Source organism: Spirosoma profusum (genome assembly GCF_014699005.1).
GTDB lineage: Bacteria > Bacteroidota > Bacteroidia > Cytophagales > Spirosomataceae > Spirosoma > Spirosoma profusum.
Window position 1 is genome coordinate 1 of sequence record NZ_JACWZY010000007.1, and the last position, 115343, is coordinate 115343.

Sequence of the window (115343 nt, forward strand, 5' to 3'; positions counted from 1 at the left end):
CAGAAGTAGTCTTTTCCTGTTGACAAGCCAGCGCCAATCCAATGACAAGAGCAAAAAGTAATGATCCTTTCATAAGTATAATCTACATGTTTAACTGACCGGATAAATATAGGCTTTTGAACTGTATGCTGATCCACGTTTAGGGGAAATTATGCTGGTACACAGTATTTTGCTATCATGTTTTGGGAAGTAAAGTACGAAAATTGTCGCTCGCCAGAAAGTCATCAACTTTTTTGGCTTCAATCTCAAAATGCCCTCCTACTTGAGAAGAAAATCGCATGTATGTTGCGCTAAATGGTGCCTGACGGTGGCACAACTCACATTCAATGGCAAACCGAATAGTTCGATTGCTAATCAGCCCGGCTTAAGTCAAAAACGCTGAAAACAGAACGGAGAAGCCGGTTGGTTGAATGGCTATAATAGCTTCAAATGTGTTAGGCAACAGCCATGCCCTTCTGGCAAATCAACGGACGCCAATTAACCCTATAGACGTCGACGAACCTCTATAAAATTCTATAGGTCATACCCTCCTCAGAATAGTGACCGTTCACATGGCATACTCAGAAATTTCGGCAGTTCACGCGGAATTTTATACCATTCACCCTGCCTGATTATCAGTCATTTCCTCAGCCTAGTACTTTTAGGGCAGTAAACAGGGACGGTAAAAACAACGCTAGACAAGTTACTTCAAAACGTTTGTTAGAAGCGCCCGTACACTTACCAACTGATGAGGAAAGCATTGCGCAAATCGGCTAAACCAACCGTTGTTATCAATTCAATCCGTTCCGCTTTTGAGCGAACGCTCGGAAAGAAGTCAATTTTTTACCAATACTATCCCCTTAGTACTATCGTACTTTGCTTCAGAGAGTTACCGCCAAACCACTAAACATCAATAGCTGACAAAGCGAAAAAACAAGTAACAACCATAAATCAATTCACACCATGAAGAAGCTCCTGATTTTTTCATTAATCGGCCTACTGGCCATATCATGTAAGAAAGAAAATGAGGTCTCACCAACCACTACGTCTACCACCACCTGTACACTTGACGGGTTCACTGACTATCTGGGAAACGAAGTAAAAATTAACTCGCTAGACGCCAGCGGGCGGATAACCCAGGCTACGGTCAAACAAACCCAGGGACAGGTGCTTACAGTTGTTTCCACCTTCGTCTATGAAACCAATGGTCAGCTTAAAAGCGGAACGATGACGTTCCGCGATGAATCAGGTCGGCAAATTGCTTCTCAGCCCCAGACCTACAGCTACGAGAATGGGTTGCTGACAACGGCGGAAAGTCGATGCGGCTGTGCGCAAAATAGCGTAGCCCAGCGCATAACGCTCCGCTACAATGCCGCCAAACAACTCATCGAGCGAACACAGGACTCGCCTGGTTCGACGGAGAAATACGTCACTGTTTATGGCTATGATACCAAAGGAAACGTACTGAAAGAAACCTCAACAATGGGCGGCATAAGCAGTTCCGAATTCACCTACACGTACGACGATGCAAAACACCCGCACCAGCTTCTGAAGGGCCTTCCGCTGAATATGTTCATGGGTTTGAGCCCTTGGCCAGTGAATGTGCCGATGAGCGTCAGGGCGGAGTATCTGGATGAAAAAGGCCAGAAACAAGTCCAGGATTTAAAGCGAACCGACTTGAAAGCCAACGCAACCGGTTACGCAACTTCGGTAAGTTATGGCCCTGGTATTAATGAAAGTTATGCGCTAAGCAATTGTAACTAACATGATTCAAATCACCTTTCAACTAACCCAGAAAGAACTCTTTACCGGAATGTTGACCGTTGCCAAAAGTCGCACCGGTACGAAAGTGTCTCAGGTAATTAGTGGCCTATTGCTGCTGGGAAGCGTCGCGCTGTTACTTGGCGATATTGTTCTTAATCAGCATACTTCCGTGTACGCCTGGCTGTTTCTATTGTTATGCCTGTTTCTCACCTTCTATCTGGACCTGTTAATCTGGTTTCAGGCAAGAAAACTAGTAAAACTAAATGCCCAGATCACTGAATCAGTAACGTATATATTTACTAAAACAGACTATGAGCTTCAGGGCGATAGTTATTCGACCCGTATGAGCTATGCTAAACTTGTTGAAGTAAGGGAAGCAACGGATTTTATTTTATTCAAAATAACCGAGGCCTCTGCACATATTATTCCCAAACGGGCTCTGGCCGCTGACCAGTTTGCTTTGCTTAAAGCAATAATACAGTCGATACCAAACCTAAAATCGAAGTTTACTACATAGGCAATTGGTATATCATTACGACGTTTAGCTCGGACGCAAACATTGCCATTTCGTCCTAATACGTTCCGAATACTACGCCCAATTTTGGCGTAGTTAAACGCGCTCCCTAACCGGATGGCTACTACGTCTAAAATCGTTGTATCTGTCGCTTTTGTCCAATACCGTTTCGCGCTAAGGTTTTAACAATCGACAACACATCTATCCACATCTATTTTCTACTGGTATGAAAACGAATCTACTCGCCTGTTTGCTGCTCTGTTCAGCTCTTTCGATGCAGGCACAGGACTTCCGGGCGTTGCCTCCTGACCAGCAGCCCAACGCGGCCGAACTCGTTTATTTCGGCGGTAACAACCCCAATCTGTTCGTTAGCCCGATCAGCGATTCGGCGGCCATTAGCTTAGTTACATGTTTTCTGAATGAACTCTCCAGCCATCAGTTAGAGGCAGCCCATCGGCGGCTGGCCGAGGGATTCGTTGTCTATGGCTCCGGTTATACTGACAAGCTCGAAACGCACAATCTAAACAGCCTGCTCAATCTGTGGGAACGTACCGGGAAGTTGTTTACAGACCAACACCTGACTATTGAAACGACAGCCACCACAGTAGTCCCCAATGGGGAGAATCGGGGCAGATGGGTCTACGTGAAAGGCGTTTGGTCAGCCAGGGATAAAGCCGTTGAAGGGAAATCCATTCGTGTGCCGTTTTATCAATTGGCCAGGATTAATCATAGTCTCATCGAGCAGATCTTGATCAGCTACGGCACCGACCAACTTTTCTACGACCTCGGCTATAGACTATACACCGGTCCAGACAGTGTAGTACAACGCCGGTAAAATATACGCTTTTCTTGAAAACGATTAATCAAGGCTCTGTCAGAAATGGCAAACGCTTTTCCACACTCTTTCACCATGAAATCAGATCAATGGGTCTTTATCCATGCAGCATGGCTAACAAGTCTGCTGACTCTACAAACGTTTGGGCAAACAAGGCTTAGCGGGTCCATTCGCGACGAAACGGGAAAACCGGTGCCCTTTGCCAGTGTGGCTTTGCTCAACGCCCCAGATTCGAGTGTAGCCAAAGGCACCGCTAGTGATCAGCAGGGTGCTTACGCGTTCGATAACATCCGCGTGGGCCAATACATCGTTCGGGCCACAGCCGTTGGTTACCAGAAAGTCTATTCGACGGTGTTGAACGTAACAACTGATCCGGCTGACGTACCGGTGTTAGCGTTAGCTGAAGTTACGGGCAAGTTAAGCGAAGTGCAGGTCACGGCGAAAAAGCCGTTCGTTGAGCAGCAACTCGACCGCATGGTGGTCAACGTAGCGAACAGCATTGTGGGCAGCGGCAGCACGGCCCTAGAAGTACTGGAAAAATCGCCGGGCGTAACAGTCGACTACCAGAACGAACGGGTCCAGCTACGTGGCAAAGAGGGAGTTATTGTTCAGATTGATGGCAAGCAAACCTATCTCTCAGCGCAGGACGTGATTGATTTACTACGTAGCATGTCGAGCGATAACATTGAGACGATTGAGCTGATGACAAATCCATCGGCCAAGTACGACGCGGCTGGCAATTCGGGCATCATCAACATCCGGCTCAAGAAAAACTCGAACGTAGGAACGAACGGCACAGCGTCTTTAGCGGGCGGATCAGGGCGATTTGATCGGGAACGGGGTAGTCTGCAACTGAATCATCGGACGAAAAAATTGAATCTGTTCGGCAACTACAGTCTGAACCGGGGTGGGAATTACTGGGATTTTCAACTTGACCGCAACCAGCCTGATCCCAGCGCGGCCGATGCTTCTCGACGTAATGTAATAAGCCAATACACAGATTTGAAATTCCGTGATCTGGGTCAGAATGCCAAAGCTGGGCTGGATTTTTCGCCAATCAAAAATACTACTATTGGGGTCGTCTGGACGGGTTTTTGGAGCGATCACAGCGAAGACGGGCCCGCTGGAGCCAATTTCCGTCGTACAGCTAGTAGTCCGGTTTATCTGCAAACTCAGACGCATAAGACCTACAGTACAGTCAGTCAGAATCAGATCGGCAATCTGAACTTACAACATTCTTTCGGGCAACGGGGAGGACAATTGACCGCCGACGTTGATGTTGGTCATTTCAGCCGTCAGTACTCGAACAGTCTGCTGACCCAAACACTCATTGCCATTGGCGACGTCAATCTTCCGGGGGCTGGTTTGCTCATTACGCAACCCGCTACGGTGGACATCCGCACGCTGAAGGCCGACTATAATCGCCCGCTGTCGAAAGGCTGGACGTTGGAAACCGGCCTGAAAAGTGCGTTGGTAAAAACGAATAATGACCTGAATCTGAGCCGCGGATCGGACGGCGCCTTAGTGGCCGACCCTAGTTTATCAAATCATTTTCAGTATACGGAGCGAGTCAATGCGGCCTACGTCAACGTAGCGGGTAACTGGCGAAAAACGAATGTACAGGCAGGTCTACGGGCCGAGCATACGCATTCGGAAGGCAACTCGTTGACCCTGAATCAGGTGGTCACACGCGACTACATGAAGTGGTTTCCAAGCCTATTTGTGTCACGGCCTTTGTCATCTAACCAGACGCTGACTCTTTCGTATAGCTACCGAATTGACCGTCCAAACTATCAGAACCTGAACCCAGCGCGTGGCTACGTCGATCCCTATGCGTACAGTCAGGGGAATGCCTATCTGAAGCCTCAGTTCACTCACGCGCTGGAGGGCAGGTTAAGTCTAAAAAACGGCGTGTTTACCTCGTTAGGAGCCAATTACACAACGGATCTGATGTATTTTACGATTCATGCACTAGAGGGTAATAAATCATACGTAACGACCGAAAATCTGGGTCATTCGCAGGGATACACCCTAACGTTGAGTTGGCCGGTAACGGTGGTAAAAGGCTGGCAACTGCAAGCCAATGTGTTGGGCTATTACAATCGTTTCCAGTACGATTACGAAGGAACGGTTCTGCAAATCCAGAACGTAGCGGGTCGGCTTAACGGCAATAACGCTTTCACACTCGGTCATGGCTGGACCGCCGAACTCAATGGCTGGGTTAGTACGCCATCGGTTAACGGCATCTGGTCAACACCCTGGATGGGAGTACTGGACACGGGCGTGCAAAAGGTGGTTTCGTCGGCGCTAAAGATAAAACTTAGTTTGCAGGATGTGTTTCACAGCAATGTTTTTCGTCCATCGGTAGAAACGCCGACTGGGAGTCAAGTTGGTCGAATGTCGTTGGATACGCGGGTAGCTTTGTTGAACCTGACGTATGCCTTTGGTAATCAGAAGTTGAAAGGCGAACGCCAACGACGCACCGGCTCGGATGATGAGACCCGACGGGCAAATTAACTGCCCCACTGAAGCGAGTCGTCAACCCGTAACAATCCTTGGTCGGTTTGGTGTTTGGGGACCAGGGGCTTGACGGTTTTCCAGAGTGTTTGGTGGATTTGATGGGATTGGCTCACCAAACGGGGTAAAGACAATTGTATTTTCTAGGTTTGTAGTTTCACCAAATCTAGATTGTTTTGGAGAGTTTCTTGCCCATCATCCAGTTTCCGGTGTCTGAGTTTATCCTGGAGAATTTTGGCTTGACTTTTATTGACGCCAGGACGGCCAAGATCAAAGCCTTTAGAAGCCAGTTTCGAGGAGTTCGGAATGTAGATTTCTTCTTGTATCATCTGGCTCAGTTATAGGCTTAATCCCAGACCCTCCTTTTGGTTTATCCTCTATTTCTTGTAAATGAGGCAGAGAAACTGTTTCCAAAAATTGCTCTTCCAGTAAATCGGCCCATGTGCTTATATAGGTCACGACGTCCTCTCGTACATTATGCTTTAAAAAGCGCTTTTCTAAGGGAAGGCGTGACAAAATTTGTCGGTCATCGAGCCTTTCTAAGTGTTTTAAATCCTCTAGTATTAACCCAGCGCCAATCATCTGATTAATAAGTAAATCAAGCGGCATCTGACTTGTTGGGCAGTAATCGTTAAGCTGCTCATTCCAATCCCCATAGCGTTGCATGGCATAGCTATGAATCTGGTCTTTAGACAGGTTCGTTAGCTCTTGAGCAAGATTTCCACAGTTGCAGCCACCCATATGCCCCCATTGGTAATGTACTCCATTTCTAAGTTTATAAACTGTTCGACGTAATGCTGCTATTAGTTCAGGTGTTGGACGAGCCATATCAGAGTTAATTTATTGGTGAACTACTACGTATCATTTTGCACGCGAAACAGTCAATTTAAACCTTTTGTTCTTGCCATAAAAAAAGCCCGCTACGTAGCGGGTTCTATGTTAACGGACCAATTCCATTAAATCTTTATCGTTTACTTCCTTCCGAATATCAGCCATATCAAGGAAACGTGTATAAATACCATCTAAAGTCGGTTTATCGTAGCGGAAACCAAGCAATTCAAGCCGGTGCTTTAGCGCATGACGACCACTACGTGCCGTTAAAACAATTGATGATTGCGGTACGCCAACATCCTGCGGATTCATGATCTCGTAATTCTCAGAGTGTTTCAGGAAACCATCCTGGTGAATGCCCGATGAGTGCGCAAACGCATTTCGACCTACAATGGCTTTATTGGCCTGAACAGGCATACGCATCATCTGAGAAACCAAATTACTAACTGGAAATAAGCGAGTTGCATCGATATTAGTGTGCAGGCCAAGTTCCTTTTTTACCTTTATAGCCATTACAACTTCTTCAAGCGATGTATTACCAGCCCGTTCGCCAATGCCATTTACCGTAACTTCAACCTGACGTGCTCCGTTCATAACCCCTGCCAACGTATTAGCCGTTGCCAAACCTAAATCATTGTGGCAATGTATAGAAATCGTGGCCTGATGTACATTGGAAACGTGTTCGTAGATATACGCGATTTTCTTCCCGTATTCGTCTGGCAGGCAATAACCTGTAGTATCCGGAATGTTGACTACAGTAGCTCCAGCGCCAATAACAGCCTCAGTTAGTTGCGCTAGAAAAAACAGATCAGCCCGACCAGCGTCTTCGGCATAGAACTCAACATCTTCTACGTAACTCTTTGCGTGTTTTACTGCTGCAACAGCTTGTTCGAGAATCTTCTCACGGGTGCTATTGAATTTATTTCGAATATGGATGTCCGAGGAGCCAATACCGGTATGAATACGTCCCCGTTTTGCCCATTTAAGTGCTTCTCCAGCTGCATCAATATCTCCTTTTACTGCCCGGCTTAAGGCGCAAATTGTTGGTTCAGCTACGGCTTTCGAGATTTCGACCACCGAGCGAAAATCGCCGGGACTTGAGATAGGAAAACCAGCTTCAATGATGTCAACACCCAGTCGCTCCAGTTCTTTGGCAACAACGATTTTTTCTTCAGTTGTCAGCTGGCAACCCGGAACTTGCTCACCATCGCGTAAGGTGGTATCGAAAATATAGACTCGTTGACTCATGAGACGCTATAATTGAGTTTTTGTCAAATTAGCAATTAAGCAAAAAGCCCTAATCTATTCAGAAAAGGGCCTTTTTTATCAGTAATTTCCTTTTCTCCGTTCTAAAAAACGATTAGTTTTTGCAGTCGGCAGGATAAGAAAATAGTCATTATGTGTTTGCGAAATTTCGCTGTTCGCGTAAATACGCTACAAAAATAGGCGTTTTTAAAATTTCTGCAAATGATGCAAAGATTTTTTTGACGAATCTACTAAGAATCTAAATTAACTATTTAAGTACTGCAAAATTTGGCTACCCATCGCGTCTGTCCCAAGAATTTTGTCGGATGGTGTATTCGTATTAGCAATGTCACGTGTACGGAAACCGGCTTTTAGAGCGGCATCAACGGCATCAATCACCATCTGGGCTTCTTCTTTAAGGCCAAATGAAATTTCCAGTAACAGAGCTACTGACAAAATTGATGCCAGCGGATTAGCAACACCTTTACCCGTGATATCATGCGCCGAACCATGAATTGGCTCATATACACCAGTGCTGTCGCCTACCGATGCCGAAGCCAGCATCCCCATAGAACCTGCGATCTGACTAGCCTCGTCGGTGAGAATATCGCCAAAAAGATTTCCTGTTACCACTACGTCGAAGCGTTTCGGATCTTTAATTAGCAACATAGCAGCGGCATCGATAAACTGGTGTTCGACCGTTACGTCGGGATAGTCTGGAGCTATAGCTTGCACAACTTCGCGCCATAAGCGACTGCTTTCCAATACGTTGGCTTTGTCAACTGAGCATAGTTTTTTACTACGTGTGCGAGCTGCCTCGAACGCTTTTCTGACGATACGTTCAACCTCATATTTGCTGTAAATCATCGTATCATAAGCGGTGTTACCCTCGTCGATACGTTCTCGCTTACCGAAATAAACATCTCCAGTTAATTCACGAAAGAATAAAATATCGGCTCCGCGCAGAATTTCTGGCTTGATACTTGACGCATCAAGTAATTCGTCGAAAAGTTTGATGGGACGCAGATTGGCGTACAATCCTAATTCCTTCCGCATTTTCAACAGGCCCTGTTCTGGCCGAACTTTGGCCGAAGGATCGTTATCGTATTTCGGATGACCAACAGCACCGAACAAAACAGCATCGGCTGCCTGCATTTTGGTTAAGGTTTCGTCGGGTAGGGCAGAGCCGGTAGCTTCGATTGCTACGTGACCAATTAGGGCTTCATCGTACGTAAATTCATGGCCAAACTTCTGCGCAATTGCTTCAAGAACTTGCTTGCCAACGGTAGTTACTTCGGCCCCGATGCCATCGCCGGGAACGACAAGGATGTGTTTTTTCATAATAATATATTGGGCCACAGAGATACGCAGAGATTTATCTTAAAGTTCTCTGTGCATCTCTGTGGCCTAGTCAAGTGTATTTAACATTTTTTGGGTCGCCTTGATAGCCGAAACAGTCTGGTCAGAATCGAGGCCCCGGGTTTTAAATTCTCGTTTGTTGTCTTTCCAGGTAATGATAGTTTCGCACAGAGCGTCTGTCTTTCCGCCGGTTGGAATACGTACTGCGTAGTCGGTCAATTCAGGCAGAACCAGCTTTTTCTTGCCGTAAATTTTCTTCAATGCGTTCATAAAGGCATCGTACTGACCATCTCCCTGCGCATTCTCCTCAAACTGATCTTCGGCAATACGTACCCGTAACGTAGCAGATGGTTTGAGATCTTTGGAATGGGTCAGTACGTAGTTTAGAACCTCTACTCTGGATGCTATTGCATTCGTATTCAGTACGTCGGCTATGACATAAGGCAAGTCTTCACGGGTGACAACTTCTTTTTGGTCGCCTAGCTCGATTACGCGCTGAGTAACTTTTTTGAGGTCGGCTTCCGATAGTTGAATACCTAATTCGCGAAGGTTATTTTCAATGTTCGCCTTCCCCGACATCTTGCCTAGGGCATAGCTACGTTGCCGACCAAATCGTTCGGGAAGTAACGCATTGAAATACAGGTTGTTTTTCTTGTCGCCATCGGCGTGAATGCCGGCCGTTTGGGTAAATACGTTGTCGCCAACGACGGGCTTGTTATCAGGAATTCGAAGCCCCGAAAACGTTTCGACAATTTTACTGACCTGATACAGCGACTTCTCGACAACGCCAAGTGTTACGTCGGGTACAAAATCACGTAGCACAGCAATCGCACTGGCCATCGGTGCATTTCCTGCCCGCTCGCCCAAGCCATTGACCGTCAGGTGAATCCCATGCGCTCCTCCCCGAATCGCTTCCATTACGTTGGCAATACTGAGGTCGTAATCGTTATGAGCGTGAAAGTCGAAATGCAGATTGGGGTAGCGATTTACGAGCTGGCCGACAAATGCATACGTATCAGAAGGAGTCAGCACCCCCAACGTATCAGGCAGCAGAACGCGACGAATGGGTTGTGTTTGAAGAAAATCCAGAAACTGAAGCACGTAGTCGGGCGAGGTACGCATGCCGTTACTCCAGTCCTCCAGATACACATTAACCTGTAAATCAGATTGCTGAGCCTCTTTAATAATCTCCTTAATATCTGCAAAATGCTCGGCTGGTTCCTTTTTGAGCTGGTGCGTGAGGTGATTCATCGACCCTTTGGTCAGCAGGTTCATCACTTTCGCTCCCGACGCCCGCATCCATTCGAGCGAGGCATCACCATCCACAAAAGTCAGAACTTCGATTTTATCGAGAAGGCCTACGCTTTCAGCCCAACGAGTAATTTGTTGAACTGCCTCCAGTTCACCCGCCGATACCCGTGCCGAAGCCACTTCGACCCGGTCGACTTTTACTTCCGTAAGCAGCAACTGAGCCAGCGCCAGTTTTTCGGAGGCTGAAAACGAAACTCCGCTGGTCTGTTCACCATCGCGGAGGGTCGTATCCATAACTTCAATGTAACGCGTCATAATGTAAAGAGCGAAAGGGTGAAAGAGCGAAAAAGCTAGCTACCCACTCTTTCGCTCATTCACTCTTTAAAATGGTCTCGTATCAGCAAATTGCTCGATTTCTTTTTTCATCGACAATAGATAATCGATGTCATCGTAACCATTGATGAGGTTATCCTTTTTATAACCGTTAATATTGAAGCTTTCACTTTCGCCCGTAGCCAGCAACGTAATGGTTTGCTCTGGAAGGTTAACTTCCAATTCCGTGTTGGGATCAGCGTCGATAGCTGCGAAGATTTTATCGGCAAATTCTGGACTAACCGTAACGGGCAAGATGCCGATATTCAAACAGTTATTCTTGAAAATATCCGCGAAAAAGCTCGATACGACGCACCGGAAACCATAGTCATAAATCGCCCAGGCTGCGTGTTCGCGGCTTGAGCCACTACCAAAGTTTTTGCCGCCAACCAGAATTTTGCCTGAATACGTTGGGTTATTCAGTACAAAATCGGCTTTAGGCGTATCGTCGTTGTTATAACGCCAGTCGCGGAAAAGGTTATCGCCGAAGCCTTTACGTTCGGTCGCCTTCAAGAAACGAGCAGGAATAATCTGGTCGGTATCGACGTTCTCAATATTCATCGGAACCGCCGTACTACGTAGTATAGTGAATTTATCGTAAGCCATGTTTTTAGTGATGAACGATGAGTGATGAACGATGAGTGTTTTGTCGCGTCAGCAAGCCAGTACGGCGGACCGTTTATCTCTTATCGTTCATCACTCATCACTATAAAAATTCTCTTGGGTCAGTAACAACGCCAGTAACGGCGGCAGCGGCTGCAACGAGTGGGCTGGCCAATAGCGTGCGGGCACCGGGTCCCTGGCGGCCTTCGAAATTGCGGTTCGACGTAGAAACCGCATATTTCCCCGCCGGAACCTTATCATCGTTCATCGCCAGACAGGCAGAGCAACCGGGCTGACGAAGTTGAAAACCAGCGCTAGTTAGAATATCCAGGATGCCTTCGTCCTTGATTTGCTGTTCAACGATGTGCGAACCCGGTACGAGCCAGGCCGTTACGTTATCAGCTTTCTGACGGCCTTTCACGACAGACGCAAACGCTCGGAAATCTTCGATACGTCCGTTGGTGCAGCTACCCAGAAACACAAAATCGACCGGTTTGCCAATCATGGATTCATTTTCGGCGAATCCCATGTATTGTAGCGATTTCTTATAGCTGGCAGCTCCGTCTTTCACGGCTCCGGCCATTGGAATCTGGTGCGTTACACCGGTTCCCATTCCTGGGTTAGTGCCGTAGGTGATTTGAGGTTCGATGTTAGCGGCATCGAAGGTGAGGTCAACATCGAACGTAGCACCTTCGTCGGTTTTGAGCGTTTGCCAATACGGCACTAATTTGTCCCACTGCTCACCTTTAGGGGCCAAATCGCGGCCATTCAGGTAGTTAAGGGTTTTCTCATCGGGAGCAATCATGCCACCCCGTGCGCCCATTTCGATGCTCATGTTACAGACCGTCATGCGGCCTTCCATGCTCATGTTCTCGAAAACGTCGCCGGCGTACTCAACAAAATAACCTGTCGCGCCACTAGCCGAAATCTGCGAAATGATGTAAAGGATTACATCCTTTGGCAGAACACCTTTACCCAACGTACCATTGACGGTAATCCGCATTTTCTTCGGCTTGGGCTGCATAATACATTGCGTTGCCAGCACCATTTCAACTTCCGACGTACCGATACCAAAAGCAATGGCACCAAATGCGCCGTGTGTCGACGTGTGCGAATCGCCACAAACAATGGTCATACCGGGCAACGTAATACCATTTTCGGGGCCTACTACGTGTACGATACCATTTTTGATGTGCCCCAAACCCCAATGCGAAATGCCGTATTTGGCCGCGTTACGTTCAAGTGCGTCCAGTTGATTCGCCGAAAGCGGGTCGGCAACGGGCAAATGCTGGTTCAGGGTTGGCGTGTTGTGATCGGCCGTAGCGAACGTGCGTCCGGAAAATAAAACCGGTACGTCTCGACTTTCCAGCCCCAGAAACGCTACCGGGCTGGTTACTTCGTGAATAAAGTGGCGGTCGATAAACAGCACGTCCGGTCCGTCGTTAACCTGCCGAACAACGTGCGCGTCCCACACTTTATCAAAGAGGGTTTTTGCAGTACTCATGGTATAGAGAATATGATAACTTTCTTCAGTAATTTCTCTTGTAGCAATCAGACAGAGAAATATGGCTACAAAATTGTCTGATTTTACGCAAACAAGCATCTCGTCATTCGTCCAGTAAATAGCGATTTTAGTTCAATGGCTATATTTGGGCGTAAAACCATACTGCTGCTTGTAAGCTTTAATGAAATGAGATACACTCTCATAGCCGATTTCCATACTTACTTCTGATACGTTCTTCGGTGTGTTCCGCAAAAGAAAATGAGCGTGTTCGAGCCGTTTCTGACGAATCCAATGGCCTGGTGATGTATGAAAATGCGCTTCAAAATCTCGTTTGAATGCTGACAGACTCCGCCCGGATAGGCGAGATAACTCATTCATCGACAATGGTTTGAGTAAATATGTGTTCATCAGGTAATCGAGGTCTGTTTTCTGCCCCTGATAGATGTGCCATAAAATCGAACGTAACTGTTTAGACGTATCAAGCTCGAGTAGATGAAGCAAGAGCTCCTGAAATTTCAGACGTAGCAGCTCGTTTAAAAAGGGGGAGTTCGCGCCAAAATAGGGTAGTAGTGAGTTGATAAACGTAGTGAACGCCCGTGATGATGAAAACGAAAGAATGAGATCGTTTGGGAAAATAGATGTAGAGAGCTGGAATAACGTAACGTGTTGTCCTACAAACTCTTTCAATAATTTTTCATTGACAAAAAACACCAGACTTCGGTAATCGTTATCAATGGATTCGTTCATGGAGTAACAGCCGCGCTGGAAAAAGAGAATATCTCCCTTATGTACATGCAGTTCCTGTTTGGGAGAACTGAATTTCTTCTCACCTTCCAGCACTACTATAACGGCGTGTTCTTCGAAAAAAACCTCGTTACGTTCGGGATATACGTCGCTACGGTAAGCCACAAACGTCATCTCTGAGCCATCGCCCCGCTGAATATTCAGCGACTGAAATTGATTGGCCTGAATAGAGGAGGGGACACGTAGCATGATTTACACCAAAAACTGGAACAAATCAGGTTGGTCGTTGAGGTATTCGAATACGATGTTTTGGTCCTGCATACGCTGGATGAGCGGCTCAAAATCCTCGCGATTTTTCAGTTCAATACCAACAACGGCTGGTCCGGTTTCGCGGTTGGTTTTCTTTACGTATTCGAAACGGGCGATATCGTCATTGGGACCCAGTACGTTCAGGAAGTCGCGGAAGGCACCAGCTCGCTGCGGAAACCGGATGATGAAGTAGTGTTTCAGCCCTTCGTAAAGCAAAGAGCGTTCTTTAATTTCTTCGGTGCGGGTAATATCATTATTGCCGCCACTTACCAGACATACTACGTTCTTACCACGGATTTTATCACCCAGAAAATCGAGTGCGGCAATAGTTAATGCACCGGCTGGCTCGGCTACAATTGCGTCTTCGTTATATAACTGTAGAATGGTGGTACAGACTTTTCCTTCGGGTATCAGCAGTACGTCGTCAAGATTTTGCCGACACACTTCGAACGTAACGTCGCCGGGACGTTTTACAGCAGCACCGTCCACAAATTTGTCAATTTTATCGAGAGCTACTACGTGGCCTTCGTCGATGGAAATTTTCATGGATGGCGAGCCAAGCGGCTCTACGCCAATCAGTTTGGTTCTGGGACTGAGTTGCTTGAAAACAGTCGATACACCAGCGGCCAGTCCACCACCACCAATGGCTAATAGCAGGTAATCGATCTGAACGTTTGAATCTCTGAAAATTTCCAGCCCGACCGTTCCCTGACCTTCCATAACCTGCAAATCATCAAAAGGATGCACAAACGTGCAGTCGTGCGTCTGAACAAACTCCATGGCTGCGTAAAAGGCGTCGTCATACGTATCACCAATCAACATGACCTCTACGTAGTCCTTACCAAAGAGTTTTACTTGTTTTACCTTTTGATTGGGTGTCGTGGTGGGCATGAAAATAGTGCCACGAACTGCCATTTTCCGACAGGCATAAGCCAGTCCCTGAGCGTGATTTCCGGCACTAGCACAAACGACACCTTTGGCTAATGCTTCGGGGGAAAGGCTCGCCATTTTGTTATAGGCACCCCGAATTTTGTACGAACGAACAACCTGTAAATCTTCGCGTTTGAGGAAAATAGTTGCTCCGTATCGGTCCGACAGGTTGAGGTTTTCCTGTAACGGCGTGTGCGTAGCGATGCCCTGAAGCCGTTTAGCGGCCTGGTAGATGTTATCGAGCGTGGGGAAAGCTGTTGCTACCATTGGGCTATTACGCAGAGATTCACACAGGTAACACAGAGAAATTTTCTCTGCGAATCTCTTTTTCTCTGTGAATCTCTGCGTTACAATCTTTTTTAGCTACGTTCCGGACGTAGTGAACGAACGGCGGCACCGGCCTGCCACATTTCCGATTCACGGAGTTCGGCTAGTTCAACTTCCAGTTTTTCGCGGTAATCAGGCTGCGAATTCCGAGTGATGCTGATTTCAGCCTGCTCCTGATCTTTCACCGAGTTATATAGTTTTTCGAATACGGGTTTGGTCGCGTCGCGGAAAGGTTTCCACCAATCCAGCGCCCCACGCTGGGCTGTAGTCGAGCAGTTGGCGTACATCCAGTCCATACCATTTTCAGCTACCAGCGGCATCAGCGATTGCGTCAGTTCTTCAACCGTTTCGTTGAAAGCTTCTGAAGGACTATGACCGTTGGCACGTAGCACTTCGTACTGAGCAGCAAAAATACCCTGGATGGCGCCCATCAACGTACCACGTTCGCCGGTGAGGTCAGACGTTACTTCTTTGTAAAAATCTGTCTCGAACAGATAACCCGAACCAACGCCGATACCCATCGCAATGGCTTTCGTACGTGCGTTACCCGATGCATCCTGATATACAGCAAACGACGAGTTCAGGCCTTTACCTTCTACGAACAACCGACGTAGCGACGTACCAGAACCTTTTGGGGCTACCAAGAATACATCAACATCGGCAGGGGGAACAATACCGGTTTTTTCTTTATACGTAACACCGAAGCCGTGCGAGAAATACAGTGATTTACCCGGTATCAGGGCCGCTTTTACGGTTGGCCAGAGTTCAATCTGAGCAGCATCAGAGAGCAGGAAGCAGATAATCGTGCCTTTTTCCAGCGCTTCTTCAATTTCAAACAGCGTTTCACCCGGAACCCAGCCATCCGCGACAGCTTTGTCGTAAGTTTTTCCTTTACGTTGTCCGACGATTACGTTGAAACCATTGTCGCGCATATTCAGCGACTGACCGGGGCCCTGTACACCATAGCCAATCACGGCGATGGTTTCGTTGGCCAGCACCTCACGGGCTTTTTCCAGCGGGAACTCTTCCCGGGTTACGACTTGCTCTTCTACTCCTCCGAAATTAATCGTTGCCATTGTTAAATTGGTTTTGTACTCTTTTATGTGGGGTTACTAATTGGTTGCTGATATTGGTAGACAGAGTGTTACAATTTATTATACCTTATGCAAACATTAACCTGCCTTTGGGTTTTGGAATTTCACGGTTCAGTAATTGAGCAGTTTCAATCCATTCCTGAATAACTATTTCTGTATTGGCTAGTGCTGACTGATACGTATCGCCATCAGCCATACAGCCCGGCAGTTCAGGTACTTCCGCGATAAAAGCATTGTCAGCATCGCTCCAATAAATTATTATTTCGTATTTAGGATTCGCTTCCATCTTCCTCAATATCAAGTTTATACTTTATAATTAAGTTTCTGACCTGCTTGACTTGTTATGATTTTGCCTGACTTTGTTTGGGCTGAAGATTAATAATTTCGTCAATCCCTTCCTTGTGAATAAATGCGATGGCTCGCTTTTATTCGTTCGTCAAAACCAAGTTTTAGCAACAGATTTCTTAATTCATCAAAATCGAAATTATTATCTGCTTTGCTACGTAACAATTTGATTAATAACTTTTCAGATTTGCCCATTTAAAGTAACTCGCTACAGATAATACGCCCATTCGGCTTCGGGCAGGTATTCGACTAATCCTTTCTCTGTTTTGCCGACGGCTACGCGGCCTGAGCGAACAAATTCCAGAATCTCGTACTGTTTGAGATAATTGAAAAAGTCGAAAATGTCCGTGTCGTTGCCGGTTTTCTCGATTACTACGTAGTCGAGGCCCCAGTAAACAACCCAGGCTTTGTAGTGCTGATTAATGGTTTCGACGTCCAGCGGTTTGCTTTTTAATGGCGTAGAAATCTTAAACAGAGCGATTTCGTTAAATACAATCTCGTCGTTGAGATAGCCAAAAACGGCCAGAACTTCCACGATTTTACGTATCTGACGTACCAGTTTCTCAACCTCGTCCCGCGACTCATGCTTAATGACAATCGTGAAACGGGATACGCCTTTACGTTCGGTTTCTGATACCGTTAAACTCTCGATGTTGATACGTCGGCGCGTGAAAATAATCGTGATGCGGTTTAGCAACCCGATGGTATTTTCAGTGAATATGCAGATGGTGTAGGTGGTCATAACTTCAGTACGCTGACTTCTGTGGTTCTGTTCTGCTACGTTCGAAAAATCCTAAACCGAAGCCCTAGCTTAATCTGATTTGTGATACGCTGGTACCCGCTGGTACCATCGGGAATACATTCTCTTCTTTCTCAACAATCACTTCGAGCAGAAAAGGACCATCGTGATTTAGCATCGTGTCGAGTGCTTCCGATAATTTCTCCCGTTCGGTGCAGGTCTGCCCATCCATTCCGAAGCCTCTGGCGATTGTGATAAAATCGGGATTTTGTAACTCAACAAACGAGTAACGGCGCTGGTGGAACAGCTGCTGCCACTGACGGACCATTCCTAAGAAATTGTTATTCAGGATGATAGCCTTAACGGGTTGCTTATTCTGAACAATAGTACCCAATTCCTGCAACGTCATCTGAAAGCAACCATCGCCAATAATAGCCACTACCTGTCGATCGGGTGCACCAACTTGAGCACCGAAGGCGGCTGGCAACGCAAAACCCATTGTACCCATACCTCCTGATGTAACAAGGCTATTGGGGCGACGGAAATGGTAATAGCGAGACGCCATCATCTGGTGCTGGCCTACGTCGGTGACGAGAACCGCTTCGCCGTTTGTTTTCTTCGACAGCAAGTCAATTACTTCCGGCATTCTAATTTTACCTTCCGGATTATTAAGGGCAGGCTCCGTAATGACTTCATTTTCAATAGCGTCGTATTTGCGGAATTCGTTACGCCAAACCGTATGGTCGTTTTTATTTACCAGCGGCAATAAGGCTTTCAGCACTTCTTTGGCATCGCCAACTACGGGAGCATCAGCTCGAATGATTTTATCAATTTCCGATGGGTCAATTTCAATGTGAACAACTTTCGCCTGTTTGATGTATTTGCTGGCATCGCCCGTAACACGGTCATCGAAGCGCATTCCGATAGCAATAATCAGGTCGGCGTGGTCGGTCATTACGTTAGGGCCATAATTGCCATGCATACCTAACCAGCCAACGTAAAGCGGATGGTTTGTTGGGATGGTTGACTGACCTAACAACGTAGTAGCGACTGGTATACCCGTTTTTTCGACAAAAGCCTGCAGTTCATCTTCCGCTTTGGCGATCTGAACGCCATGCCCGACCAATACGTAAGGTTTCTTAGCCGAGTTGATCAGTTGAGCGGCTACTTCGAGTTGATCTTGTTTTGGAACCAGACGGGGACGGTAACTGACGATAGTCTGACATTTTTCATAAGAAAATGGCTGCGTCATCAACTCTAGCTGCGCACTTTTGGTAATGTCAATCAAGACGGGACCTGGACGACCAGCCTGTGCGATGTAGAACGCTTTCGAAATAACCTCAGCTACTTCATCGGCGTTGGTAATCTGGTAGTTCCATTTTGTAATCGGCATGGTAACGCCCATTACGTCAGCTTCCTGAAAAGCATCGGTACCCAGCAATTTCTTGGCAACCTGTCCTACGAGGCAAACCATCGGTGTAGAATCGATGAGGGCATCGGCGATGGACGTAACGAGGTTCGTAGCGCCTGGCCCCGATGTAACGAGACATACACCCGCCCGTCCCTGCATACGAGCGTACCCTTGTGCAGCATGACCAGCACCCTGTTCATGACGTACCAGAATGTGATTAATCTGATCCTGATAGTCATAAAGCGCGTCGTAGACGGGCATGATGGCTCCGCCGGGATAGCCAAAAATCGTGTCGACACCCTCGGCCAGAAGCGACATCAAAAGGGCTTGCGAACCGTTGATGTAAGTAGGTGCCGGTTGGATTTCAAGAACTTCTGGCTTAATGCTGGCAATTGCTTCCATGACGCTTAGTACAGTTTAAAAGGTTGTATTCAGTTTGTTGGTCCGCTCTTTTAACTTGATACGTATCAGAATTGACTACTCTTCATCTGTTACACATCCTTCACTCGCTGACTTCACGCTACGTATATACTTACCCAATACGCCTTTGGTGAAAAGCGGAGCCGGTTGCTGCCATTCGCTCTTTCGGTAAGCCAGTTCTTCGTCCGAAATGTGTAAAGTCAGTTCGCGAGTGGTCGCGTCGATGGTAATACGGTCACCGTTTTGAACGAGGGCAATCGGCCCGCCTTCGAAAGCTTCGGGTGTTACGTGTCCAACAACGAATCCGTGCGTACCACCCGAAAAACGACCATCCGTAATCAGAGCAACTTTATCGCCAAGACCGGCACCCATGATAGCAGAGGTTGGTTTCAGCATTTCGCTCATGCCGGGACCACCTTTCGGCCCGGCGTTACGTATCACAATAACCTGTCCGGGCAGAATCTCACCTTTAGACAGAGCCTCAATAATCTCGCTTTCGTGCTCACAGACTTTAGCAACTCCCTCAAATTTCAGGCCTTCTTTTCCTGTGATTTTAGCGACTGATCCCGTTGGAGCAAGATTGCCACGCAGAATCTGAATATGCCCAGTCGGTTTAATTGGTTTATCCAGCGGGAACACAATTTTTTGCGTCTCAAAATTCAGATCGGCTGCTTCTTCCAGATTCTCGGCTACCGTTTTTCCAGTTACGGTCAGACAATCGCCGTGAATGAAACCATTTTGGTACAAATATTTTGTCACGGCCGGAACCCCTCCAATGGCAAGCATATCTTCCATATAATATTTGCCGCTCGGCTTTAAATCGGCAAGTAATGGGGTTCGGTCGCTGATTTCCTGAATTTCATCAATGGTCAACCGGATGCCGGCTGCCCGAGCGATGGCCAAATAATGTAGAACGGCATTGGTCGAACCACCAAGCGCCATTACAATTGTCAGCGCATTTTCGAGTGATTTTCGCGTAATGATCTCTTTAGGTGTAATGTTACGTTCGAGTAGTAACCGCATGGCGGCACCAATTTTTTTGCATTCTTCCTGTTTGCCTTCATGCGTAGCTGGATACGTACTGCTAAAGGGAAGGCTCAGGCCCATCGCTTCGATGCTGCTAGCCATAGTATTAGCGGTATACATACCACCACAAGCGCCCGCACCTGGAATCGCATTTTGAACAACGCCTTTAAAATCTTCGTCGGAAATGTTATTGGCGTATTTTCTGCCAAGCGCTTCAAATGCTGAAACAATGTCCAATTTCTGACCTTTATAATGCCCCGAACGTATCGTTCCGCCGTAAACCATGATGCCGGGACGGTCGAGCCGGGCCATTGCCATGATAGCGCCGGGCATATTTTTGTCGCAGCCAACAACCGTTACTACGCCATCGTACCATTGCGCGGCTACTACTGATTCAATTGAATCGGCAATGAGATCGCGGCTAGGGAGCGAATAGCGCATGCCATCGTTGCCGTTAGTCATACCATCGGAAACGCCAATTGTATTGAAAATAAGCCCTATCAAACCACTCGATTGAATGCCCTGTTTTACATAGACTGACAAGCCGTTGAGATGCATATTACACGTATTGCCCTCATAACCAGTACTGGCAATACCGATTTGTGGCTTCTGCATATCTTCTTCCGTAAGCCCAACGCCATATAACATAGCCTGCGCGGCAGGATTACTCACTTCCTGTGTTAACGTACGGCTAAACCGATTTAGCGCAATTGTCGATTGGTCAGTATTCATATTTTGCAATTAGCGAAATTTCGCTGACGGTGTAATAACGCTGTAAATAAACAGGTAGTTTTTTGGAAAGGCAAGAAAATTTCAATTATTTATTCACCAAAACAGGCACCTACCTACTTTTGAGGTATGACAACGGAAACTACATCGCATTACGACCATTTAGAGCAAATGTCGATCCATGAATTGCTCGTAAATATTAATACGGAAGACAAAACCGTACCGCTGGCTGTTGAACGCTCCATTCCGCAGATAGAAGCGCTGGTGACAGAACTAGTCAAACGCATGAAACAAGGTGGACGGCTTATATATATCGGAGCCGGAACCAGCGGTCGGCTTGGCGTAGTCGATGCATCGGAATGCCCGCCAACCTACGGCGTTCCACACGATTTGGTGATCGGTCTAATGGCTGGTGGAGATGGTGCCATTCGGAAAGCGGTTGAATTTGCGGAAGACGATGCCGAACAGGCCTGGAAAGATATAGCGCCTTATCAACCGGATGAACACGACACAGTTATAGGAATTGCAGCTTCTGGGCGAACTCCTTACGTAATAGGTGGCTTGCAGGAGGCCCGAAAAGCTGGCTTATTGACGGGCTGTATTGTCTGCAATGAAGGTTCGGCGGTGGCGCAGTCGGCTGAGTTTCCAGTAGAGGTTGTGGTTGGTCCTGAGTTTGTTACGGGCAGCACGCGTATGAAAGCTGGAACCGCTCAAAAACTGGTTCTGAATATGATCTCAACATCGGTTATGATTCAATTAGGCCGCGTAAAAGGGAACAAAATGGTCGATATGCAACTGACTAACATCAAGTTGCAGGACCGAGCTGCCAAGATGGTGATGAGTGAACTGGGCGTTGGCCGTGAAGAAGCGGAATCGCTCCTCAACCAATTTGGAAACGTCCGTGGGGCTATCAACGGGTATAAAAAATAGGTAGCGACTAAAGTATTTTGCCTGTGGCGTGCGTCTACTACGTATCAACCATTCGACGTAGCATTCCGAAGGGAGACTATATGCAGAAATTATGCGCAGTAACGTATTACTTATCGGACGCAATCCCAGCGTATTAAATGATTTAGCTTCGGCACTCACTGACGAGGGATTTAACGTAACAACCACTAATCTTGTCGAGCAGGCAGTTCAGGATTTTGACGGAGTCGATTTTGATCTGGTCGCTTTTGGACGTGGCGTCGATGAAGCTACAAATCATCAGCTTAGAATGAGTTTTGGGAACCAGAATCCGAAACTGATTTTTGTAAATGGGTTAGCTCCGTTGATTCCGCTACTGGTGAAGCAAATTAAGTTGGCTGTATTGGGCGAACAGGCTGGGAAGTTTCTGACAGCGTTCGTCTGCGTATCGGCGGATTGCAAAAAGGTGCGTGTCAACGTAGCAGTTTCCTGCGAGTTAACAATAGACCTTTATGAGCTGGACGCTATTCATCAAACGACTCAGAAACGACTCATTTCCGAATCCGTTTCGGCGGGACTGCACGAATATTCGCTGGCGATAGATCAAAACGCTACGTCGACTATCAAATTTCTGGCTGCTGAAGCCAATGAACTGGATTTGCTCGTCCTGCCAATTCGTTAATTAACTCAGTCGGTCCGACGTTTTAGAGGAAACCCGCAATTTTATGAATTATTGCGGGTTTCTACCTGCGGTGCATTCGGCCTGGTTTTTCCAAATCGCGATGGTCTTGCCAATTGAAATTCCTCGCATTTAGGTAATAATTGACTAATTTCCGCTAGGCAACGAACGAGCGAAAAACAGCCGACTGAAGGAATTGCCTTGGCAGATACTATTGGTTGACCGTATGAGTCGATGGCCAGATGCCAGCCCAACTGTTTGGAGTCGGGAAAATGTTGAAGCGTATAATCATGAATGCGTTTAAACCATTTCAGGCAATCGGGGTGGCGAGTGTAGACGTAGCATTTTAACAGGGCTGCACATGCTTCTACGTGTATCCAGGCCCATTTTTGCTGCCATTCTAAAAAAATAAATGGCTGGCTTTTCATGTCAACGTATTGATTCAGACCTACTTTAGATTCACTCGTTGGCGTATCATCCCATGCTTGTTCGCAGGTTTGTAGGCACCAGGAAACCGCCTGATTAACTATTTTGCGATTGACAACAGCTGAATTTCCTTTCTGTTGTAGACTTTCTGTATATAGGTCAAATAAAGAGCTGGCCGTCTGAAATGTTAAACCAACGTGCAACCGGCGACCTTCGGGCGTATTTACAAACCCTCCATCCGGTAGTACATACTCACGCAACGTATCACTACGTCGGTCAACAAATTCGGTAAGGATTTCACCCAGAATCGAGTCGACCGACGGTTTCCAGACGGCCTCATCGAACAAATAGCGGGTATCCAGCAGTGCTTTCAGTAAAGCTATGGGTTCGCTGAGATGCTTAGTTTGTCGAAACAAACCAGGTTCATTTGCAGCAGAAGAGAGTTTTTTTTCCCGACGCTGTAGTGCGTTTGAGAGCGTTTGTTTGGCCAACATTGCCCACTCATCTTCACCAGTGGCCTGATGAAATTGAGTATAGGCCATCGAGGCAAAGCTAGCTGAAACAAGGTTGCTGGAGTATGCCACCGGTCGACCTCGGCGGTCGAGTTGAACGTAGCAGTTCAGGCTTTCGTCGTGGGCAAATTGGCTCAGGAACGTAACACCATGACGGGCGTGCTCGAGCCAGGTAGTCTCCTTTTTATACGTATTATAAAGCCAGGAAAAAGCCCAGGCCTGCTGAGCCTGCATCGCTACGTATTTATCGCCCTCAATCGCTTCGCCAGTATCGGTAAGCATATCAAAATACCCTCCGCACAAACTATCCTGGCTATTTTTAAGCCAAAACGGTACCACCTGACGTAGTAACGCCTGTTGATACTCAGCGGAAAGTTTTTGGAAATCAAGCAACGTGGCCAAAGCTTTAAATTTGACAGCGTGAATGACTGAGTGAAAAGCTTCTACTCAGTCATTCACGCTGTCAAATTTAAAGCTTAACTCAATACACTTTTTCTACCTCGCGATGTTCTTTTTCTTCGGGCAGAACGAACTTCATTGGTTTACCCACCTGACCGGGCAATAAAGCATAAGATAACACGTGATCGACCGTATCGACGTAGCGGAACGTGAGATCTTTGATATACGTCTGATTGATTTCTTCGATGTCTTTCCGGTTTTTGGAGCAAAGAATAATTTCTTTAACGCCCGCCCGGTTAGCCGCCAGAATTTTCTCCTTAATACCACCCACCGGCAGCACTTTACCACGTAGCGTTATCTCGCCAGTCATGGCAACGTAAGGCTTTACTTTCCGCTGGGTATAAATCGACGTCATCGACGTCAGCATAGTAATACCCGCCGAAGGACCATCTTTGGGCACTGCGCCCGCCGGAATGTGGATGTGCAAATCGTAATGGTTGAAAATCCGATAATCGATGCCAAGATCATCGGCATGAGCTTTGAGGTAAGATAGGGCGGTTATGGCCGATTCTTTCATTACGTCCCCTAATTGACCAGATAGAGTCAGTACGCCTTTACCGCGGCTCAAACTGGATTCGATGAGTAGAATTTCACCACCAACCTGCGTCCAGGCCAGACCCGTCACTACGCCTGCGATGTCGTCGTCAGCATAAAGTTCTTTGTCAAATACTTCAGCACCAAGCAGTTTTGGGATATCGGTCGCTTTTATCGTATGGTTGTATTCCTCTTCCATCGCAATAGATTTGGCGATTTTACGTACCAACGCTCCAATTTTCTGTTCTAAGTTCCGAACGCCCGATTCGCGGGTATATCCCTCAATGATACGTAGGATGGCTTTGTCTTCAATAACTAAATCTTTGGGTTTTAGTCCGTGATCTTTACGTTGCTTCGGAATCAGATATTTCTTGGCAATCTGGACTTTTTCCTCCACCGTATAACCCGCAATGTCGATAATCTCCATCCGGTCGCGCAGAGCGGGGTGGATGGTATCGAGCGAGTTAGCCGTAGCAATGAACAACACCCGTGAAAGGTCGAACTCGGTTTCGAGGTAGTTGTCCATGAACGTTGAATTTTGCTCAGGGTCAAGCACTTCGAGTAATGCCGACGATGGATCTCCCCGGAAATCGGAACTTACCTTGTCGATCTCATCCAGAATAAATACCGGATTTGCGGTGCCGCATTTGCGAATATTCTGAATGATTTTACCGGGCATAGCACCAATGTATGTCTTCCGGTGGCCACGAATCTCGGCTTCGTCATGAACGCCACCAAGCGCCATCCGGCTGTATTTCCGCCCCAGAGCTTTCGCTACTGATTTCCCCAGCGAGGTTTTACCCACACCCGGAGGACCGTATAGACAAAGAATCGGGGCTTTCATGTCGTTTTTAAGTTTCAGAACGGCCAGATATTCAATAATCCGCTCTTTCACTTTTTCGAGCCCAAAATGGTCAGAATCAAGTATTTTCTGCGCTCGTTTCAGGTCGAAATTGTCTTTAGTATACTCGCTCCAGGGAAGGTCGACCATCAACTCAACGTAGTTCATCGTGACCGGATATTCCGGCGCCATCGGATTGATACGTTGCAGTTTGTTGAGTTCTTTATCGAAATGCGAACGTACTTCGGCAGGCCATTTTTTGCGGTCTGCTTTCATACGAATCTCATCAATCTCGCGATCAGGATTATCGATGCCCAACTCGTCCTGCAACACTTTCATTTGCTGCCGCAGGTAATAATCGCGTTGTTGCTGGTCGAGATCAGATGACGCTTTCGACTGAATTTCGCGTTTCAACTCCAGCAACTGCACCTCCCGAAGCATAAATTCGAGCAGCATATTGGCTTGCTGACTTCCTTCCAGGCTCTCTAACAGTCGTTGCTTATCTGATACGTCGGCGTTGACGTTTGAAGAGAGAAAGTGCAGCAAAAACGTCGGGCTTTCAATATTATCGAGGGCGATACGTGCCTCCTGCGGAATCTCAGGATTCAGACGTAGCATCTTATACGCCGTATCTTTCAGCGACTGCAACATCGCTTTCCCTTCTTTCTTATTGACACTCATGAAGGTATCGTCTATCTGACGTACCTGAGCGGTCATGAAAGGCTCCTCTTGCGTAATCTGCTGAATTTCAAAACGTTTCTTCCCCTGAATGATAATGGTGATATTACCATCGGGCAGCGTAATCATTTTGATAATATAAGCAACCGTACCAAACCGATACAGATCGTCGGCTGTTGGTTCGTCTTTTTGCTGATTGAGTTGAGCTACTACGCCAATAATGCGATTGCCTTTGTAAGCGCGTTTAACCAATCGGATCGACTTGGCGCGACCAACCGTTACGGGAATAACCATGCCCGGAAACAAAACGGTATTGCGAACTGGTAAAATGGGCAAATTAGGGGGTAATTCGTAATCGTCATCTAACCCTTCCGGCGATCCAAGCGGAACGATTTCCAGGTTGTCCGAGTCGAAATCGGATAATAACAAACGGGTAGCTAGTTCTTTTTCTAAAATCATAAGTACACTGTCAAACTGACAGCTTTCATTACGTGGTACGTAACCGAATCTACAGAAAGATAAGGGTATGAAGTAGTTGCAAGGGACGTGCCATTCTTTAGAGTTATGACCAGATGGCAGGTCACCCTGTAAGTTGCAAAATTAACTAAATAGATGGGCGAGTGTCCTAATAAATTTATTATTCGAGGGAAAGTGCTTGAACGGGCTGATTTTTTCGGAAGACAAACGTTTTTTTCTGACCCTGATATTGGAGATTGACCATGTTTACCTGATCGTCGAAAAGCTCCATCAATACGTTCTGCTTCAGTAGACCCCCCCGAAAAGGTTCGTTATAGGGCATTTCCAGATAAAGCCAGTTCGCATCGGCTTCTATCTCATGACCGATGTACTTGATCGGCTTAGGCTGCTTTTGCGAAGTAACATAGCCAAAATGCGCCAGGACGTATTTTTCGATGAGTTCATCCTGTTTATCGTCCGGCCCCAGGCTAACCTTTGTCTTCGATGCTTCCGAAAGGGCTTTTTCAAAATCATCAGTAAAGATTCGAATACTGATTTCAAATGTATGTTCCTTCGAATTAAACTGCATTTGGGTAACGCTGGCGTGGAAATCGTGCGCCGGACGGTTGCCACTAAACAGCAATCCTATTCCTAATCCACACAAACACAACGTACACAACCGAAACACTACGTTCCAACTGTGTACTGTTACGTTTGTGCGTTTGATTATTTTAGAAAATGGCCTTAAACACATCGTTAAAAATGGCAAAAGCCATCAAGCCCAGCAGAACAACCATACCAACCCGTTGGGCGCCTTCCAGAAATTTATCGGACGGTTTACGGCCTGAAATAATTTCATAACCCAGAATAGTCGCGTGACCACCATCGAGTGCCGGAATAGGCAGTATGTTAAAGAAGGCAAGTGCCATTGAGAGAAGTCCCGTTACCGTCCAGAAGCGATCCCAGCGCCAGATGCCACCAAACAGATTCTGAGCAATACCAATCGGGCCGCTTATGGCTTTCGAAGCCGAAACCTCGCCCCGGAAAATTTTGCCAAACCCTTTGATGTTGTCATATACAACCTGAAACGCCCGTTGTGTTCCGACTGATAGTGCTTCGCCAAAGGTATATTCCTGTGTAGTCATTGGCAGGAGCATTTCCGGATAAAAGCCGATAGTTCCATCTGACGTAGTGGTCATTTTCAACGTATCAACTTTGCCGTTCCGGTTAACGGAAAGTGTCAGCGGCTTACTTTTGAGTGGTTTAACCGTCTCGGTAAATTCGTGGTAGAACTGAATTGGCTTACCGTTGGCACTGGTAATTACATCACCAACTTTCAAACCGGCTTTGGTGGCCGGTTGACCCGGAGCCAGTTCACCTACTTTGAACGGTTCAATTGGTTCAATGAACTGCGCAGCTGATTTTTTATCCGCGATTTTATCGATGAAATCATTCGGAATATCGATGTCCAGAACTTGGCCGTTACGTTCAACCGTATAGTAGCTATTGTCGCCTAAAAACACGTCTGAACTACGAACATCACTGAAATCGACAAGGAGTTTGCCATTCACTTTCAGGATTTTATCACCCGTTTTCAGACCGATACCCTGAGCAAGCTCATAAGCCACGATACCATATTTGGCATCTTTCGCAGCCAGATACGTATTACCATTCTTGTAAGCCAGAATTACAAAAATCAGAATGCCGACTATTACATTGACAATGATACCGCCGAGCATCACAATCAATCTCTGCCAGGCCGGTTTCGATCTAAATTCATAGGGCTGAGGTTCCGTTTCGGTATGAGTTGTGTCAAGCGACTCGTCGATCATCCCTGAAATTTTCACGAACCCGCCGAGTGGAATGGCTCCTACGCCATATTCGGTTTCACCCCGTTTAATGCTCCAGATTTTGGGCGGGAACCCAATAAAATATTGCTCTACCCGCATACCAAAAGCTTTGGCTGCCAGCAAATGACCCAGTTCGTGTAATCCAACCAAAATAGACAGGCCGAGAATAAGCTGGCCAACCATCACTAAAATTTCCATGTATTCAAAACAGGGGTAAACTCAAATTTAAGATTAATTAACGAAAGCATATCTGCTTAAACTCACATTTCGAGGTAGATTATTACCTCTGAACCAGTCGCGCTTTATGTATTGTGATGGTAAAAACGCTACGTTGGGGTGATATAATGCAAACAGCTAAACAAAACTTTTAATTCGCTCGGTAGCTAGTTGACGAGCTGCTTCGTCGGTACGTACGTAATCGTCATACGTGGGGTGTTGCACAAAAGCCGTTTTGGATAAACAGGCTTCAATGATTTCCGAAATCTCCAGGAACGTAATACGGTCGTGCAGGAAGGCATCGACAGCAACTTCATTAGCAGCATTGATGATACAGGGTGCGTTACCGCCCTTCTCAAGCGCATCGAACGCCAGTTGCAGGTTGCGGAACGTATCAAGGTCGGGCTGCTCAAACGTTAGCGACGGATAATCCATAAAATTGAACCGGGGCAGGTCAGATTTCAGGCGGTTTGGATAGCCAAGTGCAAATTGAATCGGTAGTCGCATATCAGGCAAACCCATTTGTGCTTTCAGACTGCCATCTTCGAACTGAACCAGCGAATGAATGATGCTCTGCGGATGAACTACTACGTCAATCTGGCCGGGGCGAAGGCCGAACAACCATTTGGCTTCGATGACTTCCAAGCCTTTGTTCATCAACGTAGCAGAGTCAATCGTGATTTTCGCCCCCATTGTCCAGTTGGGGTGCTTAAGGGCTTGCGCTTTCGTTACGTTCGCTAAAAACTCCCGCGATCTCCCCCGGAATGGCCCACCCGACGCCGTGAGAATAATTTTCTCAATCGGATTATGAAACTCGCCAACCAGACATTGAAAAATAGCAGAATGCTCAGAATCAACGGGATAAATATTAACTCCTTTCTGGGCGGCTAGTCGCGTAATGATTTCACCCGCTACAACTAAGGTCTCTTTATTGGCAAGCGCAATGGATTTTCCGGCTTCAATGGCTTTGATGGTAGGTAACAGACCTGCATAGCCAACCATGGCAGTTAGCACCATATCAATTGTATCCATCTGCACAACAGAAGCAATGGATTTAGCCCCAGCGTACACTTTAATGCCAAGTGGGTCGAGAGCGGAGAAAACCTGATCGTAGCGGTCTTCATTGCAGATAACCACTACGTTCGGTTTGAGGTCAACAGCCTGCTGAATAAGCAGTTCGGAGTTGTTATTCGTAGTTAATACTTCAACCTGAAATTGGTCGGGGTATGCCTTCACCACCTCAACGGCCTGTGTACCAATGGAACCCGTTGAGCCAAGAATGGCGATATGGCGTTTTTTATGTTCAGTCATTTCGTTTTCGCTAAGTCAAAATTGACTTTGACATTCAATTCTTCTTCGATGGCGCGGATAAAGTAAAGCCCATCGGGGTCAGTTTGCAATAAGTCATCTATAAAATCCTGATTACCTTTTCCTGAAAACTCAATTGTGCTTTTGATGCGCTGGACGTACCTCTTACGGGTATCTGCAAGATAGGGATCATCTAATTTTAGCAAACGTATCAGATTATTTGCTTCTGTGTCTGTAGGATTAGCATCATATTCGCCATCAGCGTAAACGATACGTTGCTCGAAGTCATGGGCAGTAGGAGATAAAACGGGCTGATAGTCTGCCCACTTCTTACCTTTTTCGCTATTCCACTGTGCTTTAACCAGAAACCAATTGTCATAATTGTCATCTGGAGTTCCTTTGAGCGTGGGATTAAAATGTTCAATATCCTTTTTGTCAACTCGGCCTAAGTACGTTTCCGTATAAGCGCAGATATTAAATTGTTCATCACAAAGTGCTTGTGCTAGTTTTTTATTATCTCCGCCGTTTTTGTAGGTAAGTTTCTTCTTAAGAACTTCTGAATCGGCTGGCTTATTAATACGTCGCATTCAACTCAGAAATTATACCGATTACCTAGCTCAATACGTTTGGCGATTAATTCATTTTTTCTTTTATCGTCCGTTTCCTGTCGAATCATCGACCCTAAACGGCGATATTCCTGATGCGCTTCCAATCCTTCATCAAGCATTAATTCATTTAAGCCAAAATCTTGGCGTAAAACATCATTCGGATCATCGCCAATTGGAGCGACGCCGTTACGACATTTCACCTCGCCGATCTCATTAAAGTATAAAATGAATCTCTCGCATGGCTCAAAGGCTGAGGCAATAATAGGCGAATGAGTAGCAAAAAAGAATTGCGCTTTGGGAGCGAGAGAAGTGTAATGTTTTATCAATTCACGCTGGATATCAGGGAATAGTGAACGCTCTGGTTCATCAAAAAGGATGACACCATTATTAATTTTGATTTTATAGATGGGGATTGACGTTGCTAATAATTGTTTGACGCCTGTACTCAGGTATCTACCTGAAATTTGTTCGTTATAATTAGTTTTCAGTACTAATCTAGATTCAGTTCCATCAGTATCAACCTCTAAATAAAGTAGATTAAGAATTTGATTTAAACAGTTTTCTGCTAGATCAGCCCTTGGGTTAGGATGTTCTTTTTGCCATTGACTGATTTGAGTAATTAATCGACTCTCACTAAATGAGTTTTTGCTTACTAAATTGGCTGCAAATTGCTTTAATTCATTATCGTAAAGATCTATATCACCTAGTATAGTTGACCACAGAACTTCAGAAGGGTATTCACTTAGCCCTAGTATTGGTTCCTCAATTTTTGTGTCAGAAAAGCTAGAGGCCTGACCCTTTATTGAGACTATATTCCTATCTGTTGAATCGCGCTCTTCAAGAAGGTTTTTAGATGTACTAACCGCAGCCTCATCGATATACAAAGCTAGTTTCTCGGTACGTGTTAATTCTTTTAAATTATTATAGATTTTTAAATCATTAAGCCAGTGAAACCCTGCAGTTGCATATAATGATTTTTCGTCCAAGTCTTTCCAATCAGCAACTTTTTCAAACACAGAGTTGTCTAACGTAATTTCATTTTCTATATACGAGCAACGGATAGTAACATTTCGAAAAGTTTTATACGGTTCGTCGTTTAGATCTATTTGCTTGTTGCCTAATCTTTGAAAACTTGTGCTTACAACTTGAAAAAAATCCCAAATTGTATTCAATAATGTCGTCTTCCCTGTCCCACTTTGTCCAATAAAGCATACCTTCTCCAAAGGTTTACCACGCTTACTTTCATCGTGATAATCTTCAGGATATGTAAAATCAAACTTGATATTTTTAAATTGGCGGTATTCGCCAATGTTGATGCCGGTTATTTTCATTATCAAACCGTTTTTTCTGTTTCCAACAAACTCTCCGCAATCTTCCGATCATTGCTCAAACGGGGCACTTTATTTTGACCACCCAACTTTCCTTGTGACTTCATATACCGTTGAAAGGCACCACGTGGCAAACTCGTCAGACGTAGCGGTTGCAGAATTGAGCCGGTTATGAGGTCGTCGTAATAAACGTTCAACTCCGTCAGGCGCGTATCTACGTCGTGGGCGAAGGCTGCTACGTTGTTTGGGGGCGTAGCGAACTCAACGAGCCATTCATGGTAGGGGAGTCCTTCTTTGGGACTGACCATCGGCGCTACGGTAAATTCAACGACTTCGGTTTCGGGGTGTTTATGCATAGCATCTTTGAGCGCCTTCTCCACTTCTTCGCCAATGACATGTTCGCCGAAGGCTGAAATGAAGTGTTTGATACGTCCCGTCACCAGCAGCCGATACGGTTCCCGCGATACGAATTTAACAGTATCACCGAGCGAGTAGCCCCATAAACCCGCGTTGTTGTTGATGACTACTGCATAGTTTTTACCTAGCTCTACGTCGCCAATGGTCAAACGCTGTGGATTTTCGGTAAAAAACTCGTCGGCGGGAATGAATTCATAAAAGATACCACTGTTTAAGAGCAACAGCAAACCCTCTTCGGTCTGCGAATCCTGAAAGGCGATGAAGCCCTCCGAAGCAGGGTATGTTTCAATAGAGTCGATACGTTTGCCGATGCTTTCGTACAGTTTGGCACGGTACGGTTCAAAATTCACACCACCGTACACAAACAGCGAAAATTCGGGAAATACGTCTTTGATAAGCTTTCCAGTACGTTCCTGAATCCGGTCGAAATACATCTGAACCCAGGGCGGAATCCCCGAAATCAGCGACATCGGCTGCGGCAGCGTTTCGTCGATGATACGTTCAAGTTTGGTTTCCCAGTCGTCAATCATATTCGTTTCGTAGCTGGGTAGCTGATTGGTACGTAGGTAAGCCGGTACGTGGTGATTCACAATTCCTGACAATCGCCCAATATTAATACCTGCTTTCTGGGTGAGTTCGGGGCTGCCCGACAGAAAAATCAGCTTTTGGTCCAGAAAATCGCTTTCACCCGTTTCATTGACGTAGTTCAGCAGAGCATCGCGGGCTGAGTTGATGTGATTAGGAATCGATTCCTGCGTAATCGGAATGTATTTCGTTCCCGACGTAGTACCCGACGTTTTCGCAAAATACAAGGGTTTCCCTTTCCATAACACGTCGGTTCCGCCGTTCAGAATTTGCTCGATGTAGGGTTTGAGGTCTTCATAGTCGCGAACGGGGACGGCCTGCCGAAATTCGTCTATTGTCCTTACGTCTTTCAGCGCATGGTCGCGACCAAAAACGGTGTTACGTCCTGTTTCAATTAATCGTTGAAACCAGCGTTGCTGGGCTTCGATGGGCTGATACATCCAGGCTTGTTGCCGCTCCACTACCCACTTTGCCAATGGCTTACTCAAAACCGAACGAATTCCCATGGTAGCGCAAAAGTAATGTATAATGAACAACGTATAATGAATAATGGATTATTGGATTAAACACACTATTTATAAATCGTTATTCATTTGACATTATCCATTTTTCATTTTCGTATTGAATGACTTTCTCTTGAATAATCTCTATTTTTGCACACTTTTCAAAAAATCAGTACTCGTAATAAGGCGTTCTGCGTCAACCTATAATGGGACTTTTTAATTTTCTTACCAGCGACATTGCGATTGACCTGGGCACGGCGAATACCTTGATTATTCACAAGGACCGGATTGTGGTGGATGAGCCTTCGATTATTGCAATGGACAAGGTCAGCGGAAAAGTGCTGGCTATTGGTCATAAGGCCATGCAAATGCATGAAAAGACCAATGAAAATATCAAGACCATTCGTCCCCTTAAAGATGGTGTAATTGCCGACTTTACAGCCGCCGAATTGATGATTCGGGGCATGATAAAGATGATTGATACGGGCAGCAAGCTCTTTTCACCGTCGCACCGGATGGTTATCTGTATTCCATCGGGTATTACGGAGGTGGAGAAGCGGGCTGTTAAAGACTCGGCCGAACACGCTGGTGCCAAAGAAGTATACATGGTACACGAGCCGATTGCAGCCGCGATAGGTATCGGTATCGACATTACCCAGCCTAACGGGACGATGATTGTCGACATTGGTGGCGGAACTACCGAAATTGCCGTGATTGCCCTCTCGGGGATTGTTTGCGAACAGTCGATACGTATCGCGGGCGACGTATTTACACGTGACATCGTGGATTACATGCGTCGCGAACATAACCTGCTTATCGGTGAGCGGTCGGCGGAGCAGATCAAGATGGAAGTTGGCTCGGCTCTGCCTGAACTCGATAACCCACCGGCCGATTACGAAATCCGCGGTCGTGACTTGATGACGGGGATTCCGAAAGAAATTAAAGTGACGTATAGTGAAATCGCTTACTCACTCGACAAGTCGATTTCGAAAATTGAAGAAGCTACGATGAAGGCGCTCGAAATTTCGCCACCGGAATTGTCGGCTGATATTTATACGAATGGTATTCACCTGACGGGTGGTGGCGCTTTGCTGCACGGTCTCGACAAACGACTGGGCGCGAAAACAAAACTGCCGATTCACGTAGCCGACGATCCGCTCAAGGCCGTTGTGAAAGGAACGGGTGAGGTGATTAAGAATCTGGATTTATACAAATCTGTTCTGATTAGCTAATTTTTGTAGCCTGAACGCTACGTTCGGGTATCTGGTTTGAAGTATCGAACGGATATCCGGACGTAGCGTCCAGGCTATTTTCTTTACTCACAATGAGTGAATTAGTTGATTTTTTTCTCCGAAGTCGAAACTTCATTTTGTTTGTGTTGCTGGAAGTACTTTGCTTTTACTTCATCATCAACACCAGCAATTATTGGGGCGTTACGTACTTCAATACGTCGAATCGCTACGCGGCTCAGTTGCTGGCGTGGTCGAATGCGGCTAACCAATACGCCAGTCTGCGGAAAGTAAATGCTGATCTGGCACTTGAAAATCAACAGCTTCACCAGCGACTTACTCAACTTATCCAAAGCAAGCCGGCGTCTCCAGTCGAATATCAGGCCGATTCGGCGTTTGCTGACCGATTTAAGTTCACGGTGGCTAAAGTGGTCAATAACACCACACAGTTTGCCAACAATTATATTACTATCGACAAAGGCTCCGACGATGGTATCCGGCCAGGCATGGGTGTGATTTCGCCAACTGGAGTAGTAGGAAAAGTGAAGGTTTGTAACCAGCATTTCTCAGTTATTACGTCTATTCTGCATTCCGAATTTCTAGTGTCTTCGAAGCTGGTTAAAGCAGGTGAAATCGGTTCGGCGAAGTGGGACGGCGTAGATCCTCACATAATAGAGCTGGATGCCATTCCTCGTTATAAACCGGTTAGTAAAGGTGATTCAGTTGTGACTTCGGAGTTTAACTCAACGTTTCCCCCTGGTATTCTGGTCGGACGAGTACGTACGGTAGGCGTACAACCCAACCAGACGTTCCATGCTCTTACGCTGGATCTGGCTACCAACTTCAGTAATCTGTCGTTCGTGTATGTTGTTGAAAATAAGTTGCGCGATTCGCAGGACCAGTTAGAAAAACAAATTGAAACGGAAAAATGAGTTGTTAGTCGCTAGTCGTAAGTCATTAGTCATGAGTAATTTATTCAGACTAGCGACTAGCGACCGGCAACTGACGACTAGTGGCTACATAAAATGACTTTTCGCGAAATCGTAACGACTTCACTATTGTTTCTGCTGTACCTCGTATTGCAAATTCTGCTCATGCGAAATATAGTTCTGTTCGATTACGCCTTCTGTTTTGCTTACATCGCCTGTATTCTGCTGCTGCCCAACGAAACCAGCCTGACCTGGTTGCTGATTATCGCTTTTGTGACAGGCATCATCATTGATACGTTCTATAATACGTTGGGAATGCACGCGGCTGCTACGGTGCTGATGGCCTATTGTCGACCCTTGGTGGTACGTTCTCAAATCGACGTACCGGGTTTAGAAACACGTATCGAATTTTCATTGCAGGAATTGGGCACGGGCGCCTTTTTTCGCTACGTATTGATTCTGGCCCTGATCCATCATCTTACTCTGTTTTTCATCGAAGCCAGCAGTCTGACGCTCATTATTCCGACCCTCATTCGCGTTGGTGCCAGCACGCTTTTTACAACGATAAGTATCGTCCTGATTCAATTCTTCACCCGAAACTAATTGTAGCCTGGACGTCCACGTCCGAGTGAAAATAGACTTATCTCACCCGGACGTAGACCTCCAGGCTACATAAAAAACATGGCAGAAACGCTCATTCTTCCTCAAACGTCAAATCGTCAGGAGATTTACGACAGCCTGATTCCGCAAATCGAAGCTTTACTTAAAGGTGAGTCTGATTTGGTAGCCAATCTGGCTAACGTAACAGCGGCTTTAAAAGAAGCGTTCGGATTTTTCTGGGTCGGGTTTTACCTCAAAAAAGGGAATCGACTAGTACTTGGTCCGTTTCAGGGCCCTATTGCCTGTACACGTATCGCGTTTGATAGGGGTGTTTGTGGAGCCGCTTATTCGCGCCGGGAAACTATTTTGGTACCCGACGTAGAGCAGTTCCCGGGCCATATAGCCTGTAATTCGGCATCAAAATCGGAAGTCGTTGTGCCTGTCTTTGACCAGGATGGCAACGTAGCGATGGTGCTGGATGTCGATAGCGATAAACTGGACGACTTCAGTGAAGTTGACGCGAAAGGACTTGAGCAAATTGCCCAACTGATTACGAATTTGCCCGTTTCGTAGCGACTTGGTGTTACGTTGGAAAATTAAGTAATGGTTAATTGTTGCGGGAAGTATTAAACCATTGTCTGTTTATGCCGTCTTAGAACCGAATTAAACAAGCAATGAACCATGTTAAAGAAACTCATCGTAGGCGGATTTCTCTTTTCGCTATTCTCCCTGCCACTGTTTACCCAACAGGCAACTGCTCAGGATGTTCCTGCTCAGAATCGTGCGGAGCGCAGGGGACGTACCATGCAGGATGTCGACCCGGCCACTCGTGCTCAGCGTATGACCGACCGGATGACCAAGCAGTTGTCATTGGACGAAGCTACGTCAAAAAAAGTATATGACTTAGTGCTTGCCCGTGCCGAGAAGATGGACGCCATCCAGAAAAATTCAGACGATCGGAAAACGAAAATGCAGGCCATGAAAGCGGGTACTGAAGCGTTTCAGGCCGATTTGAAAAAGGTATTGACGGCCGAGCAGTTTGCCAAGTTTGAGTCAATGCGAGATCAGATGGGCCGACGCCGGGGTGGACTCAATCGAGAAAAAGCCGACGATAACGGCTCAAAATAAGTCCGCTTTTTTCTTTTAAAGTCAGGTCGAACAGTTTTTATCTGTTCGACCTGACTTTTTTATAGAGTAACCTCTTGTGGTGCCGGAATGCAGTAAAGTTTACCAGGTCACGTCTTTTCCTCGAAACACTGCAAACGCTATGTCATCATTCTTATCGCGCCGGTCGTTTGTGCGTCAGGCCTCTCTTGCAACGGCGGCCGGTATGGCAGTCCCTACTATAGTATCGGCAACGTCAAACAGCCGTCATGCTGAACAGATGGTGCTGGGACACAATGGTTTCCGCTATCGTGTTGTACCCGGTTGGGGCGTTTTGGATGCGTCAAAAAATCCCGTGAACGACTGTCATGAAATGGTGCAGGACGCTAAAGGACGTATCTTATTACTGACCAACGAAACTAAAAATAACGTACTGATTTACGATAAATCGGGTAAGTTACTGGAATCCTGGGGGCACGATTATCCAGGCGCTCACGGCTTCTCTATCGGTGGGGAGGGTAACGATCAATACCTGCTCATTGCCGATACAGATCGCCATCAGGTCATCAAAACTGATCTGAAAGGGCAGGAATTACTGAAAATCGAATACCCCAGAGAAACGGGCAAATACGCTTATCCAACGCAGTTTAAACCTACTGAAACAGCGATTAACCCTACCAACGGGGATATCTACGTAGTGGATGGCTACGGCCTGAACTACGTCATGCAATATGATAAAGCGGGCAAACTGATTCGGTATTGGGGAGGCAAAGGTGAAACCAACGATACGTTCGATTGCTGCCACGGTATTGCTGTAGACCGACGTAACGCAGTAAATCCAACCCTACTGATTACCGATCGTCGGCATAATGCCCTGAAGCGCTTTTCGCTAGATGGTAAGTACGTATCAACGATCTCGCTGCCAGGCTCTTACATCTGCCGTCCGGTTATTCATAAGGACAATATTTACGGAGCTGTTTTTCGCAGTATGTCCGACGCCTACCCTGAGTCTGGATACGTTCAGATTCTGGACAAAAACGACCGCGTTATCTCAACACCGGGCGGAACGGTACCAACGTATCAGGGCGATAAGCTAAGCGAGCAACGTAAAGACTTGACCCAGAATGCCTTTCTGCATCCGCACGACGTACTGGTCGATGAAGACGACAGTATCTACGTAGCGCAGTGGGCTTCCAAAAAAACATATCCAATTAAGCTGGAACGGGTAGCTTGAGTTTAAACCCTGATTATGATAAGTTTGATTCTGTTACAGGCGACTGCTCCGCCGTCGGACTGGGTATTGTTCTGGGGGCATTTTCACCCGCTGATTGTCCACCTGCCGATTGGTTTTCTCTTGATTGCGGGTCTCCTCGAACTTGACCGACTGACCCGGCGTAATTCGGTTAGTCAACATACGATTACTCTCATTCTGTTCTGGTCGGCTGTGAGTGCCACAATGGCTTGTCTCTTTGGCTACATGCTATCGCTAGGTGGTGGTTATGAAGATGATACGTTATCATCGCACATGTGGCAAGGTATCGGAGTAGCCGTTTTTGCCTGGATCACCTGGGCTGTCAAGTCTGAAAATCTTGGTCGGATTATACCTGCGGCTTCGGTATTGTACCTACCGACGCTGGCAGTTGCTCTTGTATTGCTCTTATCTGCCGGTCATTTAGGCGGAAACCTTACGCACGGTTCCGACTATCTTACACAGCACATGCCGGGGCCAATACGGTCACTAGCTGGATTGCCGCCTAAACTTCCCGAATTGAAAGCCGAGCCGATAACCGACGTAAATCAGGCGATGGTTTACCAGCAGATCGTCAATCCAATTCTTCATACCCGTTGTATTCAGTGCCATAATGCTGACAAATCGAAGGGCGGACTTCGTCTCGATACGCCCGATTTAATTAAAAAAGGCTCAAAGGAAGGGCCTGTGCTGGTGGCTGGAAAAGGCGTCAATAGTAAGTTAATAAAAGTATGTCTGCTGCCGGAAGAAGATGACCACCATATGCCCCCCAAAGGCAAACCACAGCTTGATGAAAGCCAGATTTCGCTGCTAACCTGGTGGATCGATCAGGGCGCACCGTTTAACAAAAAAGTATCGGAGTTGGCCGTTAACGACGCGATACGTCCCGTACTGGCGTCGTTAGGTGGTGGCGGACCCGTTGACGCTGGCGGAAATGCAGTTGCGGCTAAAGGGCCCGCTCCCGAATCGCCCGTTTTGACGATGAAAGTTCCAGCTGCTGACCCGAAGATTATGGAGGAGGTAAAGAAAACCGGCCTGCTGGTGCTACCCATATCGAAGGAGCAGAACCAATTGGAAGTGAGCGCCGTTAATGCCCGTTCGTTCAGCGATGCACAGGCAACTGTATTACCCGGATTGAGCAATCAGATTGTCTGGCTTAAGCTGAGTGATACGCAGATTTCCGACGCTACGTTAGCTCAGATTTCCAAATTGAAGAATCTTCAGAAACTGCATTTAGAACAAACTAAGATCACCGATGCAGGTTTAAAGCAACTCAAAGGGTTAACAAATCTGGAATATTTGAACCTCTACGGTACGTCTGTATCCGACGCTGGTTTAGCTGAACTGGCAAGTATAAAAAATCTAAAAACCGTTTACCTCTGGCAGACAAAAGTGACCGAAAATGGCTTGGCCATGCTTAAAAAAGCTTTACCAAATCTGGAAATTGTCGGTGGCGTTACGGAACAGGCGGTAGCTGAGTTTGCCAAAGCCGGTCAGGAAGCTAAAACGGCTGAGGAGAAGAAAAATTGATTTTCACTACGTAGCAGGGCGTTACCATTGTCCTTCAAAAAGTGCTACGTCTGCATGATTCTGTACTGTAAGCGCGAACCATAACAGTCTGCTACGTTGTTACAAGTAAACGAACGTTGCCGAAAAGATTTACTACGTTCGGAGAAGCACACTACAAAAGCTCTTTCTTTCACGATTGTCATAAGTCTTTATAAAGAGTTTCGACAAGCCATCGTCTAAGGTTTTTTCTGTACCTGATTGATTGTTATTTTTGTAGAACTAGTAGTACTATTTTATAAATAACGTATTCGTAAGAATGGCTTTTTGGTCCGACATACGATTTCGATTCGGTTTACTCTGCGCAATAGCGGGTTTATTTGGGGCTTCTGTCTGGCTGACGGCCTGCAATAGTTCCGTAGAAAAACCCGCCGACGTAGTGGCGGCTGAAATCAATCTGCCTGAGAAGGTCGATTATAATTTACACGTAAAGCCCATTTTATCCGACCGTTGTTTCGCCTGCCACGGTCCCGACAAAGCTAAACAACAGGCTGGGCTACGTCTCGACACACCTGAGGGCGCTTATGAAGCTCTTGCCAAAAGTGGTCATACAGCTATCGTTCCCGGAAATCTTGCCAAAAGCGAACTGGCGAACCGTATTCTCAGCACCGATCCCGACGTAATGATGCCAACGCCAAAATCCAATCTGACGTTGACTGCTGATGAGAAAGCCATGCTGCTACGTTGGGTCGAACAAGGAGCCGAGTACAAAGAGCATTGGTCGCTTATTGCACCGATTATGCCTGAAGTGCCAAAAGTGAAGGATGGCAAAGGGGTTGTTAATGATATCGATCGTTTTATTTTAGCGAAACAACAGGAAAAAAAGCTGCCTCATACGCCAGAAGCGGATAAAATCACATTGTTACGTCGTGTTACGTTAGACCTCACCGGTTTACCGCCAACTCCTGCCGAAGTAGATGCTTTTCTGGCCGATACGTCGCCCAACGCTTACGAGAACGTAGTAAATCGACTGCTGAATAATCCTCATTTTGGGGAACGTCAGGCTGTTGAATGGCTCGACGTAGCACGCTACGCCGATACGCATGGGTATCAGGACGATGGCCTGCGGACAGTGTGGCCGTATCGGGATTGGATTATTCGGGCTTTTAATCGAAACCTGTCTTTTGATCGATTCATTACGTGGCAACTGGCGGGTGATTTACTGCCGCATCCGAATAAAGATCAACTGATTGCAACGGCTTTTAACCGGAATCACCAGCAGAGTCAGGAAGGGGGTATTGTTGATGAAGAATATCGGACGGAATACGTAGCAGACCGCACCAATACGTTTGGAAAAGCCATGCTGGGTCTGACGGTTGAATGCGCCCGCTGCCACGACCACAAATACGATCCCATCAGCCAGAAAGATTACTATTCGCTATACGCTTTTTTCAATAGTAATAACGAACGTGGCCAGATTCCGTACAACGGAGAGGCCGCTCCGACCATTACGTTGACTAAGCCCGAAACAGACGCTAAACTCAAATTCATCCGGCAACAACTAACGCCCATTCAGCAAAAGTTAAATGTAAATCGACCTGATTACCAGAAAGGGTTTAGTCAATGGCTGACTCAGGTTGGTTCGCGGGCAATCTCGTCAACCGATTCGGGTTTGCTGGCACATTATACATTCGATGAAGCCGACCGCACCGACATTAGTGTGTACGTGAAGGAGCAAAACGAGAAGAAAAAGCTGGAAGCTGAGCAGAAAAAGAAACTGGAAGAAGCTGAAAAGAAAAAAGAAGCGTTAACCGGCAAAAAGAACGTAGTGGCGAAAAAGGAAGAGAAAAAAGAGCCGCCGAAGCGCAAAACAAAAGAAGAACTTTGGAAGGACCCACGTAATGCCTTTGCCAATTCGGTGAACGATACAATTCCGGCCCGGCTTGGTGGCGACCCCGACAAGGTTCCTTACGCAGTTCCTGGACGTTTCGGCAAAGCGCGGTTCCTGCCGGGCGATAGTTTCATTCAGCTACCGGGCGATTTTGGGGCTTTCGAACAAAATGAGCCGTTTTCAATAAGCAGTTGGTTCAATCTGGCCAAGCCAAATATGGCGTTGACACTTCTGGGACGTACCACCGGCCCGATGGATGGACAACGTGGTTATCAGCTTGATTTATTGGCTGACGGACGACTGAAATTAACGTTCAGCCACGTATGGCCTTCCAATGCGATTGATATTGAGACGGTTGATAAAGTGCCGGTACGTCAGTGGTTTCAGGTTGCATTTACGTACGATGGAACGGGTCAGGCAAAAGGCTTTACGCTTTACCTGAACGGGAATCCGCTACGTACTAAAGTTATTAATGACCATCTGATTCACAGTACTGTATGGGGCAAGGATAAGACTCACTGGGCACAGCATTCGTTCTACGTTGGTCGGATGCACGATTATTTCTACAAAGACTTTGCGGTCGATGAGCTACGGATCTATAATCGCTGCCTCACTTCGCTGGAGTTGCCCAAGTTGGCTGGGAAATCTGATGCACTTCAGACGGCGTTACGTACGCCTGCGTCTAATCGGACACCTGCCCAACGTACTGGCCTGTACACGTACTACGTAACGACGCAAGATCCCATTTACCGGGCTGACTTTGCCAAAGCAATGAAATTGCGGGGTGAGCAAATTATGCTTTACACCAACTCCGATCAGGTCATGGTTATGGAAGAACGGAAAACCCCGCGCGAAACCCATCTCCTGAAACGGGGAGCTTACGATGCACCGGGCGAAATCGTTACGCCAGCCGTACTGCACAGCCTGAATTCTATGGACGAGTCGATGCCGAAAAACAGACTTGGGCTGGCTCAGTGGCTGTTATCGCCAGAGAATCCGCTGTTTAGTCGGGTGATGGTCAATCGGTTCTGGCAGCAATATTTCGGACAGGGGTTAGCGAAGAATTCTGATGATTTTGGGAATCAGGGTGCCTTACCAAGTCATCCTGAATTGCTGGATTATCTGGCCGTGAAGTTTCGCGAAAATGGGTGGAATATGAAGGCCATACACAAACTAATTGTGATGTCGGCAACGTATCGGCAGGCATCTAACGTAGCGAAAGAAACGCGGGAAAGCGACCCCGACAATATTTTTCTGACTCGCGGACCCAGCTATCGGATGTCGGCTGAACAGGTACGAGACAATGCACTGGCGACTAGTGGGTTATTAAACCAACGTATCGGTGGGCCAAGCGTACTTCCCTATCAGCCAGACGGAATCTGGGAGGCATTAGCGACACGTAACGCGGTCAAATACGTTCAGGATCATGGCGATAGCCTGTATCGTCGCTCAATGTATACCATCTGGAAACGGTCGTCGCCCCCGCCGATGATGCTTAATTTCGATGCGGCTGAACGGCATACCTGCATTGTAAAACGCCAGAAAACCAGTACGCCCTTGCAGGCTCTGGTAACGCTGAACGACCCACAGTTTGTAGAAGCTGCCCGTGTGCTGGCGCAACGTGTCGTTAGCCATACCAAAGCAGATGCCGTTTCTACTATTTTCAAAACAGTGATCAGTCGTCCGGCTCGCCCTCAGGAAGTTAAGCTGATGAAACAGCTTTATGAAGAAGAGTTGACTGATTTTAAAAAGAACCCGAAGCGAGCTGGAGAATTGTTATCAGTGGGTGAATACCCAGTAGATAAAAACCAGAACCCCGCCGAGCTAGCTGCCTGGACGGTAGTGACAAGTACGATTATGAATTTCGATGAAGCGATCATAAAGAGGTAAGGGCATTGGGTGAAACCACCTCTACCCTATGCCACACAACTATGGATATTCAGGACCAAATACATGACCAACTAAGTCGCCGGAATTTTCTGGGGCAGGCCGGCGCTGGTTTAGGCACGATTGCGCTGGCATCGTTACTTAATCCGACCGGTTTGTTTGCTGGAGCATCTACTCCAGGAGAAAATCCAGTTGTTGGCAAACCGCATTTTTCGCCGAAAGTGAAGCGGGTTATTTATCTATTCCAGAGTGGAGCCCCTTCGCAGTTGGAGCTGTTCGACTACAAGCCGAAACTCGAAGCCATGTGGGGTCAGGATTTGCCCGAATCGGTACGCAAAGGGCAACGACTCACAGGCATGACAGCCGGCCAAAGTCGATTTCCGCTGGCGGCTTCGAAATACAAATTTGCTCAGTATGGTCCTGGTCGGATGTGGATTAGTGAGTTGCTGCCTCATACATCACGTATCGCGCCTGATCTGACATTTATTCGGTCGCTGCATACTGAAGCCATCAACCACGACCCCGCCGTTACGTTCTTCCAGACGGGTAGCCAGCAGGCAGGGCGACCTTCGTTTGGTTCCTGGATTAGTTATGGATTAGGGTCTGACAATCAGAATCTTCCAGCCTTTGTCGTACTCCTTTCCAAAGGGCGCGATGGCGACCAGCCGCTGTACGCAAAACTCTGGAGTAATGGCTTTCTGCCGTCGGTGCATCAGGGCGTCGTATTCCGTTCAGGTCCAGACCCGGTCTATTATCTGAACAACCCGCCGGGTATCGACAAAACCAGCCGTCGGCGAATGCTCGATTATTTAGGAAAACTGCATCAGGAGCAGTTCAAGCAAGTACTCGACCCTGAAATCAACAACCGGATGCAGCAATACGAGATGGCGTACCGGATGCAAACCTCCGTGCCTGAGACGCTCGATATTTCAAAAGAGCCGGAGTACATCTTCGACATGTACGGGCCTGATAGTCGCAAGCCAGGAACGTTTGCAGCTAACTGTCTGCTCGCCCGTAAGTTGGTTGAGAAAGATGTAAAATTCGTGCAATTGTACCATCAAGGTTGGGACCAACATGGTAATCTACCGAACGACATCAAAATTCAAACAAAAAGCGTCGACCAGCCGTCTGCTGCCCTGATTATGGATTTAAAACAGCGGGGCTTACTCGACGATACGCTCGTTATCTGGGGTGGCGAATTTGGTCGTGGCGCTTACTCACAAGGAAAACTTACCCGCGACAACTATGGTCGCGATCATCACCCACGCGCTTTTACGGTCTGGATGGCGGGTGCTGGTGTGAAAAAAGGTGTGGTGTATGGCGAGACGGATGACTTTGGCTACAACGTCATTAAAGAGCCCGTTCACGTTCACGATTTTCAGGCGACAGTACTACATCTGCTCGGCGTCGATCACGAAAAATTGACCTTCAAAAGCCAGGGCCGCCGTTATCGGCTGACTGACGTACACGGAAAAGTCGTGAAACCCTTGTTGGCGTAATTATTTCGTTTAGTTTGAAAGCAGCAGGTGATTCAAATCGAATCACCTGCTGCTTTTTTTATGGTAAAACGTTACCTTGTCTATGCAAACCCATCGAAGAAGCATGGAAGCCGTTATGTTAAATCTGCCGGAAACGTTGGAAGAGGATGAGTTGCTACGAATGCCAGCAACTTGGGAAGAATATGTCGGTATAGTAGACACTGTTCCATACACCGTACAATTCTTGAATAGTGAATTAATAATGAGTCAGGCTACTGCCGCCCACGAAACCCTTGTAGGTATACTTATTTGGTTATTCAATAATTCGTACATCGACCAAACCGAGTATCGGGTTATGGGCAGTAACATTAAGATTGTCATTCCTGACCAGGAGAGCGACGTCAACGCCGATCTTTCTGTGGCTAAGGAGCCTGTTGAATATGGTACAACTCCCGGCGGGCGATTGACCGAAATGCGTATTAAAAACCCTGAAATTGTCGTCGAAATACTTTCCAAAAGCACCCGAAAGTTTGATTTGGAAGAGAAGTTGAGTTATTACAAATTGATTCCTTCGTTACAACACATTCTGTTTGTAGACCAATATCGCCCGTTTGCATCGGTTTATACACGAACAAACGTGCCCGACGAATGGCTGAATCATGATTACCGAACAATGGAATCGGTGGTGCAACTGGGTGATTTAGCGCTGCCAATGGCGACGATTTACCGTAAAACGACATTTAAGTAACGTAACGCAGGTGGAAACCCGCTGCTATTGGCTTATAGTCGCGGGTTTCCACCTGCGTTACAAATAGGCAGACCCGGAAGGATTTCCTTTCGGGTCTGCTTACTTTTGCGTCATGCAACAGCAACTTGATATCTGGATACGTAGCATAGTTCGCTGGTTTGGCTACGTCCCAAACCGCGATTTATCAGGGTGGATTTTGCTTATCACGGCTATCGTTTTGGGATTTGCCGTCGACCTGTTCTTAACCCAGATAATCCGATTTATTGTCCGTCGTCGCCCTTTTCAGACGCTGGCCCTTCTTAAAATATATGCCCGCTGGGCGTTCTGGGTGTTTGTGCCGTCGATGTTTTTTCTGCTGGCAACCAATATGCAGTCGGAACGGTTTCTGCGTCGGCATCCGGTAGCGGACAAAACGGCTGAGATTATATTTTTAATCGCTACTACGTGGTTGATTATTCAACTCTTAAAAGTTGGCGAACTACGTCTTATTGGGCAATACGACACTGCTCAGGATACGAATTTGGCACATCGCAAATTCGTGACGCAGGTGCGATTCTTTCGGCGACTGGTAGCAATCGTTATCATCATTTTGAGTGGTTCACTCCTATTAATTACGTTTCAGGGAAGCCGAAAAGTTGGTTTAAGCGTATTGACGTCGGCGGGGGTAGTATCGGTTGTAATTGGTATTGCTGCCCAAAAAACATTGGCGAATCTGCTGGCGGGGATTCAGATTGCGTTCAATCAGCAGATCCGATTGGATGACGCTGTGGTGGTTGAAAAAGAGTGGGGGCGGGTTGAGGAAATCAACCTGACCAGCGTAATTGTCCGCTTGTGGGACCGTCGTCGGCTGATCTTACCGATTACGTATTTCGTAGAAACTCCTTTTGAGAACTGGACTCGCTCTGATGCATCAATCACCGGAGCCGTTTTTCTATACCTCGACTACAATACGCCTATCGATAAGGTAAGAGAGCGGGCCCGAAAATTTGCTGAAGAAGACCCGCTCTGGAATCAGGACGTATTTGTAGTGCAAGTAACTGACACGCAGCCTACTTGTATAGTGGTACGAGTACTGGTGTCGGCACGTGACGCGCCTTCTGCTTTCGACTTACGTTGTCATATTCGCGAAAAACTCGTCGCTTTTCTCCGCGACGAATACCCCGAAAGTTTACCGCAAACGCGACTTAGACTGGCTGAAGAATTGAAACCAAAAGAAAGTGATGTATGAAGTATGCTATAGGGTGTATGGGGCTAAATACACCCTATAGCATACTTCATACATCAATTCTCTTCCCAGCCGAACGACCGTTCAATGGCTTTTTGCCAGCCGTGCATAAGTTTATTACGTTGATTCTCTTCCATAGCAGGTTGATACGTTTGCGCAACGCCCCAATTCTGCCGTAAATCGTCCAGATTTTGCCAGTATCCGACTGCTAATCCGGCAGCATAGGCAGCACCTAGGGCGGTAGTTTCAGTCATACGTGGACAGACAACGGGACCATTCAAAACGTCGGCCTGGAATTGCATGAGCAGTGAATTGACTACCATACCCCCATCAACTCGTAGTGATTTGAGCGAAACACCTGCGTCCTGCTCCATTGCCCGTACTACGTCGACAGTCTGATACGCTGTTGCTTCCAGAACAGCTCTGGCCAGATGACCTTTGGTTACAAAACGGGTGAGGCCAGCAATTACGCCACGCGCGTCAGCTTTCCAGTGAGGGGCGTACAATCCCGAAAATGCCGGCACGAAATAAGCCCCTCCATTGTCATCGACCGAACGGGCGAGGCTTTCAATATCAGTGCTTTTCTTGATGATGCCGAGATTATCGCGTAACCACTGCACGAGTGCCCCAGCAATCGCCACGCTTCCTTCCAGCGCGTAGTGAACCGGTTGATTCTGAAACTGATATGCTACGGTTGACAAAAGCCCACAGGTTGAGGCCCGAAGTTCGGTTCCTGTATTCATCAGTAGAAAACAGCCTGTTCCATAGGTATTTTTGGCCTGACCCGGTTCGTAACACGTCTGACCGACCAGAGCGGCCTGCTGGTCACCCAGAATCCCGGCGACCGGAACACCCGGCAATACTTCTGATACTACGTTGCCGTATACCTCACTGCTGGGGCGGATGACCGGAAGCATGGCACGCGGTACGTCGAAATCACGGAGCAACGTGTCGTCCCAGGCCAGTGTCTGAAGATTCATTAGTTGGGTACGACTGGCATTGGTTACGTCGGTGAGGTGCAAACCGCCTTGTGGTCCACCAGTCAGGTTCCAGACCACGAACGTATCCATATTACCAAAGAGCGCGTCGCCCCGTTCGGCATCTTCCCGAAGACCCGCTACGTTGTCCAGTAACCATTTGAGTTTTAAGCCACTGAAATACGTAGCAAGAGGCAAGCCTGTTTGCGGGCGGAAACGATCCTGACCACCATTGGCCGCAAATTGATTGACCAAATCAGCTGTACGCATATCCTGCCAAACGATGGCATTATAGTAGGGCTTGCCCGTTCGGCGGTTCCAGACGACGGTGGTTTCACGTTGGTTAGTGATACCGACAGCGGCAATGTCCTGTACCGATAGCTTGCCTTTGATACGTGCCAGGGCAATCACTTCGAGGGTATTCCGCCAGATTTCTTCGGCGTCGTGCTCTACCCAGCCGGGTTGCGGATAAATCTGTTTGTGTTCTTTCTGCGCCAGCGAAACAATTTGACCTTGTCGGTCGAATACAATGCAGCGGGTACTGGTGGTTCCCTGGTCGATAGCAGCTACGTAAGAAGGCATGAGGTATTTAGGGATATTCGTTTGGGTGCGTAAATTGTCAAATTATCCAATTAGTTTAGCGAAAAACCCTATAATCATGCAAAAAAGAACGTTCATAAAGTTATCCTCCTCACTATTGGCCGCTCCCATACTAGCTCCTTTAGTAAGCTGGATATCAGACGATAAAATCAAAAACTGGGCGGGAAATTATGAGTATAGTACTAATAAAATTTCTTCTGCCAAGTCCATTCAGCAAACGCAGGAGCTTGTCAAAAAATATAGCAAATTGAAAGTGCTGGGTACTCGCCATTGCTTCAATGGAATTGCCGACAGCAAAAACCAGTTCCTCTCACTTAGAGAGATGGATGAAGTTATTGCACTTGACCCGAAGGCACATACCGTCACAGTCGATGCCAGCATGAAATACGGCCAACTTGCTCCTTATCTGGATAAAAAAGGCTTTGCACTGCATAATCTGGCTTCCTTACCGCACATTTCCATTGCAGGTGCCTGCGCTACAGCAACGCATGGATCGGGCGTAAAAAATGGAAACCTCTCGACAGCAGTGGCCGCTATGGAGATTGTTACGGCAAAAGGTGAAATACGTTCCCTGTCGCGGGCGAAAGATGGAGAAGCGTTCAAGGCAGCAGTAGTGCATCTTGGTGGTTTAGGCGTAGTTACCAAAGTGACGCTTGACATTCAGCCGACGTTTACGATGGGCCAGCATGTCTACGTAGATTTACCAACGGCCCAACTTCAGGAACATTTCGACGCGATTATGTCGAGCGGGTACAGCGTGAGCTTATTCACTGACTGGCAGAAGAAGCGTGTGAACGAAGTGTGGATAAAGCGCAAAATAGAGAAAGGGAAAGCGCTGGACGCCAAACCTGAATTTTACGGAGCCAAGCTTGCCACCAAAAATCTGCACCCCATTGCCGAACTATCGCCCATTCATTGTACCGACCAAATGGGCGTTCCCGGTCCCTGGTATGAACGTATGCCGCATTTTAAAATGGGCTTTACGCCGAGTAGCGGAAAAGAATTACAGTCCGAATATTTTGTTCCTCGTAAAAACGCGATGGAAGCTATTTTAGCCGTTGAGCGCCTTCGAGATTCCATCAGTCCACACCTGCAAATCTCGGAAATACGTACCATCGACGCCGATACATTCTGGATGAGCCCTTGCTATAAACAACCCAGCGTGGCGATTCACTTCACCTGGAAACAGGATTGGGCTTCCGTCCGGAAAGTGTTGCCGATGATTGAAAAAGAGTTGGCTCCGTTTAAAGTGCGTCCGCACTGGGGGAAATTATTTACCATTGCCCCCGCGCAGTTGCATTCGCGTTACGAAAAACTGCCGGAGTTTAGAAAGATGCTTCAGGAGTATGATCCGCAAGGCAAATTCCGGAATGCATTTCTGGATACGAATATTTTTGGAAGCTGAAAAAGTTATAAAGTTGTACGGTTATAGGGTTGTAAAGTTGGCTTCGCATCCCGTAAAACTTTACAACCCTATAACCGTACAACTTTATAACTTCTACAACGCATATAAACGTATCAGGAAACCCCCAATCGCGGCTCCTACCAGTGGAGCCACTACGGGTATCCAAGAATAGCTCCAATCCGATGAGCCTTTTCCTGGAATCGGTAGAAGGGCATGTGCTAACCTTGGACTGAAATCGCGGGCGGGGCTCATGGCGTAACCCGTCGTGCCACCGAGTGAGAGGCCGATACTCCAGACCAGAATACCGACTAGATAAGGCCCTACGCCGATAGCCAGCTCGCCCAGATTTTTTGATGAAATACCCGCCAGTCCCAGAATCAGGACGAGTGTCGCTAACATTTCGCTCAGGAAATTGGCCCCGGTGCTACGTATGGCTGGTCCGGTTGCAAAACAGGCAAGCTTCGCACCTGGGTCTGGTGTGGCCGCCCAGTGAGGTAGGTAAAATATCCAAACTAACGTAGCGCCTAGAAAACCGCCAATCATTTGGGCCGTGATATACGGTACTACGTGGCTGTAATCGTTCGTAGCGACAGCAAACGCTACTGTGACGGCCGGATTCAGGTGCGCGTCGACGCTACCAAATGCTTTGGAAACAAAGACGCCCATCGTTACTGCAAATGCCCAGCCCGCCGTAATCACAATCCAGCCCCCCGATTCGCCTTTCGTTTGTTTTAAAACAACGTTTGCTACAACGCCGTTACCTAAGAGTAGTATTACCGTTGTACCAATCAATTCACCCAGAAACGGAGAAGTGTGCATAAGTCAGGAATTAGTCTTTAGTCGATAGGAGTCAGTCAACAACATCAAAGCTACTAACTGACTCCGGTTTGTATCGACTGCATTCATGGTTTAGGAATAGTTTGTGCGAATTAAGTCATATTTTCGGCACTTCGCCAAACAATACGTCAGAAACTCGCTAAGGCGATAAAAATTCAGTCATCGGCAAATGAAAAGCGTCATTTTTGAACAGATCGGCCGACCCGTCGATATTCTTAACGTAACGGATAAAGCACTCCCGGAACCAGGTCCCAATGAGGTTCGGATAAAAGTCATTGCCGCGCCCATCAACCCCGCTGACATTATGTTTGTGCAGAATCTGTATGGTATCCGGCCCAAGTTGCCATCGGGAGCGGGTTTCGAAGGGGTAGGCGTAGTGGATGCAGTGGGCGAAGGTGTAGAGTTGCAGACGGGCATGCGCGTGAGTTTTACGAGTATTGGTACATGGTCGGAATACGCGATTGCCCACCATCGCGCCCTGATTCCGGTGCCCGATGCGATGTCGGACGACGTAGCAGCCCAATTGTTTGTGAATCCGTTTACAGCCTATGCGATGGTGCAGGAGTCGGGCGTGCAGGAAGGCGGCTGGCTGATGCTGACGGCGGCCGGGTCGGCGTTTGGCAAAATGGTGATTCAATTGTGTAAAAAACGGGGTATCAAAACCATCGGCACCGTTCGGCGCGACGACCTCAACGACGAGTTGAAATCGCTGGGATTAACCGAAGTCATTAATGTCGAAACCGAGCAATTGGCAGTTCGCGTTAAGGATATTACGGGAGGCAAAGGTGTTTCCTGCATTCTTGATGCTGTGGGCGGACATACAGCCACCGAGGCTCAGAAATGCCTGAGCAAAGGGGGAACCATGCTGATTTACGGATTGCTGAGTTTGCAGGACCCCGAAATAAATGTGGGGCTCATGATTTTCAGGGAATTAACTATTAAAGGTTTCTGGTTGTCGGACTGGATGCAGCGTGTGGACAGCCAGACGCGGCAGGACGTAGCACAGAACGTAATAAGTATGCTGGCATCCGGGGAAATACAACTACCTGTAGAAGCCACGTACTCTCTCGACCAGATTAAAGAAGCTGTCGAATACGCCGACCGTACGGGCCGATGGGGGAAAATACTGATGAAACCCTAAGAACCGGTAAAGCCTTACTATGGGCTTCTGAGCCGTAATTTGTTACTTGCGGACAGGATGTCCGCGTTACTTCTTATCTTTGAAACAATATCCGATGAAACCAGCGCGTTTGTTCCTGTAATGACGTTGGTTTAACCTCATACACTTACCCGACTCGTTCGTATGCTCTTGCTCCAGGTTCCGGCTGTTGATACTACGGCCGCATCGTTGTCGGCCACCACGGCTACGCAACCCCAAACCCTGCAACTGTTTGATTTAGTGGCTAAAGGCGGCTGGGTAATGGTCCCCATTGCGTTTCTGTTTTTTGCTACGTTGTACCTGATTTTTGAACGATATTTTGTCATCCGCTCGCAAACGAAGACGGATGTCGGTCTTATCGACAACATCCGGGACATGATCGCTCAGGGAAATATCAAATCGGCTGAGTCGTTTGCCAAGAATCAACGTACCGCGCTGGGCCGGGTATTCGAAAAAGCTATCGGACGTATCGGTTCGCCCATCCGCGACATCGAAAGCACCATCGAAACTGTGGGTCAGATAGAACTTTCGCGGCTGGAACGTAACATGGGCTATCTGGGTATCATCGCCGGTATTGCGCCGATGTTGGGCTTTATCGGAACCATTTCCGGTATCATCCGAATTTTCTATGACATCTCGCTGTCCGATAATATCAGTGTCGGCATTATAGCCGGTGGTCTGTACGAAAAAATGATCACATCAGGCGCCGGTCTGATTGTGGGGGTTATCGCTTATACGGGATATCACCTCCTGAACATGATGATTGAACGCTTCACGCTGTCCCTCGAAATGAACGCTTTCGAATTCATCGAAGTACTCCAGAAACCAACCACCGAACCCGCAAGGATGCGGTAACTTACTGCACAATGATTAATGGAAAATGAATAATGATTTAGTGCTACCACTTCTCCCCATTACTCATTAAGCATTATTTATTTTTTACATGAAACTCCGCCGAAAAAATAAGTTTGCCGCTGAAGTCGCTACGTCCTCGCTGAACGACATCATGTTTTTTCTGCTGTTGTTCTTTCTGATCATCTCGACGGTAGCTAACCCGAACGTAATCAAACTGATGCTGCCCAAAGCAGCTGCGTCGCAGCAATTGAGCAAGAAACAGGTAACGCTGTCGGTTGATGAGAAAAAGCAGTACTTCATCGATAAAAAACCAGTCGATCCAGCTAGCCTGGAAACCGAGCTGAAAACTATTATGGCCGGTATTGCTGAGCCAACTGTAGTAGTACGTTTCGATAAGACGCTGACGGTTCAGGATTTGGTCGACGTATTGCAGACGGGAGCTAAGCTGAATATCAAGATGGTAATGGCTACGTCGAAGTAGAATCGGGATTTACCTGATTTAAGGATTTTTAGGATTTTGTTGGCCGATGCAGTTTGCATCGGCTTTTTTGTCGCTGTGCACGAAGAATTCAATTGGCTGATTATTTCTGGAACGTAGTATATAGCTCAATTAAAGCAATTCCCTAAAACAATTAATCAATAGTCGGTGCTACGTGGTTTATAAGGTAAACAGAACCACTATGATAGCTGAATATGCGGAATCGCCCGTTTGTCGGGTTGATGAGATGGCCGATGGTGAACTCAGGGAGGTTCGCGTTGAGGATACTGACGTATTATTGGCGCGTGCCAATGGACAATTTTACGCGCTTCATCCTAAATGTTCACATTATGAGGGGCCATTGGCGAAAGGTGTTTTGCATGGTAACCGACTTATCTGCCCCTGGCATAATGCCTGTTTCGATGTGCGTAACGGCCAACGACTCGAATCGCCAGCTTTAAACGGGCTAACCACGCACGAAGTACGTATTGAAAATGAGCAGGTTTTTGTGCGTTTAACTTCGAATGTACCAAGTCGGGAAAACCCGCTGGTTGCGCCAGAAGAGGAAAATCCTGAAACCTTTGTGATTATCGGTAGTGGAGGAGCGGGCGCGTTTGCGGCTGAAGCCCTGCGTGAAGGTGGATTTACGGGTAAGATCGTGATGTTGACCGAAAGCGGAGAAGCGCCATACGACCGCCCGAATTGCTCAAAAGAATATCTTCAGGGAAAAGCTCCTGATGAATGGATGCCGCTACGTACCGATGAATTTTACGCCGATTATGGCATCGAAATACGTACCGGCCAACACGTAACGTCGCTCGATCCGGCAGCCAAACGTATCGGACTGGCTTCTGGTGATACGTTGACGTACACCAAAGCGCTCGTTTGCTCAGGCGGTAAACCAAACGTATTACCAGTTCCTGGGGCTGAACTCGAAGGGGTTTATCCACTTCGGACGCTGCACGACAGTCAGAAATTACGTGAGTTAGGCAAACAAGGTAAGCGTGTGGTAATTATTGGTAGCTCATTCATTGGCTTGGAGGGAGCCATGAGTCTGAGAAAACTAGGTAGCGAGGTCGACGTAGTAGGGCTTGAAAAGGTACCTTTCGAAAAGATTCTGGGCGAAAAAATTGGCCGAGTAATGCAGGGTTGGCACGAGAAAGAAGGCATCCGTTTTCATCTGGGTCGAAAAGTTGACCAATTCAAAGGCAATGGTTCTGTGAACGCTGTTGTGCTCGACAATGGCGAAAAACTGCCCGCTGATTTCGTACTGGTGGGGCTAGGCGTTAAACCACGTACTGATTTTCTGAAAGACATAGCTCTGGAAAAAGATGGAGGTGTTAAAACGGATGGTTTCCTGCAAATTGCTGAAGGGCTTTATGCGGCTGGTGATATTGCTCATTATCCGACGGATGATGGTTTACAACGTATCGAACACTGGAAAGTGGCTGGTTTACAGGGACATGTAGCGGGGTTAAATATGGCTGGTAATGAAGAACCGTATCGGTCTGTTCCGTTTTTCTGGACTAATCAGCAGGGGAAACGTATCAATTACGTAGGTCACGCAACGAAAATCGATGACATTATTTACGATGGTGACCCAGAGAATGACGACAACTTCCTGGCTCTGTACGTTCAGGATAACCAGATTAAAGCTGCTGCCGGACTGAAACGCGACCAGGATATCATCGCGATACGTGAATTGATGCAGGAAGGAAGGATGCCATCAGTGGAGGATGCCCGGAAAGGAGTAGAGTGGGTGAAGGAGTTGACTGTCTGAACCGGGATTTAGCTGATTTGGGGATTTTCAGGATTTTGTTATTGATAAGACGTTTCGAAAAGCGTAACAAAATCCTGAAAACCCTAAAATCAGCTAAAGACCGGTTCAGACAAAATCGAATCCACGCTACGTAGCTATCTGATTACACAGAAACCTGTTTACCTTTGCGGCTGACCGTGCGAAATTCGGTTTGGTTATGACGCATCAACTTTTCCTCAAAAAGCCGCTCGCATTTTTCGACCTCGAAACAACGGGAATAAATACGGCTAAAGACCGCATCATTGATATCTGCATCATGAAAGCCATGCCCGGTGGCGATGTTATCACTAAAAATCAGCGTGTTAATCCGGGTATGCCGATTCCGCTGGAATCGAGCATGATTCACGGTATTTACGATGAAGACGTAAAAGATGCACCCCCATTCAAGGCTGTTGCCCGAACACTGGCTCAGTTTCTGGAAGGCTGCGATCTGGCCGGATTTAACAGCAATCGTTTCGACGTACCACTGTTGGTCGAAGAGTTTTTGCGGGCAAATGTCGATTTTGATCTAAAAAACCGTCGCCAGGTTGATGCCCAGCGGATTTTTCATCTGATGGAGCCGCGCAATCTGTCGGCAGCTTATAAATTCTATTGCAGCAAAGAACTGATTGGTGCACACAGTGCCGAAGTTGATACGTTGGCAACCCTTGAAGTACTCAATGCGCAGGTGCAACGCTACGTTGGCATGGTGGGACGTACCGACAGCGGACAGGACGTAGTGTTTGAAAATGATGTCGATATGCTCCACAGCCTGACGGCCAACACGAACGTCGATCTGGCGGGGCGCATGATTCTCAACGACAAAGGCGAAGAAGTTTTCAACTTTGGCAAGCACAAAGGCATCCCTGTGATGGACGTACTGAAAAAAGAGCCTTCTTTCTACGACTGGATACTCAAAGGCGACTTCCCGCTCGATACCAAACGTCGACTGACCGAAATCCGATTACGTATGTTCAGCAACAGCCTGAACAGCACCGTTAAGCGATAGCGTTTATTTAAATCCAGGCGTTACCTCGAACACGACAGGTATGTTGGCGGTGTTTTTACCAGCTATGAAAAGTTTCTGGCCGTCGGAAAACAAATTGCCGTAGCTGGGCAGGCCTTCCAGTTTAATGGGTTGGGCAGCCCATACATCTTTCTGAATATCATAAACATAAATCGAATCATTCTGCAATAGATACAGATATTCACCCAATACGGCTGCATACGTACTTTCATAGCTAGTGTTTATATCGAACGTAGCATCCTGTAACGTTGTCCAGGTGTTTGAAGTGGTCGAGAAATAAGAAATTTTTCGTTTCGCATTTTCGCCACCTAATACGTACAAACGGTCTTTATAAGCGACTATTTGACTTCTGTTTGTGGCAAAGGGATAATTTGGAGCCGTAAACCACTTGTCCTGACTGATGGTGTAGTACTTGAAAAGATTACTGGCAGTACGACCACCCACGAAATAGATATTACCATTATAATAGCCTACACCAGCCTCGCCATTATTGTCTTTTGCTGTTGTTGGGTAGGTTATATTCGCCCAGGTATTAGACGAAGCCGTGTATTTGGTAGCATCATTCGCAATGTAAAAAATGTTGGTGCCGTCGGAAACCAGCCTGCTGCTATAGCCACAACCGCAAACATTGCTGGATTTAGCCAAAGCCGACGAAAATGTATTTGAACTGATACTGTATCGTACCATAAACTGTGCTTTAGCGGTATTGCTCCAGTTGCCGAAGTAGATGCTATTCCCAACCAGAACGGATAGAATAGGGTAATTTCCGGCATCGAATGTAGTAATGGGTACGCCAAGTTGCTTCGGCGTCAGGACGATGTCATTTACAGTTATTTCAGGAGTAACAGGAGTTGAATCCTCTTTTTTCTTGCATCCAGCAATCAGAAGGACAAGCAGCACGAAAAAGAACGCTTTCATGATTGAGAGTAGTTAGAGTATGAGTTGGGTTTCAGTAGTTTATCAAGCAAAATTCAGTGTAAATATCTATGGATTTTAGCGTATAACTACTGGTAATGATACGCGTAAAAATCCCTTTTTTAGGGAATTGCTTTCGGTTTAGCCGGAAATATATCCATTACAACTGAACGAAGAACGGCAAACGCGATTACCCCAAAAAGAAGCGGAGCCAAAACGCGTAGATAGTCACGGGGAGCGTCAGCGGCCATGAGGTCATTAATCGATGATTCGTAAAGCGCCTGTAACGTATCGTTTGGCTTCAGAATGCTGTAATCGTGTTCACTGATAACTATAATCCATACTTTTTCCTGAAAGCGAACGGTTGCTTCGTACTCGTACCAGTCGAAACTACTCGAACTCCGGCCAATGGATCGACTCCGCGTATCGAGAACCTGAACCGAAACGGATTGACCCTGCTCTTTCAATTGATCGTAATAGTTAAAATACCGCCAGGTATCGTAGGTTAGGAACGCTGCGAAAATGACCAGTTCAGTTGCCAGAACAATGCGGGCTGTCGTTTTAAGTGCCGGTACGGGAAGAACGGTTGCGATAAGACCTGACGCCATGAAAAAGAAAGCCGTACCGAGTACGATGCACAACAGAAGTAGATTGGTTTCGTTGCCAAACTCACGTATGATTGACCATCTGACGAGCCGGGATTTTTGAGCAGTTTGAGCCACCTGAGCAGCGCGAACCGGTTGTCGGAACGCATCGTATTGCTCGTGATAAATCAGGTGAACCGTATCGCCCTTGCTTACAAAATGGTTGTTTAGAACGTAGCGTGTAGTGTAACTTTTGCCCCGGAACGTAAAGGTTAGATAATCGACATTTCCCAGTATGTCACGCCAGGATTTTTGCTTGGTATCTACTTCACTGATACGTACAACCTGGCGTTGGCCTTCCTTTGCAAACTGATTATCTAAACGGAATTCTTCATAAAACTGCCAGCAACCCCAGGTAGCAACGCCCAGCAGCCCGGTAACAACCAACGATGCCACGAAGCTATAAATGCGACCAATCGACTTGACTAATTCCTCCAGCATGAGTTTCGTAGTATATGTAAGGAATTACACGGTGCAGTTACTGATCAATACTTGTACGTTAAAAATAAGCTGCGGAGAAAAACGTAGGCTGAACCACTTCGTAAACGGTACAAAAAAGAAGCAAAAACATATCAACTAAAGGCTTGCTGGATAAATAAATCTATCAAATGCTATACATGGTTAACTAATTGAATAATAATATAGTAGAGAGTTTTTTAATCTTGTTTCTAATCGATTTATGCGTTTATTTCGTGCCAGTTCGTATTGAACAGGCATTCATACATTGCCTGTAAGATTACCCCACCGTAATACGTCATTTCTGAAAGGCTTTTTACTAACCAGGCGGCAAAACACGGATTTTTGCTTGATCAGACGCGTATTTATACGCTATGACACGGCTTGGTTAATGGCTTACTTTGCTTCTGGTAATGATAGTCAGAGTCTGTGGATTCCTATGGGGTTCATGGTATTATCTTGACCATACTGGCCGATATGGCCTCGAAGAAGCCAGAGAATAACTGCTTAACGAACCTTGCTAAATACCAAACCAAATGAATACTCATCGATACCTCACTCTGTTTTTAAGTCTGGCAACCAGCACTGTGTTCGCTCAGACACAACCGATGATCGCCCTGAACACGGACAACCCAACGGTTAATCTCCCAACAGCGGTAAAATCGCCCCGTAAACCAAAAGCTGTCGAAGCGCCTTTCTATATTAAACTATTTGGCTTTTACGGCTTGCTTACGCCTGGTTCTCGAATTGAAACCAGTTATTCGCAATCGTCAACGGGAACAAATACCCAGTTTACCACTAACTCTAAAGGATTAGGAGCCGGACCACGCGCAGGTGCAGGCATTGGGGTGATTGTCAGTGATTTTATTAACCTCGGTATTGATGCCGATATGCTATTTGGTGCCGAACTTAAAACCGATAACCGCTATAAAGGCTCTAATTATACGTATACCAGCACCACAACTACCAACCTGCGAGTATTGTCTATTACGCCGAACATTACGTTCAAAGCCTTGTCCCGTCCTGCCTATTATATCTACAATCGGCTGGGTATCGTTGGGGGGATTGTTATGGAGTATAAGACCGCTCAAACCAGTCTGAACGCACCCACAGCGGGCGCACCCACAACGGGTGAAACGCTGACTGACTATTCAGATAATTCATTAGCACTTGGTTATCAGGCGGCTATTGGTATTCAATTCCGTTTGGGCGAGAGTTTGCGGGGTTTTGCCGAAGTAGTGGCCATTAACCAGTCATTCCAACCTAAAGAATCCAAATATACGTCTTCCAGTACCAAGAGTGGCGTAACGACTAAAACTACGTATTTCAACCAATATAGGGATGAGGGCGAATATATAACGACAAAAAAAGAGGGGTCCGACGTCTATCAGAATCCTAGTTATACCGTCGCCATGAACAGTGTCGGTTTGGGGGCTGGTATCCTGTTCCGATTCTGAATCAACGTAGCATTATGCCCCAGTCCTATTATACATTGCCGCTACGTTTAGATGAGATCGTCCAGCGTAAGCTTCATTCGACTTGCTCCCTGCCGCAGTCGATCGCCCAAAACCTGTACCTTATGTTGACGACTCACTTCAAGGAGTCACGATTTGATGATACATTCGGGTGCAGTTTATGGGACGAAGACTTTGTGAGCCAGTCGGATAGCCGGTGGAAAGAGACAATTCGCCAATCCATCGAAACCTCGGTTGCTCAGTATGAAAATCGCCTGACTCAGGTGCGGGTGCGTGTCGATCTGACCGATCAGGAGATGCAGGTAAGCCGAGTTAACCGCCGGGTGAAACGTCAGCTTACCATCTGGATTGATGGCGTATTGGCCCGTACAAACGAGCGGTTTTCATTCCAGCGAAGCCTGTATATAGCGCCCCTCTCAACGGAATAATGTTTCGGCCGGACCACCGGTATAATTCCGAAATCAACGTATCAGGTTGACTAACGTAGCAATCTGTTACGTTGTCCGAAACCTTGAACTTTTAACCCATGCCATCCTCAAATATACTTTCAGAAGGTTTTACTCGCGATCGTGTTAAAAGCCGGATGCTACGTCGGGCGGCTGACCTGTGGGGTTACGCGGAGACGGATCTGGATAGTTTCGATCCGCTGGTAGCTCTTCTGATCGAAGCTTGCGCCGTTGAATTCGAGCGAGTGGCAGTTGAGATTGGTAATACGCAGACTCGATTGCTCGACCGGCTGGCGCAGGTGTTGCACCCCGATCCGAACGTAGCACGCCCTGCTTTTGCTGTGGCGCAGGTACGTTCCGTTGAACCAAAATCGCGTGTATCGACGACTACGCAACTGGTGCACAAACGCGTAAGTGCGGGACGGGCCGATTCAGGCGGAGCGTCGACAGGCCAGGAAGTTTATTTTTCCCCCATTGGTGCTGCTACGTTGGTCGATGGAACAATTCGTTACGTTGCTACTAATGATACGTTGTTTCGAATTGACGAAGCCAATCAGAAAGTTCCGTTGGCGCAGCGTCAGGGAGCAGCATCTATACAGTCGTATCAGTCACTTTGGCTGGGACTGGAACTAAACGAAAGCGTAACCTCGCTTGAAGGGGTCTCCTTCTTTTTTGACTGGCCAACGGAAGCAGGGCAGGATGGGCTGCAGGCTATTTTGGTCGGCAGCACGTGGCAACTGGCCGAGCAACCGCTGACGCTACGTACAGGATCATCTAGGGACCAAGCATCGACAGGACAGTCACTGATTGACAACGAGTTCAACGTAATGTACAAAGTGGAGAAGCAGGCTGCTGCTGCTTTTGACCGTCACTTTATTACCGTCGAAGCCGCCCCGTCGCTTCAGTCGCTAAGTGGGCATCGAAAGCCGTATCCGGCCGTGTTTGGACAGTGGTTTTCGGAACGTGACCTGAAACCAATGCGTGATTCGATCTGGTGGATTGAGCTGCAACTGCCCTACACCATTAGTCAGGAGGCACTATCGGGTGTTTTTTGCGGAATCAACTGCTTTCCGGTCGTTAATCGACGACTCCACCGCATTACGTATCGGCTTCAGCAGAATCTCAATATTATTCCGCTCGAAACAGACCGCTGTTTTTTATCCATTCGCGAAGTTCGTACCAGCCAAAACCGGCAACTCACGTCTACGCCTTTAGGCAATCTGACCGATCTGGATACCGACAGCTATTCCGTGCAATATGGCGTGAGTCGATTCGATGACCGGGATGCGCGTCAGGCGCTAACCAACCTCCTGGATTTGTTACGCGACGAAAGTGCTTCATTTGCGGCACTGGGCGAAGATTTTCTGTCGTCGGTCATTCGCGAATTGAATCAGGCGCTGGCCCGGCTCGAAGCGAAGGTAGACCAGAAAACCAGGAAACGAGATTCTATTCCGTATCTCATTATCAGACCAAAACAGGTTGGCGATACCGTTTTTATCGAGTATTGGACGTGCGATGGCGAAGCGGCTAACCGGCTCCCGGCCAATAGTAAACTCAGGCCATACGCTGATACATCTCTCCGGCCCGAATCAGGGTTTTTAGTGACACCTACAGTTGGCGGTCGTGAACGGCCCAAAGATTCGGAGAAAATTACGCAGTATAAACGGTCGTTGCTGACGCGCAACCGAATCGTGACTCCTGAAGACGTAAAGGCAGTATGTCAGGCCGAACTTGGGACACACCTCCAATCGGTGCGGGTTGAGCGGGCATTTCGCGTAAGTGCCTCCCCAACAAGTGGATTTGAACGATGCATTCGGGTAGAACTTCAACCGTCGACAGGTAGTAATTATTCGTCTGTCGACTGGGCGCAACAGGCCCGTTTACTACAGTTGAATTTGGAAGCGCAGTCAGTATCTGCCCTGCCTTATCAGGTTATTGTGGAAAATGTAAAATGAAGAATGAGCGATGAGTTGGTTGACACCAGCAATTATTAAGTGCGTCAGCAAACTCATCGCTCATCACTAAAATTGAGCTTGATGGAACTCCTGAACAACTACGCTGAACGCCTGAAACACCTGCCGTTTGACCTAAGGGCCGAGGTGATGCTGGCTGACATGCTTGACGATGGAATTTCGTTCGATGAACTGATTCTGAATCCAATTGGTCCTCATAAACGAGCTTTTGGACGCGACATTGATAGTACCGAATGGATCGAATCACAGCGAAAGGCGCAGCGGTGGTTGCAAATTAACCTGAATCGTAGTGGGCTGTATGACCTGTTGCCCGAAGGGGTTTTTCACCAGCCAACCACCGGCAAGACACTTACTGATAAGGAAGAAGTGTTGCGTGAAATGGACATTCAGCGTCAGCGGGAAGAAGCCTCACGTCGATTTTTTCTGCCAATTGAACAGGAGTTTCTGCGGCAACGCGTCCGGATTGAGCAGGAAGAGCGCCAGTTTCTGAATACGGCCGACAATATTCCCGATGAGCTGATGGAGCGTTTCTGGACGCTCCCATCGTTTCTGACGCCGATTCAGAAAAAACGTTTGCTGTTGCTGATCCCACTCATGCATCAACTGGCTGGAGACCTGAATGCCATGACAGCCTGTTTTGAGGAATTAATCGAGGAGCGGGTAAGTCTGGCATTCGACGTAGCAGGCGGTACGTTGATTCAAGCCGACGTAGCACCGCTGGGGCAGTGGGAGCTAGGCGAAACGTCGCTGTTCGATGGATGGCTACCCAACGATGAACCTACATTATGCCTAACGATACGTATCGACCAAAACGAACGTATCGCAAACTATTTGCCAGGGCAACCCGGACGTCAGTTCATTGAATGGCTAAGCGGCTATCTAGTCCCGTTGGATGTGAATTTTCGACTGGAGCTTGATACGTCGGCTATTGAGGATGCTTTTTTATTGGAAGATAATGACCAATTCGGTCGACTGGATTTTAATACGTATGTATGAGGTATGATGTAGGATATATTACTTACGCGTGAATTACATCATATATCCTATATTTAACTAATAACCACTCTCTTATGACTATTCCTGATCTCACCTACCTGCCAGTAAACTGGATTGACGGCATGAAAATCGCCCGGCGGCACTTCACCGAGTGGGAGAACTTCATGCATGATCAACTGCGTGATAGTAACTCGCTCGGACTATCCCGATTTCGGTATGGAATCCTGCCCGCCGAAGGTGCGCTTGATATGCAGGTTCAGTGTGATTTCAATCAGCAAATTCGGGTACATCTTCGAAGCTGTCGCGGCATTACGCCCCACGGCGGACGTATCGATTACCATAATCCAGCCGAAGGTATTACCTGCACTACGTCGTTTGCGGCTCTGGCCGAGACGTATGGCTTACAAACCGGCAAACCGCAGACATTCGACGTAGTACTCACAGTCGACCCCTTTAAACGAGTTCCTGCCGGCGAGCCTGTTCTGACCGAAACACCTCCGCGTCATCCGTATACCCGACCCAATTATCAACTCAACGTAGTGCCTTCGGGGCAGGTACGTCCGGGCGAATTGAATTATCAACTGATTATCGGGCGGGTACGATATGGGAACGGTGAAGTGCAGCAGGATACGGATTATCTGCCCGCCTGCACCTCGATTCATAGTTTGCCGAAGCTCCAGCAATGGTATCAGCAATTTGGTAAACACCTCGAATCGCTGGAAACTAATGCGTATAAAATTTTGCAGAAGAGTAAGGAACGTGACCTGAAAAATCCGCTTCAGAACAGCACCTTATTGATGGCTGAGCGGCTGGCTTTTACGTTGGGCGACATCAGTACGCGCTATAGCTGGATCATTCCGTACGAACCCCCTATCCAGATGATGGAACTGCTCATGCGGCCAGTACAGGCCATCCGCGTGGTGATGACCATGCTGAGTGGTCGTGAGCGTGAGGAATTTGTGGGGTACATCAGCGAGTGGGCCGACCTGACGCCGGGCGCGCTCGAAGCGCAGCTCAACGCTACGTTACAGCTACCGTATGAACATACTGAGCTAACAAAGCTGCTTACCGAAGTCGAAATGCTTTACCGAACCTTGTCAAACGTATTCTACAAACTGGCTCAGTTGGATTTTATCGGCAAACGGAAGGGACAAAACGTCTTCATTATTGAGCATGAAGTAAAGGAAACGCCACCCGAAAAACCTCGTTCGCGCTGGAGCCCACTTGGGTAATTACCGCTAAATAAGTGAACGTAAGTATCTGTTTGAAAATACCTTAACATTGACTTCTTAAGTTTCTGGTTTCCTGTTACCGTAGTCAGTCAACTTGAAACCTGGAATTTAAAATAGTAACCCTCTATCTATGGAACCACTCAATAAACCCGAACGGCAGCAGGCTTTCAGTCGATTTATGGGCGTTTACTGCCTGTCACTCAGTGTACCAGTACTGGCGGTATATCTGCTTTTCAGCGCTCCCAACTACGTATTGAAGCAGGAAAACGCCCGACTTACCGAAACCCTCGCCGAACAAAACCAGAAACTGATGAAGCCGATGGACGCGGTAACGGCTAATATCAAAAACATACAAACCACCGATCAGGCGTATCTGAAGGCGACTGATATTGAAAGAGGAAGCCTGAAAACGCAGCTTTCGAGCCTTGAAAACGGTCTTCAGCAGCAGGTAAATGGCTTAAAAGCCGATACAGCTCAGCTACAACCTACCAATAAACAACTATCGAGTGGCCTCATCAGTGCGTACGATGCTGTGCTGACGTATCGCAATAACATTAGCTATCTGCGCGATGTGATGGAGAAAAAAGGCATTGATGCCAGCCAGATTGACAAGCTGACGGCGGCCCTTCTTCAGGCTCGGCAGGAAAATGAAATGCTGAAACTACTGGCCGCAAAAACGGCAGCAGCCCCTGCCGCAGCTCCTGCTGCCGCGCCATCGGGGGGAGGAGGCCCAAATTATTTGTCTCAGTTTCAGGAGTGCACAAGGAAAATGGTTGACGCCCAAAGTCGTATCAATGAACTAACGGCACAGCTTAAAGCGGCTGGCAGTGCCCCTGCGCCAACGGTAGCTGCTCCGACGGTAGCGGGTGTTTCGCGGTCTGATGTTGAAATGGATATCGTAGACCGTTGCGAGAAAAAAGCGGATGCTACCAACCGACCACCACTCTGGCGACGGCCGCTCTATGAATTTGCTGTCGAAACGCTTGAAAAAAATACTCGGCCCGATGCTCAGCAACGTATCACGGCCATCAATGCCAAACTCCGTCGGTTAGGCTCTGATTGATTATTGATAACCCATGACCAATTCCTAAATTCCTTACTCCGATGGCATACACGGAAGACGTAAAACGGGCGATTCAGATTGCTCAGGCCCTTTCGAAGGAGTACCAGAACGAAATGTTTGCACCGGCTCATTTGCTTATGGGGCTGTTGCACAATGAGATAGGGCTGGCATCCTGGCTGGGTGTTCTCGGACAGGACGTACCGTACCTGCGTGAGTGGGCAGAGGTACGTATTGAAGCCAGTCCGAAATCAAGTCGTCTGTCCACCAATCCGCCGGGTGATGAACTGGTGAAAACGGCGATGGAACTGGCCGACCTGGTAGCCTTGCAGTTAGGAAAATCCCAAACCGATCCGGTTTGTGTGCTGGCGGCTCTGCTCAAACCGGGCGTTGGTTTCACGGCCGAACAATTAAAAAGTTTTCCGCTGACCCAGGCTGAACTCATGCAGGCAGCTCTGGCCGACGCCGACGTGCAAACCGCCGTTGCGCCTGAGAGTAAGGAGAGTGGTCAGCGTCCAGCCAACGTATCGTCAGGGGCAGCTGGGCAGGCGTTGCTACGTTACTGCGTCGACAAAACGGCGATGGCTGCTGAAGGTCGTTTAGATCCTATTCTGGGTCGTGACCGAGAAGTGCGGATGATGACCGAAACGCTGGGGAGACGTACCAAACCGAACGTTATTCTAGTGGGCGAACCGGGTGTTGGGAAAACAGCGTTGGCCGATGGTTTTGCGTTAAACATTGTAGCTCGGCAAGTTCCTGATCATTTGAAAAATGCCCGCCTGCTTGAACTTGACTTGGGCGCACTGGTCGCTGGAGCGTCTTACAAAGGCGAGGTAGAGGATCGGCTTAAGAGCATTTTGAAGGAGTTGAAGCAGGATGCTAAAATCATTCTGTTCATCGACGAAATTCATCAGCTTCTCGATAGTCGGGGACCGTTGGGTACGGGCGTAGCGAACCTGCTCAAACCTGAACTTGCCAAAGGAAACCTGACGGTTATTGGCGCTACTACGTTGGACGAATACCGGAAATACATTGAAACCGATGAAGCTTTTAGTCGCCGGTTCGATGTGCTACGTGTGGAGGAACCCGATGTCGATACGGCCATTCGAATGGCGCAGCGCCTGGTGCCATTCTACGAAAATCACCATCAGCTTACCGTTGGGACCGATGCTGTGGCCGAAGCGGTTATTCTGGCCAAACGCTACAGCCGAAATCGACGCTTACCCGATGCCGCCGTCGATCTGCTTGACCGAACGTTGTCGGCGGTACGTATGATCAGCGAACGTACTCCTGCGGAGGTGACGCAACTGACGGAGCAACTTGATCAGCTAGTGTCTACAAATACGGATACGCTACGTGAACTGCGTTATCTGTATCAGGAACTGGAAGCCAAAATCAGCCCGATTCTGCTGGCAAATTTAAGTGCGGATGACGTAGCAGATGAAGAATCGAAGGAGGATCCTTTTGAATCAGCATCGGGCCTGACGGATCATATTCGCGAAACGTTACGTCGACTTTCTGACCTGACAACGACGGCCAAGACTACTGTGGACCGCCACGACGTAGCGGCTGTGATTTCTCATAAAACCGGTATTCCGCTGGGTAAAATTCAAAGTCAGGAGCGCGACAAATTGCTGGCGATGGATGAAATATTGAAACAACGGGTCATCGGTCAGGATCATGCCGTGAAGGCCGTGGCCGATGCTATTCTGGAAGCACGTTCCGGTTTGACGAAAGCAGGACAACCCATTGGATCTTTCTTCCTGCTGGGACCAACCGGAACCGGGAAAACCGAACTAGCGAAATCCCTGGCCGATTTTCTGTTCAACGATGAGTCGTTTCTAATTCGGTTCGACATGTCGGAGTTCAAGGAGGAGCATTCGGCGGCTTTACTGTACGGCGCTCCTCCGGGCTACGTTGGGTACGAGGAAGGCGGTTTGCTGGTGAACAAAATCCGCGAGAAACCCTACTCGGTCGTGCTCTTCGATGAAATTGAAAAAGCACACCCATCGGTATTCGACATCTTTCTGCAAATTCTGGACGAAGGCCGTCTGCACGACCGGCTCGGCAAAGAAGGCGACTTCTCGGACGCCGTTGTACTATTCACATCGAACATTGGCAGTCAATTGGTTATCCAGCGTTTTGGTGAAGGAAAAATTCCTTCCAATACAGAATTGATGGAAACCATGAGTCGCCACTTCCGACCAGAGTTTTTGGCGCGTCTGACAGAGATTGTGCCTTTTGCGCCGATTTCGGAAGAAAACGCTGTTCGAATTTTTAACCTGCACCTGCGTGGCCTGACCGACCAACTGGTCAAACAAGGCATTACACTCGATTTAACGCCCGACGTACGGCGGCATCTGGCACTTTCAGGATTTACGCCCCAATACGGCGCCCGGCAGCTAAAAGGCGTGATTCGGAATCAACTACGTCGCCCAATTTCGCGGATGATTGTTGGGGGCGAGGTTACGAAGGGAACGACGATTCATGTCGGGCTGGAAAATGACGAATTGATTTGGTCGATTACCCACGAAGAAACTAAACAACCCGCCGACGTATCGGCTCAACCCGCCTAAGCTATGGGACAACCAGCCGCTCGATTAACAGATATGCACGTTTGCCCGATGCAAACGCCCGCCGTTGTTCCCATTCCGCACGTTGGTGGCCCTATTACGGGACCGGGTATGCCGACGGTGCTCATTGGCGGTATACCCGCAGCCGTCATGGGCGATATGTGTGTCTGTGTCGGCCCTCCCGACGTGATTGTAAAAGGGTCTGCTACGGTGATGATCGGCGGAAAACCAGCCGCTCGCCTGGGTGATACGACGGCTCACGGAGGTAGCATCGTAGCGGGTTTCCCCACCGTAATGATCGGAGGGTAAAAGCTGAAACTACACAACGTATTAATTTATAACCACTTAACTAATAGATTATGTTCGACTATGGAATTGGTGGACAGGAGCGTAAGCTCAACGTCAGCGAGAGTATCGTTGACATCCCCCAGAACAAAACCCTGCTCATTGAGAAATTAACGTCTGATCCTCCAGTTCGTCCGGAAGTAGTTGAAGGACTCAAAACAGTGGGCGAAGTGTTTGCCCATTTCCGGCCCGAACAGGAAGTGGAATTCGACACTGAAGACGGAAGCACCATCAGCGAAACCCTGCGCTTTAACTCGCTCGCCGATTTTGGTAAAAAAGGCGTCATTGCCCAAAGCGAATACCTACAGCAACTGAACATGACCTTCGAAGATTTTCAGCGATACGTCCGGCAACTGAAGTCGAACAAAATTCTGAAAACAATGCTCGAAAATCCCGATGGGAAAGCCGCTTACGTAGCAGCCATTCAGGCCATGATCCGCGAACTGGAAGAGGTACAATAAAACTGTTCCATGTTTTTGCAACAGCGACTTGGAATTTGACACATGGAGTTTAGAACCCGAAACATCAAAATATGGAAGCTCAGGACAAACCATTAAAAACAGGCGAAAAATTCGCTGAAGATATACCCTCGCTTGACGCGAGTACTACTAAACTGGCTAAATACGGTGGCTTTGCCATTCTAGAAACTACGATTGAGGGCGTTCAGAACCTGAATCCGGAGAAAAAAGCCCGTAAAAAAATATTTCTGACTGAACAGGGCAAAGAACATGAACGTAGCGAACTGAAAAAGCGGCTCAACCTGATGCTCGAATTGCTGACCGGGGCCGATAACGTAGCAGATCTGGTGCAGACGGCACAGGAAAAAGCCGATGGCGCTCAGACGCTTCTGTCCGAAAACTTACGTCGGGCGTTTGAGGCTAGTCGTGGACTGGAGCAGTCGTACCGGTCGGTAGCTAGTTTCTATGCAAACACCGATCAGGATAAAGTGAAGAACGTCAACATCATGAATGCTGAGCCGGACCAGATGACCGACCTCGACAATACGTTGTTCATTGATGCTGTGGCCGAAGAGTTTGCCCGCAACTACGACCGTCTCGACCTGCGCGACAGTTATTCATTACTGGTTATGCCTGGCTATCTGGGTAAGAAAAAGGTAGTGGATAAGTGGGCGCAGATAGCGCATAAAAACAAGGTGATGATGGTGACGGATTTTCAGCACCTCGACGCACCGGACGACGTAGTAGACCTTTTCGAATCGGCTGATTTGACGGGGGGGGATGCTTACCTTTCGAACGTAATGATGACCTGCAACTGGCTGGCCGGACGTGGTCGCCATCAGGACGTAGGAGAAGAAGAGGACCTCTACGTACCAGGGTCGGGCGCGCTGGCAGGAAAACTCTATGCTACTGTCATGTCGCAGGTATCGGCTGGCCGCAAGCATGGAGCACTCAATGAAGCCGATGGTGTGCGGTTTCCGCTGAAGAAAAGCGAAATCGCTACGTTGGAAAAAATGGGTCTGATTCCGATGGTCAACGAATACGGAAAGGTGATGCCGTTCTCGGCCAAAACGCTTTTCAACGGCGACAATCTTGGGCTTCAGACGTATTCGGTGGTACGTGTCTTCGATTATATCACAAAGGTGTTGATTGACTTCCTGAACCGCCGGGCGTTCGAGAATTTCAATTTTAACACACGTACCGACATTCAGAAGCAGATTGTTAAGTTCCTGGATAGCGTAACGGGACCGGGTAAACTCATCGAGAAGTTCAAATTGCTACGTTTCGAGCAGGACCCGCAGCAGAAAGACCGCATTTACCTCGACATCCATATGGTGCCGTATTTTCCGGCTAAAACGTTCCTGCTTAAACTCGACGGGCAGAAGGGCGACGACCCCGATACGGCCCAGTGGCGAGCCGATTATAACCAGCAATAATCAATTCTTACACCTTTTAACATAGATACATCATGGCTTCATATCGTGCTGAATTGGAAATAGATGGTGGAGACCCTCTTCCGATAAAACGACTCTTTTTTACAGCTACCCGAAAACGGGATGCTAATGGTAGACCCGCTTCGTCAACGAGCTGGCGTGTGCTTGTGGCCCTCGATACTGCCGAAGATAACACCTTTACGCAGTGGATGATAGACCCTAAAAGTCAGAAGGACGTAACGGTTAAGTATCGCAATATTGAAGACGATTCAGTGTTGAAGCAGTGGGAACTGAAAAAGGCATATTGCTATGGCATGAAAGAATCGTTTGTGGGAGATGCTATGTTCATGGTGACTGATTTGCTGGTAGCCGGTCAGGAAGTGACAAATGGGAATGCGACCTTAAAATATGAGTGGAAATAATTATTCACGGCTTTAAACCAACTAGTCATGGCATACGATGCAACCTTATCCGTCGCTGGAAATGATATACCCGTGTTTGAATTTTATATAAGTCTTTCACAGGGGCACGATAACCAGGGAAAGCCAGCTTCGAGCGTATTTACCGGCGATATTTTTATCATCGCGGAAGGGGGAAACGACCTTTTTTTTGAATGGGTTTGCGACCAGACCCGGATGGAAAGCGGGAAGTTAAAAGTAATGCAAACCGATCAGCAGTCGACGTTCGTGGAATATGCGTTCGAAAAAGCGTTTGTTACCGACATATCTGAAAGTTTTGTCTACAGTAACGATATCCAGAACGAGTTCAACCGAGTCTCTGTCGACGAAGGGGAAAGTAACCTGGGCATGTTGGTATACAATCAGGCTCGTGAAAAGGCGGGTGATTTCCAGCCTTTAATGAGTGCCTATCGGAAAACACGCGACTTCCAGCGACGTACCGGAAACGCTTTCTGCATATTTTTTTCACTCTCCTGTGAGAAAATCAGAATCCGGGATATAGAACACCAAAATCTGTGGGGGAAATAGTCAGTTTAAAAGAATCCGCAATGAATTTCAATACGATCATTGCGGATTCTTTTAAACGTATCAAACGCTTTTTATATGTCTTTTGAGGGAACCTTGAACGTCGATGGAACGGCGTATAATATAATCTGGATGTTGCTACGTATCATGCGTAACGAAAATGATCGGGGGCAACCTTCCTCCCGCCCTGGCTGGGGGTTGTCTTTGAGCTTAGACGCTATGGATGATAGCGCCATTAAAAACTGGATGATTGACCCCCATATGCAGAAAGATGGAAAGGTTATCCTGAGCCGTATCGACGAATCGGCTACGTTTAAAGAAATCGAGTTTAAAAAGGCCTATTGTATAAACTATCAGGATGAATTTTTTGCGGATATGGATTACCTGAACACAACGATTTATATAGTTGGCGGAGAACTTACTATTAATAAGGCAACGCTACGGGTATAAACTGAAGAATTTTCGGGTTTCAGGTTGGGTGACATATTCGCCAACCTGAAACCCGAAAATTAAAACTGGTCAACAAAACGTATTCAGCTATGTCATTCAAGGCCACATTAACGGTAGAAGGTAAAGAGTTCAATGTGTTGCAGTGCACCCATACGCTGTCGCAGAAATACGAGAAGGGGCGGGCCACGTCAGGTGTGCGTGGAGGAGTGATAATTATGATACTGGACGGTACTGACGACGATATGTTAGGCGACTGGGCAACCGGTCCTACCACAAAAAAAGATGGTGAAATAAAATTTGACCGTATCGACCAACAGTCAACACTGCAAAAACTCGAATTTAAAGAAGCTTACGCCACACTGTACTTCGAATTTATGGCATCGCGCTATATAGATGATTTAGATGGTGTTATGGAAGCCATTAACGCAAACATAGCTACCGATATCGTTAAGGAAAATCTGATGCTTGAGCGGTTAGTTAACAATACGAATACTATACTCCGGTTTGCCAACCGAACCCGTGTCAGTAATTGTATTCTTTTGCGATTATCAGCCGGAAAGATCAAACTCGACGGTATTGATCACCAAAACACTTAACGAATGGCCAAACAGGTCATTACCCACGTAGAACTGGAAGGCGGGAAGGAACTGAAACAGGTTTCGGGGCTCACCATTGAGCAGGATTTGTTCGGCCACCATCAGTTTGAACTTGCCGTGCCGTTTGAAGAACTGGAAGACCGCAACGAGCTATTCTTTCATGAGTCGCACCGGAACGTAATCGGCAAAACCATTCAGTTTTCATTCGAGCCGCTACTCGAAAAAGGCTCTTTCGATTTCAAATTCAAAGGCATCATTACCGAACTGGCGCTGAAAAACACCAGCGACATGTCCAATGTTTTTTTATTGAAAGGATACGGTCTGACTATTCTGTTGGAAGACAGTCGATTACGTCGATCTTTTCTGCAATGCTCGATCAGCGATATTGTCGATAAAGTGTTGAGTCCGTATCCGAGCAATCTGCTGAAACGTTCGGTTAAACCGAAGCATACCGACCCCCTGAAATACGTCGTTCAGTACGACGAAACGGCCTTTGAGTTTCTGGCGCGGCTGGCTGCCGAATATGGTGAATGGTGTTTCTACGACGGGCAGCAACTAATTTTCGGCAAACCCGACGATAATAAAGTAGACTTCCTGGTCGATGGCATGCAGACGTTTGCCATGAGTTTGCGACTGAAACCCGCCAAATTTCTCTATACCCGCTACGACTACATCGCCGACCGTACCTACGAAAGTCACTCCAAAGATCAGCAGGTGAGTGGCCTGGGTCAGTGGGGCGATTTTACGTTGGATGAATCCGAGAAAATGTTCAGTCAGGAGTCACAAGTACCGCTGCCCAAACTCGTGTATGGACAAAGCGAACTGGATGAAGTCGCGAAAACGCAGAAAGCGATGGATGCCAGCCGGCTAGTTGATTTTCAGGGATTTGGTGAAAATCCGGACGTATCGGTCGGAACGGTTATTTCTGTAAAAGGGACACGTATCACCGAGCGTGGTACGTCCGAAGAAAACTTTGGAAGCTATCGGGTTACACACGTATCACACTCGCTGGATAGCAGCGGAAATTACGCCAATACGTTCCGGGCCGTTCCTGATTCCGTTACGTATCCACCGCCAAATCCAACGTATCGGTTGCCAATTGGCCAACCCGAATTGGCCAAAGTGATTGATAATGAAGATCCTGATAAACTAGGCCGTGTAAAAGTAGAATTTATGTGGCCTGGCCAGGACAAACAGTCCGACTGGTTGCGAGTGGCCCATACCTACACCTCTGATGGCGAAGGAATGCTGTTTGTGCCGGAAATCGATGCTCAGGTCATGATCGCCTACGAGTCGAACCTGGCCGAATATCCCTACGTATTGACAAGCCTTTACCCAAAAAATAACGATGTCGATTACACGTATCGCGATAACGTACAGAAAACCATCCAGACAAAAGGCGGCAATAAGATTAGCCTATATGACAAAGATGGCGAACAGAAAATTGAACTGACCAACGTCAACAAAACCGATACGCGCGTACTGCTCTCCTTTGATGGTGATGGTAAAATTACCATCGAAACGCAGGGCCTGATTCACATTGAAGGGAAAGATATTGAGGTAAAAGCTCAGAACGATATCAAGATGGAGGCTATGAACAACATCGAATTAAAAGCGACAAACAGCGTAAAAATTGAAGGCACAGCCAACGTCGAAATCAAGGGTGCTCAGGTCAAAGCCGAAGCCGATGCCACTGCCGAAATAAAAGCCAATGCACAACTGTCGCTCAACGGCAGTGCCATGGTGGAAGTCAAAGGTGGAGTGATTATGCTAAACTAGGGAAATTGTCGTCTGGACGTCCACGTCCGGGTGTGAAAAATCTGAGTCGCCCGGACGTGGACGTCCAGACGACAGTTTCCCACTCACGCTCTCCGCGCAATAATAGTCGCGTTATCAACTAACTGATTCTGTGAAAAATCGAGCGCCGGGTCCAGATAAACTGGGCGCTGCCACCAACCCGCTTTTTTGGTGAATACCCAGCCAAACGGACGCCCCGCTGTATCGACGAATTGTATGGGACTGTTGGGCGTTCGCTCGTTATAATCGTTGATAAAGACCAGAAATAAATCGCCTAAAGGCATCGCAACGGGTGCTTTCGCTTTGAAATTTGTAAAATTCTTGTCTTCCGGAGTTTTCAAAAACTCAAATTGGAGCACTAAAATTTTCGATAAGTCGAGCAAATCGACGTCGGGCATATCTCCATTGACGGGATAATACCATTTCTTATAATCGGCGGGCGGAATTTGTAAATAATAATGATAGGCTTCCCGCACCAGAAACGGAGCCATAAACGGTAGGAGGCTTGTTACGAACGGCCACCGGTCTGCCAGATAGCCGGTACGTTGGTAGATGAACAGCGCAACGCCCATACCAGCCAGCAGTATCAGAAAGGTTGTGACAACCCCACGTCCGAACGTAACAAAGCCAGCTTCTAAAAATCGGGGTCCCAGCCATACATGAAGCACACCGATTCCGACCGCCAGCAATTGTACTATAAAATAATTACGTTGAAAATTGACACTTTCGAGTGTACCGGCAAAACCCGCTGCTCCGAGCAGCAACGCAATGACAATGCCATACAGAAGCCCCGGAAATCGTTTTGCAAAAGATAAATTGGGCATTACAAATAAAAAGTGTTGATAACGAAAGAGCTGTTTCGGTCTATTTTGGCAATATCGGCCAAAATTTAAGTGAACGAGCCGAAAAAGCAATGATAAGCTGTAAATACGGTGCTAAAAAACACCTTTCCTCCAATCCCGAATAATCTTTACCTTTGCGGTACTTTTTATTAACTGGCAAGCCATGCAACCCACGCAGGACGTCCTCATTCCGGAAGTCATTCAGCAAATACCGCTCACGTATTATCTGATTCTCAGTACCGCACTGTTCGTTATCGGCATCATTGGCGTACTGACCCGACGCAACGCGATCATTATCTTCATGTCAATTGAGTTGATGCTAAATGCAGTGAATTTATTACTCATTGCTTTTTCTTCGTATCGCTCCGACTCAGCCGGTCAGGTATTTGTTTTTTTTATAATGGCCGTTGCCGCTGCCGAAGTATCGGTTGGGTTGGCTATTATTGTTATGATTTACCGCAACACCCGCTCCATCGACGTGGGATTGCTCAACAAACTGAAATGGTAAAAGAACAGATGGGTATTTGCTGGAACGCCAGCCTATTCACTCATTCGCTCATTCACTCATTCGCAATTAGTAAATGAAACTAGAATTACTCTGCGCCCTCATTCCTCTTTTACCACTGATTGGCTTTCTTATCAATGGCCTCGGCTTTCGGCGACTTCCGACGGGTTTGGCGGGCGTCGTGGCGACTGGGGCCGTTGTCGTTTCCTTTCTACTATCGATCTCTTTGTTTGGAACGTTCCAGTCAGGAAATAGCCAACCCATCATCGCCAACCTCTTCGACTGGATTAGCGTAGGTGATTTGCACATCAATTTCTCGTTCCAGATTGATCAGTTATCGCTACTGATGCTGCTGGTTGTTACGGGCGTTGGTTCGCTGATTCATCTGTATAGCATTGGCTACATGAGCCACGACGAAGGTTTTGGGAAGTTTATGGCGTTCCTGAACCTGTTTATTTTCTTCATGCTTTTGCTGGTGATGGGTTCCAACTACGTCATTATGTTCATTGGCTGGGAGGGCGTTGGTCTGTGTTCTTACCTGCTCATTGGCTTCTGGAACAAGAATACCAGTTATAACAATGCCGCCCGGAAAGCTTTCGTCATGAACCGTATTGGCGATTTAGGGTTTCTGCTCGGGATATTCATGCTGATCAATACGTTCGGTACAGTTGAATACCTGGACGTATTTAAACAGGCAACGAGTTTAGAAGTTGGTGATAAAACCATACTGGCCATTACGTTGCTGCTGTTTGTGGGCGCTATGGGTAAATCGGCCCAGATTCCGCTCTACACCTGGCTGCCCGACGCTATGGCGGGCCCTACTCCAGTTTCTGCTCTGATTCACGCAGCAACGATGGTGACGGCGGGTATCTACATGGTGGTACGTTCGAACGTATTATACACGCTTTCTCCGCTAACGCTTGAGATTATTGGCATTATTGCTATTGCAACCGCCCTGCTGGCCGCTTCGATTGGCCTGCTCCAGAACGACATCAAGAAAGTACTGGCTTACTCAACCGTATCGCAATTGGGCTATATGTTCCTTGGTCTGAGTGCTACGGCGTATACGGCGGGTATGTTCCACGTAATGACACACGCTTTCTTCAAAGCCTTGTTATTCTTGGGCGCTGGTAGTGTCATTCACGCTATGTCCGACGAGCAGGATATTCGTAAGATGGGCGGTCTGCGGAAAGCATTACCTATTACGTTTGTTACGTTCCTGATTGGTACGATTGCAATTTCGGGCTTGCCACCTTTTGCTGGTTTCTTCTCGAAAGATGAAATTCTGGCGCACGTTTTCGAACATAACAAACTGCTCTGGGCATTAGGCGTACTTGGTTCAGGACTTACGTCCTTCTACATGTTCCGTCTGCTGTTCCTGACATTCTTCGGTGATTTCCGGGGGACAGAACAACAGAAACATCATTTACATGAATCACCCCTTTCGATGACACTACCCCTGATGGTACTAGCTGTTCTGTCAGCTTTAGGAGGTGGCTTGAATCTTCCCAGTGGCGGATGGCTGAGTAATTTCATGGCTCCATTGTTTGAGGGTTCCCGCCAGGTAAATCCCGAAGCCTTTGGCGAATCGCATCTGTCGCATAGCACCGAATACGTATTGATGGCAGTTTCGGCTGGCGTTGCGTTGGTCTCCATGATTATCGCTTACGCCATGTACGTGCGTCGTCAGGCGGTTCCCGTTTCTGATGCAACCGACCGTTCCCTGCCCGAACAGGTCATTTACAACAAATACTACGTCGATGAATTGTACGAGAGTATCATTGTCCGGCCAATCCGTGGTTTGGGTGATGCGCTGTACAGTTTTGGCGAAGGATTGGTCGATGGCATTGTAAATGGGGTGGCCTGGCTGGTACGTCAGAGTTCGGCGCAACTGCGGTTGTTGCAGAATGGCTCCATTGGCTTTTACGTACTGGCGATGGTGGTCAGTATTGTGCTCATTTTCGCCCTGCGATTCTTCGTAAGATTCTAACTATTTTCTGTCGATTGGCAACGTAACGCTCGTCGAACGAACCGGAGTACCGGAACGTAATTCGTAAATCATTGATATGCTTACACTATTTCTGATTTTATTTCCTGTTGTAGCCGCTACGTTAATCCTATTGATAGGAGGGAGCGAACGTACTAAACAGATCGCATTGGTAGCAACCCTGGTCGAGTTGGCGGGCGCAGGTTATGCGTTTGCCGTATTCAAACCAGATGCTACGTCGCAGTTTGCCTTCGATTACCCTTGGATCGGCTCTTTAGGTATTCGCTTCAGTGCTGGAATTGACGGCATTAGCGTATTACTGGTGCTACTGACCGGGCTGCTGGTTCCGTTCATTGTACTTTCTACCTTTAATCGGAATTACCCGCGCCCTGCTACGTTCTACGCGCTCATGATCTATATGCAGGCGGCTCTGATGGGCGTATTTACGGCCCGTGATGGTTTCCTGTTTTACCTATTCTTTGAAGCGGCTTTGATTCCGATTTACTTCCTGGCTGCCATGTGGGGTGGCGAAAATCGGGTGCCCGTTACGTTCAAGTTTTTTATCTATACGATTTTCGGGAGTCTGTTCATGCTGGTGGCATTGGTCTATCTATATTACCAGACACCCGCCACAGCCGGTGCAACTCACTCGGCCGCCATCGTTGATTTTTACAAGCTCAAACTTACCCCCGAAGCACAGAACTGGGTTTTCTGGGCATTCTTTATCGCATTTGCTATCAAAATGCCAGTGTTCCCGTTCCATACATGGCAACCTGATACGTATGTAGAGTCGCCAACACCCGCTACGATGTTGCTGGCCGGTATTATGCTGAAAATGGGTGTGTATGGCCTGATACGTTTCATTCTGCCCATCGTGCCGCTTGGTATGGAAACCTGGGGAAAAACGGCCATTATTCTTTCGGTAATCGGTATTCTTTACGGCGCTATCATCGCCATTCGCCAGCGCGATATGAAACGGCTAATTGCGTACTCGTCATTCTCACACGTTGGCCTGATGGCGGCTGGTGTTTTCTCGCAAACGGAAACAGGTATGCAGGGCGCATTGGTACAGATGCTGGCACACGGTATCAACGTAGTGGGCATGTTCTTTGTCGCCGATGTGATTTTCTCGCGAGCCAACACGCGCCAGCTCGACCAGCTTGGCGGAATCACTCAATCGACGCCGAAATTGACGGTTTATTTCATGATTATGCTGCTAGGTAGTGTGGCATTGCCGCTTACCAATGGTTTTGTCGGTGAGTTTTTACTGCTGCATGGCGTCTATACCTACAACCCTTACCTGGGATTAGCCGCTGGCTTCACTATTATTTTCGGAGCGGTGTATATGCTACGTATGTTCCAGAAAAGTATGTTCGGTGCTACTACGTCTCGTACCGAGTCGTTTGCCGATCTTACTACGTCTGAAAGCTGGGTACTGATTCCGCTGGTTTTCATGGTTTTCTGGATTGGTATTTACCCGCATTCATTTTTGAACGTAACCGAACCCGCCGTTGCTAACCTGATGAAATATATCGGCACTACGGCTGTATCTATGAAGTAAGTCGATCGCTTCAATCGATAGTCGTAAGGCTATCTAAAATGAGGGCTTTCGGCTAATGACTATCGACTAACGACTTAAAATATGCTTCCAATTGTTCTGTTATCGGTTTTTGGGATTGTCCTGCTATTTCTGGGCTTTCTGAAATCAAAAGCGATTCTGTTGCCCGCTACGTTGTTGTGCCTGCTGCTCACGCTGGTCGTCAACTTTATCGACTGGAATAAAAACTACGTGTATTTCAACGGAATGCTGAAAACCAACAATCTGTCGATGGTTTTTACGGCCATCGTGTTGGGTTCGGCGTTTATGGTCGTGGCTTTATCAAGTAGCTTCACAGAAAATGAGGAGTCGCAACCCGCTGAATACTATGGTCTTATTCTGTTCTCGTTAGTAGGAGCTATCATGATGGTGAGCTTCGAGAACCTGATTATGCTGTTTGTTGGGGTAGAGATTCTGTCAGTAGCCATGTACGTACTGACCGGGAGCGACAAACGGAATCTGCGTTCGAACGAAGCGGCTTTGAAATACTTTCTAATGGGTGCTTTCGCCACGGGAATTATGCTGTTTGGTATGGCACTACTTTATGGCGCTACTGGCTCGTTTACCATTGCGGGAATTGGCTCGTATGCCGCCAATCCGCAGGTTGGCCTTTCTTTATTGCTCTACGTAGGGTTGCTAATGCTGCTGATTGGCTTGCTGTTTAAAGTATCGGCGGCTCCCTTCCATTTCTGGACACCCGACGTATACGACGGCGCACCAACCATTTTCACGGCGTTCATGTCGACAGTTGTTAAAACGGCTGGATTTGCGGCTCTGTTTCACCTGTTATCAGCCTCATTTACGGGTGTTTATGCGTTCTGGTGGACTATTTTAGCCATTATCACGGCCATTACGTTGGTAGCCGGTAACGTAACAGCGGTGTACCAGAACAGCTTTAAGCGAATGATGGCCTATTCCAGCATTTCACACGCGGGATATCTCCTGATTGGATTGGCTGCATTGGGTTCACAAACGAAACAAGCTATTGTATTTTATTCACTGGCTTATTCCGTCGCAACGATTTCGGCATTTGGCGTGCTACTATTGGTTGCCCAGCAACGTAGCACGCAAACAATTACAGGCGAAGGGAACATTGCCGAAAATTTTGACTCCTTTAATGGACTGGCTCGTCAGAATCCTTTGTTGGGTTTTGCCATGACCGTTTCGATGCTGTCGTTGGCTGGTATTCCGCTGACAGCTGGGTTCTGGGGTAAATTCTATATGTTTTCTACCGCTGTAGAACGAGGTCAGATCTGGCTGCTGGTTGTGGCTGTATTGATGTCGGCGGTGGGTATTTATTATTATTTCCGGGTTATCATTGCCATGTATTTTCGGGATGGAGCCACTGAGCCAATTCAGGTTGCTCCTTTTTATCGATACGTTTTGCTGGCTGCCACTATTTTAACATTGGGTTTGGGTATTGTTCCGGGCGTGTTGCAAGGAATTTTTTAGTAAACGGCTAGCGTATTTTATACGATATGACAAGGTAGATTGTAAGCCTTTGGCGTCTATTTCGTACTTTTGACGTATTGTATTAAAAATAGTCCAGCTAATAACTTGTAATAAGTTTCGTAATTCAGTGAATGTGAGCAGTATTCAACCGCCTAAGCATAAAGAATTTAGGGAATTTTTTACGTATTTCCTAACAGCGTTGTTGGGTGCTTCCATCAATTTTGTTAGCCGTATTTTCTATCGCCACTACTTCGAGCTAGATTACGCGACCAGTGTACTGTGCGGTTATCTAACGGCTACTGTGCTCACATTTATTCCTACCAAAAAATACGCCTTTTCTGCCGGTAAAACTGGAAATACAGCTCGCGAGGCCATCAAATTTCTAGGTATCGCATTAGTAGCTCTAGTAGTTCAGGTTTACGTATCCAAGTATACCCTGGAGTGGGTAGCAACACCCCTGTTGCCTTCTCCTAATTTGAAAATCTGGCGCGAAACGGGATCTCACGTAGTGGGAATGGGTGCTAGCTTCATGGCAAATTACTTCGGGCATAAACTCCTTACATTCCGGAGTACGGGATTCTACGACAAACTCCGATCACGCTCTTCGAAGCAGGAAGAAAATCAACTGTAATCAATCTTAGATAAATTAAATCTGAAATTGTATATTTTTAAGCTAATATTCCCTTTTAGCTTAATTATCACTGTATATTATTGTATTTACTATTTAAAAACTATATTTGTTTCCAAAAACCTAAAATAGCAAAACAAGAATGAAAAAGGTATTCGCCTTATTGTTTGTTGGTAGCATGCTGACCTTCGCTGCTTGCCAAAGCAAACCTAAAACTGAAGAAGCATCTGCTGATTCGACTGCTACGTTGTCGACCGACACCACTACGATGGCTACGGATTCTACCTCGACGATGGCTGGTGATACAGCTGCGGCTGCCGACAGCGCTAAGTAATAGCTTACGACTTTACAATTTTGCAAAAAGCCCTATTTTTATAGGGCTTTTTGCGTTTTAGTACTACCTAACACACACTTTGTAGTAAAAATTGACTGATCCATTTATTCAATATCTTCCGCCTGTAGCTGTTAACTATTGCCGACAGCTTTGGCAACAATATGCGTTTACATTTCGTGTGGTAAAACCGCGCCGGACTCGGTTGGGTGATTTTAGAGTCATGCCACAGGGGCAAACTCAAATTACAGTAAACGCCAATCTGAATCCGTATGCCTTTCTTATTACGTATGTGCATGAGGTAGCGCATGCTGCTGTGCATCAGTATTACCGAAGTCAGTGGCGTATTGGTAGAAAACGGGTTGAAGCGCCCCACGGCAAACGATGGAAAACGACTTTTCAGCAGTTGATGCAGCCGCTACTTTCCGAAACCGTGTTTCCTGTTGAAATTCTACAGCCACTGACTCACTACATAGCTAATCCGGCAGCTACTACCTACGCTCACCCTGCATTGGTAGTAGCACTGAGGCAGGCGGACGTAGCAGTAGCCGCTCCTATTTCGGTTCGACGGATCATGTTAAAAGATTTGCCGGAAGGAAAAGATTTTCAATTTGCAAAAAAGACATTCAGGCGTGGTACGTTACGGCGGACCCGCGTCGTTTGTAAAGAAATGTCGTCGGGTAAATCCTACACAATTTTGGCACACGCATTGGTAGAAGTAGACTATGATGAATAATGTAAAATGGATAATGGGCAATGGGTTTCTCCGACGTAGTTGGACCTATTATCTATTACTCCTCATTATCCATTATTCATTATCCATTATTCATGCCCCAGCTTTGGCTCAATCGGTGCTTCGGGAAGGTATCTGGGTAAAAATTGGTGTTACGTCTTCTGGCGTTTATCGACTTAGTCAGTCGCAGTTAGCACGTATCAGTCCTGCTTTTGCGTCCACCGACCCTCGCAAACTGCGACTCTACGGAAATGGCGGAGCTGTGTTACCTCAACCGAACTCGACTCCCCGAATTAATGATCTGGCCGAAAATGCCATTCAGGTTGCAGGTGAAGCTGATGGCCGATTCGACGCCGATGACGCAATTATATTTTTTGGACAAAGCCCGCATGTGATACGTTATGATTCCGTCGCCCGACGGTTTTCGCACCAGATCAATGCGTATTCAGATACAACTTTTTATTTTCTGACAATCGGTACTACGTCGGGACTGCGTATTCAGGAACGGCCAGCGGGCGCAGTGTCTGCTACGGCTGCTAATACTACGTTCGATGATTATCAGTTTCAGGAAAAGGATTTGGTAAAAACACCGACGGTGCGTTCGGGACGCGAGTGGCTGGGTGAATACCTAACTATTGATACCACCAAAATCATTACGTTCGATATGCCGGGTTTGGTAGCGAATTCGCCCATTCGGGTGGTTTCGTCAGTGATGGCGGGCGCTACGTCGTCGACTGCATATCGTTTTGGGCTAAACGACGTAGCAATTGGCTCAGTGGCTATTCCATCTGTTTCGGGTTATGAGTATGATTTTCAGGGCGTTCTACGTAGTATCGATACGTTGGTAGCTAAACCAACGGCTATCAGTCCATTACGTATCAGTGTTACGTTCCAGAAGCGCGGACAGATTTCTGCGCAGGGTTATTTGAATTTTGTGGGCGTTCAGGCTCGTCGTGAACTCCGTCAATATGATTCCCCGACCTGGGCACGTCGGCTGGGGGCTGGTTCCTATGCGGTTCGGCAGGCAACGAATGCGCTACGTATCTGGGACGTAACGAATCCACTCGTGCCCGCCACGCAGTCGTATTCGCTATCAAGTGCGCAGGATGCCGCCTGGTCATCGACACGGATGGCCGATTATTTCCTGTTTACGGATACACAATTAATTACGCCGGTATCGCTGGTTTCGGTAGCCAATCAGGATTTGCACAGCCAGCCTACGCCTGATTTGGTCATTGTGACTCCTGCCGCCTGGCGCGATCAGGCCGAAAGGCTCGCTACGTTCCGGCGCGAACATGATCAATTGTCAGTATTGGTAGCCACTACGTCGCAGGTTTACAATGAGTTCGGTTCGGGGCGCCCTGACGTAACGGCGATTCGGGATATGGTACGTTATTTCTACCTGAAACAACCCAATAAACTCCGGTACTTGCTCCTGTTTGGCGACGCTACGTATGATTACCGGAACATTATGGGGATGACCAACCCTACGCAACAGGCCAATATGGTGCCTGTGTATGAAAGTCGTGAATCGCAGCATCCGGTCCTGAGTTATTCTTCCGATGATTACTTCGGATTTATGGGTGCTGATGAAGGCGAGTGGCCTGAGTCGGTGGCAGGTGATTACCAGATGGTAATCGGGGTCGGTCGGTTGCCCGTCAAGTCGGCTTCCGAAGCGCAAACTGTCGTTGATAAATTGATTCGATACAGCTCCGATAAATCGGTGACTGGCGACTGGCAAACCAAGGTAATGATGATTGCCGATGATGGCGATGGAAATATTCATCAGGGGGATGCCAATTCGCTGGCCGCGATTGTTGAAACGCAGTCGCCTATGTATCGCCCTGAGCGCGTTTTTCTGGATGCCTTCCCACAGGAAAATACAGCCAATGGCCAAAAAGCGCCAACGGTGAATCAATTGATCAATCAGGCGATGGTCGATGGACGATTGGTGATTAATTACAGCGGACACGGGGGCGTATTGGCACTAGCCGATGAGCAGATTGTTACCCTTCAGGACATTCTTTCCTGGAAAAATCGTCGGCTTCCGTTGATGGTTACTGCTACGTGTCAGTTTGGTCGCTACGACGACCCAAATGTTAATTCGGGAGCGGAGTTGGCTTTGCTGAGCCGCATCGGTGGTCCTATTGGCTTACTGACAACCACTCGCCCTGTTTACGCCAACACAAACCTGCTCCTGAATGAAGCCTTTTACCGATTTCTGTTTAAGCCAATTAATGGACAGATGCCGCGTCTGGGCGATGTAATACGGCTTACCAAAAACAATAGTCTGGCCGGTTCTCTCAACCGGAATTTCGCCCTATTGGGTGACCCATCCATGCGGTTGGCTTATCCTCAGGCGCAGGTACAGCTTACGCAGATAAACGGCAAACTATTGACGGACACTGCTCGAATCGATACGTTAAAAGCGCTTCAAACGGTTGAATTATCCGGTGAAATTCGGCAGCAAGGCTCCCGCCTGGCCGATTTTTCCGGTACGTTGCGGCTAACATTATACGACAAATCAGTCACTCGTGCTACGTTGGGTTCTGAGGCTGGCAGCCCCAGGATGACGTATCAGATTTACAATAGTCCGTTATTTACGGGTCAGGTTCCTGTACAGCAGGGGAGGTTTGTAGTTCGGTTTACCATGCCGAAAGACATTAATTATACAGTCGGCCCCGGCAAAATTTATACGTACGCTATTCGATCTGACAGTACGCTGGAAGCGTTGGGAAATTACGACAGCCTGCGCGTTGGCGGCAGTGTTTTCGCCGATACGGTTGATAATCAGCCGCCAGTCGTTGCACTTTCGGCTATCGGTGGAATAACTGACGGTGACGTAGTGCGCGTGACCGGACCAGACGTAGCGATACGTATCGGACTGACTGACAATCGAGGCATTAATATTGCTAGGTCAGGACTAGGGCATGAACTAACAGTGCGGCTAAACGACCAGACACCAGTTATTGTGAATGACCTGTACGTAGCAACGGGCGTTGGTGGGCGAGTGGGCGAAGTCCTTTATACGTTCCAAAATCTTGAACCTGGTACGTATACGATTCGAGCCAAAGCCTGGGATATCAACAATAATTCGGGAGAGGGGTCGTTGACCATAGTAGTTTCGGAACGACCAGGTTTGACGTTACGTTCTTTCCGGGCCAGTCCGAATCCGGTAGTAGCGCAGGCAACCCTGACGGCTGAACTGGATCGCTCAGGTGAACCACTCGACTGGACGTGGAGTGTGTATAATCTGAGCGGACTGTTGATAACTCAGCAGACAGGGCAGTGTACCGATTGTGAGGCTTTGGTGGAAATCGGTACGTGGGATGGTCGGGCTGTTAATGGTCAGCCGATGCCAAATGGCCTGTATCTTGTTCAGTTACAGATTCATTCGGCCGCCGATGGCACAAGTGCTAAGGGCGCCGGTCGATTAATTCTATTGAAATGATTTGCGGGTTAAATAAACCCTTTTTTCTAATCCAACATTCGTCGTAATTTTGAGCCCAGACGATTGCCACACGCACATCAACCCGTTGTCGTCGTTGACCAACATTCTTTATATGAAGCACAATATTTCCCGTGTTCTTCTCGGTTTCAGTTGTTTTCTTCCCCTTTTCGCATCGGCCCAGGGCAAACTAGACCTTAATGGTCGACGAAATGTACCTACTTCGGCTGTGCCTTTTCTAAATTTCACACCCGATGCGCGTTCCGGCGCGTTAGGCGATGCTGGGGTAGCCCTGGGTGATGCCGACGCAAACGCTATTTACTGGAATCCATCGAAGCTGATTTTCGCCAAACAAGACAAAGGGGCTTCTATTTCCTACACTCCGTGGCTGCGGAACCTCATCGGCGATATGTATTACACCTACCTGAGTGGCTATTCCAAAATGGGCAAAAACTCAGTAATCGGTGGCTCGCTGTTGTATTTCGATCTGGGAACTGTTGATTTTACGACCAATACAGGCGTAGCAGCTGGTACGTTCAACTCCCGCGAATACGCCATTACGGCCTCATTTGGTCAGCGTCTGTCGCAGAATACTTCGCTTGCTGTCGATTTGAAATACTTGAACTCCAACCTGGCTGCGGGGGGAACGAATTCGGGCTTAAAGCCAGGTGGTACTGCAGCTGCTGATATCAGCCTTTACCATCGCGATGAAGCTCGTGATAATGCAACCGGCAAAGGCGTTGGCTGGGCGTTTGGCGCAATGATTTCTAACCTCGGCGGTCGTATTAACTATGGTGGTAACGAACGTTATTATATTCCGACAAACTTGCGGATTGGTACTTGCTTGACGCTGTTTGCCGATCAGTATAACAAGTTCAACTTCGTAGTAGATGCCAATAAGTTGATGGTACCAACCCCTGATATTCAGAATGTTAACGGGCAAATTGTAGATTTGAATGCTGGTAAAAATTACTTCAGTTCGGTTTTCGGCTCATTCGCTGATGCACCGGGTGGATTTAGTGAAGAACTGGCAGAAATCACGTTATCAACGGGTATCGAATATTGGTATAACGATCAGTTTGCCGTCCGCGCTGGGTATTTCAATGAGTCCGACCAGAAAGGCGGCCGCAAATACGTAACAACGGGTATCGGCCTACGGCTGCAACAACGGTTTGGTGTTGATTTCTCCTACCTGATTCCCATTAAAACGGGTAACCCACTATCTGATACGTTCCGACTTTCGTTACTGTTGAATTTTAACGGTGGTGACGCCGTCGGTGAAGACGATTCCACAACCGACGATTCAAACTAAAGCGCGAAATAATGAAAGAGTGAAAGAGCGAATCTGCCGGATGGTATTCGCTCTTTCACTCTTTCATTATTTCGCTCTTTTATATCTTTTTCATGACTCTCGATAGAACCCAGGCACCTCCTTTTCAGGCAATTCAGGATGTTCGGCTTCCTGATATTCAGAAACATACTTTAGATAATGGGCTTCCCTTGTACTTGATTTCGGTTGATCAGCAGCCCATTCTGCGGATTGAATGCGTGTTTGATGCCGGCACCTGGTACGAACAAATTTTTACGCCCGATCAACCCGGTACTGCTTTCTTCGCCATGAAAATGCTGGCCGATGGTACCAAAACGCGTTCATCGGCTCAGATCAGCGAATACTTCGACCGTTACGGCGCTTTTCTGGAATTAAATAGCGGTCCTGATCGGGCTAGTGTAGTGGTCTACTGCCTGACCAAATTTCTGCCGAACGTACTGACTCTGCTACGTGAACTTATAACGGAACCCGTATTCCCGCAGAAAGAACTGGAAGACTTACGTAATATTACGTTACAGGGTCTACGTATCAATTACGAAAAAAACGCGTATCTGGCGAGTGTTCTGTTCCGGGAGAAATTGTTTGGTCCTACACATCCATACGGACGTAGCCAGCGTCCGGACGTAGTGGCGCAGCTTCCACGCGAGGCTGTCGTTCGTTTCTACGAGCAGGCTATTCATCACCGACCTTTTCGGATTATTGTAGCGGGCGCAGCCACAGAAAACGAGGTATTGCTGATCAATCGCGAACTTGGGCAACTCCCGATACGTAGCGAAGCATTATCGCCTGTTTCTGGTTTGGCATTGCCGGATGATGAGCTGCCTGTGCTGTCTGAAAAAGCCGATAGTATTCAATCGTCGATTCGGTTAGGTCGTCGGCTGTTCACGCGAGCTCATCCCGATTTCTTTAAAATGCTGGTGACCAACGAAATACTGGGTGGTTATTTTGGCTCCCGACTCATGAAGAATATTCGGGAAGAAAAAGGCTTTACATACGGTGTTTCGTCGAATATGCCCTCATTCCGCCACGAGGGTTATTTCCTGATTGGTACTGATGTGAACAAAGAAAATACGCAGCAAACGTTAGACGAAATCCATAAGGAAATTCGCATCTTACAAAACAATCCTGTCCCCACTGACGAACTGGAAATCGTGAAGAATTACATGGCGGGCGAATTTGTGGGTTCGCTCAATACACCGTTCGAAATTGCCGACCGTTACAAAGTTATTCTTCTTGATGGCATGCCAGCCGATTTTCTGACCGCTTATATCCAGCGAATACGCGCTGTTACGCCCGAAGAAATTATGGAAACGGCAAACCGGTATCTGACAGTTGAGCAACTGCGTGAAGTGGTGGTTGGCAGTAAATAAGGAGAAACAGAGGGTTTTTAGTACAAAATCAAGGGTTGTAACCACGCAAAGGTTGGTCGTTTAGTAACAATCCCTTAATTTTGGGGTTACATTCTTTCAGTAAGGGCACCTTTTTGAGTGTCAGTCTCTAGTATCAATTACGTAGTTAATTAGACTTAATGAATATCTTTCTTATCATCATCGGAACGGTAGTAGCGTATTTGTTGGGCTCAATTCCCACGGCAGTTTGGTATGGGCAAGGCTTTTTCGGGCTTGATATCCGCCAATTTGGTAGTGGAAACGCCGGTGCTACGAATACATTCCGGGTGTTAGGAAAACGGGCTGGTACGATTGTGATGCTGGTCGACGTATTGAAAGGCTACACAGCCGCCAGCTTATCGACGCTGCTCTGGTACGGCGATGTTATTACTGAGAAAGAAATGCTGACGTTTAAGATTGTCTTTGGCCTGGTGGCCGTAATTGGTCACTTATATCCAGTATTTGCCAATTTCAAAGGCGGCAAAGGCGTTGCTACGTTGCTGGGTATGATGCTGGCAACCCATCCTGAAATGGCCGCTGTCTGTATCGGTATTTTTCTGCTGGTGGTTATTGCCTCGCAGTACGTATCGCTGGGCTCCATCCTGGCTGCCCTGGCGTTTCCGGTACTCCTGCTTCTTCAAATTTTTGGTCAGAAAGAAAATCCATTGCTGATCGTGCTGGGCTTCGTTATTTTCCTGCTTGTAGTGGTAACACACCAGAAAAATATCAGCCGGTTGCTACGTGGGGAGGAGAATAGAACCGTCCTGATTCGCTTCCGGAAAAAGTCATAGGCTAAGAAACCGCTTTTGGATAGACATAAATGCCCCGGCGTTGCGTGAAAAGTACGTAACTTCGGGGCAAAAATTTTAGATGTATGCTAGATAAGGCTAGAGCGATTGTCTATTCATATATCATACAGCCTACATCCTACATCATATATGACTGCTTTTCTCGAAACCAACAAACAGCGGTTTTTAGATGAACTGCTCGAACTGTTGCGAATCCCATCTGTTTCGGCCGATTCCCGCTTCAAGGACGACGTGCGCCGAACCGCCGAATTTGTCAGGGATAAATTAACGGCGGCCGGATTGGATGAAGCCCAACTGTTCGAAACGGCTGGCCATCCCATCGTATACGCCGAAAAAATTGTAGATTCCGCCAAGCCTACGGTACTGGTATATGGTCACTACGATGTTCAGCCCGCCGATCCGTATGAACTCTGGCATTCGCCCCCCTTTGAACCGACTATTCGTAACGAGCGGATCTACGCTCGTGGTGCCTGCGACGACAAAGGCCAGTTTTACATGCACATCAAAGCCATTGAAGCAATGGTGGCAACGGATGGTTTGCCCTGCAACGTAAAAGTGATGATTGAGGGCGAAGAAGAAGTTGGTTCCGATAATCTGGGCACTTTTGTTCGTGAACAAAGCGAATTACTTAAAGCCGACGTCATTCTGATTTCGGATACCAGCATCATTTCCAACGAAACGCCCTCACTCGAAACCGGCCTCCGCGGGCTTTCCTACGTAGAAGTTCAGGTTACGGGGCCGAATCGTGATTTGCACTCAGGCGTTTATGGCGGTGGTGTAGCAAATCCAGTCAACGTACTGTGCGAAATGATTGCATCGTTGCACGACGAAAACGGACGTATTAATATTCCTGGTTTTTACGATAAAGTGGCCGACCTCAGTGATGAGGAACGTAGCGAATTAGCGAAAGCACCGTTCGATCTGGAGGAATACAAGCGTGATCTGGGTATTAACGACGTAATGGGCGAAACAGGCTACTCGACTAACGAGCGGACGTCGATTCGGCCAACGCTGGATGTGAATGGCATTTGGGGCGGTTATACGGGCGAGGGAGCCAAAACGGTACTGCCCTCGAAAGCATCGGCCAAAATCAGTATGCGATTGGTTCCTAACCAAACCCCCAACGAAATCACCGAACTGTTTACCAGGCACTTTACGTCCATTGCTCCGGCGGGTGTACAGGTGCAGGTAACGCCCCATCACGGTGGCATGCCCTACGTAACGCCCGTTGATTCAGTCGAATTTGAAGCGGCCAGTAAAGCCTTTGAAGAAGCCTGGGGTAAGAAACCCATTCCGACAAGGGGTGGAGGGAGTATTCCGATTACAGCACTATTCGAAGAGGTGTTAGGTATTAAATCGATTCTGATGGGCTTTGGTCTGGATAGCGATGCACTGCACTCGCCTAACGAAAGTTACGGGTTATTCAATTTCTATAAAGGCATCGAAACCATTCCGTATTTCTATAAACACTACGCTGCCCTGAAGAGCTAATAGCCCGATGTCTGGGCCAAGCTCCAGCTTGGCCCGTGTAAAAAACTGGCTTGTTCTATCACGGGCCAAGCTGGAGCTTGGCCCAGACAGAGTTGCTTTTATCCGTATGAAAAAAACGCTGTTGTTTCTTTTACTAAGTTGTTGTTTTACAATAGTAGCCTCGGCTCAGCAGGGCCGTGTATTGACACCCGCCGAGCAGCGGCAAAAAGAGAAAATAGAAAAGGAGGTTCAGCGCGAACGACAGATTCGGGCCCAATGGTTGCAGGACCAACGGGACTATGAAGCCAAAAAGGCCGAAAAAGAACGGCAGCGTCAGGCAAAAAAAGCTGCGAAGGAGAATCCCGTCCAAAAATCGGCTCCTGCTCCGGTAGTAACGCCCACCACTACGTCGGCCCCAGCGACTGATGCGCCAGCAACGTCGGCTCCAGCCGTTGCTGAGCCTAGTCGTAAAGAAAAACGGGAGAATAAGAAAAAGGAGAAGGCTACCGAACCGACACCCTCTCCGGCCACCACAACCCCAGTAACGACAGAAGCTCCTGCTGCAACCACACCGGCTCCTACGTCGGTCGAGCCTACGAAAGTGGCTGAGCCGGCAAAACCTAAACGGGAAAGAAAGCCGCGAGTTACCCCGAAGCCGGATTCTGCTGACGTAGCATCAGCTAATACCAGCGACCCCAACGTAGTACAGCCACGAAAAGAGTTTCTGCCGAAAGGTCATTTGTTTGACCCGATCCTGCTTGACCCGCTCGAAGCGCAGACCTATGGAAGTGTATTGCCAGCCTACTGGACGGAAGGAAAAAAATATCCGGGAAGTATCGTTCCGTTTGCCTTTGGTTTTGCGAAGCCATTCTATCGACGTACCACCGCCGAGGGGCGTTCGTCGGAGTGGGTACTGGATTTAGCATCGTTCACGCAATTTGAGGCTTATTACGATGCTAAAGCCGACCGCGCCCGGCGGACAATCATGAACAATGATTATAAAGTCAGTATCATCTACAACCTTCGTCGGGGTGAGAATAACTACCGGTTCCGGGTATATCACCTCTCGTCGCACCTGGGCGATGATTACATCTACCGAAACCAGATTACGGCCCCAACGCCCAATTCGGTGAATTATGAATTGCTGGACGTAACGTACAGCCGAAATGTGAATAACTGGCGGCTCTACGGTGGCGCGGGTATTGTGCTACGTAAGTCGGAAGAGCGAAAGTTGCTGAGTGCGCAATTGGGCGCCTTCTATAAAAAGCCATCTCTCAAAGCGACCCGGCTGGTGGGTGGTCTGGATATTAAATTCTGGCAGCAAACCGATTTTCGGCCCGGTATTCACGGAGGTATTGGCTTCGAACTAGGCCGGACACAGAACAATCTGACGTTCCTGCTGGAAGGTTATTCGGGTTTCCGACCCTACAGCCAGTTTGAAAATCAACAAACCTCCTGGATTGGCTTCGGCCTGTATCTGAACCCGTTCTGATATAGGAAGTATGATGTATGCGATATGATGTAGAACGACGCATTATATCGCATACATCATACTTCATACATTTTATATCCTACATGACTTTCTCCCCTCTCACGGCCATTTCGCCTATCGACGGTCGTTACCGGTCGCAAGTTGATGCGCTGGCTCCTTATTTCTCGGAATACGGCCTGATTCATTATCGGGTACGTATCGAAATTGAATACTTCATTGCGCTTTGTGAGTGGCCGATTCCGCAATTAGCATCGGTAGAACCTGCACAGTTTACCGGACTTCGAGCGATCTATCAGAACTTTACAGAAGCCGATGCGCTACGTATCAAGGAAATCGAGAAAACGACGAACCATGACGTAAAGGCGGTCGAGTATTTCATTAAGGAGAAATTGCAGGGTTCGCCGGTTGAGCCGTTTTTAGAGTTTATTCACTTCGGACTGACCTCGCAGGATATCAATAATACGGCTACACCACTGCTTCTAAGCGAAGCCCTCGAAACAGAAATAGTGCCGACGTATCGACAGGTTTTTGTTCGTTTGCAGGAGCTGGCTCAGCAATGGGACAACGTACCAATGCTGGCCCGCACACACGGGCAGCCTGCTTCGCCTACGCGCTTGGGCAAAGAGTTGATGGTCTTCGTGGAACGTATCGAAAAGCAGCTTCATTTGCTGGATTCCATTCCGACGGCGGCAAAATTTGGTGGTGCGACTGGAAATTTCAACGCTCACGTAGTAGCCTATCCGAACGAAGACTGGAAAAAATTCGGCGATAAATTCGTAGAAAGTCTGGGTATGGTACGTAGTCAGTTTACCACTCAGATTGAGCATTACGATATGTTGGCCGCTACGTTCGATGCCTTCAAGCGGTTGAATACCATCCTCATTGACCTCGACCGGGATATCTGGACTTACGTATCAATGAACTATTTCAAGCAGCGACTGAAAGAGGGAGAAGTCGGTTCGTCGGCTATGCCGCACAAAGTAAACCCCATTGATTTTGAAAATTCGGAAGGGAATCTGGGGATTGCCAACGCCTTATTCGAGCATTTATCGGCCAAGTTGCCTATCTCGCGGCTCCAGCGCGATTTAACCGATTCGACCGTGCTACGTAGTACCGGCGTTCCGTTTGCCCATTCTGTGATTGCCCTAAAATCGCTGTTGAAAGGATTGAATAAGCTGGAACTGAACGTAGCAGCACTTAACGCTGATTTGGAAGATAACTGGGCCGTAGTGGCCGAAGCAATCCAAACCGTTCTCCGACGCGAGGCATATCCGAAGCCCTATGAAGCACTGAAGGCGTTAACGCGTACCAATGAAAAAGTTACGGAACAAACCATCAGCCAGTTTATTGATGAATTGAACGTAACGGATGCTGTAAAAACTGAATTGCGAGCCATCACGCCGTTTACTTATACCGGGATTTAGGGATTTTTACTGTTTTCTATGTTTAAAAAGGTAATTCCAATTATATATAGATATCCTCATCGATTACATCTATTATTCTATTTTATAGATAAGGGTTGGCATACTATTTGATATTATAATTAAAGGAGTTACTTACTGGGTAGTTAGTTTGTTGGTAGGTATATCGAAAACTGTAAGCCGAATACATAGGGTACCGAATAATATATAGTAGGTAAGTTATAGTTATTGATTTGCCCCAAGGCATAGCCTTTGTAATCCGTATGACGGGTGCAAAGGCTATGCCTTTTGTGCTTTAATGTACCTCCCTAATAATCTACCGTATGTCCACTTGTACTTTGACAGGCTTCTGTCGCTGGGGAAATCGTACCCCCACCGACCGAAGCCAGGTTTCGTTTCCGATACGTAATAATCTAATTGCTTTCCTGCTAAAACTTGTTAAGCTAGAAATTATTGGGCTGTTGTTGCTTGGTATGAGTGTTGCTCAGGCGCAATACCTTCAATGGAGCACATCGGCGCCCAATAAACATGCTGGCCAGGGAGTTGCCCATAAAATTGGCCCCGATGGCGCTATTTACGTATTGACCGAAGGTCAGAACAACGCATCGGGCTACTCAACTGGCGATATAAAGGAGTTTGGGCCGCCTTTATGGGGAGCGGGTGGTGGTTATAACGCGATTTTATCGAAATACTCGCCCGACGGTAATACGTTGTTGTGGGTACGAATCTTCAATGGGGGCGACAACAGCAGTTTTGCACCATTGGATTTCGAACTGGCGCCAAACGGCGAACTGGTTCTGCTTTGTTCAGTGAACGGAAGTGATCACGTACCAGCACTGATTACACCCAACGGCTTCCAGACGAGCCCGTCCAACGGGAACGTAGCGATTCTGATGAAGCTATCGCCAGATGGTAAAACGATTAATTACGGTACGTATCTGGGATCTGTTAATGGTGGCGCCAACGAGCGGTCGAGGTTCTGGAATGAATCGCCTTATTTCCAGAATCTGATTGTCGCTCCAGATGGCGCTATGATTCTGATGCTCCAGAACCAAACCTGGTCGGGGGCCTTACCAACTACGCCCAACGCCTACCAGGCCATGCCAAAAGGAGGTAGCGACGACCCTTACATGGCTATTTTCAATCAGGATGGCACGTTACGTTACGCTTCGTATTACTCGACCAACGCACCCGGCGCCCAATTTCCAACCGATATTCTGGCGGATGCGGATGGAAGTTTCCACGTAACGTATCGAAATGGCAACGGTCATATGCTGCCCGTTACGCCCGGAACCGCCTACGCTACTCCATCGCTGGCCAATCAGGTAGGGTACATTGGCCATTATAATTCGTCGGGTCAGCTAATGGAAGCGACGTCCTTGCCTGGAACGCAGGTGCAGGGCATTCGGAAACGGCCCAACGGAAATATTGTGGTAATGGGCGTTCTGACCACACCCGCCGAATTTACGATTGTGGGTTCGTCGCCTTATACGGCCTCGCAGAACGGGCAATTAACATTGACCGAATTCGACCCGACGTTACGAACAGTAATTCGAAGCGTAGTGATTAGCCCCGGCAATGTGGATGCGTCGGATATGGAGATTGACGAGCAGGGGCGGATTCACATCAGCGGGAAAGCCAATGCAGCGGGGGCCATCAGTCCGACACCGGGTGCGCTGCATTCATCGTTTGGCAACAACAATACGTATTACCTGGTAGTCGACTGCAATTTTGATAAGGTTCTATACGCTACGTATCTGAATACCGGCGAAAACAACGCCACCACGGGCGCTTACGATCTGGAACTGAGTGGCTGTCGGGCGACCATTCTGGCGACAGCCGGTTCGCAGCAGCCTTACCCGGTTACACCAATCGGGCTAGCCAATGACGGTACGTCAACGCTGACGGGCTATAACCTGACCGCTAATCCGGAAGGGTCTACGGTTTACCTGACTGCCTTCAATTTTGCGAAATACGTCCCTACTACAAATACAATTGCGGCTACCGTTACTTCCTATTGCGAAGGAGCGGGATTATTTCCGATAACTGGCTCGAGGCTAACCTATACAACGCCTACCCTCAAAGGAGTCGCCGATGCTAATCCGGCTCCTTACTCGCTGTATTATCAGTGGCAAAGCAGCGCGTCGATGGCTGGTCCGTGGACCGATATTCCAGGTGCGACGACCAAAGATTATACACCGGTTTCCTTAACGGCCGGATCAGTTTTCTTTCGTCGGGCCGGTCGGCAAACACCTTTCGATGCTACGTGTTCTCCCGCTGCCAGTTGCGTCGAAACGAATTACAGCAACGTAGTAGAATACACGGTTTCGGGAAATAAAGCCGCTTCGACAAATCTGGCCAGCCAGCCGTACGGTATTTGTAGTGGTGCTACGTTGTCGTTAAACGTAGTAATTACGCCGGGAAGCGATGGCGACCACGGCGCCTATGCCTACCAACTTAGTCCCTTAGGTGGAGGATCGCCGGTTTTTTCGGGAACCGTTGCTACGTCGGCAACACCAATTACGTTGCCCATTACCACCGAAGGTGAGTTTTGGCTGAACGTAACGGATAGTCGAGGCTGCACTAGTTATGATACGTTAAAAACGCTATTCTTCGACATAAAACTTCCCGCCCGAACGGTGTTTACCTGCGGAAATTCAAGCGTTACGTTGGGACCACCGGCCTTACCGCCAACCTATGCCAACGTACCAACCAATACGTTCAGCTGGTCGCCGACGGCCGGGCTCGACAATCCGAACGGCATCAATCCAAGACTATCCAACTTACCGGCACCGGGCGCATCGCAGGATTATTATCTGGATTTCAACGGCTGCCGTATCGATACCGTTACGGTGACCAACCAAAGCGTGACACCGCTACCGATGTTACCCAGTTTGACTGTCTGTCAGGGTGATACGGTTCGGCTGGGTCAGGGGCTCACGGTGCAGGCTGGCGTCGATTACCGATGGGCGCCGGGCCTTGGTATTGCCGACCCTGCTTCTATTCACCCACTTTTAACGGCTTCGTTTGCTCCGCAAGGTGCGAATACACTAACGTATACCGTACAGGCTTCCAACGGCGTATCGGGTTGTCTACAAACTACAAATCAGCAGGTTACCATCTTCAAAACGCCAAATAATGCCTTTAATCATATCCAGCCTTACGTGTATTGCGCGCAGGCAGGGCCACCAGCCGCGACCCATTTTGGCACTCCTTCCGAAACCGGAATCATGTATAGCTGGACGGCGGTTGTCACGAATTTATCGGCTACACAAGGCGTACCGACCCCCGAACAGGCGCTGACTTTTTTGAATAGCACAACCGCTTCGAACGTATCGATGCAGATGCCCGGCTCCGGAATCCCGAACGGCGGACTGGCGGATGGTGCGTATGACATTATGTATATCCGAACCAGCCAGAACACCGTTAATGGGAGTTGTGCGCGGGCTGATACGGCCATTCTTCGATACATGATTGGTTGTGGTCCCGGTGGCGATTTCTGCCAACTCGACCAGAAAGGAGGTACTGAAGGCCAATGCGGTGGTTCTACTACGACCATCGGTCCCATCACTACGGCTGCCAATGGCATTTACACCTGGTCGCCAGTCGCTGGTTTGTCAGACCCGAATACCGGTTTGCCTTTAACACCGGGTGGGCCACATCCAGCCAGAGTAATTGCGAATCCGTCGGGGCTGGTGGCCATCGTGTATACGTTGGCGCTGGCGTTACCCGGCGTACCCGATACGTGCCGGGTGTTTGTGAAAGTCTTTCCAGCGCAGGCGTCATTACCGGTTACGTCCTACTCATCGCCACTTGCTGCCTGTAAGGGAAGTACTGTACAGATTCAGGAGACACCCATTCCGGGATATACGTATCAGTGGACGCCGGGAATCGTTGTTAACGATTCGACGATAGCAAACCCCACTACGTTGCCTTTAACGTCAGATAAAACCCTGTATGTGAACGTAACAGATGCTGCAACGGGTTGTTCGGTACGTGATACGGTAGCCATTCTGGTAACGCCAATCGATAACAGTGCCGGTGCCGATGGTACGTATTGCGAACCATCAGGCGGTAGTGTTACGATTGGAACAGCGGCAAAATCGGGGTATACCTATTCCTGGTTTTCGCCAACAACGGGCGTTACGTTCACTTCGACTACCAGTGCCATCACCAACGTTACTATCGCTCCCAATACTCCTGGTCCGATCTTGTTTATCCGGAATGCAACCAATGGCAATACTTCGGCCAATTGTTCGTACGCCGATACAGTTTACTACCGACCGTTTACCTCGCTCTCGCTACGTATACCAACGCCCGGACGCTTGTGTAATGGGGGAGGAGGCTCCATAATTATTGGCCCTGTTTCCGACCCAAACCTAACGTATCTGTGGTCGACGGGAGAGACGACAGCTCAGATTAGTGTATCCGCAACCGGAATGTATTCGGTAACGGCTGGGCAGGGATTATGTATCGCAACGGCAAACGTTGACGTCCAGCCAGCCATCGAACCAACGGTGAATTTTGATGCAAGTCCAATTCCGGTACCCTGTAATGGCCCTTTACTGATTGGCGTAAACAACTCGCCCGATGGCGGCTGGAGTTATAGCTGGAGTCCGTTCACGGATGTTTCGTCGTCGGCCAGAGACATGTCTACCATCAGCGTTTTCCCAAGCGCACCAACGGAATATACCCTGACGGCTAATCACGTAACGGGTTGCGTAAAGACGTTTGTTTTCCCGGTTCCGGCTGCCAGCTACGTAGCGATTCTGCCCACGTCGCTCAACTTCTGCGAAGGCGATGGCCGTCCGCGCGAAATTCCCCTGAACGTACCGCCCCAGGGTAGTACTGTAACCTGGATCGCCAGCCCAGCCAGCGCAACAGCTTATTTAAGCTCAGTAACGGACAGCCGACCTATCTTCGACATTACGTCGGCTTCTGCCGGTACGTATAGCTACACCGCCACTGTGACGTATGGAAATGGTTGCGTATCAACGGTTTCGGTGTTGGTGAAAGTAGGAAAAGCTGCGACTGTTCTGGCAGGGGAAGATAAAACCGTTTGTCTGGGAAATTGTGTACAGATTGGCACGCCAGCACGGATCGGCTACAGTTATGAATGGACGACGATACCGTATGATGCCACGAAAGTAGCGCAGATTTCAAACCGGACGTCGGCTATGCCTACTGTCTGCCCCACCTCGAATACGACGTATCAGGTTAGCTATTACGATGCGTCGTCAGGTTGTTCGTTCAGCGATGATCTCATCGTGCAGGCTACCACCGCCAACCCAACTTTAACCGTTAAAAATCTGAATGTGGCTTGCCAGAATGCCAGCGGTAACGCTACGTTCGATCTGGCCAACGCTATCCTGACGAATACCGGAACAACAACGAGCTATTTCGCCGATGCAACTGCCAGCATTCCAGTCGCCAATCCGATTTCGCTACCAACAACGTATTACATTAAGTCGGTTTCGTCTGATGGATTCTGTTCAACGGTGAAACCTGTTAGTGTTTCGTTCACTGCTTTTGCTGACGTTAAGGCAGTTGCTACGTCGCCAGTTTGCAGCACCAACGGCACTGGTACGTCGGTAAAAGGATATGTAACGCTGAGCGATTACGTAGCGGGCAGTACGTATCAATACGTGGAAGGGATTGATTTTGCGACTGGCACGAAAATTCCGGCCAGCCCGGCAAACCTGACCGGTTTTTCATCAGTGATTATTCAGAATCTGGATGACACTGTATTGCCGAAAACTTACACGATTCGGGTATTTAACCCGACAGATCCAACCTGCTATTCCGAAAAACAGGTGACGGCTCAGCCATCGGGCTGCTGCTTCAAACCCGTTGCTGGCCCAGACCAGACAATCTGTGCGCCAGCTACAACGGCGAACGTAACGGCGGCTGGTGCTGGCGAAACATGGTCAGTTCAAACGGGCAATCCAGCAACCGCCAGCATTACGCAGCAGGGCGAAATTTCGGGCATGACCGCCGACGGTACGTATCACTTCATTCTCACCGTTGGCACAGGCTGCACCGATACGTTACAAATTATACGTAGTACGCCCATTAGCCTAACCGTTTCGCCCGGCCAATGTAATACGGTAACAAACCAGTACACGGTCAGTGGAACGGTTTCGCTTACCAATGCTCAGTTGGGTGACTTGATTATTTCTGATGGAACAGCCAGTACTACGCTAACGATTGCCAACAGCACAACGACAGTCCCCTTCTCGTTTTCGGGCTTAACATCGGACGGGGCCAGTCATACGGTGGTTGCGATGCTCAGTAGTTGTGGTATGAATAGCGCTACGTATACTGCCCCGCAGCCTTGCTTACAACCAATTGTCAAACTGGAAAAACAGGTGGACAAGTCGCGCGCTCGACAAGGAGATACACTCACCTACGCGCTGATATTGACCAATGAAGGCTCGGCTCCAGCCACAAACATCGTTGTCCGCGATTCTACGTCGAATGGTATGACTTATCTGGCGAATTCGGCCGCCGTTCCTGCCTCTACTACGTTCAATCAGGGGGTTCCGGTCAGTACGTGGCTGGTGGCTTCGCTATCGCCGGGACAAAGCTTATCCATGACGTTTCAGGTTCGGGCCGATAGCTCGGGCATTCTGTACAACACGGCCAGCATCCCCGGCGATACAGCTATTGCCTGTACATCCATACCCGTAAAAGTATGCGCTGGCGAACAATTTACGTTCCTGATAATGGTACCTCCGGGACGTAGCAGCTACACCTGGTTGAAAGATGGCCAACCGATTCAGGGGCAGACTACCAATACGTTATCGATAACGGCTGTCGGTACGTATAGCTTACTTACGAATAATTCGGCGGGCAATTGCCCTGATTTCAGTTGCTGTCCGTTTATCCTGGAAGAAGAGCCGGTTCCTTCTTTCAACCCTACCTCCATCGCTGCTACGTGCTTAGGTAGCGCCGTTCAATCGAATGGGCAGCTTGTACTGACGGATTTTGATGCATCTCATACGTACCAGTATAGCGCTGGGGCCACCTTCGATGCTGCTAACGTATTGTCCGGTGCTGCCGCTACAATTCCGGCAAATGGGGTATTAGTCAATACGTTGGCGAATCCGGCAGCGAGTCAGTTTTATACAGTACGTGTGTATAACAGCACGGGTTGTTACAGAGACGTAACAGTCGTGCTTGATCCGACCGTCTGTGCCTGTCCAGCAGATCGATGCGTACCTTTTGTCGTTCAGCAGACGAAACGGCCACCGCGTATCGGCGGAAGATAAGTTTTTAGATTGGATAGAATTGTATCGCCCCAGCCAGTTCCTGTAACAGGGAAGGTTGGGGCGATGTGTTAATAGCTGGCCATATGAACCAGTTGATAAAGTAGTACGCTACGTTCCAATCATTACTTTAATACCCCGGTCTTCCAGATTTCGGACGGCCTCTGGTGACGTATTACTGTCTGTAATAACGTACTGAATCTGTTCAAGATCGCCTATTTTGCCGATACCCCGTTTGCCGAATTTCGACCAATCGGCCATAACCGCTACGGCCTGAGCGGTTTCCAGCATCTTTCGATTCAAACTAACTTCAGTGAGGTTACTAATGGATAGCCCAAAATCGAAGTCAATTCCATCGATGCCGATAAATAAGAGGCCACACGACAGATTTTCCAGCATTTGCTCAGCCAGTGCCCCCACAACTGAATGCGAATTAGGCCGGATAAGGCCACCCAATTGCAAAACTTCTACGTTAGCGCGGCTGCTGAGTTCATGAGCTACTTTCACGGCGGGCGTAATAACAGTCAATGCTTTTGCCGGATAAAGAGAACGTGCCAGTTCGAAAACGGTTGTTCCTGAGCTAATTATGATGGAATCGTGCTGATTCACCAGCGCGAGGGCCGCTTTGGCAATTTTTTGTTTTTCCTCCGCATTGATGAGTTCTTTCTCATCGATGGGTTTTTCAAAAGCGTACGGATTCGTGAGTGAACCACCCCCGCGCGTCCGAAACAGCAGGCTTTTGTCTTCCAGAAGTTTCAAATCCTTTCGAATCGTAACACCTGATACGTCCATGAGGTCGCTCAACTCCTGAATATTAACTCGTCCGCTTTCTTTCAGTTGCTGTAATATTAATTGATGTCTTTCCGTTATGCCTCTCATTATCAGTAAAGCGCGTAATGATATGTGTTGTTTTTACGTAGGGTTTGCTGCATAGTCTTCTAGTGGCAAATCTATTAAAAAGCAACTCTAGTTAGTAATGTATTGTATTATAAATACTTTTAAACTGACTTTCAAAAAATTTAATTTAATTTTTATTTGTTTCGTTAAAGCTTTTCGTATTTGTTTGTGTCTATCTATTGTTACTTAAGTACAATAAGATTCTTTCAATAGCTTTTTCATGAATTTCTGAATCGTGATTTAAATCCCGGTTCAGAAATTGACTATTCCTTCCTAAATCTGCATAAACATGAATTCTGTATTTGACAAAGTTGGCCTGCCTAAGCCATTGGCCTGGGGCTATCTGGGTATCATTATTTTTATGATGGGCGACGGTGTTGAGCAGGGTTGGCTCAGTCCTTATCTGCTTGAACATGGGATGAGTATCCAACAATCGGCTTCGTTATTTACGGTTTATGGCATTACTATTGCCATTTCTTCCTGGTTTTCAGGCGTCCTGGCTGAAGGCTACGGGCCACGAAAAGCCATGCTGGCTGGTCTACTTTTATACATCATCGGCACGATTGGTTTTGTGGGCTATGGCATGGAAAAACTCAGTTTTCCGATCATGCTGCTAACCTATGCCATCCGGGGTTTTGGATATCCCTTGTTTGCTTATTCGTTTCTTGTCTGGATCACGTATCGAACCCCGCAGAACCAACTTGGGCGAGCGGTCGGCTGGTTCTGGTTCGTGTTTACGGGCGGTCTTAACGTATTTGGTGCCTGGTATTCCAGTTGGGCCATCAAGCAATTGGGGTATCAAAATACACTTTGGTCGTCGATTTTCTGGGTTTCATTAGGCGCTTTCTTCGCGTTGATACTTAACCGCGATCAGTTTCGTCCGTCGGCAACGGCTGCCGGAGCAAAAACAAAAGAACTGCTTAACGGACTGACAATCATCCAGAAAGAACCTAAAGTGCTCATAGGCGGTATTGTGCGGATCATCAACACGACAGCCCAGTTTGCTTTTCCGGTGTTTCTACCCATTTATATGGCTACGCATGGTTTCGATACCATTCAGTGGCTGCAAATCTGGGGGACCATTTTTACCAGCAACATTATTTTTAACCTGATTTTTGGCTTCGTCGGCGACCGGTTGGGATGGCAAAACACCATTACGTGGTTTGGGGGTGTAGGCTGTGGTATCACTACGTTATTATTCTATTATTCGCCGATCTGGTTTGAGGGTAGCTATGGCATGGTGCTGCTTTCGGGCGTACTCTGGGGGGCGCTGCTGGCGGGATACGTACCACTAACGGCCTTAGTGCCTTCGCTAGTCAAAGAGGATAAAGGCGCTGCTATGGCCATTCTGAATCTGGGGGCTGGTCTACCCGTTTTTGTCGGTCCAGCGCTGGTGGGACTTTTTATCGGGACTATTGGCAATGAGGGTGTTGTCTGGATGCTGGCTATTCTGTATTTCATCAGTGCCATTCTGACCCGTTTCATTACGTTACCCAGCGAATCCGTTCAAACGAGTACCAAAGCTGCCACTGCCTGACCGGAATGGTCATTTTCTATCAACGCATTGAATGACAACCAATATGAAAATAGTAATTACTGCCCCTTACTATCAGAAGGCGCAGGATGAATTAAAGCAACTATTTGGCGAGGTGATTTATCGCCCCTGGAAAGAACTGGGTCACGGCTACACCGAAACTGAACTCATTTCTCTATTGCAGGAAACACAAGCCGACGCGCTTATTACCGAACACGATCACGTAACGGCAGGTGTTATTGAAGCCTATCCAAACCTGCGCTTTATTGGCGTCTGTCGCGGAACGCCGTCGAACGTTGCGGTGGAGACGGCTACTCAGAAAGGCATTCCGGTTATTAACACGCCTGCCCGAAACGCACAGGCGGTTGCCGAACTGTTTATCGCCAATCTGATTACGATGTACCGGCATACACTGGCCAGTATTCGCTGGCTGGAGGGCGAAAATTGGGAAGCCGGTGCCCATACGTCTTATCTTCAGTTCAAAGGCAACGAAGTGGCGGGTAAAACGATTGGGATGGTTGGCTTCGGTGCAGTTGGGCAAACGATTGCCAATCTGATACGTCATTTCCCGACGCAGATTCAGTATTATGATCCATTCTATACGTCTGACGATACGTATTACCAGAAAGTGACGCTGGAAGAAGTATTTGCTACCAGCGACGTAGTGTCGATTCATTTGCCAGTTACGGAAGAAACTAAAGGGCTGATCGACAAACGATTACTCTCGATGATGAAGCCGGATGCCATTTTTGTCAATACAGCCCGCGCCGTTGTGGTAAACCGGAATGATTTACTGGACGTATTGGAACAGAAGCAGATTCGCGGGGCTATCCTGGACGTGTTTGACTATGAGCCACCGGATGAGATCGATTACAAACTGATTCATCGCGACGACGTATTGGCGACTCCGCACATCGCTGGTGCTACGTTCGAGGTCGAAGACCATCACGCCGATATTTTGAACCGGGCGTTGCACAACTATTTTATTGGGAACAAAAAATCGATTCGGCAACTGGTCAATCCGGCTGTCTTGGTAACCAACGAAGCTTGATTTGCCATTGGATATGACTGCACAGGACGCTTATCTGATTATTGATGTTGGTACCGGAAATGTTCGGGTCGCCGTGGCCCAACCAGATGGACAGATTCTTCAGGTCGAACGGGAAGATGTTCACTATGAACGAGATAGCCAGTATCCGGAATCCATTTATTTCGATCCCGAACAGACTTGGGGGCAAATTCTTCGTCTTGCAAAAAAAGCGTTGGCCAACAGTGTTGACGTAACAATCCGGGCCATTACGGCTACGAGCCAGCGTGAAGGTATTGTGGTGGTGAACCGGGATGGACAATCACTCATTGGCATGCCCAACATCGATCATCGGGGCCGTGAGTGGGAAAACGACATCGCCAATAAAGATTGGATCTACAATCTGACTGGTCGTTACCCGACCTCGCTTTTTTCAGCACTGAAATTGGTGGGATTACGGCAACGTAGAGAAAATCTCTGGCAGGAAGTTGTTACGTTTCTGAGTATCAGCGATTGGGTACAGTATCAGCTAAGTGGAATTGCTGGCTACGAACACTCGCAGGCTTCCGAAACGCTGCTCTACGACGTAGCGGCCAAACGGTGGTCACCCGATTTGTGCACTACGTTCAGCATTGATACGTCACTTTTGCCACCTTTGATATCGTCTGGAACCGTTCTGGGAAAAATTCATGAATCGGTCGCGACGGAGCTGGCTATTTTGCCCGAAACGCTGATCATCGTTGGCGGAGCCGATACGCAACTGGCCATTCGGAGTACGCAGCCATCGATAGATGATGTCGTTATCGTGTCCGGTACCACCACGCCTATTACTAAAATTGCGGCTCACTACGTAACAGATGACCAGCAACGTACCTGGACCAGCCGCCATACCGATGCTGACAGTTTCATCCTGGAAGCTAACGCGGGCGTAACGGGTCTCAACTATCAGCGTTTGAAAGAAATTTTCTACCCCAACGAATCCTACGAAACGATTGAGCAGGAGGTTATTGCCAGTGAACACTCGCAGTGCATAGCGGCTCTGGGTTCGTTGCTGGCCGACGAGAAAACGCCACTCATTCGAGGTGGTTTTCTGTTCAATACGCCGGTTTCGCACCAGCTGACGCGGGGTGATTTTGTCTTTGCTACGCTCTGGGACATTGCCTGTAGCATTTACGAAAATTACAAAAGCCTCTGTGAGGTTAGTCCGCATTCGCTGGACTACATCTGGGCGTGCGGGGGAGGGGTACAGAGTCGGGTGCTACGTCAGTATCTGGCTAATCTGACCCGAAAAAAAATCATCATTCGTGATACGTATCGACAGGCGTCGGTGGTCGGTGGGGTCTTTGTATGCAATCAGGCACTCGGCCTTCCTGATCCTGAACCTTCCACCCTGGAAAGCCTTGTTCCGAACGATGAAGCGCGTTTTATGGATTTATACGCCGACTGGAAGCGCGTTCGTCAGACCTTTAAAACCCTGAGTTGATGCCAGCTTATTTTATCGGAATCGATATTGGTACACAGGGCGTACGGGTTGTCCTGGTTGACGAAAAGGGGGAAATGGAGGCTTCTGCGTCGGAGGTTTTTTCGTTGACCGAACAATCCCGGCTTGAACAATCGCCCCAGGAATGGTGGGACTGTTGCCGACGCTGCCTGAACGTATTGATACGTGATTTACCATCCAACGTAATAAAACAGTCGATCAGATCGATAGCCGTTACGTCGACGTCGGGCACGGTTATTCCCCTGGATGAACGTAACGAACCGCTTCATAACGCTCTTATGTACAGTGACCCTCGCTCGGCTGCGGAGGGAAAAATCTGCAAGACTGTTGCTGAAACGTACCATGCCGAGGGCTACACAGGCTTCAATGCGTCGAGTGGGTTGTCGAAAATCGTTTGGTTTATCAATCAGTTTCCAGAACAGGCCGCCCGGATTCATACCTGGATTCACGCGGCTGACTATATCACCGGAAAGTTGTCGGGTAATTTTGGCGTCACGGACTATACTAATGCGCTGAAATCAGGATATGACGTAGTGAACGAGTGCTGGCCAACGTATCTGTTCGATCAATTGCCGCTTCAGAAAAGTTGGATGCAGGACGTAGTGCCTTCTGGCAAACCCATTGGTACGTTGTTACCCAGATTGGTTAATGAATTTAGCCTGCCGCCCGTTACGGTTGTAGCCGGTATGACGGATGGCTGTGCCTCGCAGGTGGCTTCAGGAGCCGTTCGGCCGGGTGACTGGAACACAACTATCGGTACTACGTTGGTCGTGAAAGGCGTTACGTACCAACCCCTTAACGACCCTGAAGGACGATTGTACAGTCATCGACATCCTGAAGGGTATTGGATGCCGGGTGGAGCCAGCAACATCGGTGCCGATTGGGTATCAACCGATTTCGGGGATAAGCTCCAGATACTGAATGAAGAAGCAGCTCAACGGATTCCTACGTCTTATGTCGCCTATCCACTACGTCGGCCGGGAGAGCGATTTCCATTTATTTCGCCTAATGCGCGGGGGTTCGCGCCCGACGGGCTTTCGGAAGTGGCGTTATTTGCGGCTAATATGGAGGGCGTTGCCCACGTCGAGCGATACGCCTACGAACTGATCGAACAGCTATCGGGCGAAACTGTCCGTGCGGTGTATACGGCAGGTGGCACCAGCAATAGTGATACGTGGCTGGCGATACGTAGCGCCGTGCTGAACCGGCCCATTTATAAGTGTACTCACGTAACGGGAGCCGTTGGCGCGGCTATTCTGGCGGCTTCGCAAACGTATTACGGGTCGTTGAGCGAGGCCGCGCGGGCAATGACGCATATCGAGAAAGAAATAGTACCGCATGCTGATTGGATACAATCTTATGACGAAGGTTATGTACGGTTTATACAGACATTGCGAGAAAAAGGGTTTATTCATTGAAAAATTATGCTGACTGTGTATTTGTTACGTCATGGCGAAACCTTCTGGAATGCTGATGGCAATCGATACTGCGGTGCTTCTGATATTGGCCTGACTGAGAAGGGTTTACAGCAGGCGCATCAGGCCGCTGACGTTCTACGTGGTATTTCGTTCGACGCCATCTATTCGTCACCCCTGCAACGGGCTTTTCTAACGGCTCAGATTGCGTCGGGTAAACCAGACAACGTTGTCGTAGACGCCCGCTTAATCGAAGCCAGTTTTGGGCGATGGGAGGGGAAAACCCGAGCCGAATTTATAGCTGAAGCTCCGCATTTATGGGATGACTGGTGTCAGGAGCCAGACAATATCCGTGCAGGTGGCGAAGGCGATACAGCTATGGAGATTGTTAATCGGACTGATGCTTTTTTTCAGGAAATGCAGCAGAAACATCCGGGGGCAACCATTCTGGTGGTAGCTCATAACGCTGTCAATCGATTTTACATGGCCTGGAAATTGGGTATGCCGCTCAGAAATTACCGGAGACTGGTTCAGGAAAATTCGTCTGTTACGTTGTTTAGCCTGGATGAGGAAGGAGAATTTAGTTTGTTGAAGTTGAATTGTCGGTAATGCCATTAAAACACGTCTTTGTCATGCTGAGGCACGAAGCAGCTTAAAGTATCTTAGCTAGTTTGTTTGAATACCTTAAGATGCTTCGTGCCTCAGCATGACAAAGACGGTTGTTCTTTCAAGGTTTAAACGAAAAGCCATAGCAATCTAAATCACTAATACGTATGAAACGATTCTTGTACCACGGCGGAGTTGCTACGTTAATAATGTTCTGTTTCGCCAGCAATCTCAGCGCCCAGTCGTTACAAACGCTTCCTGTAAAAACCATCCAGGACCTGCACGATTTTTTTAAGTGGTCGAACCAAAAAGCACCGATTATCAGCGGACATCGAGGTGGAATGGTGAAAGGTTTTCCGGAAAACTCAATTGCTACGTTCGAGAATACACTAAAACATACGCCCGCTTTTTTTGAAATCGATCCCCGGCTGACCAAAGACAGCGTCATCGTACTCCTGCACGATGCTACGTTGGACCGTACCACCACAGGAACCGGAAAACTGGGCGATTATACGTGGGAAGAATTGAAAAAATTTCGGCTGAAAGATGCTGAAGGTAACGTAACAGAGCATCGAATTCCGACGCTGGCCGAAGTTATCGAGTGGGCACGTGGCAAAACCATTCTCAACCTCGATCGCAAGGACGTACCGTTTGCCATGACAGCCGCCCTTATCCGAAAACACAACGCAGACGCGTTTATGATGCTCACGGTTCATGCACCTGAACAGGCTCAGTATTACCTCAGGGATAATAAAAATCGTATGTTTTCGGTATTCATCAAAAGCAAAGCCGAGCTGGAATCTTACGAAAAAGCAGGTGTTCCGGCCGCCAATATGATTGCGTACATCGGTCCGACTATAAAACCGGAAAACAAGGAATTGTATCAGCTGCTGAACGGTCGGGGCATTATGTGCATGATTTCGGCTGCTTCGTCGTACGATAAATTGACCAACTCCGAAGAACGGGCTGCCGCTTACCGAGCGATTATCGCCGATGGAGCTACTATCCTGGAAACAGACCGGCCTATAGAAGTGGCCGAAGCGCTCAAAAAACTGAAGTAGGTAGTTTATGGCCCAAACAGGCTCCGGCTGTTTGGGCCATAATTCTATCAGAGCGCATAAATATTACCCAGTGTTCGGTAAAAGCCTCCCTGTGCCGATTCTTCGATGGAGTCGACCAGATAAAGCTGATTCTCTTTCCGAAGGTTATGGGGGAATTGAACGTACCAGTCGTGATACCCTTCCGATACGACTTTCACGCGGAGTTTGCCGCCTTCCCGAACGCATTTTAACATAACACCAGTTGTTCCGGCTGGCGCTGCTTCCAGCAACGTACTGGTCACTATGTCGATGGTGGAGGCAGGTGCTTTAATATCACGAACCGTGAACGTCTGCCCGGATTTTGCCTGCTCAATGGCCTGTTCGCTCACATCTACGCAGGCGAAGGAACCGTCGGTGGTAACGATGTAAAGTTTTTCGTTCAGGTACTGCATCGAATAGGCTGATCCACAATCCGTTGCCAGTTTCCAGAGTCGTTCGCCCTTCTCGTTGAAGCAATAAAGTGATGAGCTGCTGTCACCAGCAAACACGTAGCGTCCATCGGGGGAGGCTGCACAGGAGAAAACCCCACCATCGGCCTTGAATAGCGTTTTCGGATTTCCGCTTTTGTCGAAACTGTGAATAGTTCTTGAAGCTGTACCGGCATAAACGACATTGTCGATTTGCCAGCCAAACAGCACACTTCCTGTTGGCTGATGCCAGACGACCGTGTTACTTTCCCAACCGTAGTAACAACTCACGCCCTTCGAGTCACCGTAAAAAATCCGGCCAACCTCATCGCAACGTACCATCCAGGCACTATCACCGGCTGTTTTTACGGCCCATTGTTCCTCATCTTCGTAGTTCACCGTAGTCAGATTCCCTGCGGCATCCGAAACGGCCAATAAACCACTCTGAATATCAAGCCAGTAAATGTCGATATGCTCACTTATTTCGTAGGCCAGCCGGGGCGTTTTACCCGATAAATCATATACGTTCCCGTCGTCGCAACCTACGTAGATCCAGTTTCCATCGCCCACAATGCACTTCACGCCTTCGGCAAAACGGTACTGGACCATTACGTCGGCTTCGTGATTGAGTTTATAGACAATTCCGTCCTCATTACCGACCCAGCAACTGGTTTCATCAACAAAAATCCCGTAAGCTGGTGATCCTGAACTAAATCGCCATAAAATCGGTGCCTGATCTTTAACCGCTGATGGCTGACTGACAATGGTTCGTCGGGTGGAGGTACGCTTTTTACGCTGCCCCTTTATGGCATCCACGTAGCCTTTGCGCTTCTTTTCGCTGATCTTTTTCTGTGCGAATTTCTCCGCTTCGGCTTCCGTCGAGAGTGTTTGCGTGCTTGCACTGCCATCGGTACCAATGCGGCCGTAGGTAATTACAACGGTCGTACCATCGACCACAACTTCATAGAATTTATGAGCACTACCAACTGTTTCTTCTTCCGAAAATTCGAGATAATAGGTGGACATAATTGAATGGTTATATGGTTTTGGACGAAATAAGTTACCAATCAGCTTTATTTACCCCTTCGATAATTCCGTGGCCCGCACCTGAGCAGCTTTGATACCTGCTACCAATGTATCGGATAAGGCGCCACTCTCGAAGGTACGTAGCGCGGCTTCGGTGGTGCCACCTTTCGAGGCTACAGCTTTGATAAGGTCATCCAGCGATTTATCAGCGGTGTTGATGAGGTGATAGGCACCGAGCATGGTTTGTTTCACCAAAAGGGCCGATACGGCATCGTCAAAACCCATCTGTTTGCCAGCGTCGATCATGGCTTTAACGACGTAGTAAAAGTAGGCGGGACCACTGCCGCTGAGGGCTGTAACCGCATCCAGCATGGCTTCATCTTCTAAAAAAATAGACCGACCTGTAGCGTTGATGAGGTTTTCAACCCGGCGCAGATTAGCTAAATCAACCTCTTTTGCTGCTGTAAAACCGGTGATACCCATACCCAGCATGGCGGGTGTATTGGGCATGGCACGTACGACCAGTGGGTGCGCTAGTTTTTCCTGAATCTGATTGATGGGAATGCCTGCCATAATACTCAAAACGACCTGATTAGGCTGGACAACATCACGTAGTGATTCGTATACACTGTTGAAATCCTGCGGTTTAACCGACAGAATTATCAGGTCAGTTTCGCCCACGCGTGGGCCAATCGTATCGACAACGACCCCGGCTTTTTCGGCTTTGAGCGCTTCCGAGCGGTCGGTGCTTTTTTCGATGAGGAGCAGGTTATCTTTTTTTACCAGATCGTATTGGAGAAACGATTTGGCGAACGCCATGCCCATATTACCACAGCCAACAATTGCAATTTTCATTTTTCGAGAATAAAAAGTGAATGAATAAATCGCCGAAACGATAGAAAATGATGTAGTGCTGATGAAGTGGTAAACAAAAAGGGCCAGACTACTGAAGCCTGACCCTGCAAAACTAATGAATCCTTTTTGTCCTGCTGACGAAGCCGGGCCGCCGGAGCGGAAGATCTTAAATTTCCCTTCCTGGCTTGTTTGGATGCCTTAAGATGCTTCCGCTCCGGCGGCCCGGCTTCGTCAGCAGGACAAAAAAAATCATTGACCACCTTTGAGAACTTCTTCTAATTTTTGCTCCAACGCTTCACCCCGAAGGTTCTTGGCGATAATTTTTCCTTCTTTATCGAGCAGGAACGTAGCGGGGATGGCCTGAACGCCGTACTGTTGCGCGGCTGCCGACTGCCAGAATTTCAAATCCGATACGTGCGTCCAGGTAAGGTTATCATTACGTATAGCTTTAGTCCAGTTTGCTTTTGCCTGATCAAGCGATACGCTGTAAATAGCGAAGCCTTTGTCTTTGAACTTGTTATACATCCGTACTACGTTCGGATTTTCAGCCCGACACGGTCCGCACCACGATGCCCAGAAATCGATTAATACGTATTTTCCACGTAGCGACGACAGCGGAACTGGATTGCCAGTGGTGTCCGTAAGCGCAATCTCCGGAGCCTGAGCACCAACTGCTACACCTTTGATACGTGCCACCCGACCGATCAGCGATTTGGCGTGTGGGCTGTTCGGATTCTCTTTCTCGAACCGAGTCGCCAGCGCGTCATACGTAGCAAAATCGTTCTCAATGTTAATGAAATTCAGGGCAAATAATGAAACCAGCGACGTGCCCATTTCGGGTAGCATGGCTTTCACTTTGGTCACTACATCCTGCTCGGCTGCCTGGTATTCCTGCTCAATTTGAGCCGCTTTTTTGTTATCTTTTTTCTCGGTGGCGGCAGCCATCTGTTTATTCCAGTTCTGCACTTTGGTTTCCATATCGGTACGTAGCGTCATCAGCTTTTCGTAGTACTCCATATTTTTGGACCCCGTAATGGTTGCCTTGCCCGTCTGACCGGTTTTGGCATCCATCCGAAAACCGTCGGCTGTTACGTTAAGGGTTTCACCGCCTTCAACAAGTAGAGCCAGTTTCTGCCCACCTCCTACGTTCAGAACGAAAACTTCACCACCGTCGGCTACGTTGCCTTTGAGTGTGAAGGCATTAGCGGCAACTTTAGCCGAATCGAGTTTGCGGGTAGGCTGTGTGTTAGCTTCCAGATACACGTAACTGCCAGGGGCCGCGTTTTTAACTTTGCCGATTACGGTGAAAGGCTTAGTGGCCTGAGCCTGAGCAGCGACGCCAGCGGCCAGCAAACTGAGGATGGTGAATACTACGTTCTTCATTGTTTTTGGAGTGTCTTCGCTAATAACTCATTAACCAATTTGGGGTCGGCCGAACCTTTCGATTTCTTCATGACCTCACCCATAAATAAACCCAGCAGATTTTTCTTGCCTTTCTGGTATTGCTCTACTTTGTCGGGCCAAGCCGCTAGTACTTCTTCTACCAACGTTTGTAACGTATCCGTATTGCGATTCTGAATCAATCCGTGTGCGCTGGCGAGGTCGGCGGGCGATGCTTCGGGCGCGTCAATCATCAGTGTAAAAACCTGTTGCGCAGCCGTCTGGCTTATCGTTCCTTCGTCAATTAGCTTTAGTAAAGACGCCAGTTGTTCCACCGAAACCGGAAACTTGCGCTCACGTAGTGTTTTCTCGTTGAGTTGCCCTTTTACAGGACCCATCACCCAGTTCGAAGCCGCTTTGTAATTAGTTGTTTTCGTACAAACAGCTTCATAATACTCGGCTAGCTCTTTGGCATCGGTCAGCAACGTAGCGTCGTAATCCGGCAGACCATACATGGTCGTGAATTTATGATGCAATGCAGCAGGTAACATTGGCATACGATCCTGAATATCAGCCAGCCACTCCTCCGAAATCACGACCGGCGTGAGGTCAGGATCGGGAAAGTAGCGGTAGTCATTCATGGTTTCTTTCTCGCGCATGGCATAGCTCTGGCCCGTTGCCGCGTCGAACGTACGCGTTTCCTGCGTGATACGTTCGCCAGCGCCGGATTCCGTCAGTTCAACCTGCCGCCGAAATTCTGAATCAACCGCTCGCATTACGTTCCGGATCGAGTTCAGGTTTTTTACCTCAACCTTCGTGCCGAGATGCGTTGCTCCCTTCGGTCGAATGGAAATATTTACGTCGCAACGTAGCGACCCTTCTTCCATATTACCATCGCAGATATCCAGGTAACGTACCAGTCGCCGAACTTCAGTCAGGTATTGACCGGCTTCGTCGGCGGTACGTAGGCAAGGCTCCGTAACCATCTCAATGAGTGGCGTTCCGGCGCGGTTATAGTCCAGTTGAGTTGTCCAATCGCTGCCGTCGTGTATACTTTTCCCGGCGTCTTCTTCCAAGTGGATGTGATGGATCTGGATGGTTGTCTGGTAGGATTTGCCCGTATCAGGGTCTTTGGCGGTTATGGGAATTCCCCCGCCGACACAAATAGGCCCTTTATCCTGCGAAAGCTGATACCCTTTTGGTAGGTCGGGATAAAAATAATTTTTGCGGGCAAAAACGTTATGTCGTGTAATGGTGCAGCCACAAGCCAGCCCCATCCGAACGGCGTATTCAACCACTTTGCGGTTGAGTTTGGGCAACGTACCGGGATAACCCAACGTAATGGCGCTGATATTTGTATTCGGCTCGGCCCCGAACGCATTGGTGTCGGCCGCGAAAATTTTACTTTGGGTTAGTAACTGACAGTGCACCTCCAGACCGATAACGGCTTCATATTTTGCCAAGATTTCTGGCGAAAGGCTTGCTTCGGCTACCATTGTGGACATTTGATTGTTTGGCGCAAAGATAGCGAAAAGGCACGGAGGGCGGTTTGTCTCTAAATCACATTTAGCCGATACTTCAGATAGGTTTGTGCCAGAAGGGCTATTTTTTGCGGATTTGGCACCCGAATTCGTTCGTTCTGGATGCGGGAGGCTGATAACCGCTTGATTTTGTTGAACAGCGTCTGGTAATACATATAGGCCAGATAAACACCCATCCGGGCACCACGTGGCAAATTCATGATGCCAATATAGGCCTCATCGAAATCCTGCTGAATATCAGCTTCGATATGTTGCTTGGTGGCGCTACAAAAATCTTTAAAATCAACACCGGGGAAATACGTACGTCCCCGATCCACAAAATCACTTTTTAAATCGCGCAGGAAATTCACTTTTTGAAAAGCTGAACCCAGCTTTCGGGCTGGCTCGCACAGTCGGTCAAACTGGTCTTTATCGCCTTCGCAGAACACGCGTAGACACATCAGGCCCACTACTTCGGCGGAGCCGTAAATGTACTCATCATAACTATCAGCATCGTACTCCTGTTGATAGAGGTCCATTTCCATGCTTTTCAGGAAGGACTCGATCAGCTCATGTTCAATTTTATACTCTTTGACAATCAACTGGAACGATTGCAGGATGGGGTTCAGACTGATTCCCTCTTCGATAGCCTGATACGTATCGTGCCGGAAGCGTTCGAGTAGCGTTTTTTTGTCGAATTCATGGAACGTATCGACAATCTCATCAGCGTAGCGAACAAATCCATAGATGGCGTAAATCGGCAGGTGGAATTTACGATCTAGTGTCTTGATACCCAGCGTAAACGACGTACTGTACCGCTCGGTAACAAGTTTACTACATTCCAGTGCAGTTGTGTTGAACAACGCCATCATAGCGTAAAGAGGTAAAGGTTAAGTCTGTAAGTTAATGAAATTCTTTAGCAACCTCATCCGCCACAACAAGGCCCGAAATCAGCGAAGGCGGCACACCCGGTCCCGGCACGGTAAGCTGACCGGTGTAGAACAAGTTGTTCACCCGTTTGTTCTTTAAAGCTGGTTTTAAAAGCGCTGTCTGTCGTAACGTATTGGCCAGGCCATAAGCATTTCCCCGAAACGCGTTGTAATCACTTTTAAAATCGCGGTGTGCGTAACTACGTTTATAAACGATGTGATTTCGAATGTCTTCACCTACATACGCTTCGAGCCGGTCCATTAAAAGATCAAAATAATGCTCGCGCGTTGCTTCGTCGTCGGTTAAATCGGGAGCCACCGGAATCAGCAGAAACAGATTCTCGCAGCCTTCCGGTGCTACACTAGAGTCGGTTTTCGACGGAGCCGACGCGTAAAACAGGGGTTTAGTGGGCCAGCGTGGCGTTTCGTAAATCTCCTGAGCGTGTAGCTTGAAATTTTCGTCGAAAAAAAGATTAT

Annotated in this window: 91 protein-coding genes and 1 pseudogene (1 of these 92 running past the window's edge); 59 read left to right on the forward strand and 33 right to left on the reverse strand. The window is 47.9% G+C overall.

From position 1 onward, the window contains the following. The first annotated feature begins 942 nt into the window (after positions 1 to 942). The 4 genes from IC229_RS10215 (at position 943) to IC229_RS10230 (ending at position 5609) form a co-directional block, all read left to right on the forward strand. On the forward strand, positions 943 to 1743 hold the full coding sequence (locus tag IC229_RS10215) for a hypothetical protein (RefSeq protein ID WP_190886870.1): 801 nt from the start codon (positions 943 to 945) through the stop codon (positions 1741 to 1743). A 1-nt stretch (position 1744) separates the two neighbouring features. Next, positions 1745 to 2260: a YcxB family protein gene (locus tag IC229_RS10220; protein WP_190886871.1), complete on the forward strand. Its 516-nt coding sequence runs from the start codon at positions 1745 to 1747 to the stop codon at positions 2258 to 2260. Positions 2261 to 2483: 223 nt separating this feature from the next. Continuing rightward, on the forward strand, positions 2484 to 3092 hold the full coding sequence (locus tag IC229_RS10225) for a hypothetical protein (protein ID WP_190886872.1): 609 nt from the start codon (positions 2484 to 2486) through the stop codon (positions 3090 to 3092). 75 nt (positions 3093 to 3167) lie between these two features. Further along, positions 3168 to 5609 (forward strand): outer membrane beta-barrel protein, encoded by a 2442-nt coding sequence (locus tag IC229_RS10230; protein WP_223833947.1) that lies wholly within the window; start codon positions 3168 to 3170, stop codon positions 5607 to 5609. 378 nt (positions 5610 to 5987) lie between these two features. Here IC229_RS10230 and IC229_RS10235 read toward each other — a convergent pair. The 13 genes and pseudogenes from IC229_RS10235 to ilvD form a co-directional block, all read right to left on the reverse strand. Then, a pseudogene (locus tag IC229_RS10235) lies at positions 5988 to 6437 on the reverse strand (hypothetical protein); the annotation flags it as partial. 111 nt (positions 6438 to 6548) lie between these two features. Further along, complete coding sequence (locus IC229_RS10240) at positions 6549 to 7688, reverse strand: 2-isopropylmalate synthase (RefSeq protein WP_190886873.1); 1140 nt, start codon at positions 7686 to 7688, stop codon at positions 6549 to 6551. Between the two features lie 261 nt (positions 7689 to 7949). Next, positions 7950 to 9026 carry a 3-isopropylmalate dehydrogenase gene (gene leuB, locus IC229_RS10245; protein WP_190886874.1) on the reverse strand — a complete coding sequence of 359 codons (1077 nt, stop codon included), beginning with the start codon at positions 9024 to 9026 and terminating at the stop codon, positions 7950 to 7952. Between the two features lie 66 nt (positions 9027 to 9092). Next, positions 9093 to 10613, reverse strand: a complete 1521-nt coding sequence (locus IC229_RS10250) for an alpha-isopropylmalate synthase regulatory domain-containing protein (RefSeq protein WP_190887111.1) — start codon at positions 10611 to 10613, stop codon at positions 9093 to 9095. A 63-nt stretch (positions 10614 to 10676) separates the two neighbouring features. Beyond that, the gene (leuD, locus tag IC229_RS10255; protein WP_190886875.1) at positions 10677 to 11273 is read right to left on the reverse strand and encodes a 3-isopropylmalate dehydratase small subunit; all 597 of its coding nucleotides are present in this window, start codon (positions 11271 to 11273) and stop codon (positions 10677 to 10679) included. 100 nt (positions 11274 to 11373) lie between these two features. Beyond that, positions 11374 to 12774: a 3-isopropylmalate dehydratase large subunit gene (leuC, locus tag IC229_RS10260; RefSeq protein ID WP_190886876.1), complete on the reverse strand. Its 1401-nt coding sequence runs from the start codon at positions 12772 to 12774 to the stop codon at positions 11374 to 11376. 132 nt (positions 12775 to 12906) lie between these two features. Then, positions 12907 to 13767, reverse strand: coding sequence for a helix-turn-helix transcriptional regulator (locus IC229_RS10265; RefSeq protein WP_190886877.1), 861 nt, complete (start codon positions 13765 to 13767; stop codon positions 12907 to 12909). A 3-nt stretch (positions 13768 to 13770) separates the two neighbouring features. Then, entirely contained in the window at positions 13771 to 15024 is a 1254-nt protein-coding gene (gene ilvA / locus IC229_RS10270) for a threonine ammonia-lyase (RefSeq protein WP_190886878.1), read from the reverse strand. Between the two features lie 92 nt (positions 15025 to 15116). Further along, positions 15117 to 16160, reverse strand: a complete 1044-nt coding sequence (gene ilvC, locus IC229_RS10275; RefSeq protein WP_190886879.1) for a ketol-acid reductoisomerase — start codon at positions 16158 to 16160, stop codon at positions 15117 to 15119. Between the two features lie 85 nt (positions 16161 to 16245). Further along, positions 16246 to 16464, reverse strand: a complete 219-nt coding sequence (locus IC229_RS10280; RefSeq protein WP_190886880.1) for a type II toxin-antitoxin system HicB family antitoxin — start codon at positions 16462 to 16464, stop codon at positions 16246 to 16248. 267 nt (positions 16465 to 16731) lie between these two features. Then, a complete protein-coding gene (ilvN, locus tag IC229_RS10285) occupies positions 16732 to 17265 on the reverse strand; it encodes an acetolactate synthase small subunit (RefSeq protein ID WP_190886881.1) in 534 nt (177 codons plus the stop codon). A gap of 64 nt (positions 17266 to 17329) precedes the next feature. Further along, positions 17330 to 19075, reverse strand: a complete 1746-nt coding sequence (gene ilvB / locus IC229_RS10290; protein ID WP_190886882.1) for a biosynthetic-type acetolactate synthase large subunit — start codon at positions 19073 to 19075, stop codon at positions 17330 to 17332. 75 nt (positions 19076 to 19150) lie between these two features. Next, positions 19151 to 20851, reverse strand: a complete 1701-nt coding sequence (ilvD, locus tag IC229_RS10295) for a dihydroxy-acid dehydratase (protein WP_190886883.1) — start codon at positions 20849 to 20851, stop codon at positions 19151 to 19153. A gap of 126 nt (positions 20852 to 20977) precedes the next feature. Between ilvD and murQ the strand changes: the two genes are divergently transcribed. Together murQ and IC229_RS10305 are read left to right on the forward strand one after the other, a co-directional pair. After that, positions 20978 to 21778 carry an N-acetylmuramic acid 6-phosphate etherase gene (gene murQ / locus IC229_RS10300; RefSeq protein ID WP_190886884.1) on the forward strand — a complete coding sequence of 267 codons (801 nt, stop codon included), beginning with the start codon at positions 20978 to 20980 and terminating at the stop codon, positions 21776 to 21778. A 91-nt stretch (positions 21779 to 21869) separates the two neighbouring features. Then, positions 21870 to 22436 (forward strand): hypothetical protein, encoded by a 567-nt coding sequence (locus IC229_RS10305; protein ID WP_190886885.1) that lies wholly within the window; start codon positions 21870 to 21872, stop codon positions 22434 to 22436. A 41-nt stretch (positions 22437 to 22477) separates the two neighbouring features. Here the strand turns inward: IC229_RS10305 and IC229_RS10310 are convergent, their stop codons facing one another. The 8 genes from IC229_RS10310 to IC229_RS10345 form a co-directional block, all read right to left on the reverse strand. Continuing rightward, on the reverse strand, positions 22478 to 23773 hold the full coding sequence (locus IC229_RS10310) for an AGE family epimerase/isomerase (protein ID WP_223833949.1): 1296 nt from the start codon (positions 23771 to 23773) through the stop codon (positions 22478 to 22480). A 79-nt stretch (positions 23774 to 23852) separates the two neighbouring features. Continuing rightward, complete coding sequence (gene lon, locus IC229_RS10315) at positions 23853 to 26342, reverse strand: endopeptidase La (protein WP_190886886.1); 2490 nt, start codon at positions 26340 to 26342, stop codon at positions 23853 to 23855. A 178-nt stretch (positions 26343 to 26520) separates the two neighbouring features. Then, positions 26521 to 27093: a DUF6702 family protein gene (locus IC229_RS10320; protein WP_223833950.1), complete on the reverse strand. Its 573-nt coding sequence runs from the start codon at positions 27091 to 27093 to the stop codon at positions 26521 to 26523. Beyond that, entirely contained in the window at positions 27071 to 28387 is a 1317-nt protein-coding gene (rseP, locus tag IC229_RS10325) for an RIP metalloprotease RseP (RefSeq protein ID WP_190886887.1), read from the reverse strand. Before rseP ends, IC229_RS10320 begins: the two co-directional genes overlap by 23 nt. Positions 28388 to 28543: 156 nt before the next feature. Further along, positions 28544 to 29716 carry a 1-deoxy-D-xylulose-5-phosphate reductoisomerase gene (locus IC229_RS10330; RefSeq protein WP_190886888.1) on the reverse strand — a complete coding sequence of 391 codons (1173 nt, stop codon included), beginning with the start codon at positions 29714 to 29716 and terminating at the stop codon, positions 28544 to 28546. Beyond that, a complete protein-coding gene (locus IC229_RS10335; protein WP_190886889.1) occupies positions 29713 to 30300 on the reverse strand; it encodes a hypothetical protein in 588 nt (195 codons plus the stop codon). The genes IC229_RS10330 and IC229_RS10335 overlap by 4 nt, the downstream gene beginning before the upstream one ends. Before the next feature lie 5 nt (positions 30301 to 30305). Next, positions 30306 to 31652 (reverse strand): AAA family ATPase, encoded by a 1347-nt coding sequence (locus IC229_RS10340; protein ID WP_190886890.1) that lies wholly within the window; start codon positions 31650 to 31652, stop codon positions 30306 to 30308. Positions 31653 to 31654: 2 nt separating this feature from the next. Beyond that, a complete protein-coding gene (locus tag IC229_RS10345) occupies positions 31655 to 33157 on the reverse strand; it encodes a GH3 auxin-responsive promoter family protein (protein ID WP_190886891.1) in 1503 nt (500 codons plus the stop codon). A gap of 203 nt (positions 33158 to 33360) precedes the next feature. Between IC229_RS10345 and IC229_RS10350 the strand changes: the two genes are divergently transcribed. From IC229_RS10350 to IC229_RS10400, 11 genes are all read left to right on the forward strand, one after another. Beyond that, a complete protein-coding gene (locus IC229_RS10350) occupies positions 33361 to 34386 on the forward strand; it encodes a rod shape-determining protein (RefSeq protein ID WP_020597389.1) in 1026 nt (341 codons plus the stop codon). A 92-nt stretch (positions 34387 to 34478) separates the two neighbouring features. Then, on the forward strand, positions 34479 to 35315 hold the full coding sequence (gene mreC / locus IC229_RS10355; RefSeq protein ID WP_190886892.1) for a rod shape-determining protein MreC: 837 nt from the start codon (positions 34479 to 34481) through the stop codon (positions 35313 to 35315). Positions 35316 to 35408: 93 nt separating this feature from the next. Next, positions 35409 to 35915 (forward strand): hypothetical protein, encoded by a 507-nt coding sequence (locus IC229_RS10360; protein WP_190886893.1) that lies wholly within the window; start codon positions 35409 to 35411, stop codon positions 35913 to 35915. Between the two features lie 78 nt (positions 35916 to 35993). Beyond that, positions 35994 to 36485 (forward strand): GAF domain-containing protein, encoded by a 492-nt coding sequence (locus IC229_RS10365; RefSeq protein WP_190886894.1) that lies wholly within the window; start codon positions 35994 to 35996, stop codon positions 36483 to 36485. A 108-nt stretch (positions 36486 to 36593) separates the two neighbouring features. Continuing rightward, a complete protein-coding gene (locus IC229_RS10370) occupies positions 36594 to 37040 on the forward strand; it encodes a DUF4890 domain-containing protein (RefSeq protein ID WP_190886895.1) in 447 nt (148 codons plus the stop codon). Between the two features lie 139 nt (positions 37041 to 37179). Next, a complete protein-coding gene (locus IC229_RS10375) occupies positions 37180 to 38250 on the forward strand; it encodes an NHL repeat-containing protein (protein ID WP_190886896.1) in 1071 nt (356 codons plus the stop codon). 15 nt (positions 38251 to 38265) lie between these two features. Continuing rightward, on the forward strand, positions 38266 to 39795 hold the full coding sequence (locus IC229_RS10380) for a c-type cytochrome domain-containing protein (protein WP_190886897.1): 1530 nt from the start codon (positions 38266 to 38268) through the stop codon (positions 39793 to 39795). A 295-nt stretch (positions 39796 to 40090) separates the two neighbouring features. Then, positions 40091 to 43552: a DUF1553 domain-containing protein gene (locus IC229_RS10385; RefSeq protein WP_190886898.1), complete on the forward strand. Its 3462-nt coding sequence runs from the start codon at positions 40091 to 40093 to the stop codon at positions 43550 to 43552. Between the two features lie 41 nt (positions 43553 to 43593). Then, complete coding sequence (locus tag IC229_RS10390) at positions 43594 to 45048, forward strand: DUF1501 domain-containing protein (RefSeq protein ID WP_190886899.1); 1455 nt, start codon at positions 43594 to 43596, stop codon at positions 45046 to 45048. An 82-nt stretch (positions 45049 to 45130) separates the two neighbouring features. After that, complete coding sequence (locus IC229_RS10395) at positions 45131 to 45775, forward strand: Uma2 family endonuclease (RefSeq protein ID WP_223833951.1); 645 nt, start codon at positions 45131 to 45133, stop codon at positions 45773 to 45775. Between the two features lie 112 nt (positions 45776 to 45887). Then, on the forward strand, positions 45888 to 47003 hold the full coding sequence (locus tag IC229_RS10400; protein ID WP_190886900.1) for a mechanosensitive ion channel family protein: 1116 nt from the start codon (positions 45888 to 45890) through the stop codon (positions 47001 to 47003). Positions 47004 to 47056: 53 nt separating this feature from the next. Here IC229_RS10400 and glpK read toward each other — a convergent pair whose 3' ends face one another. Next, positions 47057 to 48559 (reverse strand): glycerol kinase GlpK, encoded by a 1503-nt coding sequence (gene glpK / locus IC229_RS10405; RefSeq protein WP_190886901.1) that lies wholly within the window; start codon positions 48557 to 48559, stop codon positions 47057 to 47059. Between the two features lie 76 nt (positions 48560 to 48635). On the opposite strand from glpK, the gene IC229_RS10410 reads away from it, so the two are divergent. Further along, the gene (locus IC229_RS10410; RefSeq protein WP_190886902.1) at positions 48636 to 49982 is read left to right on the forward strand and encodes a D-arabinono-1,4-lactone oxidase; all 1347 of its coding nucleotides are present in this window, start codon (positions 48636 to 48638) and stop codon (positions 49980 to 49982) included. A gap of 93 nt (positions 49983 to 50075) precedes the next feature. Here the strand turns inward: IC229_RS10410 and IC229_RS10415 are convergent, their stop codons facing one another. Then, entirely contained in the window at positions 50076 to 50801 is a 726-nt protein-coding gene (locus IC229_RS10415) for an MIP/aquaporin family protein (RefSeq protein ID WP_190886903.1), read from the reverse strand. Positions 50802 to 50988: 187 nt separating this feature from the next. On the opposite strand from IC229_RS10415, the gene IC229_RS10420 reads away from it, so the two are divergent. From IC229_RS10420 to IC229_RS10440, 5 genes are all read left to right on the forward strand, one after another. Next, positions 50989 to 51960: a zinc-dependent alcohol dehydrogenase family protein gene (locus IC229_RS10420; protein ID WP_190886904.1), complete on the forward strand. Its 972-nt coding sequence runs from the start codon at positions 50989 to 50991 to the stop codon at positions 51958 to 51960. Between the two features lie 162 nt (positions 51961 to 52122). Beyond that, positions 52123 to 52833 (forward strand): MotA/TolQ/ExbB proton channel family protein, encoded by a 711-nt coding sequence (locus tag IC229_RS10425; RefSeq protein WP_190886905.1) that lies wholly within the window; start codon positions 52123 to 52125, stop codon positions 52831 to 52833. 88 nt (positions 52834 to 52921) lie between these two features. Further along, the gene (locus IC229_RS10430) at positions 52922 to 53314 is read left to right on the forward strand and encodes an ExbD/TolR family protein (RefSeq protein ID WP_190886906.1); all 393 of its coding nucleotides are present in this window, start codon (positions 52922 to 52924) and stop codon (positions 53312 to 53314) included. Between the two features lie 199 nt (positions 53315 to 53513). After that, positions 53514 to 55091 (forward strand): FAD-dependent oxidoreductase, encoded by a 1578-nt coding sequence (locus IC229_RS10435; protein ID WP_190886907.1) that lies wholly within the window; start codon positions 53514 to 53516, stop codon positions 55089 to 55091. Positions 55092 to 55287: 196 nt separating this feature from the next. Next, complete coding sequence (locus IC229_RS10440; RefSeq protein ID WP_190886908.1) at positions 55288 to 56118, forward strand: 3'-5' exonuclease; 831 nt, start codon at positions 55288 to 55290, stop codon at positions 56116 to 56118. 3 nt (positions 56119 to 56121) lie between these two features. On the opposite strand, the gene IC229_RS10445 is transcribed toward IC229_RS10440, so the two are convergent. Beyond that, positions 56122 to 57054 (reverse strand): Kelch repeat-containing protein, encoded by a 933-nt coding sequence (locus IC229_RS10445; RefSeq protein ID WP_190886909.1) that lies wholly within the window; start codon positions 57052 to 57054, stop codon positions 56122 to 56124. 119 nt (positions 57055 to 57173) lie between these two features. Further along, complete coding sequence (locus tag IC229_RS10450; protein ID WP_190886910.1) at positions 57174 to 58136, reverse strand: hypothetical protein; 963 nt, start codon at positions 58134 to 58136, stop codon at positions 57174 to 57176. A 551-nt stretch (positions 58137 to 58687) separates the two neighbouring features. Between IC229_RS10450 and IC229_RS10455 the strand changes: the two genes are divergently transcribed. The 15 genes from IC229_RS10455 to IC229_RS10525 all read left to right on the forward strand — a co-directional run bounded on the left by IC229_RS10455 (position 58688) and on the right by IC229_RS10525 (position 73950). Continuing rightward, positions 58688 to 59608 carry a hypothetical protein gene (locus IC229_RS10455; RefSeq protein ID WP_190886911.1) on the forward strand — a complete coding sequence of 307 codons (921 nt, stop codon included), beginning with the start codon at positions 58688 to 58690 and terminating at the stop codon, positions 59606 to 59608. 14 nt (positions 59609 to 59622) lie between these two features. Next, positions 59623 to 60054, forward strand: a complete 432-nt coding sequence (locus IC229_RS10460; protein ID WP_190886912.1) for a GPW/gp25 family protein — start codon at positions 59623 to 59625, stop codon at positions 60052 to 60054. Between the two features lie 98 nt (positions 60055 to 60152). Continuing rightward, positions 60153 to 62027, forward strand: a complete 1875-nt coding sequence (locus IC229_RS10465; protein WP_190886913.1) for a type VI secretion system baseplate subunit TssF — start codon at positions 60153 to 60155, stop codon at positions 62025 to 62027. Positions 62028 to 62108: 81 nt separating this feature from the next. Beyond that, positions 62109 to 63041 (forward strand): hypothetical protein, encoded by a 933-nt coding sequence (locus IC229_RS10470; protein ID WP_190886914.1) that lies wholly within the window; start codon positions 62109 to 62111, stop codon positions 63039 to 63041. Between the two features lie 74 nt (positions 63042 to 63115). Further along, on the forward strand, positions 63116 to 64273 hold the full coding sequence (locus IC229_RS10475) for a hypothetical protein (RefSeq protein WP_190886915.1): 1158 nt from the start codon (positions 63116 to 63118) through the stop codon (positions 64271 to 64273). Positions 64274 to 64403: 130 nt separating this feature from the next. Then, positions 64404 to 65336: a hypothetical protein gene (locus tag IC229_RS10480; RefSeq protein ID WP_190886916.1), complete on the forward strand. Its 933-nt coding sequence runs from the start codon at positions 64404 to 64406 to the stop codon at positions 65334 to 65336. A 41-nt stretch (positions 65337 to 65377) separates the two neighbouring features. Continuing rightward, positions 65378 to 67909 (forward strand): ATP-dependent Clp protease ATP-binding subunit, encoded by a 2532-nt coding sequence (locus IC229_RS10485; RefSeq protein WP_190886917.1) that lies wholly within the window; start codon positions 65378 to 65380, stop codon positions 67907 to 67909. 3 nt (positions 67910 to 67912) lie between these two features. Then, a complete protein-coding gene (locus IC229_RS10490) occupies positions 67913 to 68215 on the forward strand; it encodes a PAAR domain-containing protein (RefSeq protein ID WP_190886918.1) in 303 nt (100 codons plus the stop codon). A 50-nt stretch (positions 68216 to 68265) separates the two neighbouring features. Further along, complete coding sequence (locus tag IC229_RS10495; RefSeq protein ID WP_190886919.1) at positions 68266 to 68712, forward strand: hypothetical protein; 447 nt, start codon at positions 68266 to 68268, stop codon at positions 68710 to 68712. Positions 68713 to 68783: 71 nt separating this feature from the next. Then, complete coding sequence (locus tag IC229_RS10500; RefSeq protein WP_190886920.1) at positions 68784 to 70145, forward strand: DUF5458 family protein; 1362 nt, start codon at positions 68784 to 68786, stop codon at positions 70143 to 70145. Positions 70146 to 70177: 32 nt separating this feature from the next. After that, a complete protein-coding gene (tssD, locus tag IC229_RS10505) occupies positions 70178 to 70564 on the forward strand; it encodes a type VI secretion system tube protein TssD (RefSeq protein ID WP_190886921.1) in 387 nt (128 codons plus the stop codon). 27 nt (positions 70565 to 70591) lie between these two features. Then, positions 70592 to 71128 (forward strand): type VI secretion system tube protein TssD, encoded by a 537-nt coding sequence (gene tssD, locus IC229_RS10510; protein WP_190886922.1) that lies wholly within the window; start codon positions 70592 to 70594, stop codon positions 71126 to 71128. Between the two features lie 75 nt (positions 71129 to 71203). After that, positions 71204 to 71575 carry a type VI secretion system tube protein TssD gene (gene tssD, locus IC229_RS10515; RefSeq protein WP_190886923.1) on the forward strand — a complete coding sequence of 124 codons (372 nt, stop codon included), beginning with the start codon at positions 71204 to 71206 and terminating at the stop codon, positions 71573 to 71575. 89 nt (positions 71576 to 71664) lie between these two features. Further along, positions 71665 to 72171, forward strand: a complete 507-nt coding sequence (tssD, locus tag IC229_RS10520) for a type VI secretion system tube protein TssD (RefSeq protein WP_190886924.1) — start codon at positions 71665 to 71667, stop codon at positions 72169 to 72171. Between the two features lie 3 nt (positions 72172 to 72174). After that, on the forward strand, positions 72175 to 73950 hold the full coding sequence (locus tag IC229_RS10525; RefSeq protein WP_190886925.1) for a type VI secretion system Vgr family protein: 1776 nt from the start codon (positions 72175 to 72177) through the stop codon (positions 73948 to 73950). Between the two features lie 83 nt (positions 73951 to 74033). Here IC229_RS10525 and IC229_RS10530 read toward each other — a convergent pair whose 3' ends face one another. Continuing rightward, positions 74034 to 74792: a TssN family type VI secretion system protein gene (locus tag IC229_RS10530; protein ID WP_190886926.1), complete on the reverse strand. Its 759-nt coding sequence runs from the start codon at positions 74790 to 74792 to the stop codon at positions 74034 to 74036. A 181-nt stretch (positions 74793 to 74973) separates the two neighbouring features. Here IC229_RS10530 and nuoK point away from each other — a divergent pair, with 181 nt between their 5' ends. From nuoK to IC229_RS10605, 15 genes are all read left to right on the forward strand, one after another. Beyond that, entirely contained in the window at positions 74974 to 75318 is a 345-nt protein-coding gene (gene nuoK / locus IC229_RS10535) for an NADH-quinone oxidoreductase subunit NuoK (RefSeq protein WP_020597411.1), read from the forward strand. A 73-nt stretch (positions 75319 to 75391) separates the two neighbouring features. Continuing rightward, the gene (nuoL, locus tag IC229_RS10540; RefSeq protein ID WP_190886927.1) at positions 75392 to 77305 is read left to right on the forward strand and encodes an NADH-quinone oxidoreductase subunit L; all 1914 of its coding nucleotides are present in this window, start codon (positions 75392 to 75394) and stop codon (positions 77303 to 77305) included. Positions 77306 to 77381: 76 nt separating this feature from the next. Then, positions 77382 to 78863, forward strand: coding sequence for a complex I subunit 4 family protein (locus tag IC229_RS10545; RefSeq protein ID WP_190886928.1), 1482 nt, complete (start codon positions 77382 to 77384; stop codon positions 78861 to 78863). Positions 78864 to 78944: 81 nt separating this feature from the next. After that, positions 78945 to 80351 carry an NADH-quinone oxidoreductase subunit N gene (locus tag IC229_RS10550; protein WP_190886929.1) on the forward strand — a complete coding sequence of 469 codons (1407 nt, stop codon included), beginning with the start codon at positions 78945 to 78947 and terminating at the stop codon, positions 80349 to 80351. 127 nt (positions 80352 to 80478) lie between these two features. Further along, complete coding sequence (locus IC229_RS10555; RefSeq protein ID WP_190886930.1) at positions 80479 to 80982, forward strand: GtrA family protein; 504 nt, start codon at positions 80479 to 80481, stop codon at positions 80980 to 80982. 139 nt (positions 80983 to 81121) lie between these two features. Then, the gene (locus IC229_RS10560; RefSeq protein WP_190886931.1) at positions 81122 to 81313 is read left to right on the forward strand and encodes a hypothetical protein; all 192 of its coding nucleotides are present in this window, start codon (positions 81122 to 81124) and stop codon (positions 81311 to 81313) included. A gap of 91 nt (positions 81314 to 81404) precedes the next feature. Then, positions 81405 to 82046 (forward strand): SprT-like domain-containing protein, encoded by a 642-nt coding sequence (locus IC229_RS10565; protein ID WP_190886932.1) that lies wholly within the window; start codon positions 81405 to 81407, stop codon positions 82044 to 82046. Continuing rightward, positions 82036 to 85494 (forward strand): type IX secretion system sortase PorU, encoded by a 3459-nt coding sequence (porU, locus tag IC229_RS10570; RefSeq protein ID WP_317171552.1) that lies wholly within the window; start codon positions 82036 to 82038, stop codon positions 85492 to 85494. Before IC229_RS10565 ends, porU begins: the two co-directional genes overlap by 11 nt. A 112-nt stretch (positions 85495 to 85606) precedes the next feature. Continuing rightward, positions 85607 to 86803, forward strand: a complete 1197-nt coding sequence (gene porV / locus IC229_RS10575) for a type IX secretion system outer membrane channel protein PorV (RefSeq protein ID WP_190886933.1) — start codon at positions 85607 to 85609, stop codon at positions 86801 to 86803. Positions 86804 to 86895: 92 nt separating this feature from the next. Next, positions 86896 to 88191 (forward strand): M16 family metallopeptidase, encoded by a 1296-nt coding sequence (locus IC229_RS10580; protein ID WP_190886934.1) that lies wholly within the window; start codon positions 86896 to 86898, stop codon positions 88189 to 88191. A 158-nt stretch (positions 88192 to 88349) separates the two neighbouring features. Then, positions 88350 to 89000 (forward strand): glycerol-3-phosphate 1-O-acyltransferase PlsY, encoded by a 651-nt coding sequence (plsY, locus tag IC229_RS10585; protein ID WP_190886935.1) that lies wholly within the window; start codon positions 88350 to 88352, stop codon positions 88998 to 89000. Between the two features lie 147 nt (positions 89001 to 89147). After that, positions 89148 to 90509, forward strand: coding sequence for a dipeptidase (locus tag IC229_RS10590; protein WP_190886936.1), 1362 nt, complete (start codon positions 89148 to 89150; stop codon positions 90507 to 90509). Between the two features lie 106 nt (positions 90510 to 90615). Continuing rightward, positions 90616 to 91980 (forward strand): DUF1207 domain-containing protein, encoded by a 1365-nt coding sequence (locus IC229_RS10595; protein WP_190886937.1) that lies wholly within the window; start codon positions 90616 to 90618, stop codon positions 91978 to 91980. Between the two features lie 83 nt (positions 91981 to 92063). Continuing rightward, a complete protein-coding gene (gene purB / locus IC229_RS10600) occupies positions 92064 to 93404 on the forward strand; it encodes an adenylosuccinate lyase (protein ID WP_190886938.1) in 1341 nt (446 codons plus the stop codon). A 320-nt stretch (positions 93405 to 93724) separates the two neighbouring features. Beyond that, positions 93725 to 100672 (forward strand): DUF11 domain-containing protein, encoded by a 6948-nt coding sequence (locus tag IC229_RS10605; protein WP_190886939.1) that lies wholly within the window; start codon positions 93725 to 93727, stop codon positions 100670 to 100672. A 108-nt stretch (positions 100673 to 100780) separates the two neighbouring features. On the opposite strand, the gene IC229_RS10610 is transcribed toward IC229_RS10605, so the two are convergent. Continuing rightward, complete coding sequence (locus tag IC229_RS10610) at positions 100781 to 101548, reverse strand: DeoR/GlpR family DNA-binding transcription regulator (RefSeq protein WP_190886940.1); 768 nt, start codon at positions 101546 to 101548, stop codon at positions 100781 to 100783. A gap of 307 nt (positions 101549 to 101855) precedes the next feature. Here IC229_RS10610 and IC229_RS10615 point away from each other — a divergent pair, with 307 nt between their 5' ends. The 6 genes from IC229_RS10615 to IC229_RS10640 all read left to right on the forward strand — a co-directional run bounded on the left by IC229_RS10615 (position 101856) and on the right by IC229_RS10640 (position 108710). Further along, entirely contained in the window at positions 101856 to 103103 is a 1248-nt protein-coding gene (locus IC229_RS10615; protein ID WP_190886941.1) for an MFS transporter, read from the forward strand. Positions 103104 to 103146: 43 nt separating this feature from the next. Then, a complete protein-coding gene (locus IC229_RS10620; protein ID WP_190886942.1) occupies positions 103147 to 104151 on the forward strand; it encodes a 2-hydroxyacid dehydrogenase in 1005 nt (334 codons plus the stop codon). A 13-nt stretch (positions 104152 to 104164) separates the two neighbouring features. Beyond that, a complete protein-coding gene (locus tag IC229_RS10625) occupies positions 104165 to 105610 on the forward strand; it encodes an FGGY-family carbohydrate kinase (RefSeq protein WP_190886943.1) in 1446 nt (481 codons plus the stop codon). Then, the gene (locus IC229_RS10630) at positions 105610 to 107046 is read left to right on the forward strand and encodes an FGGY-family carbohydrate kinase (RefSeq protein ID WP_190886944.1); all 1437 of its coding nucleotides are present in this window, start codon (positions 105610 to 105612) and stop codon (positions 107044 to 107046) included. The genes IC229_RS10625 and IC229_RS10630 overlap by 1 nt, the downstream gene beginning before the upstream one ends. A 6-nt stretch (positions 107047 to 107052) precedes the next feature. Next, positions 107053 to 107652 (forward strand): histidine phosphatase family protein, encoded by a 600-nt coding sequence (locus IC229_RS10635; RefSeq protein WP_190886945.1) that lies wholly within the window; start codon positions 107053 to 107055, stop codon positions 107650 to 107652. A gap of 164 nt (positions 107653 to 107816) precedes the next feature. Next, on the forward strand, positions 107817 to 108710 hold the full coding sequence (locus IC229_RS10640; RefSeq protein ID WP_190886946.1) for a glycerophosphodiester phosphodiesterase family protein: 894 nt from the start codon (positions 107817 to 107819) through the stop codon (positions 108708 to 108710). Positions 108711 to 108757: 47 nt separating this feature from the next. Here the strand turns inward: IC229_RS10640 and IC229_RS10645 are convergent, their stop codons facing one another. From IC229_RS10645 to IC229_RS10670, 6 genes are all read right to left on the reverse strand, one after another. Then, complete coding sequence (locus tag IC229_RS10645; protein ID WP_190886947.1) at positions 108758 to 110182, reverse strand: WGR domain-containing protein; 1425 nt, start codon at positions 110180 to 110182, stop codon at positions 108758 to 108760. A 51-nt stretch (positions 110183 to 110233) separates the two neighbouring features. Then, positions 110234 to 111037 carry a pyrroline-5-carboxylate reductase gene (gene proC / locus IC229_RS10650; protein WP_190886948.1) on the reverse strand — a complete coding sequence of 268 codons (804 nt, stop codon included), beginning with the start codon at positions 111035 to 111037 and terminating at the stop codon, positions 110234 to 110236. 249 nt (positions 111038 to 111286) lie between these two features. After that, complete coding sequence (locus tag IC229_RS10655) at positions 111287 to 112420, reverse strand: TlpA disulfide reductase family protein (RefSeq protein ID WP_190886949.1); 1134 nt, start codon at positions 112418 to 112420, stop codon at positions 111287 to 111289. After that, positions 112417 to 113913 (reverse strand): Asp-tRNA(Asn)/Glu-tRNA(Gln) amidotransferase subunit GatB, encoded by a 1497-nt coding sequence (gene gatB / locus IC229_RS10660; RefSeq protein ID WP_190887116.1) that lies wholly within the window; start codon positions 113911 to 113913, stop codon positions 112417 to 112419. Before gatB ends, IC229_RS10655 begins: the two co-directional genes overlap by 4 nt. A gap of 59 nt (positions 113914 to 113972) precedes the next feature. Then, complete coding sequence (locus IC229_RS10665; protein WP_190886950.1) at positions 113973 to 114809, reverse strand: phytoene/squalene synthase family protein; 837 nt, start codon at positions 114807 to 114809, stop codon at positions 113973 to 113975. A gap of 31 nt (positions 114810 to 114840) precedes the next feature. After that, positions 114841 to 115343 carry the end of a phytoene desaturase family protein gene (locus IC229_RS10670; protein ID WP_190886951.1) on the reverse strand. Its footprint extends 970 nt past the window's final position, so 503 of the gene's 1473 nt are visible here — the last part of the coding sequence; the start codon falls outside the window, past its right edge; it ends in the stop codon at positions 114841 to 114843.

Excerpts from the sequence above, each read along its gene's own strand:
- IC229_RS10215 (WP_190886870.1), top strand. The coding sequence starts at position 943 with ATGAAGAAGCTCCTGATTTTTTCATTAATCGGCCTACTGGCCATATCA.
- IC229_RS10220 (WP_190886871.1), top strand. The coding sequence starts at position 1,745 with ATGATTCAAATCACCTTTCAACTAACCCAGAAAGAACTCTTTACCGGA.
- IC229_RS10225 (WP_190886872.1), top strand. The coding sequence starts at position 2,484 with ATGAAAACGAATCTACTCGCCTGTTTGCTGCTCTGTTCAGCTCTTTCG.
- IC229_RS10230 (WP_223833947.1), top strand. The coding sequence starts at position 3,168 with ATGAAATCAGATCAATGGGTCTTTATCCATGCAGCATGGCTAACAAGT.
- IC229_RS10240 (WP_190886873.1), bottom strand. The coding sequence starts at position 7,688 with ATGAGTCAACGAGTCTATATTTTCGATACCACCTTACGCGATGGTGAG.
- leuB (WP_190886874.1), bottom strand. The coding sequence starts at position 9,026 with ATGAAAAAACACATCCTTGTCGTTCCCGGCGATGGCATCGGGGCCGAA.
- leuD (WP_190886875.1), bottom strand. The coding sequence starts at position 11,273 with ATGGCTTACGATAAATTCACTATACTACGTAGTACGGCGGTTCCGATG.
- leuC (WP_190886876.1), bottom strand. The coding sequence starts at position 12,774 with ATGAGTACTGCAAAAACCCTCTTTGATAAAGTGTGGGACGCGCACGTT.
- IC229_RS10265 (WP_190886877.1), bottom strand. The coding sequence starts at position 13,767 with ATGCTACGTGTCCCCTCCTCTATTCAGGCCAATCAATTTCAGTCGCTG.
- ilvA (WP_190886878.1), bottom strand. The coding sequence starts at position 15,024 with ATGGTAGCAACAGCTTTCCCCACGCTCGATAACATCTACCAGGCCGCT.
- ilvC (WP_190886879.1), bottom strand. The coding sequence starts at position 16,160 with ATGGCAACGATTAATTTCGGAGGAGTAGAAGAGCAAGTCGTAACCCGG.
- IC229_RS10280 (WP_190886880.1), bottom strand. The coding sequence starts at position 16,464 with ATGGAAGCGAATCCTAAATACGAAATAATAATTTATTGGAGCGATGCT.
- ilvN (WP_190886881.1), bottom strand. The coding sequence starts at position 17,265 with ATGACCACCTACACCATCTGCATATTCACTGAAAATACCATCGGGTTG.
- ilvB (WP_190886882.1), bottom strand. The coding sequence starts at position 19,075 with ATGGAAGCAATTGCCAGCATTAAGCCAGAAGTTCTTGAAATCCAACCG.
- ilvD (WP_190886883.1), bottom strand. The coding sequence starts at position 20,851 with ATGAATACTGACCAATCGACAATTGCGCTAAATCGGTTTAGCCGTACG.
- murQ (WP_190886884.1), top strand. The coding sequence starts at position 20,978 with ATGACAACGGAAACTACATCGCATTACGACCATTTAGAGCAAATGTCG.
- IC229_RS10305 (WP_190886885.1), top strand. The coding sequence starts at position 21,870 with ATGCGCAGTAACGTATTACTTATCGGACGCAATCCCAGCGTATTAAAT.
- lon (WP_190886886.1), bottom strand. The coding sequence starts at position 26,342 with ATGATTTTAGAAAAAGAACTAGCTACCCGTTTGTTATTATCCGATTTC.
- IC229_RS10320 (WP_223833950.1), bottom strand. The coding sequence starts at position 27,093 with ATGTGTTTAAGGCCATTTTCTAAAATAATCAAACGCACAAACGTAACA.
- rseP (WP_190886887.1), bottom strand. The coding sequence starts at position 28,387 with ATGGAAATTTTAGTGATGGTTGGCCAGCTTATTCTCGGCCTGTCTATT.
- IC229_RS10330 (WP_190886888.1), bottom strand. The coding sequence starts at position 29,716 with ATGACTGAACATAAAAAACGCCATATCGCCATTCTTGGCTCAACGGGT.
- IC229_RS10335 (WP_190886889.1), bottom strand. The coding sequence starts at position 30,300 with ATGCGACGTATTAATAAGCCAGCCGATTCAGAAGTTCTTAAGAAGAAA.
- IC229_RS10340 (WP_190886890.1), bottom strand. The coding sequence starts at position 31,652 with ATGAAAATAACCGGCATCAACATTGGCGAATACCGCCAATTTAAAAAT.
- IC229_RS10345 (WP_190886891.1), bottom strand. The coding sequence starts at position 33,157 with ATGGGAATTCGTTCGGTTTTGAGTAAGCCATTGGCAAAGTGGGTAGTG.
- IC229_RS10350 (WP_020597389.1), top strand. The coding sequence starts at position 33,361 with ATGGGACTTTTTAATTTTCTTACCAGCGACATTGCGATTGACCTGGGC.
- mreC (WP_190886892.1), top strand. The coding sequence starts at position 34,479 with ATGAGTGAATTAGTTGATTTTTTTCTCCGAAGTCGAAACTTCATTTTG.
- IC229_RS10360 (WP_190886893.1), top strand. The coding sequence starts at position 35,409 with ATGACTTTTCGCGAAATCGTAACGACTTCACTATTGTTTCTGCTGTAC.
- IC229_RS10365 (WP_190886894.1), top strand. The coding sequence starts at position 35,994 with ATGGCAGAAACGCTCATTCTTCCTCAAACGTCAAATCGTCAGGAGATT.
- IC229_RS10370 (WP_190886895.1), top strand. The coding sequence starts at position 36,594 with ATGTTAAAGAAACTCATCGTAGGCGGATTTCTCTTTTCGCTATTCTCC.
- IC229_RS10375 (WP_190886896.1), top strand. The coding sequence starts at position 37,180 with ATGTCATCATTCTTATCGCGCCGGTCGTTTGTGCGTCAGGCCTCTCTT.
- IC229_RS10380 (WP_190886897.1), top strand. The coding sequence starts at position 38,266 with ATGATAAGTTTGATTCTGTTACAGGCGACTGCTCCGCCGTCGGACTGG.
- IC229_RS10385 (WP_190886898.1), top strand. The coding sequence starts at position 40,091 with ATGGCTTTTTGGTCCGACATACGATTTCGATTCGGTTTACTCTGCGCA.
- IC229_RS10390 (WP_190886899.1), top strand. The coding sequence starts at position 43,594 with ATGGATATTCAGGACCAAATACATGACCAACTAAGTCGCCGGAATTTT.
- IC229_RS10395 (WP_223833951.1), top strand. The coding sequence starts at position 45,131 with ATGCAAACCCATCGAAGAAGCATGGAAGCCGTTATGTTAAATCTGCCG.
- IC229_RS10400 (WP_190886900.1), top strand. The coding sequence starts at position 45,888 with ATGCAACAGCAACTTGATATCTGGATACGTAGCATAGTTCGCTGGTTT.
- glpK (WP_190886901.1), bottom strand. The coding sequence starts at position 48,559 with ATGCCTTCTTACGTAGCTGCTATCGACCAGGGAACCACCAGTACCCGC.
- IC229_RS10410 (WP_190886902.1), top strand. The coding sequence starts at position 48,636 with ATGCAAAAAAGAACGTTCATAAAGTTATCCTCCTCACTATTGGCCGCT.
- IC229_RS10415 (WP_190886903.1), bottom strand. The coding sequence starts at position 50,801 with ATGCACACTTCTCCGTTTCTGGGTGAATTGATTGGTACAACGGTAATA.
- IC229_RS10420 (WP_190886904.1), top strand. The coding sequence starts at position 50,989 with ATGAAAAGCGTCATTTTTGAACAGATCGGCCGACCCGTCGATATTCTT.
- IC229_RS10425 (WP_190886905.1), top strand. The coding sequence starts at position 52,123 with ATGCTCTTGCTCCAGGTTCCGGCTGTTGATACTACGGCCGCATCGTTG.
- IC229_RS10430 (WP_190886906.1), top strand. The coding sequence starts at position 52,922 with ATGAAACTCCGCCGAAAAAATAAGTTTGCCGCTGAAGTCGCTACGTCC.
- IC229_RS10435 (WP_190886907.1), top strand. The coding sequence starts at position 53,514 with ATGATAGCTGAATATGCGGAATCGCCCGTTTGTCGGGTTGATGAGATG.
- IC229_RS10440 (WP_190886908.1), top strand. The coding sequence starts at position 55,288 with ATGACGCATCAACTTTTCCTCAAAAAGCCGCTCGCATTTTTCGACCTC.
- IC229_RS10445 (WP_190886909.1), bottom strand. The coding sequence starts at position 57,054 with ATGAAAGCGTTCTTTTTCGTGCTGCTTGTCCTTCTGATTGCTGGATGC.
- IC229_RS10450 (WP_190886910.1), bottom strand. The coding sequence starts at position 58,136 with ATGCTGGAGGAATTAGTCAAGTCGATTGGTCGCATTTATAGCTTCGTG.
- IC229_RS10455 (WP_190886911.1), top strand. The coding sequence starts at position 58,688 with ATGAATACTCATCGATACCTCACTCTGTTTTTAAGTCTGGCAACCAGC.
- IC229_RS10460 (WP_190886912.1), top strand. The coding sequence starts at position 59,623 with ATGCCCCAGTCCTATTATACATTGCCGCTACGTTTAGATGAGATCGTC.
- IC229_RS10465 (WP_190886913.1), top strand. The coding sequence starts at position 60,153 with ATGCCATCCTCAAATATACTTTCAGAAGGTTTTACTCGCGATCGTGTT.
- IC229_RS10470 (WP_190886914.1), top strand. The coding sequence starts at position 62,109 with ATGGAACTCCTGAACAACTACGCTGAACGCCTGAAACACCTGCCGTTT.
- IC229_RS10475 (WP_190886915.1), top strand. The coding sequence starts at position 63,116 with ATGACTATTCCTGATCTCACCTACCTGCCAGTAAACTGGATTGACGGC.
- IC229_RS10480 (WP_190886916.1), top strand. The coding sequence starts at position 64,404 with ATGGAACCACTCAATAAACCCGAACGGCAGCAGGCTTTCAGTCGATTT.
- IC229_RS10485 (WP_190886917.1), top strand. The coding sequence starts at position 65,378 with ATGGCATACACGGAAGACGTAAAACGGGCGATTCAGATTGCTCAGGCC.
- IC229_RS10490 (WP_190886918.1), top strand. The coding sequence starts at position 67,913 with ATGGGACAACCAGCCGCTCGATTAACAGATATGCACGTTTGCCCGATG.
- IC229_RS10495 (WP_190886919.1), top strand. The coding sequence starts at position 68,266 with ATGTTCGACTATGGAATTGGTGGACAGGAGCGTAAGCTCAACGTCAGC.
- IC229_RS10500 (WP_190886920.1), top strand. The coding sequence starts at position 68,784 with ATGGAAGCTCAGGACAAACCATTAAAAACAGGCGAAAAATTCGCTGAA.
- tssD (WP_190886921.1), top strand. The coding sequence starts at position 70,178 with ATGGCTTCATATCGTGCTGAATTGGAAATAGATGGTGGAGACCCTCTT.
- tssD (WP_190886922.1), top strand. The coding sequence starts at position 70,592 with ATGGCATACGATGCAACCTTATCCGTCGCTGGAAATGATATACCCGTG.
- tssD (WP_190886923.1), top strand. The coding sequence starts at position 71,204 with ATGTCTTTTGAGGGAACCTTGAACGTCGATGGAACGGCGTATAATATA.
- tssD (WP_190886924.1), top strand. The coding sequence starts at position 71,665 with ATGTCATTCAAGGCCACATTAACGGTAGAAGGTAAAGAGTTCAATGTG.
- IC229_RS10525 (WP_190886925.1), top strand. The coding sequence starts at position 72,175 with ATGGCCAAACAGGTCATTACCCACGTAGAACTGGAAGGCGGGAAGGAA.
- IC229_RS10530 (WP_190886926.1), bottom strand. The coding sequence starts at position 74,792 with ATGCCCAATTTATCTTTTGCAAAACGATTTCCGGGGCTTCTGTATGGC.
- nuoK (WP_020597411.1), top strand. The coding sequence starts at position 74,974 with ATGCAACCCACGCAGGACGTCCTCATTCCGGAAGTCATTCAGCAAATA.
- nuoL (WP_190886927.1), top strand. The coding sequence starts at position 75,392 with ATGAAACTAGAATTACTCTGCGCCCTCATTCCTCTTTTACCACTGATT.
- IC229_RS10545 (WP_190886928.1), top strand. The coding sequence starts at position 77,382 with ATGCTTACACTATTTCTGATTTTATTTCCTGTTGTAGCCGCTACGTTA.
- IC229_RS10550 (WP_190886929.1), top strand. The coding sequence starts at position 78,945 with ATGCTTCCAATTGTTCTGTTATCGGTTTTTGGGATTGTCCTGCTATTT.
- IC229_RS10560 (WP_190886931.1), top strand. The coding sequence starts at position 81,122 with ATGAAAAAGGTATTCGCCTTATTGTTTGTTGGTAGCATGCTGACCTTC.
- porU (WP_317171552.1), top strand. The coding sequence starts at position 82,036 with ATGATGAATAATGTAAAATGGATAATGGGCAATGGGTTTCTCCGACGT.
- porV (WP_190886933.1), top strand. The coding sequence starts at position 85,607 with ATGAAGCACAATATTTCCCGTGTTCTTCTCGGTTTCAGTTGTTTTCTT.
- IC229_RS10580 (WP_190886934.1), top strand. The coding sequence starts at position 86,896 with ATGACTCTCGATAGAACCCAGGCACCTCCTTTTCAGGCAATTCAGGAT.
- plsY (WP_190886935.1), top strand. The coding sequence starts at position 88,350 with ATGAATATCTTTCTTATCATCATCGGAACGGTAGTAGCGTATTTGTTG.
- IC229_RS10590 (WP_190886936.1), top strand. The coding sequence starts at position 89,148 with ATGACTGCTTTTCTCGAAACCAACAAACAGCGGTTTTTAGATGAACTG.
- IC229_RS10595 (WP_190886937.1), top strand. The coding sequence starts at position 90,616 with ATGAAAAAAACGCTGTTGTTTCTTTTACTAAGTTGTTGTTTTACAATA.
- purB (WP_190886938.1), top strand. The coding sequence starts at position 92,064 with ATGACTTTCTCCCCTCTCACGGCCATTTCGCCTATCGACGGTCGTTAC.
- IC229_RS10605 (WP_190886939.1), top strand. The coding sequence starts at position 93,725 with ATGTCCACTTGTACTTTGACAGGCTTCTGTCGCTGGGGAAATCGTACC.
- IC229_RS10610 (WP_190886940.1), bottom strand. The coding sequence starts at position 101,548 with ATGAGAGGCATAACGGAAAGACATCAATTAATATTACAGCAACTGAAA.
- IC229_RS10615 (WP_190886941.1), top strand. The coding sequence starts at position 101,856 with ATGAATTCTGTATTTGACAAAGTTGGCCTGCCTAAGCCATTGGCCTGG.
- IC229_RS10620 (WP_190886942.1), top strand. The coding sequence starts at position 103,147 with ATGAAAATAGTAATTACTGCCCCTTACTATCAGAAGGCGCAGGATGAA.
- IC229_RS10625 (WP_190886943.1), top strand. The coding sequence starts at position 104,165 with ATGACTGCACAGGACGCTTATCTGATTATTGATGTTGGTACCGGAAAT.
- IC229_RS10630 (WP_190886944.1), top strand. The coding sequence starts at position 105,610 with ATGCCAGCTTATTTTATCGGAATCGATATTGGTACACAGGGCGTACGG.
- IC229_RS10635 (WP_190886945.1), top strand. The coding sequence starts at position 107,053 with ATGCTGACTGTGTATTTGTTACGTCATGGCGAAACCTTCTGGAATGCT.
- IC229_RS10640 (WP_190886946.1), top strand. The coding sequence starts at position 107,817 with ATGAAACGATTCTTGTACCACGGCGGAGTTGCTACGTTAATAATGTTC.
- IC229_RS10645 (WP_190886947.1), bottom strand. The coding sequence starts at position 110,182 with ATGTCCACCTATTATCTCGAATTTTCGGAAGAAGAAACAGTTGGTAGT.
- proC (WP_190886948.1), bottom strand. The coding sequence starts at position 111,037 with ATGAAAATTGCAATTGTTGGCTGTGGTAATATGGGCATGGCGTTCGCC.
- IC229_RS10655 (WP_190886949.1), bottom strand. The coding sequence starts at position 112,420 with ATGAAGAACGTAGTATTCACCATCCTCAGTTTGCTGGCCGCTGGCGTC.
- gatB (WP_190887116.1), bottom strand. The coding sequence starts at position 113,913 with ATGGTAGCCGAAGCAAGCCTTTCGCCAGAAATCTTGGCAAAATATGAA.
- IC229_RS10665 (WP_190886950.1), bottom strand. The coding sequence starts at position 114,809 with ATGATGGCGTTGTTCAACACAACTGCACTGGAATGTAGTAAACTTGTT.